The organism is Pelagimonas sp., assembly GCF_050633425.1.
Taxonomy (GTDB): Bacteria; Pseudomonadota; Alphaproteobacteria; order Rhodobacterales; family Rhodobacteraceae; genus Pelagimonas.
Genome location: NZ_JBOEGM010000012.1, coordinates 1 through 113,437 on the forward strand (window position 1 = coordinate 1; position 113,437 = coordinate 113,437).

The following is a 113,437-nucleotide window of genomic DNA, read 5'->3' on the forward strand; positions in this document are numbered from 1 at the left end:
GGCCGATCCATCCGTGGTGGAAGATTTGATTGAGAACAGAATGAATCGGTGACTTAGCAGCTTTTCGTAAGGCTAAGGCGGGCTTCGGCCCGCCTTTTTATTGGAAAAATCGCCTCAAACGTGTATTGTATAGGGATTTAATACAATCTGGTTTTGGAGGTCTCGTGTTTTCGCTCTCCGACTTTTTTGATCTGGCGGATCGTCTAAAATCGGCTCAAACTGAAGAGGACAAGCACGCAAGTGTCGAAGCGCTACGCCACTTAGTTGAAGCGGATATCATCCGCATTTTCAATAATCCACAGTATCCAAAGCGCCGCAGAAGTTTTGGCAAAATACGTGAACTTCTGGGGATCTTTGATGACAGCTCAAGCGCCCGCAGCGATCCAGCCTTGCGTGAAATTCTCTATTTGATGGGTGCCCGCGTTCACCGCGGCAAAGGCGATGATGCTTTGTGGCATTTGCCCAAAATAGGTGACCGCGAAAATCCTCCAAGTCGGAAGCTAAAGTGGTCGTTGGTTTACAAAATTCTCATTGTTCTAGCGACTTTGGCGCTCGTTTTCAGCGTCTTGCCAAAATTTTGGTCTCTTGGAGGCCGATCCATTTCATTTCCTGACTGTATCTCAAAAGGGGAAGACACCCCGGAAAGATGGGCAAAATGCTATTCAAGACATCCGGACTAATCGCAACCTTGTCTCTTCTGGCTTGTTCAGCATTTGCTCAACAGAGCATTTCTCTAGCCGAATGCGGCGAGCTTAATCCAGATAGAGGTTCAGATCTACGCAAAGCTATGCGCTGTGTCGGGTTGTACAAACGTCAATTGGAAACGATTGAAAACAGATTGCAAGCACTCGAAAACAATCTTGTACCTGCTAACGGAGATCATGCGGAAACCAAAGCCATTGTCGCTTAAGTGGCAGATAAAGGGCAAGCGAGTTGCCCTAAAGATTGGGCCCTTTTTGAGCCAGCAAAGGACAAGTTTATCTTAGGCGCTGGCGGGTCTATCGCCAACGTACGCAACACCGGTGGAGCACCATCAATAGATCTGCGCGCCGAACACCTTCCGGTTCACTCACATGCTGCCCCCAATGGCTTGACCTATTTGTGGGTCACACGCGGTAGCGCCAAGGGGAACCTCCGGTGGAGTTTCGATTTCCTGAGCGATTCAGAAAACCAAGATGGGTGGATGCATCACAAAGACGGGGCCAAGTCCGGAGCAGGAGGCCAGACAGACCCGAAAGAAGTGGAAACAATGCCTCCCTACGTCGCTCTGTATTACTGCATCAAAAACTAACAATTCGTCGCAAGCTGAGGTTCTGGTTCACGAAAATGGTCCAATTTGAGAAGCCATGCGCAGCTAATCCAAGCCTAACGTTAACCAACAGGTAGGAAACTACCTTCAATTTGAGCAGTCTAGATGCGATATTGGTCATAATATGATAACTTAATCCGGTGGGGGCGTACTGGATGGAGTACGACCAATGCAAATAGCAGGCCCTTCCTTGTGGATTGCGCCGTTGGCCACGGGGCATCCGCATGGACTCCCCGGCGCGAAGCGCCCAGAGAAAACGACAACCAAGGTTCAACCTTTGGACCAAGCTAGGAATCCTGAAGCTGCGTTGACTCGCGGGCAAACGCCTGGGAACTTTAGGAAAGCCGCGAACGGAGATCCGGTACCTGAGGATCACGTCGCGCCGCCTACGATAATGCAACTGAAAATCAGCCAAATGTTGGATGAGCAGGCGCAGGAATTGGAGGCCGAAGCGACAGATTTCGCGCCAGACGAGCAACAAAGCGAACAAGCTGAGCGACAGAGCGCTCCTGTGGATAAGGCCGAACAGAACCCGCCTCAACAAAGCCCAACAGGTAAATCTGTCGAATTGTCAGAAGAGCCCCCCTTGCCAGCGTTAAAACCAACATTGCCCGCTTATGAAGAAGCGGCCAGCATGTCACGCAGCGACGTTTTGAGAACCTTGCCGTAATTGTTCTTGGGCAAGGCATCTATTGAGAAATAAGCTTTGGGTCGCTTGAACCGCGCAATGCAATCGAGGCAATGGGCATCCAATGCGCCCTCATCCAGACGCTGGTCACTGACCACAAAGGCCACCACATCCTCACCCCACTCCGGGTGAGGACGACCCAACACTGCAACCTCCAAGACGCTGGCGTGTTCAAGCAATGCCTCTTCAACCTCGCGCGGGTAAATATTCGTTCCGCCGGAAATGATCATATCACGTGACCGATCCTTGAGCGTGACATATCCATCTGCATCCATTGCGCCCATATCGCCGGTCCAAAGCCAGCCATCCACCAAGGTTTTGGCAGTGGCCTCTGGGTTTTGCCAATAGCCCGGCATCACAATATCCCCGCGCACCAAGATTTCGCCAACCTCACCCGCGGGTAACGAGCCCCCATCCGCATCAGCAATCCGAACCTCAACCGCCGACTGCGCGCGGCCAACTGACCCTAACCTTTCGCGCCACCTCGGGTGGCTCCGATCAGTCACATCTTTTCGCGAGAGCGCAGTAATCCCCATTGGGCATTCACCCTGACCATAGATTTGCGCAAAGACCGGACCAAAATGATCAACCGCTTCAATAATGTCAGCGTTATACATGGGCCCACCGGCGTAAACGATGGTCCTTAGGCCCACTCCTGAACGGTTGGATGCCTTGGCATAGCGGGTCAAACGCTGCACCATCGTTGGGGCCATAAACATATGCGCATTGCCATAGTGTTCAGCAAGGTCAAGAACTTCTGCCTCATCAAAGCCCCCAGATGGCGGGAAAACATGACGCGCCCCGGCGCGTATATGCATCATATTGTAAATGCCCGCCCCGTGACTGATGGGGGCCGAATACAAAATCGCATCATCGCCGCGCACCAAATCGCAATCGCTTTGATAGCAGTCGCTCATGGTCATCAACATCCGATGGGTCATCTTGACGCCCTTTGGGCGCCCCGTCGTGCCGGAGGTATAAAACAGCCAAGCCAAATCGCTCGGATCACGATGGACCGGAGGCAAATTGGCTGCATTATCCAACAACTGGAGCCAGTGACATGACCCGTTTTCAATCACAGTCGCCGAGGTGAAGCCCGACAAATCATCGGCAAGATCTTCAGAGGCAAAGCATAGCTTGGCACCCGCGTTTTCGATGATCCAAGCGGCTTCGCGCGGATGGAGTTTGGCATTGATCGGTACAATTGCCGCCCCCGCATACCACGCGCCATATTCGGCAATCAGATAGTCGGGAACATTCTTCATGAACAGAGCAACCCGATCACCCGGTGCGACTTGCAGCGACTTGAGGCCCGTGGCAAGCCGTGCAGAAGCGGTGTGCAACTCACCGTAGGTGGCCAAAAGCGTCGTTCCGAGGTGAAGTGCAGGGCGATCTGGGGTAATTTGGGCGGTCCTCGCCAACCATTGCGCAATATTCATTCCATCCCCCGCCATTTTTCTTTGCGATTAAAACCTTGAAGCAAAAGGAGTGCAATCCCATGTCAGCTTTGCTTTTCACCGCCGATAGCATGGCCTATAAGCGGGCAACCGACGTTGCGGCAAATGCCGCCTCGTCACTCGGGAATGGGCGAGGAACGCATGAGTAAGAAAAACCACGACTCGGATGTAGCATTCATCAAGGCTTTGGCGGAACTGCTGCAGGAAAATGATCTGACCGAACTAGAGGTCATGCGCGAATATGGCGAAGATGACAGCCTGAATGTCCGCGTCAGCCGCCAGCAGCAGATCACCATGACCGCTGCGGCTCCGGTCGCTGCTGCCCCTGCCGCCGCCCCTGTTGCAGCAGCCGCGCCTGTTGCCGCCGCGCCAGCCGCCGAGATGCCCGAGGATCCAGCAAGCCATCCGGGCGCGGTCACATCCCCCATGGTTGGAACCGTCTACATGCAGGCAGAGCCCGGCTCGCCCGCGTTTATCAGCGTCGGCGCACAGGTCAAAGAAGGCGACACGCTTTTGATTGTCGAAGCGATGAAGACCATGAACCACATCCCCGCCCCGCGCGCGGGCACCGTTAAGCGCATCTTGGTCGAAGACGGCGCGCCGGTGGAATTCGGTGCTCCTTTGATCATCCTTGAATAAGGACGGACCGAATGTTTGATAAAATTCTGATCGCCAACCGTGGCGAAATCGCGTTGCGCGTTGTGCGCGCATGTCGCGAAATGGGCATCCAATCGGTGGCTGTGCATTCCACCGCCGACGCGGACGCCATGCATGTTCGTATGGCTGACGAAAGCATCTGTGTTGGCCCCGCGCCGGGCACCGATAGCTATTTGTCGATCCCGTCGATCATCGCCGCCTGTGAAGTCACCGGCGCGCAAGCGATCCATCCGGGGTATGGTTTCCTGTCGGAAAACGCCCGGTTTGTGCAGATCGTCGAAGATCATGACCTGAAATTCATCGGCCCAACGGCACAGCACATCAATATGATGGGCGACAAAATCACTGCCAAGGATACGATGAAAGAACTGGGTGTGCCTTGTGTTCCCGGCTCTGATGGCGGCGTGCCTGATTTGGATGCCGCGCTGAAAATCGGCGAGGAATTTGGGTATCCCGTGATCGTAAAAGCCACCGCTGGCGGCGGCGGGCGCGGTATGAAGGTTGCCAATAGCGCCGAAGAGATGAAGTCGGCCTTTCCAACAGCGCGGTCCGAGGCCAAGTCCAACTTTGGCAATGACGAAGTCTATATCGAGAAGTACCTGACCACGCCTCGCCATATCGAAATTCAGGTATTCGGCGATGGTAAAGGTAAGGCGGTTCATCTTGGTGAGCGGGATTGCTCACTGCAACGCCGCCACCAGAAGGTGTTTGAAGAGGCCCCCGGCCCATCAATCACCCCGCAAGAGCGTGCCGAAATCGGTAAGACATGCGCCGAGGCCGTTGCGCGGATCAACTATGCTGGTGCCGGCACAATCGAGTTTCTGTATGAGAATGGCGAGTTTTATTTCATCGAAATGAATACACGTCTTCAAGTGGAACACCCGGTAACCGAAGGCATCTTTGGCGTTGACTTAGTGCGCGAGCAGATCCGTGTCGCTGCTGGTCTGCCCTTGTCGTTTTCGCAAGATGATCTTGAAATCAATGGCCATGCTATTGAGGTGCGGATCAACGCAGAGCGCCTGCCAAATTTCGCCCCCTGCCCAGGTCAGATCACGCAATACCACGCGCCTGGCGGTCTTGGCGTGCGTGTCGATTCGGCGCTATATGACGGGTATAAAATTCCGCCCTATTACGACAGCTTAATCGGCAAACTGATTGTACACGGACGCGACCGGACCGAAGCTTTGGCCCGTTTGAACCGCGCTTTGGGCGAATTGATTGTCGACGGCGTTGAAACCACAGTGCCTCTTTTCCATGCGTTATTGCAGGAAAAAGACATTCATACAGGGGATTACAATATCCACTGGTTGGAAAAATGGCTCGAAGCGGGTGGCTTGGACCGCTAAAACATTTCAAAGTGCCTGACTATTCATCACCAATCGTCAGGCACTTTGCGTTTTCTTCTGTTTCGCTCAGCACATCCCTTTTTGCCTTTGGATAATTAGGCCCGTTTGGTACACTACGCGTAGTTTTTGATTTAATGAATAAGGGAGATCGATATGAAACAGTTGATCGGATTTACAGCTGCCATCACACTTTGCACAGCGATGACAGCGCCTGCTTTTGCGCAATCTCAGGATGATGAAGACGCGTTCACCGTCGCTGCTAGCTCGTCTGCTGCGGCACCGTCTTTGGCCTTGGGTGCCGGTGGCACTGCTGCCGTTTTGGCGGGCCTGGGATTGGCTGTCCTCGTTGCTGTCGCTGATTCAAGCTCCGGCACACGCTAACAAGCCGAGGCTTTGGCTTCTACCTGCAGTGGCGGACCAACAGCAGTCCGCCATTTTGTAACTCTTGCGCAAGAATCGGCAATCTGGTTACCTGTTCCCCAACACTTGCCCGAAATTGCGCTTTTATGACGTCCTCATCTATGCAAACCGTCACCGCAGACCTGCTGCTGCAGGCCTATTGCTCTGGCATTTTTCCAATGGCCGAGCATCGTGATGATCCCGAATTGTTTTGGGTTGACCCACGCCATCGGGGAATATTGCCTCTTGAAAGCTTTCACATTTCCAAATCATTGGCAAAACGACTGCGGCGCGACCAATATCGGGTAACTCTGAACGAGGACTTTGAAGGCGTTTTACAGGGCTGCGCCAATCGGCAAGAAACCTGGATCAGCACCGAGATTCGAAGCTTGTACACAGAATTACACCAAAAGGGATTTGCCCATTCACTAGAGGTTTGGGCAGACGGCGATTTGATCGGCGGCGTCTATGGAGTTTGTGTCGGGCGGGCATTTTGTGGAGAATCGATGTTCTCCACCCAGACAGACGGATCAAAAATTGCCCTTGCTTGGTTGGTCGACCTATTAAGGCGATGCGGCTTCACCTTGTTTGACACCCAATTTTTGACACCGCATTTGGCAAGTTTGGGCGGTATAGAAATACCCCGAGATCAGTATAAGTCTAAACTCACCAATGCACTGCAAGGCAATGCCAACATTCTATCGCACCCGTTGGCAGCGAGCGGTCAGGATGTGGTACAGCGCAACACCCAAACATCATAACGTGAATGATCCAATGGGTTGAGCGCCGGCGACGATGCGACCATCCAACCACGATAGACGGGCTCTGAAACGCCGGCCTCTCTTATGGTGATGAAGGCATAAGCATCGCCCGATGGATTGCCTTTGGGGTAACGGCATTCGTTGAGGGTCACCTCAAGTAGGCCCATTGTACGCCGTTCACCGTTGAGCAACGAAATATCGCTGACCTTGGCATTGAGTTTATCCAATGCCCGCAGGACCGCCCCAGCCCCAGTGTTCACCGCTTCCTGAGCGGCGACTGGCGAACCCAAAGAACCCAAAAGCGCCAGTGCTACAACAAGATACTTCATTCGTTGTCCCCACCGCCTCCGACGTATTTCAACAACAATGTCAAAAGGCTCACCGCGCCTTGCGTATCCAAAATCTCATCGCCAGCCGCAAAGTAAAACGGTGACCCGCCTGGAGAAATCTCAACAAAATTTCCGCCCAGCAGCCCTTCGGAGGCAATGATAATCGCGCTATCGTCGGGAATTTCAATCTCGCCATTGATCGTGACCACCGTGTCAGCGCGATAGGTCTCTGTGTTCAACACAACATCCGATACTGTGCCAACTTTGACACCAGCCAACCGCACATCCGTGCCAACGCTGATCCCCTCAAGAGAGCGAAAAGAAGCCCGCAGGTCGTATCCTGAGCCGCCAACAGTGAGGCCCGAACTTTGTACGGCATATAGGCCAAATGCCAAAGCGGCGGCCAATACGCCGCCGCCCACTGCCACTTCTGTTGCCGAATGGCTCATTCCGGGCTCCACGCCTCGTAATCGCGTCGATCAGCTGTTTCTGCAGCCCGCAACGACCCAGCCGGCGCATAGGCAAAAGCGGATCCGGTGACGTTTTCCTGATGCGGTTTTTCCCACGATTTGTGGCTGAGTTCTTTGTCGCCGGGGCGTTCGTCAAACGTGTGGTGCAACCAACCATGCCAGTCGGGGCTAACCCGTGACGCTTCAACTTCGCCGTTAAACATCACCCAACGCTTTTTGCCGTCACGAGATTCGTAAAATACGTTCCCTTGATCGTCCTCACCTACTTTGACGCCATTACGACGTGTATAAAGAACGGTTGTCAGCGTGCCACCGTTCCACCAAGTCACGACGCGCAAGATCTTGCTGAGAATGCTCATGGACGACTCCTGTCTTTCTTGTCGCCTATATGGCGAAATCTGTGCCAAAGGTCCAGTGTTCCTGCTGCCGCAGGTGCGCGAACATCCGGTCTGAGATCGAATTTTCTCCGAAAATTCTCTACACCGCCCGAGCCAATGCCGTCACTTCAATTTCAATTCGGTACTTCGGGTCGATCAGTCCGCATTCAATCATCGTGGCTGCGGGCGGGTTGGCCCCAAAGGTCGCCGCCAAAAGATCGAAACAGGCTGCAAACTCATGTCGGTCCGGCAGGTAATAATTGACACGCACAACTTCGGGAAAACCGACGCCAGCATCCTGCAAAGCGTTTTCAATAATGTCCAAGGCAGATTGGCACTGGGCAACGACATCCTCGCCTTGTCCGACTGTCCCCGCGACATGAACAAATCCTCCGGCGACGACCGCACGACAATAGCCGACTTTCGCTTCGAATTCTCCGCCGGATGAAATTCGCTGAATACGCATGACACTGTCATCCCTGATTTTTCTAAGATTGGGCATATACTTGCCCCAATACCCGTTAGAATGCCACGATAATTCGGAACTGGTGGTGGAATTCAAAGTATGACGGGACGTGTTACATCTCACAATCGGCCCTTGCAACGTCCTGACCCTCTTGAAGGGTGGTCTCGGAGAGTCGAGATTTTGACAGATGCGGTGGTTATCCCTCCGCTGGAGCGGAGTTTTGTCCAACCATCGGGGATCTTGCGTAAAAACGGAACATTTTGCGCCCAAGGAGCCCATTGGCGCAAGACACGGCCATTGACTGTAAGACCCCAAAAACCCACCGGCCCAGTTGCGAGATTACCCGGAACATGGTTATGGGGCGGCGTTTTATTCAGGCATTTTGGACATTTCATTGTTGAAAGCTCAGGTCGCCTTTGGCCACTGCCCAATCTGCCTGAGAAAATTGACGGCGTGTTGTTCACCCCTAAAAGCCCCGGTGCGGGCTATGCTCCCGAACCGTTTCATCTCGATTTCTTTGCAATGGCAGGCGTCCCACGGGTCTATCAGGCAGATCGCCCCTTGCAGGTTGAAAAGCTATATGTGCCCGGTCAGGGTTTTGGTCTCGGTGAGATTATCGAGGGGACGGATCACGCCCGCGCGTATTTTCGGAACCATTTTGCACGAAACATTTCCCCGAACGGACCAGAAAAACTATATATAAGCCGGTCGAAATTGGGTCGTGGGCGTGGAAAATTGCTTTGTGAAGATCATTTGGACACATTGCTTGCGAACCAAGGTTACGAAGTTTTCCACCCGCAAGCCCATGATTTACCGACCCAAGTGGCGCGCTATAAAGCTGCCAAACATGTGATCGCATCCGAAGGTTCCGCGATCCATTTGTTTGCCATGGTCGCGCGCGAAGATCAAAAACTTGCCGTGATGGCACGGCGCGTGTCGCAGGCGACAGATTTCATCCTACGCCATGCCCGGAGCTTCTCGGGTGTTGACCCTGTGTTGGTCAATACATTGCACCGCAGCTGGGTTCCGGAAAACGAAAGCGTTGCAAGACTATGGCTTAGCGAACTGGACTTTACCGCCGCTCATCGTATCTTGAGCGACCACGGGTTTATTTCAGGCCCTTCGTGGGAAGATCCGAGCGAAAATGCCATGGAAGACGCAAAGAAAAAGGCGAGCGGTGTGCCGCTCGCCCCTATCATTTCAGAAGGAAAGCCGACTTAACTGGCAGCTTCTTCTTTCTCTTTGTCCGCATGAACCATCAAAGGTTTGGCCTCGGAATTGACTGCTTCTTCGTTAACGACGACCTCGGAAACATCTTCCATGCCAGGCAACTCAAACATCGTGTCGAGCAAAATCCCCTCAAGGATTGATCGAAGGCCGCGTGCCCCTGTTTTGCGTTCAATCGCCTTTTTAGCGATTGCACTGAGGGCTTCATCGGTAAACTTGAGTTCGGCTTCTTCCATCTCGAACAGGCGTTGATACTGCTTTACTAGCGCGTTCTTAGGCTCACTCAGAATGGTGACGAGCGCGTCTTCGTCCAAGTCTTCGAGCGTTGCAACAACTGGCAAACGCCCAACGAATTCGGGAATGAGACCAAACTTGAGCAAATCTTCCGGTTCGAGGTCTTGGAAAATTTCACCAACACCGCGATCATCATCACCACGAACATCGGCACCAAAGCCCATCGCCGATCCCTTACCGCGCTGCGCAATAATACGATCCAGACCAGCAAAAGCACCACCACAGATGAACAGGATGTTGGTGGTGTCGACTTGCAGGAACTCTTGCTGAGGATGTTTACGCCCCCCCTGCGGTGGAACCGACGCAACGGTCCCTTCCATCAACTTAAGCAAAGCTTGCTGAACACCTTCGCCCGATACGTCACGGGTAATAGACGGGTTTTCAGATTTACGCGTAATTTTATCTACTTCGTCGATATAAACGATGCCGCGCTGTGCGCGTTCGACATTGTACTCGGACGCCTGAAGCAGTTTGAGTATGATATTCTCAACATCTTCGCCGACATACCCAGCCTCAGTCAACGTGGTTGCATCCGCCATTGTAAACGGTACATCCAAAATCCGAGCCAAAGTTTGGGCCAACAAGGTTTTACCACACCCTGTCGGACCGATCAGCATGATGTTGGATTTCGCCAACTCGATATCAGAGCTTTTCTGCGCGTGGTTCAGACGTTTGTAATGGTTGTGCACAGCCACGGACAAAACCCGTTTGGCTTTTGCTTGACCGATCACATAATCGTCGAGAACATTGCAGATTTCTTGTGGCGTCGGCACACCTTCAGAGGATTTCAGGCCTGCGCCTTTTGTTTCCTCGCGGATGATGTCCATGCACAGTTCAACACATTCATCACAGATAAAAACTGTCGGGCCTGCGATCAGCTTGCGCACTTCATGCTGGCTCTTACCGCAAAAGCTGCAATAGAGGGTGTTCTTGCTGTCACTGCCTGAATTCGTCGCCATATTGCACCTTTCCCGGTCAACGTCCCGGTTTATTCACTTTGAGGGTGACCCCATTCGGCACCCCCACTTCGCGCCTATCACCACGTTCCTGCCAGCTTAGGACAGGCATCACGGCGCGACAATCGGAAAATCACCCCGACCTTTACCCATTTCGACGAGCAATGGTCGGGGTGTCCGTATTTTTTACTCTTCGTCGCCGTCTTTGGCGCGCGACGTTACGATTTCGTCAATCAGACCCCAGTCTTTCGCCTCTTCTGGTGACATGAAATTATCGCGTTCAAGACCTTGCTCGACTTCTTCGTAGGTCCGGCCGGTGTGGTGAACATAGATTTCATTCAAACGCTTCTTGAGTTTCAGCGTTTCTTCGGCGTGGATCATAATGTCGGTCGCCTGCCCCTGATACCCACCGGAGGGCTGGTGCACCATGACGCGGCTGTTGGGCAGCGAGAAACGCATATCCTTTTCACCGGCGGTCAGCAGAAGCGAGCCCATCGAAGCCGCTTGGCCAATCACAAGGGTCGACACTTTGGGGCGGATATACTGCATGGTGTCATAGATCGACAGGCCCGAGGTCACAACGCCACCGGGGGAGTTGATGTACATGCTGATTTCCTTGGCGGGGTTTTCCGCTTCAAGGTGGAGCAGCTGTGCTACGATCAGCGACGACATGCCGTCATGGACTGGACCGTTGAGGAAAATGATCCGCTCCTTCAGCAGGCGCGAGAAGATGTCATAGGCCCGTTCGCCGCGGCTCGTCTGTTCGACAACCATGGGAACGAGAGTGTTCATATATACGTCTAAAGGATCTTTCATCACGGTCCCGCCTGCTAATTCTCTGGATACTGCCTAAAGCCTAGGTATTGATAGAGTCTTAGTGCTGGGCTTTGGGGGCTGCAAGGGGATGGTAGGAGAAAAGCGATTCAACTACTGGTCGAAGAAGGCAAAGTGTACCGTCACAACGGCAAACCACGCAAAGACCCCAGTTGTCGAAAAGTTGAAAACTTGTCCGAAAGAGATAAGTCGCCGGGATTTGAACCAAGCTCCCCTTCCGGAACTTCTTCACCGAAATGTTTGTAATACCGCACCCAAAACGGCAGAACCTCGCCTGTCACAGGGTCACTAAAACTCATTGGGGACTCAGGGAAAAAGGCTGTTTGCCCGTTTGCTCGCCAAAAGGCATCAACAATTAGCTCACTGCAATACATGGCGGAACCGTCAGGACCGTAGCGCCCATCATAGGGCACCCCCACGGATGCGTGGGCAAACGCAACAGCTGCAGGGATCAACGCATGATACCTTGGGTCCAGACGTGCCAAAATCACCCGAGGGCGTGCCTGATCATCCAGAGTTCGATCCAAAAAGGAGGGCAACGCCGTCATTTTAACGTGCGGTGCTATGGCCTCGGCCACAACGATTTGTTGACCAATAACGATGGCCATGCCGCAATGATTGATCTCGGCTCCCTTCCAACCCAAAGTCGACCCATTGATTGCGTCACAAACCGCTCCGCACCCAATGTCTTGGAAAAGAATATCACCCGTTTGAATCTGCATACCGCACCTACACTTACTACTCAGACGAATGGTCCGACATTCTGGACCAACTCATATTCCTACATGAGCGTATCACCAAGAGCGTGCCAAATGCAAAATGGAGAGAGCCATTACACTCTCTCCAATCACCCAAACGAAAAGACAACGTCAGCCAAACATGTCCGATGTGATCCCGGCGTACCAGCCAACGCTTTCCTCGTAGGTGCGCTGGCGCAGCTCGGCATCTTCGCCGGTTTTCGAGATGAACCCATCGACCTTGGCGATTTTTTCATCCGTGGCTTGGTAAGACGCGCCGACCTTGATCCCATCGTCGGTGTCAATCAACGACCAGCAAGTATTTGAGAACTTGGCCGGGAACACTTTGGACCCAGTTAGCGCACCACGGACAGCCATCGCTGCGACCTTGGCCTGGGAATTGGCCGAGAAGCCCGATTTTGGCATGTCGCCCTGCGCCGATGCATCGCCAAGAATATGGATGTTTTCATCCAAGCGACTTTGCATCGTGTGGGCCGATACCGGGGCCCAATTGCCTTCGGTCAGGGCCGCTGCTTCGCAGATCAGACCGGCTTTTTGCGCCGGAATCACATTGCAGACGTCGGCTTTAACAACTTCACCGTCGATGTCGACTTCCATTGTATCGGGGTTTACCGACACGTTTTCACCGCCGAAATCCGGCCCGATACGTTCGATCATACCATCATAGTGATTGGCCCAGCCTTCTTCGAACAGCGCCTGTTTGGAGAATTTCGGCTTGGGGTCTGCGATAATGATCTTGGCAGTTGGATTGTTGGCCTTGAGGTAATGCGCAACCATCGAAATCCGTTCATATGGCCCGGGAGGGCAGCGGAACGGGTTGGGCGGCGCAACCATGACATAGGTGCCGCCTTCGGGCATCGCCATGAGCTGGCGCTTGAGCAGTTCAGACTGGGTCCCGGCCTTGTAGGCATGAGGCATTTTGCCCTGCGCTGCGGTTGACCAACCGGGGACCGATCCTTCTACGAAATCAATACCAGGGCTGATAATCAGGCGGTCATAAGGAACTTTGCCGCCCCCAGCGAGAGATACGGTTTTCGCATCGCGATCAACGCCGGTTGCCCAGTCATGGACAACATTGATGCCGTAGTCCGCCGCCAGCGTCCCGTAGGTATGGCCGATGGAAGACAATTCACGGAACCCACCAATATAGAGGTTGGAAAAGAAGCAGGTGTAATACGTGCGGGTCGGTTCAATCAAAGTGACGTCGATTTCACCTTTGCTGTCTTTGGCCACATAGCGCGCTGCGGTGGCCCCGCCTGCCCCACCGCCGATGACAACAACGCGCGGTTTGGATTGCGCGCGCACCATCGGGGCAGCCAATGTGGCGGACGCCGCGATGGTTGTGCCGATAAAGGCCCGTCTGTTCAAAGTCATGTTTGTCTCCTCCTTGTTATCGATACATGCAGGGCGCATGCAAAAACCCCGCAGCCACAGGCTACGGGGTGAATTTGGTTCTAAAATGGGGGCCGGTCAGAGTGGCAAAAACCCAAAGGCCGCTGCCAGCGCCAAAACCGTTCCCAATGCGATTATGCGGGCCGGAAAGGACATCTGCAAAAGCTCCAATCAAAAACACCTTGGCCTGCGCCAAGACAAACACACTGAATGACACGGCCTTAGTCGCCGTCTGTAACATCACTGTGATGCTTTTGAATATATTCGGCAATTGCGGAATACCTGACCCTTTCTTTCACTCAAGATTTGCGAAATAGGTGGCCAGTGCAGCGATCTCCTCGTCGCTGAGGCGACTGGCCATCATTTGCATCACCGGATGCGGACGCAGCTTTTGCTTGTAGGCATGCATCGCAATGACGAAGTCTTCTTCGTACCAATAGGCAATGCCCGGAATACCATCATCATCCCCATCAATTTGGTGACAGGTGACGCATTCCGACGCGAGATATTCGCCGTAATCCGCATCCCCAACAATGGCGAGCGTTTCCGCGCTCAGTTTGACATCAAAGGCCAAAGCGGTTGGTTCGGATTCTGGAATATCCTGCGGACTGGCCGAAAAGGTCCGCAAATAGGCCAGAATATCATGCCGGTCCTGGGCTTTCTTGACCCCACGAAAATCCATATTGGTGTCAGACACCAAGGATTTCGGGTTTTGGATATAGACGTCGAGGCGCTCAAACGTCCAATCCATCCCATCGGCATTGGCACGCTTCAGGCCCTTGGAATAGTCAAACCCCTCCATGCTACCAGCGCGGCGACCAAAGAGATCATTGAGACTTGGCCCCTCGTCATGCTCAGCATCAACGCCAACTTGGTGACAGCCGATACAGCTTCGATAAAGCTGTTCACCACTGTCTGCATCGCCAAGCGCTTCGGCGTTATCCTCGGCCTGCGCCGCCCCCAAAGGGGCCAACGCAAGCGGTACAGCCATCAACCAGCCGCGCATCACTGCGATACCGACTTCAGATATTCAATCATCGCAAGGATGTCGGCATCTTTCCTAAGGCCCGCAAAGGACATCTTGGTGCCCTTCATGTATTTTTTGGGCTTGGTGAGAAAGGCCGTCAAAGTCTCTTCGTCCCAAACTCCGCCATGGCCCTTCATGACCTTGGAGTATTTGAAACCGTCCTGAACTCCGACATCAGCGCCAAAGATACCATTTAGGATGGGACCAGTCTTGTGCTTGGCACCATCCCCAACTTGGTGACAGGCCTTGCATTTCTTGAAGACTTTCTGGCCTTTGGCCACAAGTTCTTCGTCCAAGGCGGCCATAACGGGCTCAGGCTCGGGCGCCGGTTCAGGCGCAGGCTCAGCCACCGGAGTTGGCTCGGGGGCGGGTTGGGGGGCGGGTTGGGCCTTGGCTTCTTCAACCGGAGCAGGCTCAGCACTGTCTTCTTCCGGCGTCACATCAAGAACCGACGCGCGCATGGTGACTTCGACGCTGTCCTTACAGTTTTCCATGCAAGGCTCGGAACGCCAAAGCGCATACTCGGTTTCGGCCCGATCATCGAGAATAAAACCGCCCGCATTGGGCATTTCCACATCCAAGAAGGTTTCCTTGGACAACTCGAATTCCTCGTCGATCAGATCGTTGGAATACAAAATATAGGCGACGATGGCATAGACATCGTCTGGTTCCAGCGTCTGAGCCGCACCGAACGGCATAGAGCGGTTCACATAGTCAAATGTTGTCGACAGGTAAGGCCAATAACTCCCAACAGTTTTCAGCGGATCCTCATCCGCCAAAGTTCCGTCTCCGCCTGCCAATTTCGGCCAGTTATCAACACCTTCGGCGAAATCCCCGTGGCAGATTGCGCAATTGTCGGCAAAGATTTCTTCGCCATCCAATGCATTTCCTGAACCGTCAGGAAGGCCGGTCCCATCCGGGCTGACGTCCAGATCCCACGCCGCGATTTCTTCGGGCATCGCGGAGCGACCAAGACCGTATTTTTCGGCGAACGCCGGGTTTGCAGCAAGAACCAAGGCCAGCGCTGTTAGATTAAGATACTTCGACATTCTCGGCCTCCCCATCGGCTTTCACCCACCAGGTCTGGATACAATTGTTGTGATAGATTGAGTTCAAGCCACGCACTTCGCGCAGTTGAGTTTTGGTAGGCTGGACATAGCCGGTTTCGTCAATCGCACGCGATTGCAGGAACATCTCTTCGCCATTCCATTCGGTGTCGAGATAGAACCGGGTGAGCGCCTTGTCCTCGCCCTCTTTGCCAAGACGGGCGGTTTCCCATGTTTTGCCGCCATCCTTGGAGACATCGACGCGGGTGATTTTGCCGTGACCGGACCAAGCAAGGCCTGTGATCACCAGCGGTCCATGCCCATGTTTGATCGGCGACTGAGGGCTGGGCGATGTAACGATGGATTTCGCATCCATGACCCACGTCCATTTGCGCGCGGTCCCGTCTTCGAGAACATCTGTATATTTCGACGTTTCTTCGCGGCTTTCGACCGGGCCATCCATGACCTCGATCCGGCGAATCCACTTGACCCACATGTTGCCTTCCCAACCCGGCACAACCAGACGCACCGGGTAGCCATGCTCCATGCGCAACGCTTCGCCGTTGGCCTTAAAAGCGATCAAGCAATCATCCAACGCCTTTTCCATCGGAATTGATCGGCCGTTTGAAGAGGCATCCGCGCCTTCAACATAGACCCATTTGTCTTTCAGATCGCCCGCAGCGTCCAAACCGGCCTCTTCCAAAAGCGTCCGCAAGGTGACGCCAGAATATTCCATGTTGTGGATCATACCGTGGGTGAACTGCGCGCCGTTCAGCTGCGCGCCCGCCCATTCCATGCCGGTATTTGCTGCGCATTCAAGGAAATAGGTGTGGTTTTGGCGCGGGAAACGCTCCAAGTCTTCGTATGAAAATACCAACGGCTTGTCGACCAAACCATTGATCATCAGGCGATAATCTTCCTTCTTGAGCGCAATCGCACCCGAATGGTGGCGCTCAAACGCACACCCCTGGGGAGTAATGGTGCCATCAAGTGCATGAATCGGCGTAAAGTTGATCGAACTGATGGTGTCAGCGGTCAGCCATTCCACGTTGCGACGGATCACATCCCCTTCGAACTCAATCGGCACACCATAAGGCGAGGCATCGACGCCATCCCCAAGGCCCGATGCCCATTCTTGAACTTCGGTAATCAACGGGTCGGGTGTCGCGGCGCTGGCCCCGCCAGCCATTGCACCGGCACCCAAAGCGGCTGCGCTGGTTAGGAACTGGCGGCGCGAGGGACCCGGTTTTGTGTCTTCTGCCATCTGTGTCTCCTTTCGGATCATCGAATTCATCTATGTGAATGGTTTCGTTAAAAAAAATCGAAACCACTTGTGTTCAATCGCCGCGACGGCGGGCGCTTATGCGCCCACCACCGTGACGGAATTATTTGGCTCAAGGGTTACGGTGCCCTGTTTGCGGATATGGCTTTCGACCACGTCCCAAATCTGGGGCCCTTCGGTGCCCTCGTTGACCGACGCCCAACCGGCAACGACGTAGTTCTTGGTCGGATCAATGGCTTCGCCGGTTTTCAGCAATGTCATTTCAGAAATCCGTTCGCCCTGCGGCTTGGTCACATCACAGCGATAGGCCATGCCCCCGATACGCACCATATCCCCGCCCTGCTGATAGTAAGGATCAGGATTAAAGATATTGTCGGCCACGTCTTCGAGGATCACCTTGATGAATTCCCCTGTCATTTCAGATCGGTAGGCTTCACCGTAGCTCATAGACGTCACATTCCAGATATCCTCACGGGTAATATCATCACCCGGAAGCAGAGATGGCCCCCAACGTACGCCGGGCGACATGGCAATGTCGGCCTCACGTTCGTCAATGAGTGCGTTACAAATCAGGTCATCCCACGAGCCGTTAAAGTTACCGCGGCGATACAGGGTCGTATCGGTTTGGCCGATCACTTCGGACAGCCGGTCTTTATATGGCGCGCGCTGCTCTTCAATAACTTTTGTCATAACCGGATCTGGGGTGATCACATCCGAGAAGATCGGGATCAGCTTGTGACGATAGCCCATCATACGACCATCGCGGATATCCAAATCAACGCGGCTGACAAACTTGCCGTTCGACCCAGAGGCAACAACAATTGTATCGCCCACCAGAACCGGTTCGGGCAGCGCATCATGGGTGTGACCGGACAGGATCACATCAATCCCGGTCACTTTGGTCGCCATCTGCTTGTCGACGTCAAAACCGTTATGCGACAGACATACAACGCATTCCGCGCCCATGCTGCGCACCTCATCAACCATGGCCTGCATGTTTTCGTCGCGAATACCAAAGCTGTATTCCGGGAACATCCAGCGCGGGTTGGCGATGGGCATATAGGGAAACGCCTGCCCAATCACGGCCACCTTGACACCGCCACGCTCAAAGAATTTGTAAGGTTTGAACAGCTCGGCGGGTTCATCCCATTCTGCGTCAAAGATGTTTTGGCCAAGCGCGGCAAATGGCAGGCCCTCGACAATTTCATTCACCCGCTCAGACCCTAGGGTGAACTCCCAATGGAATGTCATAGCGTCCGGTTTGAGCACATTCATGGAGTTCACCATGTCCTGCCCTTCCGTTTGGAAACAGGTATATGAGCCGTGCCAAGTGTCGCCACCATCCAGCAAAATCGCGTCGGGACGATCGGCGCGAATGGCGTTCACGACGGTTGAGACGCGATCAAGACCACCAACTTTGCCGTATCCACGCGCCAGGGCTTCGAAATCACCAGAGCTCAGAGCGTAATGGGAGGGAGAGCCATCTTCGATGCCATAAGCTTTGCGGAAATCAGCACCAGTCAAATGCGGGACAGCGCCTTTGTTGCCTCCGACGCCGATATTCACCGAGGGTTCGCGGAAATAGATCGGCATCAGCTGGGCGTGAATGTCAGTGACGTGGATCAATGAGACATTGCCGAACGTATCGAACTGCAAGAGCTGATCTTGCGTCAGGCTCTGCTGAGCGGCAGCGCGGGCCCAAGTTCCATAGCTGGATGCGCCCATCATGGCCGTGGCTGCCATGGAAACCTGCAAAAAATCGCGACGAGAGATCATGGGAGTGCTTTCTATCTCAAAGTGTTACCGCAAACGCATTCATAATAATGAATGGATTAGGCTAAAGAAATCCCCGCACCGAACAGGTCGATGCGGGGCATAGATTTTAGTTACGGACAGACGGACCTTCGACCGCAAGACCATTGCCGCGCGACGCAACATACAGTTCAAGCGCAACAAATTCCGGGGAACCGGGGCTGTAAGTTTCGGCGCGGGTATCGCGCACACAGCCCTTGAACCGTGAATGCACGCCATTCAATTTGGCGTTCTTCAGGCGATAGGCCGGGAAGCCGTTGATATGGCCTTGGCTCAGGTGATCTGCGCGGATGTAATTGCCGTAGTTGTCTTCGTGGCAATTTGCACAGCTCAGTTCAAGCTGGCCGGTCCGCGTGTAGTACATCTCTTTGCCAAGCGCATAGGCATCTGCCGCGCCACCATCAATGGCAACGTTCATCGGCAATCCACGCGATTGCACCGAAATCATCGCTTCCATATCGACAGCCGTTCCAGCGTCATATTTCCACGCCTCAGCACCCATCCGATTCACCCGGCAATCGTTCATCTGCATCTGTAAGGTGCGGACTTCGCCAGCGTCTTCATTGTATTTTGGGTACGTCGCACGCACGCCGACCATGCTTTCGGATGGGTCGTTGTGGCAATCCGCACAGGCCTTGCCTTCGGATCCTTCGGCGGTGTTCCATGTGTCCATGGCTTTGTCGACGAAGATCATGCCCGGATTGTCGAAATCATCCAGCTGAAGCGCCTGAGTTTCATCTGAGCGGAAATGCCAGCCCGAGATGACCTCGTCTAGCGCGCCGTCCAAATGCTCTGCAGCAGCGGTTTTGGTGATCATGTCGGTTTCGCCGTTGATGAGCATGTGATCATCATCAGCGCCACCCGCCATGGTCAGAGGTGCCGAAAGGCCTGCCACTAGGGCTACGGCCGTCAGTGCCTTGAAATTCATATATTTTCCCTCCCGTTGAACCTCATGCCCCGATGGTTCGCGAACCGGGGCATGAAGGGGCCAGCGTTTAGCCGATGGCGATTTTCTTGGCGGTCTCGTAGACGTCACCGTCATCATCGTACCAAGTGAATTTGAATTCACCGGCCTCGGGCACGGTGGCTTCGAACTCAACATATGGGTTGGTCGAGATGGCGGGCTCAAGCGTCACATCAATCACGTTCTGACCATTAAAATCGCAGGTAAAGCGATTGATAATCGAGCGCGGGATGACGTTGCCGTCTTTGCCTTTACGCTGACCAGATTCCATTTTGTGTGAAATCAGGGTTTTGATGGTGATCGCATCACCAGCAGCGGCCTTTTTCGGGACTTTGACGCGGGGTTTTACACCAGATGCCATTGTTTTCTATCCTTTTCCTTAGCCGCCGCAGCCGCCAATGGTGACCTTTACGGTCTTCGATGCACGCGCGAAGCTACCGTCAGCGAGCTGAGCGATGGCGACAACGTCCTGTGTTCCCGCGAGGCGGATGCGCGTTGACGCGGCTTGGCTTGCGGCCAATGGGCCAAACTTGAACGTGGCCACACCCGGTGTTGGGTTGCCCGTTGCAAACACCACGATCGCAGTCGCGCCGGGCGCTGATACTGAAATCGGAACAGTGTTGCCGTTTTCCGCGATTTCTGGCGCAGTCAATTCGATCCCGGCATCGGCCATATCGGCCCCACCGGTAAATGCGGCGATTGCGTCATCCGAAGCAGCTGCAAATGCGCGCAGCGGCAAAACGGTCATCAGCGCTGCACCGGCACCCATGGCCAATGTTTCGCGACGTGTGAATTCCATCGTCTGTCTCCTTAGTTAGGGTCAGCTGTCCTTGAGCGTCAGCAGGAAAGCGACCACATCTTCGATGTCTTGGGCCGACAAAAGCGGCGTCAGCTCTTCGGTCGGGGCTTTGCCGGTATAGGCCGCGCCCGGACGAATATAGCCGGTGGTTTTGTAGAAAGACGGCATCATAGATTCGTCAAAAGTCATCTTGGCATCTGCCACGATACCGCGAATTTCTGCCTCGCTCCGGTTGGAGCCGATACCATCTAGAATAGGGCCAACTTCGCCATGGAAGGGCGAGTCGTTCAGCGCCGTTACGGCATGGCACGAAATACAGTTGCCGCGTTTTTTCGAGGCCATGATGGCCGCACCTTCGGCGGGATCTCCGGCTTTACCGCTCAAGGACACAGTGACTTCGCCGTATTCGCCATAGGTCACGTCGGCCGGTAGCACGGTTTCGGCCGCAGCCACCCCCGCCGCCAGCACCAGTGCTGTTGTTAGTGTTAAAAGCCTCATGTTCCCTCCCTAGGCTTGCTGGCCTTTCGACCTTGCTCGCTGCCCCGTCGCGCTGGGGCCCGTTTCGCGATAGTATCGCGTCTTGGCTGATGTATACCGTAGGGCACTGCCCCCGGATGACGCAACAACAAATTCGCAAACGTGAATTTCTTGTCGCAGTTGCGGCGCTATCAGTCAAAACTTCCGTTGTTGCGTTCTTGGATCATCCGCGCATGGTAACGCTGGAAATCCTCCCCGTTTTCAGAGGCATAGTGTTCTTCGGCAACCCAAGTAAACATATCTTTTGTGGTGCCCTTGCCAAATGCGCCTGGCATGACTGCGACGGCAGCTTCCATCGCATTTACGCCCTCTGGCACCTCCTGAGGTAGAAAAACAATGTTGGGCGTGAACATCACACGCCATTTACGTGCCATGTCTTTTTCGCTCCGCGATTCTCCATCAAAGTCGATGACTTCGACATCTCCATAGAGGTTCATCTGAACCACAAAAAAGTTTTCTTCGATGTAATCCGAAATGCCAGCATCAGAGAAAACCTCTTCGTGCATCTTGGCACAATAGATGCATCCCCGCTGCTCGAAAAACAGGACAAGACGCTTTCCCTCGGCATTGGCCTCATCCAAATCTTCACGCAGGTCTTTGAACGTGTCACGCATCCAAGGCTGTTTGTGCAGCCCGTCATCGCCTATTTCGGCAACCGCAGGAATCGCCATCAACGCGAGAACCGCGCCCAAAATCCACTGTTTCATCTTTCCCCTCCCAGGTTACGCAGACCTCAAACCCAATTCGGATAGGCTTTGAGCATCAGCTCTGCGATCCAGCCTACCGTATCGGTTGCAATCAGGATCGCAAATATAATCAACATGACGCCCATAGCTTTTTCCACATGGACCATTTTGGACCGGTGCTTTTGCAGCCAACGCAAAAAAGGCTGGGCAAAGACTGAGGCGACAACAAAGGGCGCGGTCATACCGATACCGAACACCGCCAGCAACAGCGCGCCATGCCAAAGCTCGCCCATGCCGGACGCAATCGCGAGGATGGTTGCAAGGATCGGACCAACACATGCTGTCCAGCCAAAGCCAAAAGCCAGCCCCATCACGTAGGCCCCAAACACCGTCGAGGGATCTGCTTTGCTCTCCATTCGCGCCTCGCGGTAGAGAAAGCCGATTTTTATGACACCCAGAAAATGCAACCCAAAAGCAAAGATGACAGCCGCCGCCACATAAGAGAGTGTCTCACGCCAATCCGCAAATGCCTGCCCAAGTGCGGTGGCCCCAAGCCCCAACAGCATAAAGATAGTCGTGACACCAAGGGCAAACATAATCGCAGATAGGATCAAGCGCCGTTGCGCGCCCGGCGCATTCCCACCTTCATCGCGCAGCTCTGTCATCGACAAACCGGCCATATAGGACAGATAAAACGGGACCATCGGCAAAATACAGGGGGTAAAAAACGCCCCCAGCCCGGCAAGCAAGGCACCAGCATAGGTGATGTCGAACATTGGCGCTCCTTGAACAATTCACATATTCAGATTATGTTGTTCGATAACGAATGGTCAATTGGTGATCCAAGGTGAGACAATTTGCATATGCGATGTTGGCGGTGATCGCCAGCGCTGGGATTGCTGCGGCGTCTGAGATTAGATTGGTGATGGTTGATCAACCGGGCTGCGCCTATTGCGCTGCTTGGGATGATGAGATTGCACCCGCCTATCCAAACACCGTCGAGGGAAAATTTGCCCCTTTAATGCGCGCTGATCTGCATATGGGGCCGCCCGAGGGTATTAAATATGCACGAAGGGTGAACTTTACGCCTACATTCATTCTGCTAGAAGACAAAACCGAGATCGCGCGTATCGAAGGATATCCCGGAGAGGATTTCTTTTGGCCGATCTTTTCAAAACTGCTACAGGACCACACCGCGTTCCAACCGGCGACCAACTGAGATTGATCAAACCCATGGCCCTTCCCGTACTTTCCAATGACATGAGCGATGACGATCTTGATCGCATTGTCGACAAAGCCACCACCGCATCGGCTTTCCTCAAGGCAATCAGCCATGAAGGTCGGCTCATGATTCTGTGTCATCTGGTGTCAGGTGAAAAATCGGTGACCGAGCTAGAGGATTTGCTCTCTGCGCGTCAGGCAGCGGTGTCTCAACAACTGTCGCGGCTGCGGCTCGAAGGCTTGGTTGTGCCCCGCCGCGAAGGCAAAGCCATATATTATCGACTGGCGGATGACCGCCCCCGTAAAATGCTGGAATGTGTTTACGAACTGTTCTGCGCCGAAGACGATTGATTTTGAGGTTGCGGGGAGGCAACCTGTTCAAACGTTAAAGCAAGGGAGCACAGCGACAGCCAGGAGGAGGGCTTTTGCATGCGTGATGTCTTGTCGGATCATCAGATGGTCGCTCTCATCGGGCTTGTCGGAGGTATTCTCCTTGGACTCGCCGCGAGATTAGGCCGTTTTTGCACATTGGGCGCTATAGAAGATGCGCTTTATGGTGGTTCCAATGTGCGGTTGCGTATGTGGGGCATCGCCATAGGCTTTGCCATCATGGGCAGTTTTGGCTTGATGGCCACAGGATTGATGGATGGCCGAGAGAGCTATTACCTCTCTATCAGATGGATGCCGCTTGCCTCGGTTATTGGCGGTCTCGTGTTCGGCTATGGCATGGCGCTGTCTGGCAATTGCGGATACGGCGCGGTTGCGCGGCTTGGTGGCGGCGACCTTCGCAGCTTTGTTATTGTGCTCGTCATGGGCGTGTCGACATACGTTGTCTTGGCAGGCCCTCTCGCTCCTCTCAGAAACGCTGTTTTCCCGCAAATGGACGTAACCAGCACCGACATGCCCCCCGGCATCGCGTATCATCTGAGCGCCTTAACCGGGATTTCACCCCCCGTGATTGGCTTGGTCGTGGGCGCGGCGATTTTCTTGGGGTCCTTGATGTCAAAAGAGGTTTTGCAAAAACCAGTTCAGATTTTTTGGGCATTGGTGGTTGGCATCGCCGTTATCAGCGGCTGGGCCGGAACCGCTTGGGTGGCCGATAGCGGATTTGAAGCCCTGCCAGTGGTGTCACACAGCTTCGCAGCCCCGATGGGCGAAAGCATTTTATGGTTTATGACAGGCTCCGTCCGGCCGTTATCATTTGCCGTCGGATCAGTGGCCGGTATTTGGGTTGGTGCCTTTGCTGGATCATTGATCAAAGGGCACTTTCGCTGGGAGGCCTGCGAAGACCCGCGCGAGCTTAAGCGCCAAATCTTTGGCGCAGGCTTGATGGGGGTAGGCGCGGTGTTGGCATTGGGCTGTTCCGTCGGGCAAGGCCTGTCGGCCTTTTCCGTTTTAGCCCTGTCTGCCCCGATCACCTTTTTGGCCATTTTTGCCGGTGCCGCGATTGGCCTGCACCAGCTGATCGTTGGGTTTCAGCCCGCCAGATAGCGCCCAGATACCGCAAAGCCGAGTGTTTTAGGCACTGGTCTCCATGTGAGGAGAGGCGTGAGATCAGGCCATCTCGCTCAAACGCGCCACATACCGGGCCAGAGTGTCAATTTCGAGGTTCACCTTATCACCAACCGCCGCCGTGCCCCAGGTCGTAACTTTCTGGGTGTGGGGAATGATGTTAATCCCAAAGCTGGTGCCATTGACTTCATTTACGGTCAAGGAAGTGCCATTCAAAGCAACTGACCCTTTGGGCGCGATGAACTTGGCCAACTCATGCGGCGCGTCAAAGGTCAGGCGCGTGCTGTCCCCTTCGTCGTGAATATCAGTGATTGTCGCAACACCATCCACATGGCCCGACACAATGTGACCGCCAAGCTCATCTCCGACTTTGAGCGCCCGTTCCAAATTGAGGATACGCCCATCGGCCCAAGTGCCCAGGTTGGTCTTGGACACCGTCTCAGCGCTGATTTCCATATCAAACCAGTCATCCCCAAGCGCCACAACCGTCAGGCAAACACCGTCACAGGCGATGGAGGCCCCAATATCAATGCCCGCCGTATCGTAAGACGTCTGAATGCGGGCGCGCAAGTCACCGCGTTGTTCAAGCTCTATAATGCGGCCCTGATCGGTGATAATACCGGTGAACATATCGCGTCCTTTCGCGTAAACTGGTCCCAGGGCTGCGGCGCGATGCGGCCTTAATTTCGCCGGGTTCAGAGGTTAGTGGTTTGGTCAGAGTAAGGACATAAAACGCCATCATGAGCAACACAACCGGCCAAAAACGGGTCTTCCTGTTTCTACAGGGGCCACACGGACCTTTCTTTCACCGCCTTGGCGCAATGCTGCGCAAGACAGGCGCTGATGTTTGGCGCGTGGGGTTTAATGCCGGTGATCGTGCGTTTTGGTTTCATCCCAACAGCTACATCCCATTTCGTGGCACGCCAGCGGAATGGCCCGATGTTTTCACATCCCTGTTGGACGAAAAAAGCGTCACCGATATCGTGCTTTATGGCGATGTTCGCGGAATTCATGCCAAGGCGGTCGAAATCGCAGAATCCCGCGGCATTTGCGTTCACGTCTTCGAAGAAGGCTACATGCGCCCCTATTGGGTCACCTATGAGCGCGGCGGCTCAAATGGCCATTCTGAGCTTATGCAGACCTCGGTTGAAGACATGCAAAAAGCGCTGGCCCTTTCCGACATGGAAGCGCCCCTGCCCCCCGGCCATTGGGGGGATATGCGCCAACACATGTTTTATGGTGCCCTATATCATTGGTTTGTGATGTTCCGAAACGGTGACTATCGCAATTTCCGCCCTCACCGTTCGCTCAGTGTAGTGCAGGAATTTGGATTATACGTGCGCCGCCTGTTGTTGATGCCTGCGACCTGGGTTGACCGCATGATTTCAACCGCACGCATTCGTCTGGGTGGGTTCCCTTACCACTTGGCGCTGATGCAGCTTGAACATGACAGTAGCTTTCAAAAACACTCTCCGTTTGAAACCATGCCAGAGTTCCTCGAAGAGGTGATCACCGGTTTTGCAAAAGGTGCGCCCGGACACCACCATCTTGTATTCAAGGCCCATCCTTTAGAGGATGGGCGCGTGAATATGCGCCGGGCCGTGCGAAAACTTGCGCAAAAACATGGTGTCACAGAGCGGGTTCACTATGTGCGCGGTGGCAAACTGGCCCAGCTTTTGAACGACGCGCGAACGGCAGTAACCGTCAATTCAACGGCCGGTCAACAGGTGCTGTGGCGTGGCATTCCGCTCAAGGTGTTTGGCGACGCTGTCTATGCAAAGCCAGAGTTTGTGTCCGAGCAACCCTTGGACGCCTTCTTTGCTCAGCCCTCGCGACCGGATAATCGCGCCTACAAAGATTACCGCCGATATTTGCTCGAAACGTCACAAGTCCCCGGCGGATTTTATTCGGCGCGCGGGCGTCGTCAACTGCTTCGGCAGGTGGTCGATATGATGTTGTCCCCCGATGATCCGTACCAAGCTCTGATCCGCGGCACCGCGGCTCCGAGGCAACAGTTGCGGGTCGTGCATTAGACAACACAACCCCTAGTACTGGCGTTTTTCAATTAAACACGGTACGTTATTAAAAAAAAACTGAGGCAGAAATATAAGGTCGAGGAGACCGAGCAGTGAAACACTCCACTTCCAGGTGGGCGCGTTCCGTCGCCCTTCTGGCCGCGGTGTCGATTCTGGCATCTTGCGGCCTTCCCCGTTTGGGACCCAATAAAAGAGAAATCTACGCCGGCTCTGTTCAGCGCGAAGGCGATGCCTTTATCGTTGCAGTCAATGACCGCGTGACACGGACAACTGCGGTGGTCCCTGCACTTGGCTTCTCAGAAGAGTTTAAGAAAGCCAGCACGTTAGGGTCCGACACCATTCGACCCGGCGACACGCTTGGTCTGACAATCTGGGAAAATGTCGATGACGGTTTGTTGGCCCCAGAAGCCGCCAATTCCACCATCCTCGAAGAGGTTCAGGTCGATGGCTCCGGGTTCATTTTTGTCCCCTATGCCGGTCGGATCAAAGCCGCAGGCAACACGCCAGAACGCATTCGCCAGATCATCACCGCCAAACTAGAAGATCAAACGCCCGATCCTCAGGTCGAAGTGCGACGCCTCGCAGGTGATGGATCAACCGTCAGCCTCGTTGGCGCTGTTGGTGGTCAAGGTGTCTATGCAATCGAACGCCCGACCCGGACGTTGACGTCAATGCTGGCGCGCGCTGGCGGTGTCACGATTGAACCGGAAATCGCACAAGTTACTGTGTTGCGCGGCGCTCAAACGGGCAAAATCTGGTTCCAAGACCTTTATAAAACACCTGAGTTCGACATCGCCCTGCGTGGCGGCGACCGGATTTTGGTCGAAGAAGACACCCGCGCCTTTACAGCTTTGGGGGCCACAGGCTCGCAAGCCCGCGTTCCCTTTGAAAGCCAAAGTCTTAGTGCCGTCGAAGCGATCGCACAGGTGGGCGGCTTGTTGGCCACTGGGGCGGACCCGACCGGCGTGTTCATTTTCCGCAACGAACCGGCGGCAATCGCAAACCAAGTCTTGGGTCGCAACGATCTGGTTGGGGCACAGCGCATGGTTTACGTACTGAACCTAACCGAGCCGAACGGCATGTTCATGGCACGTGACTTTGTCGTTCGAGATCAGGACACATTGTATGTGACCGAAGCGCCGTTCACCCAATGGAACAAGCTGATCGCGGCCTTCACGGGCTCTCTGGGGGCCGTCACGACGTTGACATCTGCCGCAGACGCCATATCCGGTACGGGCGGCTGACACCAGTGCCCCAAAAGGATGACATTTTCGCCGGGGAGGACACTCTCCGGCGTCTTTATGTTTACAATGGCGGTTTTCTGACGCAACCACGCGTTCGAAAGATTCTGACTGGGGCTGGCTTTCGGGTGTCCATAGGTCTGCCCAAACCCGGTGATTTGGTGGGCATTTGGGGGCAGTCGCCAACATCCCATCGCGGTGAAGCCATTGCCGAAAAATACAAGGCACCTCTTGTTCGCATCGAAGACGCGTTTTTGCGGTCTTTGTACCCTGGCCGTGCGGGAGAGCCGCCCATCGGCCTGATGATCGATGAAACCGGCCTGCATTTTGACCCCACGCGCCCATCCGATCTCGAGACATTGCTCAGAACGCACCCCTTAGATGATGGTGCCTTAATGGCCCGAGCCCGAGCGGGTATGGCTCGGATGCAAGCCGCGCAGCTGTCAAAATATAGCGCATGTGACCCCGAAATAGACGCACCAGCCCCGGGGTATATTCTGGTTGTCGATCAAACACAGAATGACGCGTCAGTACGTGCAAGCAAGGGTGACCGAAGCCGGTTTCTGGAAATGCTCTTTGTCGCTCAAGATGAAAATCCGAGGGCGCGCATTGTGATCAAAACCCATCCAGAAACCTCCGCAGGTTTTCGAAGCGGGCATTATAGAACCGAAGACGCAACCGGACCCATCGAGTTTTGCGATGCGCAGATCTCGCCTTGGCGGCTGCTTGAGGGGGCCACAAAAGTCTACACCCTGAGTTCGCAGATGGGTTTTGAAGCGATCCTTGCCGGACACAAACCACGGGTTTTTGGCGGGCCGTTTTATGCAGGATGGGGGCTCACGGAAGACGAAGATGTTTTTGCCCGCCGCAGGCGTTCCCTGTCACGCCCGCAACTTTTTGCAGCGGCAATGATCCTGTATCCGCACTGGTTTAACCCCTATTCCGGGAAAATCGGCGAATTTGAAGACGCACTGGGTGCAATGGAATCCATACGGTCCGCCTGGCGGGACGATCACAAAGGTTGGGTCGCTTCAGGCATGCGCCTTTGGAAACGAAAACCCTTGCAACGGTTTTTCGGACAGCATCGCCCGGTCATCTATGAAGACAATCCTCTAAAGTCTCAGGAAATAGCGAGAAAAACGGATCGCAAGATCATGGCGTGGGCTGGTAAGGCCGAGGGTAATGTGGTGCGTGTCGAAGACGGTTTTTTACGCTCACGTGGCCTTGGCGCACACCTCGTCCCCCCCTTGTCGCTCGTCCTAGATAACAGCGGCATATACTATGACCCCACGTCCCCATCCCAGCTTGAGACTTTGATCCAAACAGCTGCCAAAGGGTTAAGGCCAGACCAAATCGAACGAACGGAGCGCCTAATTGACCGATTGTTGCGCTCTGATTTATCCAAATACAATCTATCCGGGGAGTTACCCACATTGCCCGCCGGTCACCGAATTTTGGTCCCCGGTCAAGTAGAAGACGATGCCTCGATTTTGACCGGCAGCCCAGACATGCAAAGCAATGCTGCGCTGCTTCGCTGCGCGCGCGAAGCCAATCCCAACTCCGTGATCCTGTGGAAGCCTCACCCAGATGTTCAGGCGGGCCTTCGCAAAGGCCATGTCGAGACACCTGAAACTTGGTCGGATAAGGCATTGGAAAACTGTGATATATCCCCGTTGCTCAAAGAGGTTGACGAGGTCTGGACCATGACATCGCTCGCCGGGTTTGAAGCCTTGCTACGTGGTTGTAGGGTGGTCACATTGGGCGCGCCGTTTTACGCAGGATGGGGTTTGACGCGTGACTTGGGCAAAATTCCGGCCCGTCGCCTCCATGGACCTCGCCCTGACCTAACCGCCTTGGTTCATGCAGTTCTTATCGACTATCCCCGCTATTTTGACCCCGTCAGCGGCCTTCCTTGCCCGGTCGAGACCGTAGTGGACCGTCTCGAAACCGGCACCATACCAAGCCCGAGTCTCTTGAACCGCACTCTGTCGAAGCTTCAAGGCATGTTGGCCAGCCAAGCGCATCTCTGGCGACGTTAAGGTTTTGTTAAAACTTTCGCAGCTATGCCCAAATGAAGACAGTCTTTTTTGAGTTTTCCACAGGGCGCAATTAGTTACCCACAGCAGGTGCACTTCGCAAGTTAACCTAAGGGAAACATGCACGTTTTTAGCTTGCTGCGCTGCGGCGCCACACGTGCCTGACATCGACACCATCCACCGTGACATCCACAAGCTCATAACGGGGCGCTTCTGCCAGTCTTTCGATGCCCAAAGCACCCAGCGCTGGCTGCCCTTCAGCCCCCAACGCGATGCCAGCGGAGAAAACCTGGACCTCATCGACGAGGTCGTGGACCAGAAGAGACGCAGCCAATTGCCCGCCGCCTTCACAAAAAACCCGTGTCAGCCCAGCCGCTCCAAGGACCTGAAGCACCGATCGCGGATCAACACGGCCATTGGACAAATGGCAAGGCAAGAGCGTCGCGCCGACACCTTGCCACGCCGATATCAACTCGGGTCGGACATTCGGCCCATGACAGAGCCAAACGGGAACATCCTGAGCGGTCTGTGCAAGCTGCGATAGAAGCGGCACGTCAAGATGACGCGATACGACCACGCGGACAGGTTGGGTAACATCGCCCATGCCCCGCACCGTAAGAGAGGGATCATCCGCGCGCGCGGTGCCTGCCCCCACCATCACAGCATCATGGGACGCGCGCAAAGCATGGACAGCGCGACGCGCAGCTGGTCCTGTGATCCATTGACTTTCGCCGGTGGCGGTCGCGATACGCCCATCAAGGCTCATCGCTAGTTTCAAAGTTAGCCAAGGCCGTCCGTGCTCAACCTTCAGAAAGAAACCGGCATGGTCATGGAGCGCCTGATGAGCCAAGACCCCAGTCGTGATTTGGATCCCGTGCTTGCGCAACTTTTCAAACCCTTGGCCACTCACCCGAGGATCACTATCTGAAACAGCGGCGACAACGCGGTTGACCCCTGCTGCGATCAAAGCATCGCAACAAGGCGGGGTTTTTCCGTGATGTGAACAGGGCTCGAGCGTGACATATGCCGTTGCCCCACGCGCGGCATCACCAGCCATCGCCAGAGCTTCGGTTTCCGCATGGGGCCGCCCGCCGGGTTGGGTCCAACCACGACCAACGACACGCCCGTCCTTGACAACAACACAACCCACAGCAGGGTTGGGCCAGCACTTGCCCATCCCGCGACGGCCCAAGCCTAAGGCATGGGCCATGTGGCGCTGATCATCATCGCTCACTTTGCGCCTGGAACCTCTGGCCGAAGCTCACTGACGAATTTATCGAAATCATCTGCGGCCTGGAAGTTCTTGTAAACGCTGGCAAACCGCACATAGGCGACGGTATCGATCCGCGCCAGAGTTTCCATCACGATCTCACCGATCTGGGTCGATTGAATATCGGTCTCACCCATGCTTTCCAACCGCCGTACGATGCCAGAGATCATCTGATCTACGCGATCAGGTTCCAGCGGCCGCTTTTGCAGGGCAATGCGGATGGAGCGTTCGAGTTTATCGCGATCAAAATCTTCGCGTCGACCCGAGGATTTGATGACCACCAGATCGCGCAACTGGACCCGTTCATAGGTGGTGAAACGCCCGCCACATGCGGGGCAAAACCGGCGTCTTCGGATCGAAACATGATCCTCAGCCGGTCGAGAATCTTTAACCTGAGTGTCTATATTTCCACAAAATGGGCAGCGCATGGCCGTCCCCCTCGTTTTATTCTCTGCCTCAGGGTGCTTGGCACACCCCCTTTATATTTTTAGTCGCGCGCCCGGCTGTTAAAGCCGCGAAAATTGCTACACCGCGCAGTGGCTGTAGGGTTACTCCCTACTTATCCACAGCCACTATAGGCCAGCCGCCACAATTTGGGTAGGGGGGAAATGATGCCGCTATATAGGCCAAAACAAAAAGCCAGAAGTGTCGTCTTTTCAATGACTCTACGCTGAGCCACCATGTGTTTGGCCCCCAAAGATGGCCCGATTTACATGATCTAACGACGTCGCGCTGGCTGTCGCGGTGCCGGCTTAATCCGATCTGTTGGAGGCCATATCCAGTCGTCGTCAGTCAAACTGTCTTGCAAGGAACCTGTTTCATCCGCCCATCCCTAGAGCGTTCCTCGGTCAGAAGCCTGCCCAGCCGGGGCTGCCGGACTAAGATAGGCCACCACTTCTCGGCGATGCGGTGCATGGCGATGTTCGAACAAATAGATGCCTTGCCATGTCCCCAACGCAAGTTTGCCATTGATAACTGGAATATTCAGCGACACAGGCAACATGGCCGCCTTGATATGCGCGGGCATATCATCAGGCCCTTCATAGGTGTGTGTTAGGTATGCCATCGAAGGATCGGTCGTTGGGGGCACCAACCGCTCGAAAAAGTTCTGCAGGTCAGTTTGAACTTCTGGATCGGCATTTTCTTGGATCAGCAGGCTCGCCGACGTATGCCGAACGAACAAGGTCAACAACCCCGTTCCTTCGACCCAAGACGAGACCTGCCCCGTAAACTCGTACAGGCCAGGCCCCCGTGTTGAAATTGAAAGGCTCATCTGCATTGGCACAGTCCTTTTGTACCAATGTGACGCGTGCGAGTGGGCCTGACAACTCTTTGTCTACCCTCCAGCCATCGCTGTTTTCGATGTTGTTGCAGGGTTTGCTTGGCTCAGGGCTGGGGCGGAAAAGGGTGTGCTGAACGCGACCGCAACCGGTGATGCGCCGAGCAATTCGGCTGTTGAGACATCTGGCCCGTGGTGGGCAAAGGCTGCAAATGGGGCGACGGCCAGCAAGGCTATGGCTAATGTTTGTTTCATGGCGGGCTCTCCGTTTCTGTTAGACAGATGGGAGCCGCACTCAGGAGTGCAATGCGCGCACGCGCAGAGGTGATGTGCGCTCAACAAACGGTGAATAATGACGTGATGTATAACCGTGTATGGGGCCCCGTGCACCCGGTCGATCGGCCAAACATTTGAAACGCGAACGCTAGCTTGGACCGGCAGACATTATGCCAAACACCATGGCAAACACCGACACGCTAGCAAGGATTTCTCCGCGTTTGAGTATCGGTTTTTGCGTTAAGCAATACCCGCATCGCTCCCCGAAAAAGCGCATACGATGGCCACACCCCCGACAGGTGAAAATACGTATGGTCATTTTGGTCATACCTGCTTGGACATTGAAAAGGATTTTTCACATTTTCAATTCTATCAAGAATGACCCGAATTACCTTCTTCAACGTGACGTTGAGTAAAGACCAAGGCATCACGCCCAAAATTTGATCTCTTCAAATGAGCTTTGCCAATTCGGCGACCAGAAAAAAGGCCGGGTCGCTGATGCGCCCGGCCTTGGTATCTTTATTGATCCAGGAAGCTTCGCAGTTTTCGCGACCTGCTTGGATGCTTGAGCTTACGAAGCGCCTTGGCTTCGATCTGGCGAATACGTTCGCGGGTCACGCTGAACTGCTGCCCCACTTCCTCAAGCGTATGGTCCGTATTCATGCCGATGCCAAAGCGCATCCGCAAAACACGTTCCTCACGTGGAGTGAGCGAAGAAAGAACCCGCGTGGTGGTTTCCTTGAGGTTCTCCTGAATGGCGCTGTCCAAAGGCAGAACGGCATTCTTATCCTCAATGAAATCGCCAAGTTGGCTATCTTCTTCATCACCAATCGGTGTTTCAAGAGAAATCGGCTCCTTGGCGATTTTCATCACCTTGCGCACTTTTTCCAAAGGCATTTGCAGTTTTTCTGCCAATTCTTCGGGTGTCGGTTCGCGGCCAATTTCGTGCAACATCTGGCGACCTGTCCGCACCAGTTTGTTGATCGTTTCAATCATATGGACCGGAATACGGATCGTGCGCGCCTGATCAGCGATCGAACGGGTGATCGCCTGACGGATCCACCAAGTCGCATAGGTCGAAAACTTGTAACCGCGACGATATTCGAACTTATCAACCGCTTTCATCAGGCCAATGTTACCTTCCTGGATCAAATCCAGGAATTGCAGACCGCGGTTGGTGTATTTCTTGGCAATCGAAATAACGAGACGAAGGTTCGCCTCGACCATTTCCTTCTTGGCTTGACGCGCTTCTTTTTCGCCTTTCTGAACCTGCTGCACGATGCGGCGGAATTCAGAAATATCAAGACCAACGTACTGACCAACCTGCGCCATGTCAGAACGCAGAGCTTCGACTTTGTCGGTCGAACGCTCAATAAACATCTGCCAGCCACGACCGGATTTCTCACCCATCCGCTCAAGCCAGTTCGGGTCAAGCTCGTGGTTGCGATATTCGTCAACGAACTCGCGGCGGTTAATTCTGGCTTGGTCGGCCAGCTTTACCATGGCGCTGTCGATGGACATGATGCGTTTGTTGATACCATATAACTGGTCAATCAACGCCTCGATCCGGTTGTTATGCAGGTGAAGCTCGTTCACCAACAACACAATCTCAGACCGCAGCTTTTGATAGCGTGCTTCGTCCGCAGACCCAAAGCTATTGTCTTCATTCAGAGTTGCCGAAATCCGGCTATCCTGCATTTCCGCAAGTTCTTCATAGTCTTGCGCGATGCGATCCAGCGTCTCAAGCACAGTCGGCTTCAGTGCGGCTTCCATCGCGGCCAGCGACATGTTGGCCTGTTCGTCATCGTCGTCATCGTCGTCGTCTTTGGCAATCGGGTTGCCATCTGCGTCGAGTTCTTGAGCGTTGTCTCTGGGCTTCGCGGCCTCTTCACCGGTGCCGGTCGGAGCAACAACAGGCTCTTCGACTTCACCATCTTCGTTCATCTGACCAGAGAACGTGGTTTCAAGGTCGATCACATCGCGAAGCAAAATATCTTCAGACAGAAGTTCTTCGCGCCAGATCGTAATCGCCTGGAACGTCAGAGGGCTTTCGCACAGCCCGGCAATCATCGTGTTGCGGCCGGCCTCGATGCGTTTTGCAATCGCGATCTCACCTTCACGCGATAACAACTCAACCGAACCCATTTCGCGCAGATACATCCGCACCGGATCATCCGTACGATCCAGTTTTTCGGCGGTACCAGCAGCCAGGGTGACTTCACCCGGTTTTTTGGTTTCGACAAGGTCCGTTGTGCCCTTGTCGTCCTCTTCCGGCTCTTCATCGTCTTCGGTGATCTGAATGCCCATTTCGGACAGCATCGACATCACGTCTTCGATCTGGTCAGAGCTCACCTGATCGGGCGGCAGAACCTGATTAAGCTGGTCATAGGTAATGTAGCCACGCTCACGCGCTTCTGCGATCATCTTTTTGACCGCAGTCTGGCTCATGTCGAGGCTTGCATCCTCTTCATTGCGCTCAGATTTGGCGTCGTCGTTGTCCTTGGCGGCCATGAAAGTCTCCTGATCGGAAAGGCGGGCGATTCGTTTTAAACCGAATCAATAGCGCGATATAGCGATTCGCACACCCGTCTACCCCTATTTCTTTACCGTTTCCTCACCAAAAAGACACTAACCGCGGCCCTTGTCGAATCGAATCGTTGAAAGCAGCGAATCAAATGCGCTGCGTTCCTCGCGATCTATAGGGGCTCCGTTCGGGCCAACGTCATATTCGGCACTCTCTTCATCACTTTGGCGTCCAGCTTGGGCACGCACTTTTGCGGCCTCGGCAAGACGCCACGTCAACGCTTCATCGGCCCGATCTTCAAGCTGAGCTTCAAGGTCTTCTTGCGCTTCGGCCAATTCTGCATGCCATCCGTGCAATGCTTCCAGCTTTGCCAGTTCTTCGGCCACAGTCATGCGGGCCATCTCGGGGTTTCCTGGGCTGCGGATGCAGGGCACCACCGCGACATGGCGTGCCGCGAGCATAGTTTCAAGGGTTTCGATCCCAATTGCGTCTTCGGCCTGCAATCGCATCTCAGATTCGCGGCCAATGTTGCGCAATATCACATCACGCAGCACCGCGTGATCGGGGTCATGGCAAGGCATCATCTCAAGCTGGCCTTCAAATTCACCTGCCACTTGCGGCGCGGTTATGACTGCCGCCAGAATAATCGTTTCACGCATGGCGGTTTCAACATTGTCGCCCGCCGAAACCAACAGCGAATTCTTTGCGCCAATTGTTGGCGGCTCCGGCGCTTTCCAATCACGACGCGGCGACCACTTGGCCTTGGCTTGGCGCGCCTGCCCACCTTGCCCGCCACCCGACCGCCCAGCGCGAAACAGTTGAAAACGCAGATCTTTGATTTCATCCCCATAGTGCCGGCGCAAATGTGGATCGGTGATTTTGGCAATCCGGGCCCGCAGCTGTTTATCCAGCGCGGCCTTTCGTTCGGGGCTGTCGAACACTTTGCCTTCCGTTTCGTTTTGCCACAACAACCGAACCATCGGCATCGCGTCATCCAAAACCTTTTGCACCGCTTCAGGTCCCCCCGAGCGCACCAAATCATCGGGGTCTTTGCCTTCGGGCATAATCGCAAACCGAAGCCCTTTACCGGCTTCCAGCAAAGGCAAAGCCAGATCGATAACGCGATACGCCGCACGCAAACCGGCTTTGTCACCATCCAAGGCAATCAAAGGTTCGGTCGACATCCGCCACATAAGCTGCATCTGCGGCTCGGTAACCGCGGTCCCGAGCGGCGCGACGCTGGCCCCAAACCCCGCTTCGGACAGCGCAATAACGTCCATATACCCTTCGGCAACGATCAATGGCTGCCCACGTCCAGATGCCTCCCGCGCCGCGCGCATATTGTAAAGATTGCGAGATTTATCAAAAAGTTCGGTTTCTGGCGAATTCAGATACTTGGCGTTGTCGCTCGGGTCCATAGCCCGACCGCCAAACGCAATCGCCTTGCCTCGAGCGTCGCGGATCGGAAACATAATCCGGTTGCGAAACACATCATATGGCGCGCGCCCCTTGTCCGAAGCTTTGACCAACCCGCAGGCCAACATCAAATCCGGCGAGATCCCCTTGGCCTTCAAATGCTCGCGCAGGTTTTCCCATCCAACAGGTGCAAATCCGATTTCGAAACGGTCCAACGCCTCTTGGCTCAACCCGCGCTTGTTCAGATAAGCACGCGCATCACCGCCAGCGCCTGCTTTGAGCTGAAGACGGAAAAATTGAATTGCCTGTTCCATCACATCGCTCAGAATCGTGCGACGGTCGGCCTTTTCCTTTGCGCGCGGATCGGCTTTGGGCATCTCAAGCCCAGCTTCCGTTGCCAGAATTTCAATGGCCTCCATAAAGGAAACATTCTCAGTTTCCCGCACAAAGGAAATCGCGTCGCCTTTGGCATGGCAACCAAAACAGTAGTAGTACCCTTTGCGGTCATCCACATGAAAAGACGCTGTTTTTTCGTGGTGAAATGGACAGGGCGACCAAAGATCTCCCTTGCCCTGGTTCGATTTCCGGGCATCCCACATGAGTTTGCGGCCCGCCACTTGGGCGAGACTGGTGCGGTTGCGCAATTCATCCAAAAATCCAGGGGGTAGGCTCATGCGGTTTAGTATCTCGATTCCACCGCCAGCCTCAAGGGCCACCCGAAGGAAAGCGCGCTAGAGCGCCACATGCGCCCGCCCGAAAAGCCTCGCCACGCGGGGCTTTGAGACACCAAGCGCGCCGCCAGGCGCATAATTTAATACCTTTTCCTTAAAGGGCCTCGCATTGCGCTTTCCACGCAATACCAATCTCATCGGTAAGTTGCTCTGGTGGCAACTCATAGACCCATTCCGACAACATATCCGCGGCGGTTTTGCCCAAACCAGCACGCAATTGCCGCCGTGCTTTGCCTTTGCGCACGCCTTCATTGCGACCGTTGACCACTTCCATCACCAAAGCAGCCTGAGCCTCACAATCGGGTTTCACCGGTTCCTCGGCGCTGGCAACAGAGGCAGCACACAAAAAAATCGCCATAAGAATACGCATTCTTAGTTCCTGTCGTCAGCTTGTAAGCCTTTTTACGCCAGTCTCGCCCGAGCAGCAACCAAGGTCGCGGCGGTCGTTAATTCGTGTTTCAAACTTTGGGCCATGGACCGAAATGCCATAATTTCAAAGCTGCAATCCGCCGTTCTACTTACGCAAACATTCAGATGACCGCACTGACTTCGCGCTGTGTGACCTACCGGGAATTGATCTGTTGCGAGGTCAATCGGGAACAGCCGCGCTAAAACCTCCTGGACCAGCAATCCTTGCACCAGCAAAACCACCCAGGCGTCGCTTTGATCTGTCACCAAGCCCATGGTCTGCCAATCCTTTTGCGCGTGGTCGCCCGTCAGCATCGCTTGGTTGTGACCAAACCATTGGCAACGTATGTCGCCCGCGCACTGCATTTCCCCCGGTTTTGGAAACCCAAATCCCAAGTCCCGTTCCATGGCCTCATTCAGCTGGTCAAGCTGCTTTGGAAACGGGGCAAGCAAACTCATCTGACGGAAGGGGAGCTCTCGGAGTGTGACAGGACCGCAGGAAAAATCCTCCCCCTGCAATGGCGTTTTCGCAGATAGATTAACCACGCAATCTCACTCCCTCGGGGTCAAATGCAACAGGTGCTGTCACCTCACATCGTGTATCAACACTTCGCAAGTGATCGACCAATCGAACAATTTCGCCATGCCGGGCCCGTCCGTTTTTCAACAAAGCCAGCGCCCGTGGCTCTCCTAAGCTGGGTGAGAAACAGGTCGACGTCACATAGCCCTGATTATTTTCCCGAACGGCATCCGCGCCATCGGCAAACAAATGCGCGCCAGCAGGCATGTCTTGCGCGCGGCCAATGGGACGAAGGCCGATCAGTTGCTCACGATCGGCAGCTGTCAAGCCGGGGCGAGCCGCCATGGTTTTCCCGATACAGTCCTTCTTCGCCGAGACCATACACCCATAGCCCAAATCGTCCGCTGTGACTGTGCCATTGATTTCCGCATGCGTTACAAAGCCTTTTTCGATACGCAACACGTTCAGCGCTTCCATTCCGTATGCGCCACCGCCAAGCGCTTCTGCCCGTTCGAGCAAAACGTCAAACAGGCTCGCCCCAAACCGGGCGGGAACGGCAATTTCATAGGCATGTTCGCCGGAAAATGAGATCCGAAACAGTCGTGCCGAGACACCGCCGACCGACACAGAAACGTATTGCATATATGGGCACGATTGATCGTCGATGGGCGCATCCAGGACATCGTTAAGCAGTTTGCGAGATTTTGGGCCTGCAACGGCAAACTGTGCCCATTGCTCGGTGACTGAAGCAAAGCGCATCTGCAAGTTTTGGCAAAACGCCTGATGCACCCAGTCCAGATGTTGCATCACCTGCCCGGCGGCGGCGGTTGTGGTGGTCATCACCCAACGGTTTTCATCCAGCCGCGCGCATGTTCCGTCATCCAAAACAAAACCGTCTTCGCGAAGCAGCAATCCATAACGCACCCGACCGATTTTCAGGGTGCTAAAGTTATTCACATACACAAAATCAAGGAACTGCCCGACATCTGCGCCGTGTAGCTCAATTTTGCCGAGGGTCGAGACGTCGCAAACCCCGACATGATTGCGCACCATAGTCACTTCACGATCACAGCTCTGTCGCCATGTCGTTTCCCCCTCTTTCGGCACGTAACTGGGGCGATACCAAAGACCGGCCTCGATCATGGGGGCACCTGCATTGGCGTTGGCATCGTGTGACGTCGTAAACCGTTCAGGCGCATAGCCTTTTCCCATCGCCCCTGCCCCGATTGCCGAAACGGAAACAGGTGCAAAGGGGGGGCGAAACGTGGTCGTTCCAGTCTCAGGAATGCCACGTCCCGTTGCATCGGCAAGCACTGCCAAGGCCAAAACGTTCGAACTTTTGCCCTGATCGGGGGCCATGCCTTGGGTCGTATACCGCTTCATATGCTCAACCGAGCGATAGTTTTCTTGCGCGGCCTGTTGCACATCCTTGACCGTCACATCGTTCTGAAAATCAAGCCAAGCGCGCCCGCGCCCCGCAACAGACCATAGTCGCCGAATACGATAGGGGGCGGTTTCCGCGTCTGGCACGGGTGGCGAAACGCCAGAAAACCCCAGATCGCCTACCGCTTTGAGCCCCTCTTGTGCCCCGTCTGACAAACAATCTGTCGTCGAAAACACCCCTCGCGCCGCGCCTGCAACAGACATGGCCGGAACCGCATTTTCTGCAGGTACAAAACTAGCAATGTCGTCATCCCAAACCGGCCTTGACGCCATATGGCTGCTCAAATGCAAGGATGGATTCCAACCGCCAGACACCCCCAGCCCTTGAACATTCAACTTGAAATGTGTCCCGTCCGGGCGTCGGATTTGGATCGCCTCAAGCCCGAGCCGCCCATAGGCGCGCGCCACCTGCGCGCCTGGGTAATAAGGGACATTCCCCGCCAGATTCGGCGCGTCGGCGCGGCTATCGATCAATGCCGCAACATGTATCCCCGCATCGGCCAAATCGCGTGCGGTCCGGTGGGCGTCATCGTTATTCCCAAACACCGCCAGGGCTTTGCCCGGCACCACACCCCAGCGATTGAGATAGGAACGCATCGCTCCGGCCATCATCACACCCGGCTTGTCATTGTCGCGAAACGCCACATGTCGTTCCAACGCCCCGGCGCACAGGATGGCGCGTTTGGCATGGATCCGCCAAAAACATTCCATCGGAGCTCCACCCGGATCAGCAACGTGATGCGCTACGCGTTCCAAAGCCGCAAAACTGCCTTGGTCATAAGCCCCGGTCACAGTGCAACGTGGCATGAGCCGAACATTGTCCATGCCCCGCAACTCTGCCACCACGTCGGACACCCAAGCGGTCGCCGGCATGCCGTTGATGTCCTCAATTTCAGACAACAACCGGCCCCCAAATTCGCGATCCTCGTCACACAGGATGACCCGCGCGCCGCTCCGCCCCGCCGTGAGAGCCGCCATCAAACCAGACGGGCCACCGCCGATCACCAAGACATCGCAAAAGCCAAAAGCCTTTTCATAATGCTCATCAGTCGGGTGCCCAGAGAGCGCACCAAGCCCAGCGGCGCGTCGGATCATCGGTTCGTATAGCTTTTCCCAAAACGCCTTGGGCCACATAAACGTCTTGTAGTAAAATCCGGCCCCGAGGAACGGGGCGGCAAGGTCATTGAGGCCCAACAGATCAGAACCAAGGGAGGGCCACCGGTTTTGACTGCGCGCCTCAAGACCATCATATAGCTCCTGCGTCGTTGCACGGGTGTTTGGGTCTGATCGCCTCCCGCTACGCATGGTCACCAAGGCATTCGGCTCTTCCGATCCGGCCGTCATCACGCCGCGCGGCCGGTGATATTTGAAGCTTCGGCCCAACAACCGCACACCGTCCCCCATCAGGGCCGATGCCAGAGTGTCGCCAGAAAAACCCGTATGTGCATGACCATCAAAGCGAAATTGCAGAGGATCACTGCGGTCAATACGGCCTTTTCCGTCAACCCGCATTGCGGTTCTCCACCAATTCGACAGCCAAGACACTGTGATCCGTTGTGTCTCGGGTCACGATCAACCACGCAGCGCATCCGCCACTATGATACCAGAGGTCTTGGACCTGCCCCGCCGGATTTTCGCGCAAATGCAAATAGGCGTGCCACGCAGCGGCCCCAGCATCAGGCGCAGGACGATCCAGCATTGATGCCGCGCCCTGATACGTGAATTCGCGGCTGTCACGTTCTCCGCAATTGGGACAGGCCAGTCTCATGTCACCTCACATTCCGCTACAGGCCGAGGCTGAGACCCGGTTCAGTTTATAGCTGACCCACTGGCCGGGATGTTCGGCCAGATCGACGTAACCGCCACAAGATTGAGCATCCCCAACCATCAAATATCGTGTGCGAAACACCATATAATCGTTGGTTTGTTTGGTCACGTCCAGCGACCCACCATCGCATTCAACCTGACACCTGTCCCCGCGGGATTCAGTGCCACAAAACAGGAATTGCGCCATTGTTCGCCCCGCCTCTGCCGTGCCACGCAGCTTTCCTTGGTTGGCGAAAACCACCTCCATCCGCGTGTCACGGGACACATTGGTGATCCAGTCACCAACCTTCATTCGGATTGCTGCGACATGTTGGGCCGGGTGTGAGGCCAAATGGCTTGATGAATAGACACGCTCATAACATCCGGGGCGGATGTCGCTGGCCAAAGCAGCGCTTGCCATAACAGTCATCGCCGCGGCCAAAGCCGACATGCACGGTTTCATGTTGATACGCATAATCTTTCCTTCCTTAATGGAGGTTGTGTTGCGCGCCCGTTCCTTCTTCGTCCATCAGTCCGATGCCGGTTTCGAACCGGTTCAGTTTTAGCTTTTTCGCACTCTCATGCGGCTGATCTGTTGCGATCAGATGCGCCAATGCAAAGCCCGAGGCCGGTACTGCTTTGAAACCGCCGTAACACCAGCCCGTGTTGAGATAGAGCCCGCCAATATGCGTGTGATCAATGATCGGAGAGCCGTCGGGCGACATATCCATTATGCCGCCCCAACTGCGCAGCACCCGTGCTTTGCCAATGACAGGCATCAAGGTCATCGCCGCTTCCATCACTTGTTCTTGTCCCGGCAGGTTACCGCGCGCGGCGTAGGATGCGTAAAAATCCAAATCACCGCCGAAAACCAACCCGCCCTTGTCGGATTGCGAAATGTAGAAATGGCTCATCCCAAAGGTCACCACATGATCAATGATCGGTTTAAGCCCTTCTGTTACATAGGCTTGCAAGACGTGGCTTTCGATCGGCAAGCGCATGCCTGCCATTGCTGCAACTTGTGACGACCGACCAGCCGCCACCATCGCGACTTTCTTGGCACGGATCACGCCGCGCGTGGTTTGGACGCCTGTCACCTGACCAGAGGCCGTATCAATTCCGGTGACTTCACAGTTTTGGATCAGGTCGACACCGCGCTGATCCGCACCGCGCGCATAGCCCCAAGCCACCGTATCATGTCGTGCGGTCCCGCCTCGGGGGTGATACAACCCGCCATAAATTGGAAAACGGGCCGTTTCAAAATCGAGATAAGGCAACATGTGGCGCAACTCATCGCGCCCCAAGAGATGCGCATCATCCCCTTGATTGCGCATCGCATTCCCCCGACGCACTGCGGCATCGCGCTGACCATCTGAATGGAACAGATTAATAATGCCGCGCTGGGAATGCATGACGTTATAGTTCAAGTCTTGCTCAAGCCCCTCCCAGAGTTTGAGCGAATGACTATAGAATTCAGAATTGCCGGGAAGGTAATAATTGGCGCGTACAATGGTGGTGTTCCGGCCGATATTGCCCCCCCCCAAATACCCGCGCTCAAGCACCGCAACATTGGTGAGCCCGTGCTCCTTGGCCAAATAAAAGGCCGTCGCAAGGCCATGCCCGCCACCGCCAATGATGATAATGTCATACTCAGATTTAGGGTCAGGATTGCGCCAATGCGGTGACCAGCCTTTGTTGCCAGTCAGCCCCTCTTTCAGAATTCGAAATCCAGAAAAGCGCATTGCTCCATCCCACGAAAAAGCAGGGCCAGTGAACCAGCCCTGCTATGCAGTATCAATGCGGTATATCGTCGGGGCCTCGCCCCTTAGCGACCTGCCTTGTCGCGATTAACCATCACTCCATACAATTTTGGGAGCGAACCGTGGCCGGGTGAAGCCGTAATTGTAGAACAAGCTGGCTTCGTTCAGGCTTGGGATTTCAAAAGGAGGCACATAATCCGTCGCGGTTTCCACGACAATCACGCGTTCATTGTGCAGCATCGTTGGAAGGCGTTCATCCATCGTCCGCAAATCCCTGGTCCTGAGCCGGTCAAAATCACCACGGGTTTTCGACCATTCAGAGATGTATTTGCTCTTTTTCGCATTGTAGCGCACCAGAGTAACGCGCAGCGAATAGGGCCCTTCGGACCGGGTCAGGAACTCTAACAGCTCGACCATGCCATCAAGATATTCGTTGTCGATTGGGTCCGTCTCACGAGAGATGGCATCCGAAATCGTATAGGCGGCTTTTACGTTCAGGCTTTTGTAGCGAAACGCGTCGTGGAACGAAAAGGTAGCAGCCAAGATGGTGAGCATCAAGGGAACGAACAGCATGGTTTCAATGGCCACGTTGCCTTGTTCGTCTGCGGCAAAACTTTTGAAGCGGGTCAGGATCGAATTCAACATGGCGGTTACCTCGGTTCCTGGACAAAGGCCGACGTCACAATAAGCTGTGCATAGCCGTATTCGTCCAAATTGAGTTCTTTACCAATGGCGGTCGTCGGCATCATCGGCTTGTACTTCAGGCAGGCGCGGATCAGCATCAGCTGGTTGTCCTGACCGTGGACAAAGTTGCGGACTGGGCGCGGATCCTCAGAAGCGTTCTGACAATCGGTATCTGTCGGAGCTGCTGCGTTGAAATGGCGCGGGTCAACTTGAACCATCTCAAGACGCAGGTTGCTTTCGCAGGCATCCAAGATCGTTGCTTCTTCGCAAATCGCCGTTCGAACATCGTTATAGTCAGGAATGTGACCGGTGCTCAGGCGAATTTCTCGGGTTGCGAGGTCCACCCCACGTTCGAGCATTGCATGCCGAAGGTTGATATATGCGATTTCGACCGACGCAGCGAGGATCAAGAAGAAAACTGTAAAGTAGACTGCGAACTCGACCGTGGCGTTCCCGTCTTCTTCCTTCTGGAAGCGCCGGGTGAACTGAGTGAGATGAGACATCATTGGATCAACCTCAGGCTATTAATTTGACGAGCAATGGCGTGGAAGGTTTCAGTGATTTCAACACCTTCTACGTCAAAGTAGTGAGACAAGGAGGACGCGCAGTTTTTCATCGCCGTCTGACCACCTGCTGGGGCCTCAAATCCGATGGCAAAGACAACGATGCCTTCTTGTTTGGCGGCATGACAGATATCTGCCAGGCGTTCGTCTGCTGAGGAGCCGTTCACAATCGCTTCCGATGCATAGTAAACATCGTAATACGTGTTCTGAGACACCCAGCCATCATAGTACGGTTTGGTGTACATCTTTCTGGCGACGGCTTTGGTACCAAAGCGGGCAAACAGTTCGACATTGGTCATTTGGCGGGCACTGCCATTGCCATCTGGATAGCTGCGATAGCGTTGGTTCCAGCTGTTGTTCTGTTCACGGTGCCAGAAATAAACGTCGTTGTTTGTGCCGGAGTGGTCCTGAACCCGAAGTGAAAACCGGTCGTCACTGGTGCTAGAGGTGCCGCGATCATCGATCCAGATATCGGACAACCCGTATTTACGGTGTGATTTCAGGTCGTATTGGGTGGTGTTCTCACCATCCGTCATCACAACGACGAATTTGATCGCTTCTGGGTCGTCATACTGCGCCGGACGATCAGCTGCGGCATCCGAAATCAGATTATCGGTGGCCATTGCGCTAACCGCAGGCTGGCTTGAGGGGTCAAGCAAGGCAACGCCCCACTTCATCCCCAGGTCAATCGCAGTGTTGCCACCGGCGTTTAGGCTATCGATGCGGGCCTTCAGATCGTCTTTGTCCGAGCTGTGAACCATCATCGCGCCTTGATTGCCAGTTTTGCACCATGGGCTCGAAATAGACGAGCTGTATTCATTGGTGGAGTAGCGATCAAAGTGACCCAAGCGCTCGATTTCAACCGACGGGTCAATGTCGGTATTGTCAAAAGCGCTGGCCGGGAAAGTGGCACAGTTGGAATAGGAGTGGAGGCCGGACAACGTCCAATAGTTGGCCAATGTGCTGCCTAGGTTCACAGTCGCATTGTAGGGAACAAGCGAAACAGTGGTTAGCCCGCTGTCCGAGGTTTCCTGTACAACCGTGTCGACGAACTCTTTGGCTGCGGCGCGCATATTTGTGATGCGGCTCCCACCCATTGATCCCGAAATGTCGAGAACCATTGAAATTTCAACGTTTGAAATCTTTTCTTCCGCCACCGAATGACCCGGCGCTGTCAGGGTATCAAACCCAGACATGTGCAAAAAGATGGTATCCATTTCAACGCTGCCTGACGCCGTCACCGTGCGGTAGTTCATACCTTGGTCGACGTCGACGTCTGACAATACTTGTTCAAGGCCAGCTTTGGCCATGTAGTCATTTACTACGGCAACAGGGTCTTGCTCCTGCTCCAGATCGGCCGCGGCCAACACGGCGCGGTCGAGCGTACCCTGCATTTTGGCACGGGTGGCTTCAAACCGCATGATATCCACAGAGGCGCCGGTGATCGTTAAGATCAGGACCAACATGAATACAGAGAAAACGGTGACGTTACCGTCTTCCTGCTTTGAGAAGCTTTTTATGATCGCACTTGTGCTAGACATGGCGTTCTCTCCTTCACTTCCCCGGAGTTCTTCCGAGGTCTCAACAAATAGTTAACGGCGCTTTCGGACAGAATTGGGGCAGGTTCCTGTCCAAACCGGCACCATTTCGAGAACGAAAACCGCTGTTTTTGCAGGGATTTGCCTTTATTTGCGTATTTTGGAGCGAGAATTACCGTATTAAGGGTATTTTCAAGTGACGCTGGGCAAAAATACGTAAAGGTCTTTTTGACACCGTCTTGTGTATCTCTTGGCCTTCTCGCCCGGTGCAACGGGCCGATAGACATTTCCGGGCAAAAAATGCGAGACGGGGCAACATCATTAGCGGGTCGCACGATCTCAGAGCTGACAGATATGTCTGCGCTGATTGCCCGAGTTGTCGCAGCGAAACCGTTTTGCATCGGTTTTCGGCCAGCTGACGGCGTTGTGCGTTTGGATGCGTGAAAAAAACCAGTCACACCGCGGCGAAACTGTTGGCCAGGTGCGTTCACGTTTACTGAATAAGCCTTAGCACCAACGTCTTCCCCCCCATGGAAGACATGTGTCCTGTGACCTTCAGAATGCATTGTCCTATTCCCTTGTTCCACAAACCTTGAGGCGGATTGCGGTTTCAGTGGTTAGGAATAATTAGGCTTTCAGCTAAGAAGCGGACCAAAAATGTGTCAAAAAAGGGGCCTCTATCCTTAATTGGATAAAAAGGCTTTCGATCATAAAAGGAGGACGATGTCGCCCTCCTCCTGAACTTGGATATTATAGGCCTTTGGCTTGATAACTCTTGGCAACCTTTTCGATCGCCACAATATAAGCTGCCGTACGTAGATCAGTGACATCATCGCGCCCATGCCACACCTCGCGCATCGATTGATAGGCAATGCGCATCGTATCATCGAGACCTGAACGAACCAACTCCAGCTCATCAGCGCCTTGAAGGTACTTTTCCTTGAACTTTGGATTGAGTGACCAGGCTTCGCCCATGGCATCATCAAGTCGCGCAAGCTCATCAATCACCAACTGATGCCGCGCCTCTTCTTGACGGCGCTGCATTCGGCCAAAGCGAATATGGCTTAGGTTTTTGACCCATTCAAAGTAAGAGACGGTAACACCACCCGCGTTGGCATACATATCAGGAATGATCACAACGCCCTTGTCACGCAAGATTTCATCGGCTCCGGCAGTAACCGGGCCATTGGCAGCCTCAATGATGAGGTTTGCCTTGATCCGGTCCGCGTTAGACAGGTTGATCACCCCTTCCAGCGCGGCTGGAATAAGGATGTCGCACTCCTCTTCAATAACCGAATTGCCTTCGGCTGTGTGATTGGCATCAGGAAAGCCCGTCACACCACCATGTTTCACAATCCACTGGCGCACTTTCTCAACATCGAGCCCGTTGGAGCTAAACAGCGCCCCATCATGTTCAATGATCCCTGTGATGACCGAGCCATCTTCCTCTTGAAGAAACTTGGCCGCATGATACCCAACATTGCCCAACCCCTGAACAATGACGCGCTTGCCTTCCAGAGAGCCAGTTAATCCGGCTTTGTCTTTATCCTCTTGGTGTCGGAAAAATTCGCGCAACGCATATTGAACTCCGCGCCCGGTCGCTTCGACCCGACCAGCGATCCCGCCAGCATTCAGCGGTTTGCCTGTCACACAGGCCCGCGCGTTGATATCAGTGGTGTTCATCCGAGCATATTGGTCGGCGATCCAAGCCATCTCACGCTCACCTGTTCCCATGTCGGGAGCAGGCACGTTTTGCGACGGATGAATAAGGTCACGTTTGGCAAGCTCATAAGCAAATCGGCGTGTGATTTGTTCGAGTTCATGGACGTCATACTGACGCGGATCCAAACATAGCCCGCCCTTTGAGCCCCCAAACGGCGCTTCGACCAGCGCACATTTATATGTCATCAGAGCCGCTAGCGCCTCAACCTCGTCCTGATCAACAGCCGAGGCAAAGCGAATGCCCCCCTTAACCGGCTCCATATGCTCAGAATGAACCGAGCGATATCCAACAAACGTTTGGATCTGGCCCCGCAGGCGCACCCCAAAGCGCACCATATAAGTCGCGTTACAAACCCTGATTTTTTCCTCAAGGCCTGGTGGCAGGTCCATCAAGGACACTGCACGGTTGTACATAAGATCAACGGATTCACGAAATGTCGGTTCATTTAACGGCGCAGCGGACATGAGAGCCCTCCCAAATAAAAGTGCACAGACCGCAGCACGGCCAATCGGTGTCACCCTAAAAACACGTCAATGAGAATCACGTTAACGCCACAATGATTTTTTAGCATCGTTTTTTCGTCAGAATTAGGTCGTGTTTTTCTCCTGTGAGTTGCCAGATTGTAAATGAGCTGGAAACAAACCTCCTAAAAAACCGGTTAATGTTTTGAAATTTATGTAAAAATCTTCGAAATTGCCAATCAAAACGCCCCAATTTGGCCATCTTGCATTGGCATAAATTAGGCAACCAAAACGTATTGCTTGAGTAACATCCCGGGATGCCCCGGAAGGAAGGAAGGTACAGGATGCGGATGATTTCCAAGATCAAATCGCCCAGCGCGCTAAAATCGTCGACCAGCAGCCTCTTCAACCGGTTTCAGCACGACCAAGACGGTGCTATGTCATATGTCGCAGTCACTGGTGCCCTCATTATGATGGTCTTTGGCGGCATCGGCATCGACATGATCCATGCAGAGCTCAAGCGCAACAAAGTTCAAAACACTTTGGATCGTGCTGTCCTGGCCGCTGCAAATATGGACAACACGATGGACCCACAGTTTGTTGTGCAGGAATATTTTCGCGCAATGGACATGACCGATGCATTGACCGGTGTCGCGGTTGATCAAAGCCTGAACTACAAACGCGTGACGGCCGATGGCAACGCCACGATGCCGTCCAACTTCATGAGCCTGCTCGGTGTGGACACGCTTCAGGCCGCCGGTCGTGCAACCGCAGAACATGGCCTGACAAAGATTGAAATTTCGCTGGTTCTCGACGTTTCGGGGTCCATGGGCGGCAACAAAATCCGACAATTGCGCGACGCTGCAAAAGGGTTTGTCGACCTGATGTTGCCAGAGGACGGCTCTGACATGGTGTCGATTTCAGTTGTTCCGTACAATGCGACCGTGAACCTTGGTGACACAATATCCCAGTACTTCAACTTGAATGATGTGCATGACTATTCCAGTTGCGCGACTTTTGAGACGTCTGATTTCACCAGTACAGCTGTTGATCCTTCAGAAGAACTCGGGCGGCTTGCCCACTTTGACCCCTACAACTACAGATCATCAGATGGGCAGATCAGCAGCCCGTGGTGCGCCACTGGCAACACCAGCGCGATGATTGCCCACAGTTCAGATGCAGATAGCCTAAAAGCACATATCGATTCTCTGAATGCTGGCGGCAACACCGCTATTGATCTGGGGATGAAATGGGGCGCGGCCCTTTTGGACCCCGCAGCACGTCCAGCGGTCCAAGCGCTGTCCGTTGCAGGCTATGTCGCCCCCGAACACTCTAGCCGCCCTGCAGCCTATGCCGACAACGAGACGCTCAAATTCGTTGTTGTCATGACCGACGGTCAAAACACCACGCAGTTCGATCTCAAATCTGATCTGAAATTTGGTTTGTCTGAAATTTGGGTCGACACGCGTGGAACAGAAGACCGCGGCGACGACCGTTACTCGGTCAGGGTCATCGATAACCCGACCGGCGATGATACGTATTACTGGGTTCGCCACGCAAACAATCCGGTAAGTTCGCGCTACAAGAACAAACCTGACGGGCCAGAAAACTCTGACAACGTTTATCAAATGACAAATGCGGACGTTTACTCCCGGTTCAGCACCAGGTCGGTTGCCTCAACATTCTTTTATCCGCCGTACCGGGACGGGTATCTGTCCTACAACACATATGTCGACAATTATTATGCCTATGTGGCGACAGTCGACGGCGCGCAGGCGGATAACAACTTGTCAACAGTCTGCCAGTCAGCCCGTGACAATGGCGTGGTCGTCTATGCGATCGGTGTTGAGGCTCCGCAGGCCGGTTTGAATGCCATGCAAGACTGCGCCTCCTCCCAAGCCCACTACTTTGATGTTCAAGGCGGCGACCTGAATGACACATTCTCTTCGATTGCCCGTTCCCTCCAGATGCTGAGGTTGACCCAATGACCAGAATTTTACGAAACCGCCTGAACAGTTTTCGGGCCAAAGAAGACGGAAGTGTTGTCGTTCCATTTGCCCTATGGGTGCCCCTGTTCCTGATCCTGATCTTGTCATCGATTGAGCTCGGAACCGTCACAATCCGGCAAACGGCTCTTGAACGGGCTTTGGACAACACGGTGCGCGACATCCGGCTTGGAGCAGTGACCGCTCATTCGGAGATCAAACAATCAATCTGCGACGGTGCCGCCGTTCTGCCCAGCTGTATGGATACATTGCACCTAGAAATGGTATCCTTGGACATGCGCGATTGGGGCGGGGTTATCGACGCGGCGGATTGCACGGACACCGCGCAGAGCGTCACGCCAAACCGCTCGTTCCAAAATGGCAATGCCAACGAAATGATGCTGTTGCGCGCCTGCTATAAGTACCAACCAATCACACCCGCAGGAACGATCAGCTCCAGCTTGTCGAAAGACGCCCAAGGATATACCGCCCTTGTTGTCAGCTCAGCCTTTGTTCACGAACCATCTTAAGGAGAGGGAAGACGATGTTTGATTTTATGAAATCCCGCTTCCGCCGTTTTGCAGATGATACCCAAGGTTACATTACCGTCGAGGCGATGATTGTTTTACCGGTCCTGCTTTGGTTGTTTGGTGCCAGTTGGGTGTACTTTGACGCCTTTCGCCAGCAAAGCATCAGCCAGAAAGCCAACTACGTTATCGGCGATATGTTCTCGCGTGAGACAGATCCGATCAACGGCACCTATGTTGACAACGCCCGCGAACTTTTGCGCGAATTGACCAAGAGCTCGGACAGTGAAAGCGATCTGCGTGTCACTGTTGTTCAATACGATACGAATATTGCCGGCTGGCAAGTTGTTTGGTCGCAAGAACGTGGTGATCAGACGGCTCTCAACAATGGTGGTCTGTCCGCGTACAGTGGCAAATTGCCCGTTGCGAGCGGCGGTGATCAATTGATCCTGGTTGAGACATGGGACCTGCATGAACCCATTTTCGACGTCGGCCTGAGCGACTTTGAAATCCATACCTATAGCTTCACCCGGCCGCGTTACGCACCGCAGGTGGTGTATTCAAACAGCTAAGGATCGGCAAAGCTTAGGGTTTCAAATACCCCCCAGCAGACCTTGAGCTTAGGCCGCGCCCCGTGACGGGCGTGGCCAAATTCGATTTACATCTCCGCCTTAGCGAGCTTCAGGGTAATAATATCAGCAACCGGCTTGGTTTGCCCGCCGGACGTCACACCGCCAATGGCGACACGCTTGCCAAGACGCCACCACAAACCAGGATGCCACGCGCGCGGCTGGGGCTCTTTTAGGAAGATGATAAAACCGTTCGATGGTTTCATGGCAAAGGCCCCGCGATCAACCTTTTCGATCTGATCAATACGGGCCAAAACCACACCTTCGGTATCAATCAATTCATCTTCTGTCAGGATGATGTCCCGCGCCGTCGCCTGCCACAGCATTTGCGAGACCCAAAGCGCAAACAGACCGCATCCAATCAAGAACACCAACCAAATCGGGTTTTGCGGCGGAGCGACGAATGCAAGATAGAGCATCAAGGCCCCAAGCCCGACCATTGCCCCTGCCCCAATCACCCGGCGTGGTGCAGATGCTGTGATGCGTGCTAATTCAGTGTCACTCATGTCCGTCCCCTTGTCGCTTGCCCCGCCAATACGCGCAAATGGCTTGCGGGTGAAGCCCGCTATGCAGGTGTTACTGAAATCCGAAGCGATTTAGGGCCTCGAACCGACAGGCCACGTTTGTAGTCGGGTTCCCCAGCAGCCAGCTCGATCTTTGCAAAACGGCGATTCAAGGTCGAAAATATCACATCCATATCCAAAGCCGCCAAATGGTTGCCCAGGCACAGATGTGCGCCTTTGCCAAAGGCGATATGCCGGTTCGGGGTGCGGGTAATGTCAAATTTGTCAGGGTTTTCAAACTGGTCCGGGTCGCGATTGGCCGCCCCATAAAGCAGGCCAAACCGGGTACCTGCCCGAAAGCTCTGTCCACCAATCACACAATCACGCGTGGCAAAGCGATGGAAATACGGGAGCGGGGCTTCATAGCGAAACATCTCTTGGACAGCCGTTGTTATCTGGTTAGGATCGTTGCGCAATTTGCGATGCTGATCCGGGAATTTAAGCAACGCATGCATGCCTGACCCCAACACATCAATGGTCGATCCATGCCCCGCCATCAAAATCAGCATTGCCGTCGCGATCAATTCGTCCTCAGACAACCTACCCGCGTCGTGATGAATCATTAGCTGGGTCAGCAAATCTTCTTGCGGGGATTTGCGGCGTTCTGTCACCAAATCGGCGAGAAACAGGTAAAACTCCTTGGTCGCCTGCTCAGCGAGCGCTTTGTCGTCTTGGCCACGCCCGACATCAAAGAACCGAACCACACTCTCGGACCATATCCGAAGTTGCGGGCAGTGTTCATCCGGCACCCCAAGCAAACGGCCAATGATGTGGCCGGGAACATGCGCTGCGAAATCCTCGATGAAATCAAAATCACGCAGGTCACTTAGCCTGTCCAATTTAGCGTCAACAAACGTCTGAATTGCTTCGCGTTGTCTGGCAATCATCGCACGTGTGAACTCCCGAAACACCAAGGTCCGCAGCCGGTGATGCGTCGCGCCTTCGCTTTCGAGCAGATTGGTCTGCACAAAGCGTTCATGATGGGGCATGTCGTGCCAGTTTATCTTGCGCTGGCCTGCTTTGCGCGCCCCGTCGCTCAGCTGATCATCTAGACTTCGCACCATTGTCCGATCCGAAGCAACCGCTTCGACATCAGCCATTTTAGTGAGCATCCAACTGTCGACATCCTCATAATAATAAGGGGTTTCGAGCTGGCGCATGGCACTATACACCGCATACGGATCTCTGGCAAAATCGGCCGATAGCGGATCAAAAACAAGCTGCGCTTGCGTCATGACAAGGCCCCTCTGGCTGGTTGCAAGAAAACGAGCTTAGAGACAATTCACCTTGCCGCTCAAGCCCCAATTTACCGCGTGACCGTTACTTCAGCCCCGCGTGCGGGCGGCTCATCGTCAATCAATTCCGTCGGAAAACCGTCCGCCAGAACACGAAGCCCCGTCGCCTCTTCGAGCCGTTCAATCATCCGATCCGATTGCGCGCTTTGGCCATAGCGATCCTGGCCATCCTTGATCATGGCAATGATCTGTGGCGAGATTTCCAGAGGGACATTGTGGGCTTCGGCCAATTGTTGAAACAAGCCGATATCCTTTTGCACAAGGTCCATGGCAAAATCCACATCGCGGGACCCTGACAAAATAAGCTGGCTTTCGGTTTCATGCACAAAGGAATTGCCCGAACTGATACGGATCGCCTCATAGGTGGTGGCAAGATCAAGGCCAGCCGCTTTCATAGTCGTAAGCGCTTCGCACAGCGTCAAAAGGTTCGCGGTGGCCAAATAGTTGGTCATCACTTTGAGTTTGGACGCGCTGCCGATGTCACCGGTGTGCAGCACGTTGCGACCCAGAATGGTCAACAACGGCAAGACCTTTTCAAACGCGACACGATCGCCACCTGCAAAAATCGAAATATTGCCGGTCGCCGCTCGGTGGCAGCCGCCGGACACCGGGGCTTCAACGGCAACCGCCCCCACGGCGGCAACCCGCTCCGCTTGGGTCACGATCATATCTGGATCCGTTGTCGACATCTCGACCCAAATCTTACCCGGTCCCATATTGGGGAGCATTTCGGCCAAAACAGCGTCGGACACAGCCGGGCTCGGCAAAGATGTGATCACAACATCGCAGTCCCGCATGATCTGCGCAGCCGAGCCGCCGTTGCTAGCGCCTTTTCCAATGAAGTCGTGAACGCGCGTTTCGTCCAAATCATGAACGGTTAAACCGATGCCGTTATTGAGTAAATTTCCCGCCAGCTTGCCGCCAACAGCCCCAAGGCCAATGAAACCTGTTTTCATGTCAAACTCCTGTTTGGCCCATGCTTGTCTGCCGCCCAAGCGCTTGTCGGTCCTGTTTGCGACATGCGCGTTGTCAATTGAAGACAACCGCCCTAGCCTATGAAGATGCCCATGATTTTCATCGATACTCCAACCGGCCAAATGCAGATTCAGCAAGAAGATGACGCAATTGTCCGCGTTGAGTGGGCAACAGGAGAGTCACAAGAACCGACACCGCTCTTGAACGAAGCAAAAGCGCAAATCGGTGCCTATTTTGACGGAGGTTTGTACGAGTTTGATCTGCCGCTCAGGGTTCGTGGCAGCGAATTTCAGAGGCGCGTTTGCGACGCAATCTATGCAATTCCGTTTGGAGAGACCCGCGGATATGGTGATCTCGCAGCCGATCTTGGGGCCTCGGCCCAAGCGGTTGGAGGAGGCTGCGGCGGCAATCCTATTCCCTTGATTATTCCATGCCACCGTGTCCTCGCGGCCAATGGGTTGGGCGGCTTTTCAGGACAGCATGGCATTGAAACCAAAGTCGCTTTGCTGCGCCATGAAGGAGCGGCGGGTTTGTTGATCTAATACCCAAAGATCGCCAATGGCAGCGCATTGGGGTACTCTTTGGGGTGCCTGTCATTTAGGGTCGGCTGATTGTGGTTTGTTTGCAAGCTATTTAGCAATCCGACGCTTGCATCTGGAAAACCTGTGCTTGGATTAGTATATCTTTTAGGAGAAAAATATTTCAGCAGGTTGCCAATAGATTGGCCGCAAGAGCCTTCTTTCCCGATCTGCATATTCATAACGGGGATTTTATGTCAGAAGCGTCCAAACCCAAGGTGGCAAAAGTTACCACCGCACAAGAATTCATTGCACAGAACACACAGGCCCGTCAGGCTGAAAGCGCTGATGTTGCGACAGAAAAGTCCGAGGTTGCGCATTCCTTTGTCGCGATCCAAGACAATCCGTTTTTCAAAATCATGCTGGACCAGGGGCTGTCTCCTCAAGACAAGCTTGAACGCGTCACAAAGACCCTGACCTTCACCGATGATCGTGCCGAAGCCCGCGAGAATTTAGCCGCTTTCAACACGTTCAAGGAGTATTTGCAATTTGAACGCAAGCGCATGGCGCAAGAGATAATCGCGCTGACAGACACAGAAGCCTTTGGTGAACTTAAGGATGTATTTGAACAGATTAATACGGCCCTTATCACCTTCGAAGATCAAATCTCGCCTCTGACTGATATTGTTGATGCGGTTTATACGCTGCGTATGAATGGCGTCACCTTCGACATATTCGAAGAGCTGCTGCGCGAGCGCGAAGATGAAAAGAAACGTGGTTCCCAGAAGCTGACACTTACCGAAAAATTAAGTCAGTTGGAAGCAAGTGTCCGAGCACTCAAGACCGAGAATGGGTTTTTGAGTGAAGATCGTGGCTTCTTTGGCTTGGGTGGCATCAAGAAGAGCGCCCAGCAAAAGATTGCCCAGAACGAAGTGGCCATTGATGAACAAACAGAGACCATGCAGGGGTTGATGGACGAAATCAAAGCTCTGGATGACGAAAAGCCAACGGGCTCTGAATTTGCGGAATTCGCCGCTGAAAAGGAAAAGCTCCGCCAATTGCTTGATATTACGTCTGAAGATCACAAGGCGCGTCAAGAAGCGCTGGTAACTTCGGCACAGGACTTCATCAACACAACCGAAAACCGGGTGTCATCGGTGCTGTCGCATTTCACCAATATGAACGGCCAGATCGACAATCTCGACGAAGCCAATTTCACCATGCGCTCCATGTATGCGATCCTGTCGGACGCCACCAAAGAGGTTGACCAAGCCAACGAAACACGCCGGAAAGAAATCCAATCCGCGATCGAAGCGGCTGATGGCGATCTTGAACGGCTGGGTCACGAACGGCTGGAACGCGATATCAACGGGTATATTTCAAATCTCGGGCGCTCTTCGGTTGATACAACATCGGTTTTGGCCGAGCTAACGGCGTCAGGACATCGCATTCATTCGATGAAAGAGGCTAATGAACAACAGGTTTCCAAGACGCGGCAATTGCACACCTCTGGTGTTGCTGGCGTGGCCGATCAATTGTCGACAGTCTTACAAGCGGTGTCAGCAGCCGCACTGGGTGAAAGCTCTGAAGCGGCCAAAATGTCACTGGAACGGATGAACCGCACCACGTCCGAACTTGGCCAGCGCGAAGTTATCCGGGTGGCGCTTGGGACAAAAGAGATCAACCAAGATCTCAGCAATGCATTGTCCGAACTCTCCGAATACGGCGAAACGATCAAGGCGGCCACGTCGATCACCCGCGATGGCTTGTCAGAAACCAAAGACCTTTTGGCACAAATCGAACGCCAGACTGCCCAAACACAAGCTGCGGTCAAAGAATCTTTGTCAGTGGCCGCAGACGTCACGGGCGGCAAGGGTGGCACGCGCAGCCCGTCCCCCGAAGATGTGGCCCAAGAGGCCGAAGACCGCGCGGCACCGCCAAACCCCTTTGGTTTGGGCAACACGTAACGGGCGCACTCGGGCAACGTTGAAACAGGAAAGGGCAACACATTGCCCCTTCCGTCCCCGCCCATATGAGACCCGCCTGACATTTTGAAAAACCGCTGCTCCGAAGGCCGACGTGTCTTTGGCAGCACTTAAAGTGAAACGAGTTTAATCATGCCCGACACTGTCAAAGATTTTCTGATCCGGGGCACTGATCTTCTGGCCGATCGTCCCAATTTTCGGCTTGTCGGACGCGAAACCGAACTGCGTCAGGTCTGTGCAATGCTGATGCGCAAACACGCCTCCAACGTGCTCATGGTTGGCCCTGGTGGCGTTGGCGCATCGAGCATTTGTTTAGGCCTAGAGGCCGCCAAGAGCGACTCGTCCTTACCCTTTGACATACTGTCGAAGCGCTTTTTCTGGCTCGACACCGATGGTTTGTTTTCTTCAGGCACGCATGCGCGCATATCCGAGAGCTTTGAAAAGCTGCGGCGCACATTGCTTCGCACCGCGAATTCCGTGCTGATCATAGATGATTTTCGCGACTTCATTGACGCTGCGCGCAATAACGGCACCACGCACCTGATCAACGCAATTATGCGCGACGTGATGCAGGGGCGTTACCAGAGCATCCTAGAATCGCGGGACGATGACCTTGAAATCGTTTTGAAATGCCACTCCAACATGCGTGAGATTTACACGCTGATGGAAGTACACGAACCCGGCCCCGACGCTTTGCGGGAAATCATTATTGTCGGTGCAGAGCAACTGACGAGCCATCACCGTGTCCCTGTCACGCTTGGGGCGATCGACGCTGCGCTGGAGCTGACCAGCAAATATCATGTGTCGGACCTATCCCTGTCGCGCGCACAGCCAGAGCGGACTTTGAACCTGATTGACCGGGCGCTCACGGCCTACCGACAAAGCGCTCATGAGACCCCGCCACATCTTGCGGCTTTGCAAGCCAGTCTGCAGCAATTGGACCAAGCGATGTCGCGTAACCCATCGCCAGAACTCCACGCGCAACACAGTGCCCTCAGCGAAACATCCGAATTGGCGCAAACCGATTGGGCCGAGAAAATTGCACGGCTATCGGCGCTTCGGCGGTCGCAAAAATCTGGCGAAGAACTGTTGCTGGCGCTGGAAGAACAGCTTGCGGAAGAACGCGCCGCCGGTGACAAAGCCCCGGCCCCTGATCCGCAACCCAGTGGGTTTTCATCCAAACTAACCGGTGCCGGATTTGGGTCTCGTGAAGAAGCCCGGATACTTGGTGAAATCCGTGAGGCTGGCCGCGCTATTGAAGATAACAAAACGGCCTTTGAAACGCTCGAGCAAGAGATGAATGCGGGATTGGAACTCACATCTCAGGCCGTGACCCTCGAATTTTCGGCCATTTCGGGCATTCCTGCAGACAAACTCAATCAAGATGAACGCGAAAAACTCCTTGCGTTGGATGCAACACTCAAGGCGCGGGTCTTTGGGCAGGATCATGCGGTTGAAAAGCTGGTCGGGGCGGTCTTGATGGCCAATGCCGGCCTGAAGGAACCTGATAAACCGCAAGGATCATTTATGTTTTGCGGTCCATCTGGCGTCGGGAAAACCGAAATCGCCAAGGCTTTGGCACAGGCGCTCAAAGATAGCGAAAAGGCCATGTTGCGGTTCGACATGTCCGAATACATGGAAAAACACGCGTTGGCCAAGCTCATTGGGGCCCCTCCGGGTTATGAAGGCTATGAGGCGGGCGGCATCCTGACGAATTCGGTTCGACGGAACCCGCATTCGATTATTTTGTTTGACGAAATTGAAAAAGCGCACCCGGATGTGTTCAACGTGTTCTTACAAGTGCTCGATGACGGCCGATTGACGGACAATCGTGGACTAACAGTCAGCTTTGCCAATACGTTGATCCTTATGACAACCAATATTGGCCAGCCACATTTTCTATACGAAACACTGTCCTACGCAGATGCCATGGACGAAACCATGCACGAATTGGAAAACACGTTCCGACCCGAGTTCTTGAACCGGTTCAACGGTCGTCAGAACATTATCGGCTTCAAAACCCTGCCCTTGGCATTGATCGAACGGATCGCCGCGCGCGAAATTCGCAAAGTCAACCAACGCATTGCGACCTCGGGTCATGCGGTTTCCATCATCATGTCGCCGGAACAAATCAACGCGCTTTGTGCGGATCGGTATAACCCCGTGCATGGCGCGCGCGGCATTCCGGGATTCTTTGCGGCGCAAGTCTATCCGCAAGTGGCGCGCAGCATTCTAGAAACCCCCGGCAAGGCGGGCGAACTTGAAATCCTCTATTACGCCGACGATGGTGGACGGGTTGAGATCAAACATGGATGAGCAAGATCCTGTTGCCCGTGCCGAAGCGCTGATCCGTGAACGCGCAGCAGAAAAGGCGGAAAAAGATGCGCAATCCAAACGTGGGTTAGGTGGCCAGGTCGCTGCAAAATCGCAGTTTTTAACCCGTGTTTTCGGAACCGCCGAGATCGTGTGGAACCGCTATATTTTTCCGGCATGGCGCGTTTTTAACTGGCCGTTTCGGTGGTACTGGCGTCTGTGTCGCTGGGTCTTTCGCAAGATCTCGTTTCGCGGTGACAGCTATAGCAAAACACGCGGCGCAGCGAGCTTTGTTGCCCTTGGCTTGATCACCTTTTTCCTGGGCTTCCACCTGCTCTTTAACGCCATCCCTTTAGGGGCGAGGCTTGCCTATGACGCTGCGGCTATCACCCTGTTTTCACGTCAAGACGTGTTGATCTTTAGCCAACCGGACCCGGTCGAAGGTCGGCCTGGCGAGCTCACGGTTTATGCCTGTCGCAAATACCCCTGCGAAGCGCAATTTGATTCCGTTGAATTTCGGATGCGCGACAGCATCTATTTGGACGTGCGCTCATACCTCAAGCACTTCCAGCCCCATGATCCTGGCGAACTGGCTGGTGCCTTTGTGTCCGAAGAAAATGGCTGCAAGGTTAGCTTTTACGGCAGGCGGATAAAGATGCTCGGTTTCTACCCATTGATCACAAAGGCCGTTTGCCAGCCAATCAACGGGTCGAACTCCGAGGAAATCTTGAGCGGGCTGGCAGACGCAAAATTGCGCTAGCCTGCCAAGCCGCCTCTTCAATCCCGTCGTGGGTCGCGCGGATAGGTGCCCAAAATTTCGAGCATATCGGTAAAATAGTCGAGTTCATCGAGCGCACGCTGAACCGCCGGATCGTCGGGGTGACCTTCTATATCCGCATAAAACTGCGTTGCCGAAAACGAGCCGCCGACCATATAGCTTTCGAGTTTGGTCATATTGACGCCATTGGTCGCGAATCCCCCCATCGCCTTGTACAAAGCGGATGGAATGTTTCGTACCTGAAAGACAAAGGTCGTCATCATACCATGATCCCCTCGCCGAACGTGATCAGCTTCACGTGACATAATCAAGAAGCGCGTTGTATTATGAGCGTGATCCTCAATGTGACGGGCAAGAATGTGCAGACCGTTGATTTCGGCGGCAAGATCCGATGCCAGCACACCGATTTTCGTTTCCTGCGCTTTTGCAACGTCAATGGCTGCCCCGGCGCTATCTGCGGCAGCTTCGCCCTTGATCCCATATCTGTTTAGGAAATCCCCAGCTTGGGGAATCAGGACGGGATGGGCGCGAACAAGCTCTAAATCCTCGATTTGCACGCCCGGCATCGCCATCAAACTGATGTGAACCCGTACAAATGCTTCATCAACAATGCGCAAACCGCTTTCGGGTAGCATCCGATGAATGTCCGCAACACGCCCATAAGTGGTGTTTTCCACCGGCAACATCGCCAAATCAGCTTTGTTGGTCCGAACTGCGTTGATGACCTCATCAAAACTTGCACATGGCAATGCCTCCATATCAGGTCGTGCATCCCGGCACGCCTCATGTGAATAGGCTCCGAGCTCTCCTTGAAAGGCGATGCGCTGGGTCATGTGAAAGGTTTCCTGTCAATTTGGCACCACTATGCCGGTGGGCGGGCGTTTGGTCGCGCCTTCTATACCTTGCCATAGGCGAAGGGAAGCAATAGACACGCGCCCGACGAATAGCGAAGCGAATAGCGAACAGGGCACCTCATGTTTGACACAATGACCATGACCAAAGTTGTAGGCGGCGTCTGCGGATCGCTGCTGATTTTTCTTTTGGGTAAATGGGTCGCAGAAACGCTGTACCACACTGGTGGCGGACACGGCGATCACGCTCAGGCGGCCTATGTGATTGACACAGGCAGCGATGACGACCACAGCGACGAGGAAGTCGTTGAAATCGACGTAGCGGCCGTTCTGGCAGCTGGCGACGCAGAAGCCGGTGGCAAACTGTTCAAAAAGAAGTGCGGCAGCTGTCACAAAGTTGAAGACGGCGCGAATAACACAGGCCCCTATCTTTATGGTGTTGTTGGCCGCGATGTCGGCGCAGCCGTGGACTTTGGCGGATACTCTGGTGCGTTGAGCGAAGCTGCCGATGTATGGACTGCCGAAAACCTGTTCGGTTTCTTGGAGAATCCAAAGACATACGCGCCCGGCAACAAGATGAATTTCAAAGGCTTCCCCAAGCCGACAGACCGCGCCAACGTGATTTCCTATCTGGAATCTTTGGGCGGCTAAATCGGCCCTCAAGCGTTAAGAATCAGACCGCGTTCCATTGGAACGCGGTTTTTTTGTGCATTCATGTCGCCTCAACCTATTCACGAAATCTCGTAACATCACGGAATCTCAACTTGAATGTGGGGTCGTCCTGCCCTTAGCTATAAATTAACTAAAATGAACGTGAATTGTCAGCAACGTCCAAGCTGACCAGAAAAAGGGGAGACCACATGCAGCGACCCAATGCCCGGATCCGCCCAATGTCGCAGACACGCACCACCAACCTGCCCGTCAGGCCTTTGGTATCTGGGGCATTACTCGCTCTGGGTGTCGCCTTTGCAGCCACCATAGGCTGGGCCGAGCAAGAGGTGATTAAATCGCATGGCGTCTCAACCTTTGGTGAATTGAAATACGATGCTAATTTCACCCATTTTGACTATGTGAACCCAGACGCGCCCAAAGGGGGGGAGTTCTCAAGCTGGGCCTTTGGCACGTTTGACAGCCTGACACCCTACATCCTCAAGGGGAATGCGGCCGCCGGGGCCGGGGTGTTTTATGACACGCTGCTAACCGGCAACCTTGAAGAACCCGATGCGAGCTATGGTTTGCTCGCGCATACGCTGGAATACCCCAAAAACCGCGAATGGGTGATTTTCCACATGCGCCCAGAGGCCAAGTTTCGCGATGGCACGCAGGTCACAGCCCATGACGTGGTCTTTTCGTATGAAACGCTCAAGGACAAAGGGCGGCCCAGCTTTCAAACCACCTTTGCCGATTTTGTCAGTGTCGAGGCGATCGACGATCTGACAGTCAAATTCACCTTCAACCCCGAGGGGCCTTTACGTGAATTGCTGATGACCGCAGGTGGCATTCCGGTGCTGTCCAAAGCCTATTATGAGACGGTCGACTTTTCCCAAAGCAGCCTCGAACCACCTATGGGATCAGGACCGTTCGACCTTGATAAGGTCGATCCAGGGCGGTCAATCTCCTACAAACGGCGCGATGACTATTGGGCACGCGATTTGCCGGTTAACGTTGGCCACAACAATTTCGACATCATCAAGTACGAATATTTTGGCGACTACCTTGCGGCGTTTGAAGCCTTCAAGGGCGGCGCCTATGCGTTCCGTGAAGAGTATTCCTCCAAAACTTGGGCCACCAGCTATGACTTCCCGGCACTGGACGAAGGTCACGTCGTCAAGGAAACCATCCCTGACGGGCGACCCGCAGGAACCCAAGGGTTTTGGTTCAACCTGCGTCGCGACAAGTTCGCTGACCCGCAGGTGCGCGAAGCACTGGCACTGGCCTTCAACTTTGAATGGTCCAATGAATCACTATTTTACGGCATCTATGGCCGCACTGACAGTTTCTGGGAAAACTCGGAAACCTTGCAGGCAACCGGTATGCCAAGCGATGCCGAATTGGCCATTTTGGAACCGCTGCGTGAATACTTCCCCGAAACGGTCTTTACCGAAGAGGCCTACAGCCCACCTAAATCCAAAGCCTCTGACCTTGCCGACCGCCGCACCCTGCGCAAAGCTGGCAAGCTTTTGGACGCAGCTGGATGGGAAGTCGGAAATGATGGTATTCGCTACAAAGATGGCAAACCCTTTGAACTCGAAATCCTCAACGATTCGCCGAGTTTCGACCGGGTGATCAACCCATACGTTGAAAACCTCAAACGCCTTGGGATCGCCGCCTCGGCCAATCGGGTTGATCCGGCGGAATCGCAAGAACGCGAGAAGAACTTTGACTATGACATGGTCACGCAACGCTTTTCGATGTCGCAAACCCCCGGTGACGAGCTGAAACAGATTTTCGGCTCGCAAACTGTGAACACCGCAGGATCAGTCAACGTGGCCGGGCTGAGCAATGAAGGGGTCGACAAGCTGATCCGCGTCATCGCCGATGCGAAAACACGCGAAGAGCTTGATACAGCGGTGAATGCGCTCGACCGGGTGCTGCGCGCGATGCATATTTGGGTGCCGCAATGGTACAAGGGCGAACATAACGTCGCCTATCTCGACGTCTATTCACGCCCCTACACCGACACACCGCCCCCCCTGTCTATGGGTGAAACCTCGATCTGGTGGTATGATGAAGAAAAAGCGCAGAAACTGCGCGACGCTGGGGCGCTCTGATCCACTATGGGCGCTTATCTTCTCCGACGTGTACTGTTGATCATACCAACCCTACTAGGGATCATGGTCATCAACTTTGCGCTTGTTCAGTTCGTACCAGGTGGCCCGATCGAACAGATTTTGGCTGAAATCGAAGGCGAAGGCGATGCATTTGCAGGCATCGCCGGCGGCGGAGGTGAAGTCGCCTCGGGCGGAGAAGATGGGGTGGGTCGTCGCGGCCTTCCCGAGGAATACATCAAGGAGCTTGAGGCACAGTTCGGTTTTGACAAACCTCCGTTAGAGCGGTTTGTGAACATGCTGTGGAACTATATGCGGCTGGACTTTGGGGAAAGTTACTTCAGATCAATTTCAGTGATTGATCTGGTGCTTGAGAAAATGCCGGTGTCTATATCTCTGGGGCTTTGGTCGACGCTGATCGCCTATCTGGTTTCCATTCCGCTTGGCATCAAAAAGGCTATCAGGGACGGCACATCTTTTGACACATGGACCTCTGCGGTCATCATTGTTGCTTATGCGATCCCAGGTTTCTTGTTTGCTATTTTGCTTCTGGTTTTGTTTGCAGGCGGCAGCTACTGGCAGATTTTCCCGTTGCGTGGACTGACATCCGAAAACTACCACGAGCTTTCAATGCTTGGCAAAATCTCTGACTATTTGTGGCACATTGCCTTGCCCGTCTTGGCCTCAACAATTTCAGCCTTTGCAACGCTAACCTTGCTCACAAAAAACAGCTTCCTTGACGAGATCAAGAAACAATATGTCATGACCGCCCGCGCCAAAGGTCTTAGCGAAAGCAAGGTGTTATACGGGCATGTGTTCCGCAACGCGATGCTGATCGTGATCGCTGGCCTGCCCGGCGTGTTTATCGGCGTTTTCTTTGGTGGCTCAATTATCATCGAAACGATCTTCTCGCTGGATGGGCTGGGGCGACTGGGTTTTGAGGCCGCTGTTGAGCGCGATTACCCGGTGATCTTTGGAACATTGTTCATCAGTTCGCTCATCGGCCTTTTGATCGGGATCGTATCAGACTTGATGTATGTCTTTATCGATCCGCGCATCGATTTCGAAAAGCGGGAGGGATAAGATCATGGCCTTCACTCTCTCCCCGCTCAATCAACGCCGCTGGAGCAATTTCAAACGCAACCGCCGCGCGGTTTGGTCGCTTTGGATCTTCATGGTGATTTTTGGCTTGTCGCTTTTTGCTGAGTTTTTGGCGAACGACAAACCCATCTTGGTCAGCTACCGTGGCGAATTGCGGATGCCGATCTTTAGCTTTTACGCCGAAACAGCCTATGGCGGCGAATTCAAATCCGAGGCGGCCTATCGAGACATTGAAGTCAAATGCCTGATCCGCACCGGTGGGATCGAGGAATGTTTGGATGACCCAGAAGGGTTGATTGAGCAGGTCGCGGCCGGAAATAGTGCCGATCTTGGTGAGGACTTCAGCAAAGGTTGGATGATCTGGCCGATCATTCCCTATAGCTACAACACCTCAGTTGATCGCCCTGGCGCTGCTCCGCTGCCACCGAACAATCAAAACTGGCTGGGCACAGATGACACCAAGCGCGATGTTGTTGCCCGCGTTATTTACGGGTTTCGGCTGTCGATCCTCTTTACACTTTTGGTAACGATCAGCAGTTCAATCATCGGTGTGATTGCCGGTGCGCTGCAAGGATATTTTGGCGGTTGGGTCGATTTGATTTTTCAACGCGTGATTGAAATCTGGGCCTCGACCCCGCAACTCTATGTCATCATTATTCTTTTCGCCATTCTTGGGCGAAGTTTCTGGCTGTTGGTGGTGTTGATGATCCTGTTTGGCTGGATGGGGCTTGTGGGCGTCGTCCGAGCAGAATTTCTGCGGGCGCGTAACCTCGAATATGTTCGCGCTGCCCGTGCATTGGGTGTCAGCAACTGGACCATCATGTTCCGCCACATGTTGCCCAACGCGATGGTCGCAACGCTAACCTTCATGCCCTTTATCGTCACCGGTACAATTAGTACGCTGGCCGGTCTCGACTTTCTGGGTTTCGGCCTGCCCTCGTCATCCCCCTCCTTGGGCGAGATGACCTTGCAAGCCAAACAGAACCTACAAGCACCTTGGCTCGCCTTTACCGCCTTCACGGTTTTTGCGGTGATGCTGTCGTTATTGGTGTTTATCTTCGAAGGCGTCCGCGACGCATTTGACCCGAGGAAAACCTTCTCATGAACATTCTCGACGTCAAAAACCTCAAGGTTAGCTTTACGCAAGACGGCCAAACAAATCTGGCGGTCAAAGGTATCTCCTTCCACATCGAACACGGCGAGACCGTTGCTCTGGTCGGGGAATCCGGGTCAGGAAAGTCGGTCTCGGCACTCTCGACAGTCTCCTTGCTGGGCGAGAGCGCGACTGTCGAAGGATCGGTGCTTTACGAAGGCCAAGAGATGATCGGAGCCAGCAAAAAGCACCTGCAAGACGTGCGCGGCAACGACATTAGCTTCATTTTTCAAGAACCAATGACGTCGCTGAATCCTTTGCACACACTGGAAAAACAGCTGGCGGAAAGCATTATCCTGCACCAAGGGTTGAGCGGCTCTAAGCTACGCGCGCGGATTATCGAACTGTTGAATAAGGTCGGCATCCGTGATCCGGAAAGCCGTTTGGGGTCTTACCCACACCAGCTTTCAGGTGGGCAACGACAGCGTGTTATGATCGCAATGGCGCTTGCCAATAAACCCGATCTTCTGATTGCGGATGAACCGACGACTGCGCTTGATGTGACGATTCAGGCGCAAATCCTCGACCTTCTGGCCGACCTCAAAAAGTCCGAAGACATGAGCCTGTTGTTCATCACCCATGATCTTGGCATCGTTCGCAAAATCGCCGATCGTGTCTGTGTGATGCAAAGCGGAGAAATTGTTGAACAGGGACCGACCGCGGAAATTTTTGACAATCCGCAACACCCGTATACGCAAACGCTTTTGTCAGCGGAGAGCACTGGAAGCCCCGAACCTGTCGAACCGGATGCTGAAGAGATCGCCAGCACCGAAAACCTCAAGATTTGGTTCCCGATCCAGAAGGGATTGATGAAGCGGACCCACGGTTATGTGAAAGCCGTAAATGACGCGACGATTTCTGTCAGGGCCGGTGAAACCGTTGGCATCGTTGGGGAATCTGGATCTGGGAAGACTACTTTGGCGCTCGCGATTATGCGGCTTATCCAATCGGAAGGGGCCATTACATATCGCGGCGAAGACGTGCGCAAATGGTCAGTCCAGGAATTGCGGCGTCTTCGATCCGAAATTCAGATCGTCTTTCAAGATCCCTTTGGATCGCTTTCGCCACGAATGACATGTGAGCAAATCATAGCAGAAGGGCTTGGTGTTCACGGCGGCCCTGATGGCCGAAGCCATTACGATCTGGTTCACGAAGTCATGGAGGAAGTCGGTCTCGATCCCGACAGCATGCATCGCTATCCGCATGAGTTTTCTGGTGGGCAGCGGCAACGTATTGCGATTGCTCGGGCGATGGTTCTGCGTCCTCGTTTGGTTGTGCTGGACGAACCAACTTCGGCGCTGGATATGACGGTTCAGGTCCAGATCGTTGATCTTCTGCGCAATTTGCAGCGAAAGTACGACCTGGCCTATCTGTTTATCAGCCATGACCTAAAAGTTGTGCGCGCCATGAGCCACAAGGTGATGGTGATGAAGCAAGGTGACGTCGTAGAATTTGGCACGGCAGAAGAGATTTTTGACGCGCCAAAGACCGAATATACCAAGGCGCTGCTTCACGCCGCGTTCGACTTGGCGGTTTGATCAAACGCGGGCGATGCCACCGGGCGGGCCGCCCTTTGCGCCGCCCAAACGGATGCGACGATGATCACCGCGCCAAGACTTTGCGCCAGGCTCAGTCCTTGCCCCAAGATGACCCATCCCAAGACAACCGCGCTGAGCGGGCTAAGAAATCCGAGAACCGAAACTGAGGCTGGGCCAAGTTTCGCCAGCCCACGAAAGAACAGAACATACGTCAGAGCTGCGCCCACAAGCCCGAGCCAGATCAAACCAGCAATGGCGGTGACATCCACATGAGGCACGGTTGAGGTCGTGGCGAAGACAACCGGCACAAGCAGCAATCCGCCCGCCGTCAGTTGCCAGCCAGCAAAGGTCAGCGGCGGCACAGGTGGTTGCCATTTGCGCGATAATACCGTTCCCAAGGCCATCGAGGCCGCCCCTACAAGCGCCGCAATGATCCCGACCCCATCGAGTTCAGCATTTGGGGAAAGGATCAACAAAGCAACTCCGCCAAGGCCCGCCAATGAGGCCATAACCGATTGCCAACGCAGTTCGGAATTCAACAAAGCGTAGGCAAGAACCAGAACAATAAGCGGCTGTACGGCCCCAAGCGTCGCAGCAACGCCGCCGGGCAACCTGTACGCCGCAACGAACAAAGCGCCCCAGAATATTGCGAAGTTTAGCGCCCCAAGGACAAACACGCGTCCGATCCATGCGCGCGGAGGCAATGTCCGGGTCAGGAGCATCAAGAACAGCCCAGCAGGCAGCGCACGCAGCACACTTACCAATAAGGGGTCAAATCCTGGCAGGGTTTCGGTCGAAACGATGTAAGATGACCCCCAAATAATGGGGGCCAAAGCGGTCAGGGCGATGTCTTGCGAACGGGTCATGGTGAATCTATCTCGATGTCAAACTATTAATCTTGACGTCAAGATAGATGAAAAAACCTTGACGTCAAGGCAAACCTCGCACAAACCAGCTTTATGGATCACGTCGACCGCATCATCGCTCAGTGGGAAGCAGCTAGGCCAGACTTGGATGTTGGGACAATGGGGCCAACTGGGCGCTTGGCCCGGCTGTCTCAGCACCTTAGTCGGGAACACGCCGCAGTGTTCTTGAAACATGATTTGAATATGGCCAGTTTTGATGTCTTGGCGACCCTACGGCGATCAGGCCCGCCCTTTGCACTGACGCCCAAGGCACTTATGGCAAGCACAATGGTAACCTCGGGAACCATGACCAACCGGCTGGATCGTTTGGAACATGCAGGCTTCATCACCCGCACCCCTGATCCCGAAGACGGGCGCGGTTTTATCATTCAACTGACGGATCAAGGCTTTGCTCTGATTGATCGGGCCGTCACCGATCATGTCGCCAATCAGGCGGCTTTGATCGAGGTGCTCAGTAAAGAAGAGCGCAACCAATTGGATGCGCTCCTTAAAAAGTGGTTGTCCGGATTTGAACCGTCAAATGGCTGAGCTGTGCCCGGCCTTGGACAAATCATAGGCATCAAAGGACCGCGCAATGAGACGTGTCAGCGTGCGCGCCTGTTGCGGAATGAACAAACCGTCCTCGGTGACGTCCAAAAGGTTCTCAAAGCGTTTATTGGCATCGTTCAACATGCCAAACAGCTCAGCCCTTGAAATGTCAAAACTGTTGGTAATCTCGGACGCGTTGATGCGGAAATCGCACATTATGGCCTCGATCAGACGTGACCGAAGCATGTCGTCAGCGCTAAAGGCATGCCCACGCGCCGTCGAAAACTCACCATCCCGAATTTTGCCGGTATAGGCCGACGTGGCAGAAACGTTTTGCGCAAACCCCTGGGGGAACTTCGAAATCGAAGAGGCACCAAGCCCGATCAAAACGTCTGCGGTATCATCTGTGTAGCCTTGGAAGTTACGGCGCAGACGACCGGTTTTTTGCGCTATCGCCAAGCCATCGGATTTGGTGGCAAAATGATCGATGCCAATTTCCTCATACCCATCCCAAACAAACAGCCGCCGCGCTGTTTCGAACAACGCCAGACGCTCATCCGGTGTTGGCAAGGCATCTGAGGGGATCAGTTGTTGGCGCTTGGCCATCCAAGGAACATGCGCGTAGCCATAAAGCGCCACGCGATCGGGTGCAAAACTTAACAATTTTTGCACCGTTTCGGTGATCTTGGCGTTGGATTGGTGTGGCAGCCCAAACAGAATATCGGCATTCAAACTGGCCACACCAGTGTCACGGATCATCTGAACTGCTTCTCGTGTCAGATCATATCCCTGAGGTCTACCAATGGTTTCCTGGATTTTTTCGTCGAAATCCTGAACACCAATCGACGCGCGGTTCATACCACCCGCAGCTAAGGCCTTGAGGCGATCAGCGTCGATTTCGTTCGGATCAATCTCAACCGAAAACTCTGCGTCAACGGCAAAATCCGCGGTTTCACGAATCGCGGCAATCAACCGCGTCATCATGTCGGGCGACAAAAGCGTCGGCGTGCCGCCACCCCAATGCAACCGCGACAGCTTGACCCCTTTGGGCAAATGTTTGCGCAGCATTTTCAGCTCGTCGATCAATGTGTCGACATAGGCATCGACCGGCGAAAGCGTCGACGTTCCTTGGGTTCGGCACGCACAGAACCAACATAGCCTGCGGCAAAAGGGTACATGCAAGTAAAGCGATATGTTGCCATACTCAGGCACAGCCTCAATCCATTCGACGAATCGATCCGGGCCAACGCCTCCGGCAAAATGCGGAGCGGTTGGATAGGATGTGTAACGGGGCACTTTGGCATCAAAGAGGCCTAAACGTGCAAGTTGTGTTCTGTCCACCATGCGCGTAGACTTATTGGTGTTGGGGGAGCGCGACCTTGACCCAGATCAACACGGGACGATGCCAATGCTGAATGAACGTAGTCTTGCGACCTCGCAAGAGTGTGCCGATTGCCCAATAAAACATCGTGCTGTCTGTGCCAAATGCGACGGTGACGAGCTCGAGAAGCTCGAAGAAATCAAGTATTACAGAAAATTCGAAGCAGGCCAGACCGTTATTTGGTCCGGTGATCGCATGGATTTTGTCGGGTCGGTTGTGTCTGGTATCGCGACATTGACCCAGACCATGGAAGACGGCCGCACCCAGATGGTCGGCTTGCTTTTGCCATCCGATTTCGTCGGCCGTCCAGGGCGCGGATCTGCCGCTTATGACGTTGTTGCCACGACGGATTTGGTCATGTGTTGCTTTCGCAAGGCCCCATTCGAAGACATGATGAACAAGACGCCTCATATCGCTCAACGATTGTTAGAAATGACACTGGATGAGTTGGATGCTGCGCGCGAATGGATGCTGGTACTTGGCCGCAAAACAGCCCGCGAAAAGATCGCATCGCTTTTGTCGATTATTGCGCGGCGCAATGCCACCGTGCACTTGACCATCGCCGAAGGTCCGTTGGTGTTTGACCTGCCGCTTACGCGGGAAGCCATGGCTGACTATCTTGGCCTCACCTTAGAAACTGTGAGCCGCCAGATTTCGGCGCTCAAGCGCGATGGTGTCATCACGCTCGAAGGCAAACGCCATGTGACCATCCCCGATATGTCGCGCTTGATGGATGAAGCCGGAGATGACGCTGACGGTGGCGTATTTGCCTGATCGGCTGGCCTTTTCGACCTATGACGTATTCACGACCCTCCGTTTTTCCGGCAACCCATTGGCCATCGTACACGGGGCTGATGGGCTAAGCCCTGCGTCAATGCAAACCATTGCTCGGGAATTCAATTTGTCTGAGACAATCTTTGTCCAGACACCGGATGATCCGTCCCATTCCGCCAAAGTGAGGATCTTCTTTCCAACCGCCGAGATTCCATTTGCAGGGCATCCAACCATTGGCTGCGCGATTGACTTGGCAACCAAGGCGCATCCATCCGGCGATTTCGACGTTACGATCACTTTGGAGGAGCAAGCTGGGCTTGTTCCTGTTCGTGTACAGAGGGCCGGCAATCACCTCTCGGCCGAGTTTCAAGCGCCCGTTGTCCCGTTTCCAGCCCATGACGGTGTTGTGCCTGACATCGAAACACTGGCCGATGCAGTGGGGCTCGCCCCTTCGCAGATCGGTTTTGGCCTGCATGCCCCCGGTGTTTTCGAAGGCGGCCCGCGCTTTATGTACGTGCCTGTTGCAGACCTTGACGCTTTGGCACAATCCCAGCCTCAAGAACCGGCATGGAGCAAAGCCATTGCTCTGGGCGCAGTCGACAACGCCTATCTGTATACGAAAACACCCGATGGTTTTCAGGCGCGGATGTTTTCACCAACCGCAGGCATTCCCGAAGACCCGGCAACAGGCTCCGCTAGTGCCATTTTGGCGGCTCAGCTTTTAGCAAGCGGTGCGTTAAGCGACGGAGACACCAGCCTCACTCTGGTTCAAGGGGTCGAAATGGGGCGGCCCAGTCAGATCGGATTCAGAGCAATGGCGACCGAAGGCGCATTGCAATCGGTTCACATTTCCGGCTCAGCCATCTTGATAAGCGACGGGCACATTGCACTCCCCTAAAACCCATCCCTAAAACCCCGTCTTAGTGGGATGGCGGGCGGGGCGATGTGCTCAGGGGAAGCCCCCTGAGCTCGAGCGGCGACCTGCCAGCTTGGGTTAGTGCGCCATAAAGGTAGTGACTTCCACATGCTCAAGCATGTTTCGGGTCGCCCCCCCTAAAATTGCTTCGCGAAAGCGTGAGTGGCCATAGGCCCCCATCACAACCATGTCCGCATCCACATCACGCACATGTCGATGCATGACATCGGCAACACGCGGAAGGGTTTTGGACAAAACGTCAATTTCGGCCTTCACGCCATGGCGCGACAGGTATTGCGACAGCAATCCACCTGGGTCCGATCTGTTCGGCCCATGCTGAGGCGGATCAATCACCACCACGTGCACCGCCTCGGCTCCAACCAAGAAAGGCATCGCCGCACGAACCGCGCGCAGGGCTTCGGCACTTTCATTCCATCCAATCACAATCCGTTTTGGATGCTCGGGTGGGTCCACATCGTCGGGAACAACAAGAACCGGAACTTGCCCTTCGAAAAGCGCGCCCTCCAGAACAGGTTCCAACTCTGCGCCACGATTTGTCCCATAGGGCTTTGGTAGTACAACAAGGTCTGCGAACCGCGCCCGGGCGGCCACGTGGCGACCAATATCGGCCAATTGCGCGACCCCGTCTTCCACGGCCCAACGACATTCCGAATTGCCCAACTGCGCCCGCGCTGCTGCGGCCAAACTCGAGGCGTCGTTATTGGCGCGTGTCAGGGTCTCTTGCAGCACCATCGCATTCGCGCCAGCATAATAATAACCCGTTTGCGTGCGGTCGACACCGAAACACACCGCATCAAGATGCGCATCGCACCCCGCTGCAACTGTCGCCGCATGATCGAGCGTCGACTTTGCCAAGGCTTCATCCGTCACGACTGTAAAAATCGATTTGAAGGCCATCTGTTCCTCCTGATCCAAACTCTAAACGAGGCTAAACCGACACGGATCGCCGCACCTTGACCCGGGTCAAGGTAAAGGCGCGGTTCTCTTGATGCAGATCAATGCCCCCACGATCCGAACAGCGCAAAAACGAGCCGGTCTAATAACCGCCTGCGCGGCTTTGCGAATCGTGCGGGTCAGACGAAGGGACGAATTATGTTGAACTATATCAAGCTCATCGTGCTTGGTTTGGTTGCGATCTTTGCGATGATCGCCGCCAGCTATGCACGAGATGTGGCTTATCAGGTCCATGCGATTCTCATTCTGGCGGTGGCCGCCGGGATGTTTATCTGGACTCTGCGCCGCACAGACGAACCCGTGGCCGTGGCGCCACAGAATGAATACATGGATGACGTGATCCGTGCTGGTGTGATTGCGACCGCCTTTTGGGGTGTTGTTGGTTTCGCCGCCGGGACGTTCATCGCCTTCCAGCTGGCCTTTCCAGTGCTCAACTTCGAATGGGCCCAAGGATACGCCAACTTTGGCCGCCTACGCCCACTGCACACCAGTGCAGTGATTTTTGCGTTTGGCGGTAACGCGTTGATCGCAAGCTCCTTTTATGTGGTGCAGCGAACTTCAGCAGCCCGCCTTTGGGGCGGCAACACGGCTTGGTTCGTGTTCTGGGGCTATCAGCTCTTTATCGTATTGGCGGCAACCGGCTACCTTCTCGGCGGCACTCAGTCCAAAGAATATGCAGAACCCGAATGGTATGTAGACCTGTGGCTCACCGTTGTGTGGCTGGCGTATCTGGCGATTTTCGTCGGGACCATCGTCAAACGCAAAGAGCCGCATATCTATGTAGCCAACTGGTTCTTCTTGTCCTTCATTCTGACCGTTGCGATGTTGCACGTGTTTAACAACCTGAGCATTCCAGTTTCGATCTGGGGTTCCAAATCTGTTCAGGTCTTCTCAGGCGTACAAGATGCGATGACGCAGTGGTGGTATGGCCACAACGCCGTTGGCTTCTTCCTGACCGCGGGTTTCTTGGGCATGATGTACTACTTTGTCCCCAAGCAGGCCGAACGCCCTGTCTTCTCGTACAAACTGTCGATCATCCACTTCTGGGCGCTGATCTTCCTGTATATCTGGGCTGGCCCTCACCACTTGCACTATACCGCGCTGCCTGATTGGGCGTCGACGCTGGGCATGGTCTTCTCGATCATCCTGTGGATGCCAAGCTGGGGTGGTATGATCAACGGTCTGATGACCCTGTCCGGTGCATGGGACAAACTGCGCACTGACCCGGTTATCCGTATGATGGTGATCTCGATCGGTTTCTACGGCATGTCGACCTTTGAAGGCCCGATGATGTCGATCCGCGCCGTGAACTCTCTGTCGCACTATACTGACTGGACCATTGGTCACGTTCACTCTGGTGCTCTTGGTTGGAACGGTATGATCACCTTTGGTGCGCTGTACTATCTGGTGCCAAAACTGTGGAACCGTGAACGTCTGTATTCGAACCAGCTGGTGTCCTGGCACTTCTGGCTCGCCACAATCGGCATCGTTCTTTATGCGGCGTCCATGTGGGTCACCGGTATCATGGAAGGCCTGATGTGGCGTGAAGTTGACGCCAATGGCTTCCTTGTCTGGAGCTTTGCCGACACTGTTGGTGCCAAATTCCCGATGTATGTTGTCCGCGCTCTGGGTGGTGTGATGTTCGTCGCTGGTGCCGTGATCATGGTCTATAACTTGTGGATGACCGCAAAAGCAGCCCCGGCAGTTGATGCCGAAGCCGCCAATGCGCACGCCACACCGGCCGAATAAGGAGGACCGGATACATGGCAATTCTCGACAAACACGCTGTCCTCGAGAAAAACGTTACCCTGTTGGCAATCTTTGCCTTTCTCGTGGTGACAATTGGGGGGCTGGTGCAGATTGTGCCGCTCTTCTATCTCGAAAACACGATTGAGGATGTAGAGGGTATGCGCCCCTACACCCCTCTCGAACTGACAGGCCGCGAGGTCTATATCCGCGAAGGCTGTTATGTCTGCCACTCGCAGATGATCCGCCCGATGCGCGACGAAGTCGAACGTTATGGTCACTATTCACTGGCTGCGGAATCGAAATACGATCACCCGTTCCAGTGGGGTTCCAAACGGACAGGTCCTGACCTCGCCCGCGTTGGTGGCCGCTATTCCGACGAATGGCAGATCGACCACCTGCGCAACCCGCAATCGGTTGTGCCGGAATCGGTGATGCCCAAATATGGCTTCCTCGAAGCCAAGCTCGTCGAAGGCGAATATGTGGCTGACCTGATGAAAACGCATCGTCTTGTGGGTGTTCCATACACCGACGACATGATCGCCAATGCTCAGGCTGACTTTGCAGCCCAAGCAGACCCCGACAGCGACTATGACGGGCTGCTGGAACGCTATGGTGACAAGGTCAACGTGCGGAACTTCGACGATCAAGCCGGTATTTCTGAGGCTGACGCCTTGGTTGCCTATTTGCAAATGCTGGGCACGTTGGTCGATTTCTCGACCTTCACCCCTGACGCAAGCCGCTAAGGAGAGAGAATATGGAAACCTATTCTTTCCTGCGCGAACTTGCTGACAGTTGGGCTTTGCTGGTCATGTTCTCTGTCTTTATCGGGATCGGCCTTTGGGCGTTCCGTCCAGGCAGCCGGGCAATCCATGAGGATACGGCCAACATTCCCTTTCGGCATGACGCACGGCCCGCGCCCGAGCGCGACCAACCCGCCGCAGTTAAGGAGGCGAGGAACACATGAGTGACAAGAAAAAAGACGATCTCGACTATGAGACAACCGGCCACTCTTGGGACGGTATCCGGGAATACAACAAACCGCTGCCAAAGTGGTGGGTGTGGACCTTTTATGCCTGTATCGTTTGGGGCATTGGGTATGTCATCGCCTATCCGGCATGGCCTTTGATCAATGGGGCCACGCCTGGCATGCTCGGCTATTCGACCCGTGGCGAAGTTGCGACTGAAATCGCCCGTGTCGAAGATCAGAACGCTGCCATCAACGCCAAACTGGCCGCGACTGAGCTGACTGAAATCGCGGCCGACGCCGAATTGAACACCTATGCAAACAATGCGGGTGCTGCTGTGTTCAAAACTTGGTGTGCCCAGTGTCACGGGTCTGGTGCGGCTGGTGCCAAGGGGTATCCAAACCTTTTGGATGATGATTGGCTGTGGGGTGGTTCAATCGAAGCCATCCACCAGACTGTCAGCCACGGTATCCGCAACGAGACAAGCGACGACGCGCGCTACTCTGAGATGCCGGCCTTTGGACGCGATGAGCTGTTGGAAAAAGAAGAGATCGTTCAGATCGTCAACTTTGTTCAACTGCTATCAGGTGATACACCCAAAGACGCGGTGGCCGCAGAGGCAGGCAAAGTGCTGTTCGAAGACAACTGCTCGTCTTGCCATGCCGAAGACGGCACAGGTGATCGCGATCAAGGCGCTCCGAACCTGACCGATGCGATTTGGCTCTTTGGCGGTGGTTACGATGACATCCTCGAAACCGTGACAAACGCACGATTTGGCGTGATGCCATCCTGGAACACTCGTCTAGACGAGGCTGAAATCCGCGCAGTTGCGGCCTATGTCCACGGTTTGGGCGGCGGCGAAGCCGCAGAATAAACGTCTCTTCAAATCGTTACAAACACAGGGCCCCTGACCGATCTGGTTGGGGGCCTTTTCTATTGGGTCTTCGGGCATGTCGCCCAAAATTAACTAAATTTAAGGACATTCAAAAATATATTTGAACACCCCCGAGCGAGTGGATGCATGAACGTCGCCCAAGCCACACTACCAGAGGAAAGCAACAGCGCACTCACCGCAGTCCGTGCTGTCTTTCAGTCTTTTCAAGAAGCTCTCGTTCTTGCTGACGCCGATCGCAAGATCGTTTGGTGCAACCAAGGATTGGTAGATCTGCTCGGGTATGAGTTGCATGACTTGCAGGGGCAATCGGCGCGTATCCTTTATACGGAAACGGATGACTTTATCCTAACGGGCAAAACCCGGTTTAACAGAGCCGGAAATCCAGCCCAGCAAACCTACGCGATGGCGTATCGCCACAAGGATGGCAACATCATTCAATCTGAAACCACAGGCTGGGCAGTTTTTGGTGATGACGGAAATGTCGCGGGCTACGCGGCGATCATCCGAAACGTCACTGAGCGTCTCAAGGTTGAGACCGCTCTCAGCAATCTTTACGCTATTTCGTCGTCTCAATCGATGAACGGACCAGAGAAAATTGACGCCATACTCGCGCTTGGCAGCTCCTTTTTTAAGCTACCCGTCGCGTTGGTCAGCATGATCCGTGGTGACACCTATACTGTGCTGTTTTCAAACTCGGCCCTGATGGACATTCCCCCGGGCACACAGTTCAAACTTGGTTCGACCTTTTGCAGCAAAACGATCAATGCAACGGAACCACTTGCCCTTCACGCAGCGGATGCCGACGGCGGCGATTGCAGCCACCCTGCCTACAAATAATTTGGATTGCGTGCCTATATAGGAGTGCCTTTGATTGTCGACGGCGAACGCATTGGGACTTTAGGGTTTTCGAGCCCTATGCGGCGCAAACCGTTTAGTCCGGCGGAATGCGATGTCATTAAGCTCTGTGGCGCATGGATTGCGCAGGAACTATCGCTTGAGATGAGCTATCAGGCCTTGGCCCGCGCGGCATCACAAGATTGGCTCACAGGGGCGGCGACCAATCGCGAATTCAGAACCAAACTGAACGCCGTTTTTGTTGATTGCAAACGTCTACGCCAAGATGCGCAGCTGATCCTTTTTGACATTGGCCACTTCAAATCGGTCAATGACCGTTTTGGCCATGATCGCGGCGACATGGTTTTACGCAGATTATCCGAGACCGTTCAGCAGGTGTTAGGCCCCGACGTTCAACTCTACCGTATCGGCGGCGAAGAATTCGCCGTTATTTTGCGGAACTCGGAATTTGCGCCCGCGATGGATGTCGCAGAACAAATCCGACAGGCAGTCGAAAGCATTGATTTCGCGTTGGAAGATGACTTTAAGGTCACCGCAAGCCTTGGGGTCTCTGTCTTCAATGCCGACTTCGAAACCGAGGCGGATTGGCTAAAATGTGCGGATGTCGCTCTTTATGCGTCAAAGCATAACGGCCGCAACCGCATCTCGGCAAACAACCGAAGCGCGTCTATGCAATTAAATGGTGACTGCATTGTAGAAACCTGCCCCGGCCGCGAAAATTGTGGTCGCTAGAAACGCTCAGCTTGACACAAATCAAGGCGCACAATCGGCCACCCTGTCAAATTCACGGTAGAAAGACCGGGGCCCTCCCCCCGATCATAAATATACCTCAGCTTACGGGTTGAGGCGTATTGCGCCGATGCCCTGTCCTGTTCGCGCGTTTCCTAGGGTATCGGCGCATTTTCTTCCCAATCTACGAAAACCACCCCCGCCGGAACATCCGCTTGCGGCGCGTTTGCGCGGCGTCTTCGCGTCTCCGATCAGCCTCATGAATAGGCTTTTGCGGATGTTCATCCGCGAACCTATGTAAATCCTGACGGCAGGCTACTTTTAAGCTTTGTGCAAAAATCGAGTACATATCACCCTCTTGATTTCGTGTTTTCCTGTTGAAACACTCACACAAAGCGTGATTTCCTACGAGTCAGCAAATTTCCCTGCATGTAAGGTGATCTTACAATGAATTGGTCAACCCTTCCGCCCCTTGCCGCCCTGCGCGCCTTTGCTGCCTTTGCGCAAACCGGGTCCATGACCGCTGCAGGTGCCGAATTGAACGTCACCCATGCCGCAATCAGCCAGCAAATCAGACAGTTAGAGACGCATCTCAACGTGTCCTTGCTGGAAAGGAACGGCAAGCGTGTGTCCTTAACAAGTGACGGTCAAATCCTGGCCAACTCGGTGAACAACGCATTCACCTTGATGTTCGAAACAGTGCAACAGCTCAGCTCGCAGGAAGAAGAACGACCCTTGCAGATTTCCTGCACCTCAAGCTTTGCGGCCGTTTGGCTGATGCCCCGCTTGGCAAATTTCAGGCAAAAACATCCTGATATCAGCATGATGATCGACCCGAACCCAAATATCGTTGACCTAAGTCCAGGCGGGATCGACGTTGCCATTCGCTACGGCACTGGTCCGTGGCCGGGCCACGAATCACATGCTTTGATCGCTGCCCCTTTGGCTTTGGTTGGCACAACCGAATTGGTGCAAGGTTACCCGCGCAACAGCCCGGAAACCTATGCCGAACTCCCCTGGTTGAATGAATTTGGGACAAACGAGGCTTCGCGGTGGATGCAAAAACACGGAATTAGCACCGGAAAGGCCAAATCCATCACCAATGTGCCCGGAAATCTCGTGCTGGAAGGCATTCGCAGTGGGCAGGGCGTGGCGATGATCACCCGCATGATGGTCGAAGACGATATCAATGCGGGCCGCATAACCGTTTTGTTCGAAGAAGACAGCGGCGCAAGCTACCATTTGGTCACCCGACCGGGGGTTCAGCGCCCTGCCCTCCGGGCATTTTGTCGCTGGATCTTGGCTGAAGCTGCAAAAACCTAAATCAAAGATTCAGAATTTGATGCAGGTCAATGCTGCACTCGCAAAGGATTGAGAAAACACACATCGACGAAATCCCTTAACGGAGCGATTCCCCGTGTCCGACAATAATACGACCCCGCCCTCCCTGTACGCCGCCCGCGAACCCGTTTTTCCCAAACGCGTCACAGGGGCCTTTCGGAACCTTAAATGGGTCATCATGCTGGTCACCTTGGGGATTTACTATTTGACCCCTTGGATCCGTTGGGATCGTGGACCGCAGCTTCCCGATCAGGCCGTATTGGTCGATCTGGCCAACCGTCGGTTCTATTTCTTTTGGATCGAGATTTGGTCGCACGAATTCTATTTTGTCGCTGGCCTCTTGATCATGGCCGGGCTGGGCCTGTTCCTTTTCACCTCGGCGCTTGGCCGCGTTTGGTGCGGCTATGCCTGCCCTCAAACCGTTTGGACAGACCTGTTCATTCTGGTTGAGCGCTGGATCGAGGGGGACCGCAACGCCCGCCTGCGCCTGCACCGTCAAAAGAAATGGGATGCACGCAAACTACGTCTCAGAATAACGAAATTCGTTTCGTGGTTTCTTATTGGCTTGGCCACGGGCGGCGCGTGGGTGTTCTATTTTGCCGATGCGCCTACGCTTTTGGTTGACCTTGTCACCGGCCAAGCGCACCCGGTGGCTTACACCACAATGCTCGTTTTGACGGCGACCACCTTCTTTTTTGGCGGCATCGCCCGCGAACAAATCTGCATCTACGCATGCCCGTGGCCCCGTATTCAGGCCGCGATGATGGACGAAGACACCTTGACCATCGGGTATCGCGATTGGCGCGGAGAGCCGCGCGGCAAGCTGCGCAAGCAGCAAGATACCAGCCAAGAGACCGGAGACTGCATTGATTGCATGGCCTGCGTGAATGTCTGCCCTATGGGTATCGACATTCGTGACGGTCAACAGATGGAATGCATCACCTGTGGGCTTTGTATCGACGCTTGCGATGACATGATGGACAAAATCGGCAAGCCGCGCGGTTTGATCGATTACCTTGCGGCTTCGGACGAAGTTAACGAACGCGCCGGCAAGCCACCACGCCCGGTTCGGAGCCATATTTTCCGGGTCCGTACCATGATGTATACGGCCCTTTGGTCGTTGGTTGGTATCGGACTTGTCTTTGCCTTGTTCATCCGGCCAGAAATTGAAATGACCGTTGCCCCGGTTCGAAATCCGATTTTTGTGACAATGTCTGATGGATCGATCCGCAACACCTATGAGGTGCGCTTGCTCAACAAACATGGCGAAGATCGGCCGTTCCGCATTACACTAAAAGGCGATCCATCGCTTTATGTACAGCTCGAGGGCACGCCCTATGAAACCGTGACGGTCAACGCCAACGAAACCTTGCTGCAAAAGGTCCATGTGATTGCACCGCGCCATTCCGACCCGGCAAGTCAGGAACGGGTCGACATCCGCCTGTGGGTTGAGGATTTGACCACCGGTGATCGCGCACATAACGATACAGTCTTTAACGGGCGGAATGACAAATGACCAAAACCGAACGCAAACTGACCGGATGGCATGTTTTGGCAATCTTTGGTGGGGCCTTTGGCGTCATCATCGCCGTCAACCTCGTGCTGGCCTATAGCGCCGTCAAAACCTTTCCCGGCGTCGAAACCAAGAACTCTTACGTCGCCAGCCAAACCTTTGACGACCGCCGCGCAGCCCAAGAGGGATTGGGCTGGGATGTCGCTGCCAAACACACCGGCGGGTTGTTGATACTGTCCATAGCCGAGCAAGACGGCACCCCGGTTCAGGTCGGCAAACTTGATGCCACTCTGGGCCGCCCGACCCATGTCAAAGATGACCGGTCGCCCGATTTTCAGTTTGACGGACGGGCCTATGTGGCGCGCGAAGCGCTGGCCCCCGGCAATTGGAACATTCGCATGAAAGCCGTCGCGCTGGACGGCACCCCTTTTGAGCAACGCGTTGTCTTTATCGTAGAGGATTGACCCATGACGGCTGTGATGCGCCCTCAGGCTTCGGCCTGCCCTGCTTGTTCCGCAGCCCCGGCAGCCGAGGCGCTGGCTGCGGCCGACGAACCGACCGAGGCGCATATCGTTTTGTCCTTGCCGACAATCCATTGTGCGGCCTGCATGGCGACAGTGGAACGCGCCCTTGATGCATCAGACGCGGTGCGCTCGGCTCGGGTCAACCTGACGATGAAACGCGTGAGCGTAGAAGCCGACCCGAATTTGACCGCGGCCGACATCATTCCGATTGTCGAAGCCGCTGGCTATGAGGCGCATGAACTGGACACAACCGCGATCAGCGCCACTCAGACGGATCGCGCCGGACGTGAGTTATTGATGCGGCTGGCCGTGGCCGGTTTCGCCTCCATGAATGTCATGTTGCTGTCCGTGGCCGTCTGGTCCGGGGCCGAAGGGCCTACGCGCGACATGTTCCACTGGATTTCCGCCGCCATTGTGATCCCTGCGATTGCCTTCGCGGCGCAACCGTTTTTCAAAAACGCCTGGACGGCGCTTAAGGCCGGGCATCTTAATATGGATGTGCCGATTTCACTGGCCATTCTGTTGGCCTTGCTCACCTCAATCTGGGAAACGTCCCTGTCAGGTGAACACGCCTATTTCGATGCGGCTATGGCCTTGACTTTCTTCTTACTGACAGGCCGTTACCTTGATCACCGCACCCGCTCTATTGCCCGTTCCGCCGCTGAAGAGCTTGCCGCCCTCGAAGTGCCACGGGCATGGCGGCTCGTTGGTGACGACGAAGAACAGATCAACGTCGCCGATTTACAGGTGGGTGATCTCCTGCGCGTCCGTCCCGGTGGCCGGATGCCTGTGGATGGCGAAATAACCGCGGGCACATCCGAGCTTGATCGCTCGCTTTTGACCGGTGAAACGCTCCCGGTATTTGCCGAGCCCGGCACGGTGGTAAGCGCGGGTGAAGTCAACTTGACCGGACCACTTGTGGTGCGCGCAACGGCCGTTGGCCGCGACACGTCCTTGCACCGCATGGCCGATCTGGTCGCCGTCGCGGAATCAGGCCGGTCGCGTTATACGTCACTGGCTGACAAGGCGGCCAAGCTTTATGCGCCCGGTGTCCATATCCTGTCAGCCTTGGCCTTTATCGGCTGGTATCTGTGGTCAGGCGATTTGCGTATTGCCCTCAACATTGCGGCCGCCGTTTTGATCATCACCTGCCCCTGCGCCTTGGGTCTTGCGGTGCCCGCGGTCACCACCGCGGCCTCGGGCCGTTTGTTCAAACAGGGATTGCTGATCAAAGACTCAACCGCGTTGGAGCGGCTCGCTCAGGTCGACACCGTCGTGTTTGACAAGACTGGAACCTTAACGGCGGGAACACCTGAGTTAACCAATCAAGATGATTTCACCCGTCGTGATCTCGAGATTGCGTTGGCCTTGGCCGATGGGTCTGCGCATCCGTTGTCGCAATCCTTGACCACAGCAGCACGCAGCGCCGGGGTTTCCCCCGCAAATGTCGCCGATATCAAGGAAGTGCCAGGTCATGGCACCCAAGGCATGTGGCACGGTCAATTGGTTCGGCTTGGCCGCGCCGCTTGGGTGGGGGCTGGTCCTCACGCTATGACCTCGGCTTGGCTGCGCGTCGGAGACGGGCCTGCACAGGCCTTTACCTTTACGGACCGCCTCCGAGACGGGGCCGAAGAAGCCGTGCAATCCCTTCAAACCAGTGGCAAAAAAGTTGTTCTCATGTCCGGCGACACCACTTTGGCCGTCGAAGCTTTGGCCGCGCGCCTCGGGATTGATCAATGGTTGGCCGAAGCCCTGCCCCAAGACAAAGCTGCCCGCATTCAGACCCTGACCGATCACGGGGCCAAGGTTTTGATGGTTGGCGACGGATTAAACGATACAGCCGCCCTAACAGCAGCACATGTCTCGATCTCTCCGGCCTCTGCTTTGGATGCGGCCCGTGTTGCCTCGGATATTGTCCTGCTTGGCGGCTCCTTGGGCCCAATCCCAGAAGCCGTGACAACTGCGCGCAAAGCCACCAGCCGCATCCGCGAAAACTTTACCATTGCGACATGGTACAACATTATCGCGGTCCCGCTGGCGATTGCCGGTTTATGCTCGCCGCTGATTGCCGCATTGGCGATGTCAGCCAGTTCGATTACAGTGTCACTCAACGCTTTGCGCCTAAGGTAACCTGCCGTGAATATCCTAACCTATCTCATCCCGATTTCATTGGTTCTAGGCTGCGCGGGCCTCGGCTTCTTTGTGTTCACGCTGCGTTCCAATCAATACGATGATCCTGACGGCGACGCGCAGCGCATTTTGTCGGGCGAATATGACGACAAACCCAAGGGTTAAACCGGCAAGGCGGTCGTTTTAAACACTGTTCGCAAGGCAAAACTGGATTGCATTTGCGCAACCCCCGGCAGACGCGTCAAATATTGACGGTGAATGCGCGCGAAATCTTCGGTGTCCTCAGCGACAACTTTTAGGATGTAATCCGCCGTCCCCGCCATCAAATGACACTCCAAAACATCGGGGACCCGCGCCACCGCTTTTTCAAAGGCTTCCAAGACTTCATCCGCTTGCGCGCTAAGCTTGATCTCAACAAATACCGTTGTCGGCATGCCAAGTTTGCGCGCATCAAGCAGCGCAACATAGTCGCGAACATAGCCGTCTTTCTCCAATCTTTGCACCCGACGGTGGCAGGCTGACGCTGACAGATTGACCTCGTCTGACAGGTCAGCATTGGAAATCCGCCCCTTGCGCTGAATCACCCGCAGGATACGTTTATCGGTCTCATCCAAGGCCATATGCGGTCACTTTCATCCTATTTTCGGGTAGAGTTCGAAGAATCTTCGATTGTTCACGCTAACTACGCATCAAATTAGCAGGGAAATTGCAAGGCATTTCCACCATGCTTAAAAAATAGGCAAATGGAGAATGGTTATGAAAATCGGGTGCCCTACGGAAATCAAACCTCAGGAATTTCGCGTCGGTCTGACGCCCAATGCAGCCCAAGAGGCGATTGGGCAAGGCCATCAGGCGCTTGTGCAAAAGGGGGCCGGTATTGGCGCGGGCTTTTCTGACGAGGATTACATTGCCGCTGGTGCGGTGATGATCGACACCGCCGAAGAGATTTTTGCAACGGCTGACATGATCGTCAAAGTCAAAGAACCTCAGGCCGTTGAGCGTAAAATGCTGCGCGAAGACCAATTGCTATTCACGTACCTGCACCTTGCGCCTGACCCAGATCAAACCAATGATCTGATCGCCTCTGGCTGTACAGCCATTGCCTATGAAACCGTCACGGACAATCACGGTGGTTTGCCCTTGCTTGCCCCGATGTCAGAAGTCGCCGGTCGCCTTGCGCCGCAAGTCGGGTCTTGGACATTGCAAAAAGCCAATGGCGGACGCGGTGTCCTGATGGGCGGCGTTCCCGGCGTTGGCCCCGCCAAAGTGGTCGTGATTGGCGGCGGTGTCGTTGGCACCCATGCGGCCAAAATCGCCGCCGGTATGGGCGCAGATGTGACGGTTCTGGATCGCTCCATCCCGCGTCTTCGCTATCTTGACGACGTCTTTGGCGGCACGTTCAAAAATCAGTATTCCACAGCCGGTGCCACCGCCGAACTCATCCAAGAGGCAGACATGGTCATCGGTGCGGTGCTGATCCCCGGAGCCGCCGCGCCCAAGCTGATTTCACGCGCTCAACTGTCGACGATGAAACCCGGCGCGGCTCTGGTTGATGTGGCGATTGATCAGGGGGGATGCTTTGAAACCTCCAAGGCCACCACGCATGCTGATCCGGTCTATGAGGTTGATGGCATTATGCATTATTGCGTTGCCAACATGCCCGGAGCAGTCGCCCGCACGTCAACCATCGCGCTTGGGAACGCAACTTTGCCGTTTATGCTCGCGCTTGCCAACAAGGGGTGGCGTCAGGCCTGCACCGATGATCCGCATCTGCTCAACGGGCTCAATGTCCACGCCGGTAAGCTAACGTATTCTGCCGTTGGCAAAGCTCTGGGGATCGACGTGACATCCCCGCAATTGGCGCTCATGGCAGCCTAAACAGGTTCCTAAGCGCCAAGTGCCGCCCCAGCGCGTCCCCTAAATGCCAGGGGCGGCACTCCATATTTTTGTCGAAACGCCCGTGTAAAGGCTTCTGGTGATCCATAGCCATAGCGGCGGGACACGGTTTCGACTCTTGCGCCTTGGGTCAAATCTTGGCGTGCCACAGTCAGCCGCCACTGTCGCAAATAGGCCATCGGCGACAGACCCACCTTTTGCGAAAACAGTTCTGAAAAACGCGACAGAGATAGCCCCGCCTCAACCGCCAGATCCCCACTGGTCCAGCCATGACCGGGGCGGTTGTGGATCGCGACGATGGCACGCGACAAACGCAAATCGGTCAGACCGGACAAGACCCCAACTTCAGTGCAGCCAGTGTCGAATTGAAAGCGCAGCAGCCGCACAATGACCACTTCGGCCAGCCGCCTCAACACGGAGGCGGAACCGCACCGACGCGCATCCGCCTCCCATCGCAAAGCCACAGAAAGCCCCATCAAATCAGGGCTATCGATGGGCATTTCTATGAGATCCGGCAGCCCCGTTTCCAACGGATTTTCGGCACTTCCCCACCCGACATGGGCCGCAAAATGAGCCTGTTGAAAAACAGCGGCCTCTTTGACGAACACAATGCTCTTGGGACCGTCGTCATCACCGAGCACAATGAGGTTAGCCACCGCGTCAGTAACCGGAGTGATTGTAATGTCAAACCGCTCGATCAGATCGGCAAGGCGGTCAGGTCTGTTCTCACTGCAATCCGACATTCGTAGTTACCGTTAGATTTTTCGGAATTTTCTAACCAAAAATTGCGCAATAAGGAGATGTCGTCAAGTCTGAAGAGGAACCACCACATGCTGATGCCGCGCCAAAAGACCCCTAATCTCACCCTGCCAACGCTTGATCATGGAGAGTTTGATCTTGCCTCTCAGAGCGCAGAACGCGGCACATTGGTTTGCTTTTTTCGCGGTCTGCACTGCCCGATTTGCGCCACTTACCTCAAAGAGCTGATCAAATTGCAGGACCAATTTGCGCAACGCGGTGTCGAGGTGATCGCGGTCAGCTCTGACAATGAGGAACGCAGCCGTGCGATGGCCGACAAGATCGGCGCACCCCCGCTGCGCATGGCCTATGACCTGCCATTGCAAACGGCCCGTGATTGGGGCCTGTATATTTCAACGTCTCGCGGCAAAACATCAATTGGGATCGACGAACCGGCTCTGTTCTCTGAACCCGGCCTGTTCTTGATCAACACTGATCAGACGCTCTATTTTGGATCGGTTCAGACCATGCCGTTTATGCGGCCACATTTCTCGGAATTGGTCGGTGCATTGGATTTTGCAATCGCAAACAACTACCCAGCGCGCGGCGAATACAGCGAAGAGGTCTAACAGCAAGATCATTTGCTGTGCCAAACCAAAAAGGGGCCCACAATTGGGCCCCTTCCGACACACCTGATAGAGGTGGTTACTTTTTGAGGGAATCGCGGATTTCCATCAGGATATCGAGCTCGCTTGGGCCTGCTGGGGCTTCTTCTTTGGGCTCTTCAGGCTCTTCCGTTGCGGCCTTGGCTTTGTTGACCATTTTGACCAGCATGAAGACGACAAAGGCAATGATCAGGAAGTTGATGATCGCCATGATGAAACGGCCAATCGCAAAGACCGACGCGCCGGCTTCTTCGGCTGCTGCAAGAGTTGCATAGTCTTTGCCGTCAAGCGCATAGAACCATTCGCCAAAATCTATGCCTCCCATGAACAGGCCGATGATCGGATTGATCAAATCGCCAACAAGCGATGTCACAATGGCAGTAAATGCCGCCCCAATGATAATACCGACCGCCATATCCATGACGTTGCCCTTGGCAATAAAGTCTTTGAATTCCTGAATCATGTCCCACGTCCCCGATTTGTTGATGCGGGCCCACCGCCCGCTGCACATAATTAACACGCGTAAGGTTTGTGCATGCAACAGTAGGTTGGGAAAAGAGGGAAACTAAATATAGGTTTCCCCCAATAACGTCACATCAACCGGGCAACTCGCCGGTCTGAACATAGCGTAGGATTTGCACCACTTGCTCGGGGCTACGCGCCACAGCCAGAGCAGCCGCATCAACTTCCTTGAGCGCGTGATCATGCTCAGGCTGTTGAAGAATGATCAGGGATTTGCCCAGCGCACTTGCGTAACCCGCATCAAATGCAGCGTTCCATTGGCGGTACTTTTCGCCAAAACGGACAACCACAACATCGGCTTCCTCGATCAGTTTCCGGGTACGGATCGCGTTCATTTGCGCGCCCTTATGATCGTGCCAAAATTTGTTGTCCTCGGCCCCGAGGATCGCAACACCGCAATCATCAGAGGCGGCGTGATCGGTGTTAGGGGCCGAAAAGACCGCATCAAGGCCATCGGCCCCGGTGATGATTTGCTCGCGCCAATCGGTGTGGATTTCGCCGGACAGGTAGACATGGAAGGTCATTTTCAGGTCTTTCTAAAAAGGAAACGCGCCAAAGGGAACGGTTGGTGAAACCATAGCCCTTTGGCACTTTGTGTCCAGCGGCAGAATGGGGCGCGGCCCCGTCTCGAGCAAAGCTCGGGCCGCCCGGAATATCTATGAAAAGAAGACGTACTTAGGGTCTGGAGCCATTAAGGGTTCAGGACCCTAGCCGTCTATGCGGATGGTTGCGTTCTTTGGATCATAGGGGCTGTCACAGGTGACGGTGGCGTCCCACAGCTTGTCTTGCATTTTGACCTTTAGCTTGGTGCCTTCAACGGCCAAATCGGGGGTGACATAGCCCATACCGATGGATTTTTCGAAATGCACCGAATAGCCGCCCGATGTGAGGCGCCCAACCCGCGTACCCTCTGGGGTATACAGCACTTCGCGCCCCCATGGATCGGCGTCCGCAGGCCCGTCAATCAACAGGGTACAGCACTTGACCCGAACGCCCGTGGCCTCCATCGCCTCTTTGCCGTGGAAGTCTTTGGACAGGTCGATAAAGCGTGGCAAGTCGGCCTCGGCTGGGGTGGCGTCGCGGCCCAATTCGGTACCAAAGGCACGATAGGATTTTTCCTGACGCAGCCAGTTTTGCGCCCGCGCACCGACCAATTTCATGCCGTGCTTTTCGCCTGCGGTCATGAGCTGATCCCAGAGATAGGCCTGCATTTCGATGGGGTGATGAAGCTCCCATCCCAGTTCACCGGTATAGGCAACACGGATCGCATTGACCGGGCACATTCCCAGTTCAATTTGGCGCGCTGACAGCCAAGGAAAGCGTTTGTTGGACAGCGCCGTGGCGGGATCGGCATCAACGATGAGCTCGTTCAGAACATCACGCGACTTTGGACCGGCGATGGCGAAAACGCCCCATTGCGTGGTGACATCCTGAATCTCGATATAGCCGAATTCGTCCATTTTCTCTTCGGCGGCTTTGCGCAGAAAATCAGCGTCGTATTCGCTCCAAGCCCCTGCGGAAACGAGATAATAATTGTTCTCGCCATTGCGCACGATGGTGTATTCGGTGCGCGTTGTGCCCGCAGCGGTCAGTGCATAGGTCAGGTTGATCCGGCCAATTTTGGGTAGCTTGTTACAGGTGAACCAGTCAAGGAACTGCGTCGCCCCTGGCCCTTTGATCACGTGTTTTGTAAAGGCCGAGGCATCAACAAGACCAACGCCATTGCGGATCGCCTTGGCCTCTTCGACGGCGTATTGCCACCAACCACCGCGGCGGAAACTGCGGCTTTCTTCGTCGAAATTTGATGGGGCATCAAGCGGCCCGTAATAGTTCGGACGTTCCCATCCATTCACCCAACCAAATTGCGCCCCCAGCGCTTTTTGACGGTCGAAAACCGGACCGGTGCGCAGGGGCCGACAGGCCGGGCGTTCTTCGTCGGGATGGTGCAGGATATAGACGTGTTCGTAGCACTCTTCGTTCTTGCGTGCCGCAAATTCGGTGGTCATCCAGTTTGAAGAATAGCGCTTGGGATCAAGCGATGCCATGTCGATCTCGGCCTCGCCATCGACCATCATCTGGGCAAGGTAATACCCGGTGCCGCCAGCGGCGGTGATACCAAAGCTGAACCCTTCGGCCAGCCACATGTTGCGCAGGCCCGGCGCGGGTCCAACCAGCGGGTTGCCATCAGGCGTATAGCAGATCGGGCCGTTGAAATCGTCTTTGAGGCCCGAGTCAGCGCAGGAGGGCACGCGTTCGGCCATCGCCATATATTGATCCGCAATCCGGTCGAGATCGAGTGGGAACAGGTCGGCGCGAAAGCTATCAGGAACCCCATGTTCAAAACGTGCTGGCGCTCCATGTTCATAGATGCCCAAAATCCAGCCGCCCCGTTCTTCGCGGGCATAAGATTCGTTGTCTGCATCGCGCACAACCGGATGTTCAGGGTTGCCTGCTTCGCGCCATTTGACCAGCTCGGGATCTTTATCCATGACGATAAAGGTGTGTTCGACTGGAATAGCGGGCATTTTTATGCCCAGCATTTTGGCGGTGCGCTGTGCGTGGTTGCCCGAGGCGGTGACAACATGTTCGGCAGTGATCACAACCTGTTCGTCCGATGGCACAAGGTTGCCACCCTTTTCGACCATCTTGGTACAGGTGACTTCCCAATGGGTGCCCGTCCAATGGAAGGCATCGGCCTGCATTTTGCGCACAATGTCGACGCCACGTTGGCGCGCGCCCTTGGCCATGGCCTGTGTCACATCAGCAGGATTAATATAGCCGTCTTCAGTGTGATAAATCGCGCCCTTAAGGTCGGATGTTTCGATCAGGGGCCAACGTTCCTTGATCTGATCCGGGGTGAGCCATTCATAGGCAACGTCACAGGTTTCCGCAGTTGAGGCATAGAGCATATATTCGTCCATACGCTCATCAGTTTGGGCCATACGAAGGTTGCCCACCACCGCAAAACCGGCGTTCAGACCGGTTTCTTCCTCAAGACTTTTGTAGAAATCCACCGAATATTTGTGAATATGCGTCGTGGCATAAGACATATTGAAAAGAGGCAACAGACCAGCGGCGTGCCAGGTTGACCCCGATGTCAGTTCATCGCGCTCGATCAACATCACATCGTCCCAGCCAGCTTTGGCCAGATGATAGGCAATCGATGTTCCGATGGCACCGCCACCAACTACCAATGCTTTGACTTGGGTTTTCATGCATCTGTCTCCCGCTGCTTAGACAAATGCATAACGCGAGAGTTTCCGACAGGCAGACCCGGTCCGACAAAATCGGGCCAAAAACGACTCCCTGGACTGAGACTGATTGCCATGAAGGCTTTCAAGGGCTGCTTTAGGTATCGCCCACCGGCTTTTTCAACAGGCTTGCGACCATTTCACGGTTGATTTGCATCAGAATCTTTTTGATCGAGTCGCTGGACGCCCGCGCTATCGCAAAGCTGTGTAGCTTGCCGTCGCCCGTCCCCCGACCATAGATCATGGTTGTGCGTTTTGAGCTACTCGCGGCACCAGACCATTTTCTCGGCGGCAGCTTGCTAAAGCGAATTTGGTTATAGCGCATAAACTGCGGATAATCCGTGTTGTAATAGGAATCCCGGAAACTGCTGGTCACCACCGAGGGTTTGGCCCCTGACGAAATCCGCTCGCCTTCGTGTTTTTCACGAAGGTATTTGATGTGAAGCAAGACCATCTCATGGCCTTTTTCGTACACCCAAGCCCCCTTTTGACCAGGTTTGAGCGGGCACCCGTCTGGGTCGCCTTCGACCATCTCGGCCATCGACGGTTTGCGATTGCGCCCTTCACAAAACGCGATTTCAGGAAACAACGTCCAGAAATCCGCCTCAACAAACGGGCGTTTTGTCCACCCGGCGGGTGCCGGTGGGTAAATCGCGTCAATGTTGCGGGCGAGATCTTTTTTGCTGCCCATCGGGGTAACCGTCGCCATCAAAGGCGCGGAAAGTGGTTGCACATCACGCCCAACGCGCATTTCAACGTAAGCGACCACCCCGGCAGGGCGGTTCAATGCCGACGCATAGGCGCGAAACATCGCGAAATCGATTCCCAGGGCCAAGATCAAAACCGCAGGAACACTGACCGCTAGAACAACAAATTTCCACATATCACTTGCCTCAGCTCAATTTTCTTGGGGCCACATCTAGGGGGCCTTGCCATGGCCCCGCGAAACTTCTCGATCCATTCAACGTGAATAGCGTTCCGCGTTGGCTTCAACATTGCTGCGATGATCCGCCCGGTCTTGCGCTGCCGAGCGCAGCAATTGCCGCTCACGTTCAAGGGCCGCCTCACGGCGCTTGCGAACATCGTCAGACCCCGCCGCCATTGCTGGCGCAGTGCCCGACGGGCTGACGAACTGGCGAATACGACCTAAATGAATCCCGTTCAGGATCTTTTTGATCGACCGATCCTTGGCCTGCGCTTTGACGGTGATGCGAATACTGGACCCATCCGGGACAATCATATCGGCTTCGATGGTACGAAACGCCAAGTGCTCAAAATCACTGACGGTTTCGACGAAAACGACTCCTTTGATGCGAGCAAACGCGATATCATCTTTGTCCCAGTTTTCGTGGGCCTGCATGTTCTGGATCGCAACTTCTGACACTGTCCGAGCTTTGCGCGGTTTATCTATTTGACGTATGCGCACGGCGATCCGCTCACTGCCCTGCACATAGACCCAGGTTTGCTTGGCCTCGCGCCGGACGTATTTTTTGCCTGAAAAGGAATTAAACTCATCCGAAAGCGCTGAGAACTTTGGCGACAGCTCCTCAATCGCGCGCTTTTCCATCTCGTCATGGCTGGGGATCGGACCTTGAAAGCGCCCGCGCATGATCTGCGACTGCGTCATGCTCCAAGATTGTTTGCGCCATCCATGGGGGGCAGCAGGCAATAAATCCCGAAGGTCCTTGGCCAGATTTTCCTCTAGATGTTGCTTGGTACGCCGTTTTTCGGCCGCGATCTGGCCACGTTCCGCCACGGACTCAACCCATCCTGACAGACCAAACTCCACAAACCCTTGGGTCGAATTGATGGCCTGAATCGAATAATCCGCGATCCCAAGCGAGCTTACGATAGAGATAAATCCACACATGATTGCAATTGCGATACGCACGATAGCCTCGGCAGTTTAAAATTGACCTAGCTTATTTTGATCAACCAATGCGGGCGGAAAAATGACCACGGCAGGACAATTCTTGTGCATTTACTGGATGCGGCGAATTCATGCTGATTTGACCGGTTGTCACCCTTTCGCATCTTGCGCGACCCCCCTATAAGGACAGCTGGCCCGGGTCGTCAGAGTCGCGGGCCTTGCAGGCTATGGGGCAAGACGCAAATGTTTGGAATTGACGGTATCATGGGCATGTTCTCATCGGACATGGCCATCGACCTTGGGACGGCAAACACGCTGGTCTATGTGAAGGGCAAGGGAGTGATCCTTTCTGAGCCTTCCGTGGTCGCCTATCATGTCAAGGACGGGCAGAAAAAGGTTTTGGCCGTTGGTGAGGACGCCAAATTGATGCTCGGCCGGACCCCCGGCAGCATCGAAGCCATCCGCCCGATGCGCGAAGGTGTGATCGCCGATTTTGTTGCCGCCGAAGAGATGATCAAAGAATTCATCCGCAAAGTGCACCGCCGCTCCACGTTTTCACGTCCCAAAGTGATCGTCTGCGTTCCGCATGGCGCGACGCCGGTGGAAAAACGCGCGATCCGAAATTCTGTTTTGTCCGCTGGGGCACGCAAGGCAGGTTTGATTGCCGAACCGATTGCCGCCGCGATTGGGGCCGGCATGCCCATCACTGATCCAACCGGGAATATGGTTGTCGACATCGGTGGCGGGACAACTGAGGTTGCGGTCTTGTCGTTGGGTGACATTGTTTATGCACGGTCCGTGCGCGTTGGTGGCGACCGAATGGACGAAGCCATCATTAACTACCTGCGCCGCCAGCAAAACCTGCTGGTCGGGGAAAGCACGGCGGAGCGGATCAAGACCTCGATCGGGACCGCACGCATGCCCGATGATGGGCGTGGCAGCTCAATGCAAATCCGCGGACGCGATTTGTTGAACGGCGTCCCAAAAGAAACCGAAATCAGCCAAGCTCAAATCGCCGAAGCGTTGAGTGAGCCGGTTCAAGCGATCTGCGAAGCGGTTATGACGGCCCTCGAAGCGACCCCACCCGATCTTGCGGCAGACATCGTTGATCGCGGCGTTATGCTGACCGGTGGCGGCGCGTTGTTGGGTGATTTGGATTTGGCTTTGCGCGAACAAACCGGGCTGGCCGTGTCAATCGCCGATGAAACGCTGAATTGCGTAGCCTTGGGCACCGGTAAGGCGCTTGAATACGAAAAACAGCTCGCCCACGCGATTGATTACGACAGTTAACTCTGGGCGGTGCCAAATTCCGTGCACGGAATTTACAAGGTTCTGGAAAAATCTTGTTCCGCGCGCCGCAAGGACGCACAACAGATCAACGGATGCAGCATAGGACGGAGGCCGCTTGGCTCAAGACCGCGGATCAAGCGAGGATTTCACCCGCCCGCTCAAGCGGCTGCTTCTGGCTGTCCTAACCCTTTTCTTTATCGTTGTTTTCCTTTTTTGGCGGATCGATTCGCCACGGGTTGAACGTATTCGCGCACAAATTGTGGATACGTTGGTGCCACGGATGGATTGGGCCATGGCCCCGGTCACCGCATCGGTGAAAATTTTACGCGACTTTCAAAGCTATCAAAGCATCCATGAGCAAAATCAGGAATTGCGGCGCGAACTGCGCCAAATGGCGGCTTGGAAAGAAGCGGCGCTTCAGCTTGAGCAAGAAAACGCACGGCTTCGCGACCTAAACAATGTCCGACTCGATCCACGGCTGACCTTTATCACCGGCGTGGTTCTGGCTGATTCTGGGTCGCCCTTTCGACAGTCTGTGCTGATCAATGTTGGGTCTCGTGACGGTATTGTTGACGGCTGGGCGACAATGGACGGGATCGGATTGGTGGGTCGGATCGCCGGAGTTGGTGCCAATACCAGCCGCGTGATTTTGCTCACGGATACCCATTCCCGAATTCCCGCTGAAATCCAGCCTTCCGGTCAGCGGGTTCTTATTGTTGGCGACAACTCTGCCGCGCCGCCCATCGATTTTCTGGAAAACCCGGATCAAGTTCGCCCCGGTGACCGCATTGTGACAACCGGCGATGGTGAAGTCTTTCCACCTGGCCTTTTGATTGGCCAAGTCGCCCAAGACCCCGGCGGACGGTTGCGTGCGCGTCTGGCGGCCGACTATGAGCGGTTGGAGTTCTTGCGCGTGCTGCGGGATCACGGCGCACGTCGGGTCAACCAGCCCAGCGGCTTGATCCTGCCCCAAGATTTGCCTGACGCCGACGCCCCGGCCCCCGCGTTGCCCGATGCGAATGCAAACGCTGAGCCAGAAAATGGCTGAGCGCAGTCCAACCAAGCTCTGGATAATGCGGCTGGCTTATCTCGGTTTTGCGGCTTTGATCCTGTTCGCTCATCTTTTGCCTTTGGAAACCACGCCCCAACGCTTTGCCGGGCCTGATATTCTGGTCGCGTTGACCTTTGCTTGGGCCCTGCGCCGCCCCCAATATGTGCCAATGCTGCTGGTCGCTCTGGTGCTGTTTTTGGCAGATCTTTTGTTGCAACGCCCCCCCGGTCTTTGGGCTGCGCTTATTCTGCTATCGACGGAATGGCTTAAATCACGCGACCGATCGTTGCGCGAAAATACCTTTGTTGCGGAATGGGTCACTGTGGGCTCTACGCTGTTTCTTGCCACCTTGCTCTACCGCCTTATCCTTGGCCTCTTGATTGTTTCGCCCGGAGCGCTTTCTCTATCCTTTATGCAATATGGTATGACCATGCTTGCTTATCCGCTGATCGCCGGTGCCAGTTATCTGGCATTTGGCACGCAACGCGGCAAGCAAGGAGAGGTTGATCACGTGGGACGCAGAATATGAGACGCACAGTCCGCGAAACCGAAGAAAGTGCCCGCCGCATCACACGGCGCGGTCTGCTCTTGGGCAGTGCGCAGCTCGGATTTGCCGGGGTTCTGGCGTTGCGCATGCGATACATGCAGGTGGACCAAGCCAGCCAGTTTCAACTCTTGGCCGAGGAAAACCGAATTTCGATTCGACTAATTTCGCCGACGCGCGGTCGTATTTTTGATCGCAATGGGCTGGTGATCGCCGAAAACGAACCGACGTATAAAATTGTTCTGGTCCCAGAAGACACCGACGATGTGGCCGATGTGATTGCCCGCGTGTCGAGCCTTGTTGAGTTGGACGAAGACGATTTGAACCGCGCGCTTGCCAATATCGACCCCAATCGCCCTTTCGACCCGGTTACCATCGCCGATCGGGTGAGCTGGCAAGATGTCAGCAGGGTGGCTGCAAATGCCCCGGCTTTGCCCGGTATCAATACCGAGGTCGGACAGTCGCGGATTTACCCGCAATCTGAACTATACGCCCATGTTGCTGGCTACGTCGCAAAAGTAAACGAACGCAACCTAAGCCGCTACGAAGACCCGCCATCGGTCCTCAATTTGCCCGGCTTTCAATACGGGCAGGTTGGCGTTGAATCGAAATACGAAGACTTATTACGGGGCAAAGCCGGAGCAAAGCGCGTTGAAGTGAATTCAGCCAACCGGGTGATGCGCGAATTGGATCGGCGCGAAGGTCAAACCGGCCCGGATTTGCAGCTGACCGTAGACACTGACCTCCAAGACTATGCGTTTGCGCGGTTGGGCGAGGAATCGGCTTCGGTGGTGGTGATGGATTTGGAGCATGGTGATTTGCTCGCCATCGCCTCTGCTCCGTCTTACGACCCGAACAAATTTGTGCACGGTATTTCAACGGCAGATTACGCCATTCTGCGCGACAATGATCATCGCCCACAGGCCTCTAAAACCGTTCAGGATGCCTATCCGCCCGGTTCAACATTTAAAATGGTGACTGCATTGGCGGCATTGGATGCCGGGTTGGTCGCGCCGGATGAAACCACCTATTGCCCCGGTCATATGGAAGTTGGCGGACGCAAATTCCACTGCTGGAAACGCTCCGGGCATGGCAACGTCAACCTCGAGCAAAGCCTGCGCCACAGTTGCGACGTCTATTATTACGACCTTGCTCTCAAAGTTGGGATCGAACGGATAGCCGCCATGGCGCGACGTTTGGGGCTTGGTGACGCCCACGGTGTCCCGATGTCCGCGGTGACGAGCGGGTTGGTGCCGGACAAATTATGGAAGCTGCGAAAACATAAACAAGACTGGGTGATTGGTGACAGCGTCAACGCCTCAATCGGGCAGGGTTTTGTCCTGACATCCCCGATGCAATTGGCCGTGATGACTGCGCGGATCGCCACAGGGCGAAGCATTTCGCCCCGGCTGGTGAAACGGATCGGCAATGTTGAAACGCCGTCGCGTGCGGGTATGGATTTGGGCCTGAACCCCAACCACTTACTGCAAATTCATCGCGGCATGTATGCGGTGTCGAACAACCGCCGCGGTACCGCCTACAAATCGCGCATTATTGCCGATGGAAACCGTATGGCTGGCAAAACTGGCACGGCGCAGGTGTCCTCGACCGTGGTCGACAACAAATCCGTCGCTTGGGAAAAGCGGGACCACGCGTTATTTGTCAATTTCGCGCCTTGGGATGACCCAAAAATTGCGGTTGCGGTTGTGGTGGAACATGGCGGTGGTGGCTCTGTCGCAGCGGCCCCAATCGCCCGTGACGTGACATTGCAGGCGCTGTACAAAGGCGATCCCCCGCTTGAGGCCTACCCCAAAAAGGATCGTGCCAGGATCAAAGCGCTTCAAGCCCGATTGTCGCGGGAACGCAAAGAGCGCCAGGCCAACCGGAACTCCCGTGCATGAGCTATCTTGAGCATAATATCAAAAGCGTCCCAACCGGTTGGCGCAAGATTCTGCACCTGAATTGGGCGCTGGTTTTGCTGCTCTGTGCCGTGGCATCGGTTGGGTTTTTGATGCTGTACTCGGTGGCGGGTGGCTCGTTTTCACCTTGGGCCGAGCCGCAGATCAAGCGCTTTGTGCTCGGCCTCTCTGTGATGTTCATCGTCGCAATGGTGCCGATCTGGTTCTGGCGCAATATGGCGGTTGTCGGCTATATCCTTGGCCTCGGGCTTTTGGTTGCGGTTGAATTGTTCGGCTCTCGGGCCGGGGGCGCGGTGCGTTGGATTGATTTGGGGTTCATGCGCTTGCAGCCTTCTGAACTTATGAAAGTGGCCGTAGTTGTCGTTTTGGCCGCCTATTACGATTGGTTGCCGCTCAAGAAAACGTCCCGTCCGCTTTGGGTTGCTATTCCGATTTTGCTCATCCTGATCCCTGTGGCTCTGGTCTTTAAGCAACCCGATTTGGGCACCGCCTTACTGATCGCCATTGGTGGCGGACTGATCGTCTTTTTGGCGGGGGTCAGTTGGTGGTATTTCGGCGGTGTTGCAGCATTGGCGGCGCTGCTTTTGATCGGTGTTTTCGAAAGCCGCGACACGTCTTGGCAATTGCTCAGCAATTATCACTATGACCGGATTGAAACCTTTCTCGAAGATACAGACGATCCGCTCGGCAAAGACTACCATATCACACAGGCCAAAATTGCTATGGGCTCTGGTGGTTGGACCGGCAAAGGATACATGCAAGGGACGCAATCGCGCCTAAACTTTCTCCCTGAAAAACACACCGACTTCATCTTCAACATTCTGGCCGAGGAATTTGGGTTTGTCGGAGGCGTGTCATTGCTCTCGCTCTACATGCTGATTGTCGTGTTTTGCATATTCTCCGCACTGCAAAACAAAGACCGGTTTTCCTCCCTCATGACTCTCGGGATCGGATTCACGTTCTTTCTCTATTTCGCCGTCAACATGTCGATGGTGATGGAGCTTGCCCCGGTGGTTGGGGTCCCCCTCCCGATGGTGAGCTTTGGCGGCTCGGCCATGTTGGTTCTCATGCTGGCCTTCGGGCTGGTGCAAAGCGCACATATTCATAGGCCTCGTTGATGACACTCCATATTCTTTTCTCGGCCAAAGCAGAACGCTGGTCAGACTACGAAACTCCTTTGCGCGCGGAACTCGACGCCGCCGGGCTGGACTATGTTCTCGATTGCGACATGCCATCCGACGTCGTCGACTACATTATCTATGCCCCAAATGCAGAGATGTCTGATTTCGGCAAATTCCCCCGTCTCAAGGCAGTGCTGAACCTTTGGGCCGGTGTTGAAGATGTCGTTCACAATGAAACCCTCAAAGTGCCTCTGGCCCGAATGGTCGATCAAGATGGTCTGACCCAGGGCATGGTCGAATGGGTGACGGGCCATGTGCTTCGTCATCATTTGGGCATGGATGCGCATATCGTAAACCCGAGCAATACCTGGGATTGCACCCCGCCTGCGATTGCCTCAAATCGCCCTGTTACGGTTTTGGGCCTTGGGGCGTTGGGCTTGGCCTGCGCTCAAACTCTTGCATCGCTGGGCTTCCCCGTGACCGGCTGGAGCCGGTCGTTGAAAGACGCGGAGGGCGTCACCTGCTTGGCTGGTGAGGCTGGGCTGACCAAGGCCTTGACAGCCGCGCAGATCGTGGTGCTTTTGCTCCCGAAAACCCCTTCGACCGAGAATATTTTGAATGCAGAGCGCTTAGCTTTGCTGGCCCCCGGCGCCTTTGTCATCAATCCCGGTCGCGGCCCTTTAATTGATGACAACGCATTGCTGGCCGCTTTGGAAACAGGTCAGGTTGCCCATGCCACATTGGATGTGTTCCGCGTCGAACCCCTGCCCAAAGACCATGCGTTTTGGGCGCATCCAAACGTGACCGTCACCCCTCATATCGCGTCCTTCACCCGCCCTGAAACGGCAGCGCGGGTGATAGCCGCAAACATCGCGCGCGGCGAGGCGGGCGAGGCGCTGTTACACCTTGTCGATCGCAGTGCGGGCTATTAAGCCCTGCACATCTGCCCCATGGACTCTGCCCCAATAGGAATCGCTCATGACTTTCGACCGCAGCGTGAAGATCGCGCCCTCCATCCTTTCTGCTGATTTCGCCGATTTCGGCCGTGAAATTCAGGCTGTAGAAGCCGAAGGGGCGGATTGGATCCATGTTGATGTCATGGACGGGCATTTTGTCCCAAACCTGACCTTTGGCCCCCCCGCCGTCAAAGCCTTTCGCAAACATGTGAAAACGGTGATGGATGTGCATTTGATGATCTCGCCGGTAGATGCCTATATCGACGCCTATGCCGATGCCGGGGCCGATATTCTGACCGCGCATGTTGAAGCAGGCACCCATAGCCATCGCACCATGCAGGCCATTCGCGGTGCCGGCATGAAGGCCGGGATTGCGCTCAACCCCGGCACGCCAGCGGAAGCGGTGGAACATCTACTCGACCTGACCGATCTGGTCTGCGTGATGACGGTAAACCCCGGTTTTGGCGGGCAAAAATTCATCGATATGACCGCAAAAATCCGCAAGCTGCGTGAGATGATTGGCGATCGGCCAGTGCATATTGAGATCGACGGCGGTGTTGACCCAACAACGGCTCCACTGGTGGTCGATGCAGGCGCAGATGTTTTGGTCGCAGGTTCAGCCGTTTTCCGGGGCGGGTCAGTGGAAAACCCAGCGCCCTATGGCGAAAACATTCGCGCGATCAAGGCCTCTGTTTCTAGCTGATTATGGCTCTTGGTTGGGTCCGGGGCCACCGCCCAGGTGGGGGCCCAGCCATGTATTCTGGCCACCTACTCCGACCATGTGCCCTAAAAGGTTTTGACCACCAACACCGCATTGGTGGTCTGACTTTTGGCGATTATTTGCGGTAGCGGAAAGTGCCCGTGCCTTTGGCGATAAGCTCACCGGTTTCGTCGCTGATCTTGCCTTCTGCAAAGAACGTCGACTTGCCACCGCCGGTCTTAAACCCCTCGGCAATAAAGACTTTGCCCAACGGACGTGACAGATATTGCACGTTTAAGGTCAGCGTCCAGCACATTTGCCGATAGTCCGGGTCGCCGGTATAACAGCCCGCAAACCCCATGACCGTGTCCAAAAGCGACGCGTGTGACCCGCCGTGCGGGCTTCCGTGACGGTTCATGATATGCGGCTCTAGTGGCAGCTGGAATTTGGAATATCCATCGCTCCATTCCACCATCTCAAACCCGAGATGTGCGGCATAGGCATATGCTTTTTCACGCAGTTTTTCATCCATACCGATCTATGTCCGCCAATCTTTGGACCCAAGTCCGAGGTGTGCAAAATGTGGGACAAACGCCCCAAGTTTGAGCCCCTTTTCCGGGTTGGCGGCATTGCCGTCAAGCGCCCGTTTCTTGACACCTTGCAAGATCGCCCCCATTCGAAAAAACGAAAACGCAAGGTAAAACCCAAAGTTGGTGATCATTGGCAGGCCACGGCGCGCGCAATAATCGGCGATAAACTCCGCATCACTTGGCAGCCCCAGTTCTTCCCGATCCATCCCTGCCAATCCTCGCCCTTCACAGCCCGGAGGCAGTTGCCATTGCATGATGACACCGGCCAAATCCGCATAGGGGTGTCCCAACGTCGACAATTCCCAATCGAGCACCGCAACGCAATCGGGCTCTTGAGGGGCAAACAAAAGATTGTCGATGCGAAAGTCACCGTGCACCAGCGTGCGCTGGCCGTCATCAGCGGGCATATTTGCCGCCAACCACGTGATGAGCTGTTCCATAGCTGGCAGGTTTTCGGTTTCCGAGGCTCTGTATTGCTTGGTCCAACGCACCAGTTGCCGCTCAAAATAATGGCCGGGGGGGCCATAGTCTGACAGGCCAACAGCATCGACATCCACCGAATGGATGGCGGCAAGCACCCGGCTCATTTCTGTGATAATCGCCCGGCGCTCTGACCGGGTCGTGTTGGGCATCGACGGGTCGACAATATTACGGCCTGCGACATGCTCCATCACGTAGAAATCTGTGTCCAGAACCGAGCTATCTTGGCAAAGCGCCAACATGGTGGGCACAGGCACGTCCGATCCCGCCAGGGCCCGCTGCACCCGAAATTCACGATCCACAGCATGCGCCGATTTTAGCAACACACCGGGGGGTTTGCATCGCAAAACATAACTGCCGCAAGATGTGTCCAACCGATAGGTCGGATTGGACTGTCCCACGTCAAATTTCACTGCCTGAACAGAGCCTTGGAGGCTTTTTATATGTTCGGACATCCACTCTGACACCCGGTCTAGATCGACCTGTTGCATGGCTTAACCCGCTTGATTGGAGTGCTTACGCAATTCGGCGCGGGCGACTTGGCGACGGTGAACCGCGTCGGGGCCATCAGCAAACCGCAAAGTACGAACATGCGTCCACATCGAAGCCAGCGTCATGTCTTGTGAAATGCCGGCGGCACCGTGCAACTGCATGGCCTCATCAATGACCTTGCCGGCCATCAGAGGCGCGATCACCTTAATCTTGGAGATCCACGGCTGAGCCGCACGCACCCCAGCAGTGTCCATCATCCACGCGGCCTTGAGGCACAACAACCGCGCCATTTCGATCTCCATCCGAGCATTGGCGATGATGTCGAAATTCGCGCCCAATGTGGCGATAGGCTTGCCAAAAGCCTCGCGATCAAGACCGCGTTTGCACATCATGTCCAATGCTTTTTCCGCCTGTCCAATCGCACGCATACAATGGTGGATGCGTCCGGGGCCAAGACGGCCTTGGGCCACTTCAAATCCACGGGCTTCGCCCAAAACCACATTGCGCGCCGGGATGCGCACATTGGTAAACCGCAGATGCATATGGCCATGCGGGGCATCATCCTGGCCAAAAACATGCATCGGGCGCAAAACCTCAATGCCCGGTGTATCTGTGTCCATCACAAACATGGTGTGGCGGCTGTGTTTTGCGGCATCAGGGTCGGTACAGGCCATCAGGATATAGACTTTGCAACGCGGATCCCCTGCCCCGCTGATCCACCATTTTTCACCGTTAAGAACATAGTCATCGCCATCGCGCTTGGCCTCAAACACCAGTTGCGCCGCATCGGACGAGGCCACGTCCGGCTCAGTCATGACATAGGCGGAGCGGATATCACCATTGAGCAAATCGGTGAGCCAGCGCTGTTTCATCCAGTCTTCGCCATAGCGTTCGAGCACCTCCATATTGCCGGTATCAGGCGCGTTGCAGTTGAACACTTCGGCGGCAATACCGACCTTGCCCATTTCTTCGGCAAGGTAGGCATATTCAACCGTCGTCAGCCCATAGCCCCGCGCGCTGTCGGTCAGCCAAAAATTCCACAACCCGCGCTCACGCGCCAAAGCTTTGAGACCATCCAAGATCTCAAGCTGGCGTTCCGTGTGCTGAAACCGGTCCCCGGACGGGTGTTTGCCAACCTCCGCATGAAACTCAGCATCCAACGGAGCGATGTCATCCTCGACCATACGGCGCACCGCTTCGATCAGCGGGCGCACCCGATCTGTTACTCCAAGATCCATTTATGTCTCCAATTCCAGTCGGGTGATCCATTGCGCCACCAAGGCCGGGCGGCTTTCATTTTCTATTTCGACGGTGACATCCCAATGAACGCCAAGCCACCCGTTACCATCATCAACCGACGCCACAGCAAAGCGGCCTCGCACCCGCGTTCCGACGCGAACTGGCGAAACAAACCGAATACGATCAAAGCCATAGTTGATGCTGGCCCCGACACCGGGAAAGTCCGGCATGATCTGATAGGACATCATCGACAGCATCGAAAGCGTCAGAAAACCATGGGCAATCGCGCCACCAAATGGCGTTTCAGCGGCAGCGCGGGCGTCATCAAGATGGATGAACTGCCAATCTTCGGTCGCATCGGCAAAGGCCTTCACTTTGGCCTCATCCATCGCAACCCAATCGGTGGTTTGCTCGGGCAAAGCCCGCAATTCATCGCGTATCATTTGGCACCATCAGGTAGAACATGATCCCCAAACGTCTTGCGCAGGGTCAGTTTTGACACTTTGCCCGTCGCAGTCAATGGAAGAGCATCGATCATCACCATGTCATCGGGCAATTGCCAGCGCGCCACATGTTCTAGCATCATGTCATGAATTTCGCCTAAATCTGGTGGGTCACCCGCATCGACAGGCACCACGACCAGCAAAGGCCGCTCGTCCCATTTCGGGTGGGCGACGGCGATCACGGCGCAATTGGCAACCTTGGGATGAGCCAAAGCCATGTTTTCCAGATCAATGGAACTGATCCATTCGCCCCCCGATTTGATCAGGTCCTTGGACCGATCCTGCAACGACAAAAAGCCCTTGGTATCAATGCTCGCCACATCGCCCGTGCCAAACCAGCCCTCGCTGTCAATCGCGGCATCACTCGCCTCTTGATTGTTGAAGTAGCCGGACACCACCGCGTTGCCGCGCACATACAATTCCCCCACCGCTTTGCCGTCTTGGGGAAGCTCCTTGCCCGCCTCGTCAACGATTTTTAGATCGACACCAAAGACCCGGCGGCCTTGCGTACATTTGTAGTCAATCTTGGTCTCATCGGGCAATTTGGCCATCGGGCGGGAAATCTGCGCTTGCGTGCCGATCGGACTCATCTCGGTCATGCCCCAAGCATGACAAACATCTATCCCTTTGCCTTCAAAGAAAGAAATCATATCACGCGCCGCAGCCGAGCCTCCGATGACCAACTGATCCAGCTGCCCAGGCACTGCACCACGCATCTCCATTTCGCCGCGAAGCCCCAACCAAACCGTAGGAACACCCCAACTCGCCGTCACCTCTTCGACCTCCATCAGATCAAACAAAGAGACTCCGTCAAGCTTTGGGCCCGGCATTACGAGGGAGGCCCCAACCAATGGTGCCGCATAGGGCAAACCCCAGGAGTTGACGTGAAACATCGGCACAACCGGCAGAATTCGCGCCCCTTCATGCAAGCTTCTGGGCACGGTGATTGCAACCATAAAGGCGTGCAGCACCGTTGATCTATGCGAATAAAGCGCGCCCTTCGGATGCCCGGTGGTTCCAGAGGTATAGCACAATCCCGAGGCTGCATTTTCATCCATCATCGGCCAATCGAATACCTCAGGCTGCCCGTCCAAAAGCTCCTCAAAACACAGCCAGTTCAAGGGGCTATTGGGCATATGGGCCCGGTCGGTCATCACCACCAACTGCAGAGATTTGGGCAAATGCTCAGCCAACGCTTCCAGGATCGGCACAAAGGTCAGATCGACAAACAACACCCGGTCATCGGCATGTTCGATAATGTACAACATCTGTTCGGCAGACAGGCGTGGGTTGATCGTGTGACACACCGCGCCCATTCCAGAAATCGCATAATACAGTTCGAAATGGCGATATCCGTTCCATGCCAATGTCGCGACCCGATCGCCATCACCGACGCCTATTGCCTTGAGACCATGGGCCAATTGAGCACTGCGCTTATACGCCTGCGCATAGGTTTCGCGGTGAATGTCGCCCTCGGTTCGAACCGAAACAATTTCACCTTCTGGATGAACCTCGCTCGCATATCGTAGAATTTCGATAATACGTAACGGAATCTGCATCATCATGCCTTGCATCCGACCCTCCCCTGCCCTCTGCTATGGTCTGAACAGAGTGGCAAACCCAAGCCGCCAAAGGCAACAGGTTTCGCATATGAAATACACTTCGTGACGTAGGGGGATTTATGACCGACATGCAACGCATCACCCTGGCCCGACGCCCCAAGGGCGATCCGGTTCCAGAAGATTTCAGCCTGAAAACCGGGCCAGTGCCCGAACCCGGCGACGGTGAAATCGTCATCGAAGTCAGTCATTTATCGCTGGATCCCTATATGCGCGGCCGGATGGACGACGTCAAAAGCTATGCGCCTTCTGTGGGCTTGGGCGAAACCATGACCGGGCAAGGCGTTGGTCGGGTCATCGCCTCCAAGGCAGAAGGTTTTGCTGTCGGAGATTTGGCAACCGGCATGACGGGCTGGGCCAGTCACGCCATCGTCAAAGCCACCGAAGCGCGTGTTTTACCGGCAGAAATTCCGTCTTCCTTGTTCCTTGGTGCCCTTGGCATGCCCGGTTTCACCGCCTGGACTGGATTGCGCAAATTCGGACGCCCCAAAGCCGGCGAGACATTGGTTGTTGCCGCAGCCACCGGCCCCGTGGGCGCAATGGTTGGTCAGCTGGCAAAAGCAGCAGGTCTGCGGACCATTGCAATTGCAGGCGGTCCGGAAAAGTGCCGGATCGCAACCGAAACATTCGGATTTGATGCCGCGCTAGATCACCGGGCCTATGAAGACGCCTCGGCACTGCGGACCGCATTGGCCGAAGTAGCGCCCGATGGTGTCGATATCTATTGGGAAAATGTTGGGGGCAAAGTGCTTGAGGCGGTCTTGCCTTTGATGAATGTCGGGGGTCGCATACCGGTCTGCGGCATGATCTCGTGGTATGGTGGCGTCGAAGACGCTGATGATCGCTTGCCGATGCTCTGGCGCTCTGTTTTGGTCAAACGGTTGCACGTTTCTGGCTTTATCATTTTCGATCACTGGGATGAATATCCCGAGTTTTTGGCCGAAGTCCCGACCAAAGTTTTGTCCGGTGAAATCAAACACCTGGAGGATGTGGCACAGGGTTTGCACGCCATGCCAACCGCCTTCATTGCCATGCTCAAAGGCGGCAATACCGGTAAGCAGATTGTTGCCTTATAACCCGTCGATTTCAGCCTGAGGCTCAAGCGCCAAGGGCGCTGGGGTCCCCCCCAAATCATCAATCACCAAGCCGGTCGACGGCTTGGCCAACCGATTGCGCACCACCCAAAACAACCGTTCAGACGCCCGCGTGATTGCCACGTAGGCCAGCCGTTTCCAAAGCGGTTGCCCTGCCTCCGACCGCCCCATCCGCGCGGCGGCATATAGGTCGGGTGCAAAGACCTGAACGTTTTCCCACTGGCTGCCTTGCGACTTGTGTATCGTCACTGCGGCCCCATGTAGAAACGTCGCCCCCATGCGCGCTGCAAAGGGTATAAACGGTTCTGCTTCCTCGGGTTTTTCGATTTTGACGATAGATGCGGCCGACACTTGTGGCTCAATCGCGCCCATGACATGCAACCGCGAAAACCCCGGCTTGCGACCCGGCCCAAGATAGACGACCTGCGCCCCCTTGATCAGCCCGCGCGCCTCAAGATCGAGGCGTTTTTTGCGGTGTTTCAGAGGCAATTCAATACCGTCGCAAATCAGCGGTTCACCGGGTAACAATTCGGTTTCAGGCGCGCCATGCACCGCCCGAAACGCATTGATCAGCCGAATCCGCGTCGCATTGCGCCAGACCAAAACCGGCGACCGCGCCATCAGATCGACTTCTACCCGCTGCGCATAGACCACACGGTCATCCTTGCGCGCGGTGTCTTCGATCATTTTCTCAAATTCGTCAAATCCAAGCTGCGGATCCGCCAAAGCATGGGCCAAATCGAGAATCGGATTGTCCGCCTCTTGGCGGTGAACCCTATGCAGTTCCAGCTTTTGACTGGCTTTGACCTTTTCAAAAACCATTTCGCCGGATTGGTTTACAGGCGGCAGCTGCGCCGGGTCACCAAACAGCACAAGATTCGGGAAAATTTCTTTGAGATCCTCGAATTGGCGGTCATCCAACATCGACGATTCGTCAACAAAACCGATATCCAATGGGTCATCGCGCCGTTTCCAACCGGTGATAAAGTCAGATCCGCGCAACCCCGCCGCTGCCAACGCCGCTGGAATCGATTTGTGTAACTCGTAGCTTGCCTTGGCGCGTTCCAGCCCCTCATCTGACAGCCCTTCAATGTCCGGCTGTTCGTCATTTCCCATCAACCATTCCGCAACCCGCTCAAATTCGGGGTCATAAACGGGCGTGTACAAGATTCGATGGATGGTCGTCGCAGGTACGCCGCGCGTCCGCAGGACAAAAGCGGCTTTGTTTGTTGGGGCCAGCACCGCCAAAGTTCGGCGTTCTCGGCTACGTTTGGATTCGAAATCTCCGGAAACGATACCGACGCCAGCGTTTTCAAGGGCTTTGACCAATTCGGCCAATAAAAGCGTTTTGCCGCTGCCCGCCTTGCCCATCAATGCCATCACACGGCCCGGACCTTCTTCAGCGGTTTGGCAAGTGCCGTCGTCTAAATCAACGCCGGCCTCGCGCAGCATCTCAGCAACACGATCATGGGCAAGGGCCTGATCTTCGGAAAAAATAATTGCGGGTGCGGTCATGCGCGCACCCTATAGGCGGGGGTGTCGGGGCGCCAGATCAAAGCGCTACAAACACCAAACGCGCGAGCATAGCTCACGCGCTGATCACATCCGAACTTGGCGGGTGTATTGTGGCTTTTATGCGGCGGCGGTCAGGTTGGCGAGAAACGGGTTCGCCTGCTCGTCAAGGCTTACTGGCGCACCAAAGGAAAGCTCAAACCAACGCTTGGACATATCGGGGGTAATACCGGCGCTTTTGGCAACCGAAGCCTGTGCTTCGGCCGAGAATTCCCACAAGCCTACGCTGATACGATCACGGCCTTCACCTTCGCTACCCAGCACTTCAGGAGAGGACCCAATGCGACGATAAATGCGAACCATACGGGCGTCAAATACGCCGACATAATGCTCAACACCGAATTCTTTCATAACTTCGCCGCCCGCCAGCATAAGCGCGGCTGCAACACCGGGCGTGGCACCACGCGACAGGCAAAAACGTGTGCATTCCCAGATAATTGGGCTAGATATGCGAACACCGTCTGTGAGATGAATGAAGTGGTCATTGACCATGGTTTTGCCGGTTGTAGGCAGCAGGCGCATCGAGCCACCATGGCTACCATCAGCGTTTTCCCAGATGACATAGAGAGGGTTTTCATCATCATATTCATCACGCTCAAAGCCACGCTCATCCACGGTCACGGCCCAACCTAGACGGGTTTTGAATTGATCAGCCCGGTCTTCAAACATGGTGCGAGCCAGCTTCGGGAAGTTGTTCAGGTCTTCAGCGTAAATGTAACGGATCATGAGTTTGCCCTCGTTGATGTGATGAGAACAGATTGCCGTTTGGGCCGTTAACGAGGTTAAAATAGTGCGAACGGTAGGGTTACCACAGCCTTAATTGCGCCTAGATGCTGCCGCATTTAGACCACAATTACACCGCGGCTGAGCGCCTTGGCCACTGCGTGAGTTGTGTTCAGCGCGCCCAGTTTAAACCGCGCACTTTCCACATAGACCCGCAATGTATGTTCCGAAATTGACAGCGTGTCAGCGGCCTGGGCTCTCGAATAGCCAACGGCCAACAATGTCATTGCTTCAACTTCTCGGGGCGAAAGCGCCTGTGCCTGCTCTGGCTTTCGCCCGGGTTCAAGCTCGAGCGCCTTTTGATTAAAGTAGTGAGCGATTAAGATCAGATCGCGCCGGTTTTCGTTGGTAAACTTTTCCCACTCTTCATCCGAACCGTTATGGCTTAGCGAAAACAGGGCAAACTGACCGTTGGGGCCCCGGATCGGAATTGAGTAGCCTTGATTGCCTACACCGTGTTTGATTGCGTCTTGGAGGAGTTGCCGGGCTGCTTTGCTGGACCAATCCAGTCTTTTCCAATCAACCGGGTGAAAGCGTTGGTAACACCCTTGTATGACTGGATCGACTCTCAGGTATCCTTTTTCGATGTAGCGGTTGACCCATTCCAAGTCATAGGTTCCGCATCCATATTGCTCACCGTTGCTACTAACCCAGTGATAAACCAGATGATCTATCCCAAGCTGGTCACGAAGTTCTTCGATCGCAACCTGTAGATCATCGAGCCCTTCAGCCGATTCCAAACGTTGTATCAACCTGTCCAGGCGCGGCACGTTTTCCAAGAAGCCCAATCCCGTTTTCTTCGGCAAGGGACGCAATTTCGGCCTGAGCTACAAAGCTCGCATCATCCAGCTGCGCGGCAAGTGACGGCATGCCGTTCTCACGTGCGAATGTTTTCAGGTCCGCCAGTACGTCCAAAATCCAATCTTGTCCCATCTCAAGTCTCTCTTATAGCAGGTTAATGATCCATTAAATCAACCATAGCATGACCTAATCACGGTTAATATTCACGGAATATCACTCCCCAGAAACTGCGAGGGGGCGTTTTGCCAAGTGATTGTTTTCTAAAATGCGATCTTTCAAACAAAAACGCCCGCGCCACCAAATGGTGATTCGCGGGCGTTTCGAAATCAACGGTGCAAAAGCTTACTTCTTAGCTTCCAATGCATCTTCGAATGTACGCAACCCTGTGGTGGGTGCTTGAACCAGCACGGCCATGTTACCAGGCTTGTGTTCGTTGCGCAGCATCTTCATGTGCGCTTCTGGAATGTCTTCCCACGGGAAGACCTCGGACATGCATGGATCAAGGCGGCGTTCGCACATTAGACGGTTGGCCGAGGCAGCTTGTTTCAGGTTTGCAAAGTGCGAGCCCTGAAGGCGCTTCTGGTGCATCCACATATAGCGGACGTCAAAGGTTGTGTTGAAACCGGAGGTGCCGGCGCAGATCACAACGATGCCGCCCTTTTTGACCACAAGGGTCGACACAGGGAAGGTGGCTTCGCCCGGATGCTCAAACACCATGTCAACGCTGACGCCTTTGCCAGTGATGTCCCAGATGGCTTTGCCGAACTTGCGGGCCTCTTTGAGCCATGCGTTATATTCGGGGCTGTTCACTGTGGGCAATTGGCCCCAGCAATCGAAATCCTTGCGGTTAATCACGCCCTTAGCGCCCTGCGCCAGAACAAAGTCACGCTTGCTTTCGTCCGAGATCACACCAATCGCATTGGCACCAGCGGTGTTGGCAAGCTGGATTGCATAAGAGCCCAAACCGCCCGATGCACCCCAAACCAGAACGTTCTGACCGGGCTTGAGTTCATGCGGGTGGTGGCCGAACAGCATGCGGTAGGCGGTGGCCAGCGTCAGGGTATAACAGGCGCTCTCTTCCCAAGTCAGATGCTTGGGGCGTGGCATCAGCTGTTGAGCCTGAACACGGGTGAACTGAGAGAAAGACCCGTCGCCGGTTTCATAGCCCCAAATACGCTGGGTCGGAGAGAACATTGGATCGCCGCCGTTACACTCTTCATCGTCGCCATCGTCTTGATTACAATGGATAACAACCTCGTCGCCAACCTTCCAGGTTTTGACCTTATCACCCACAGCCCAAACGATGCCCGAGGCATCCGAACCGGCGATGTGGAAGTCCTGCTTGTGAACGTCAAAGGGCGAAATCGGTTGGCCGAGTCCGGCCCAAACACCGTTGTAGTTTACGCCTGCCGCCATCACGAGAACGAGCACTTCGTGGCTGTCTACCTGCCACGTATCGACCACTTCTTTCTTGAACGATTCCAAAGGCTCACCATGACGATCACGGCGGATGGCCCATGCATACATTTGCTTGGGAACATAGCCCATTGGGGGCATTTCGCCGATCTCATAGAGGTCTTTTTCGGGGGCGTCATATTGCGCGATACCGGTGTCCTGATCCAGAGCCATGGGGGCCTCCTTGGGGTCGAAAGTTACGTTTTGGTCCCCCTCTGCAGTGCAGAATCGAGCGGGGCTTGCCCTTGAACTACAAGAGGTCACGCAACAATGCAATCACAGATACCCGCAATTTTGTAATTTTATGACCCAGCAGGTGCAGAAATTCTTTCGCAAGTGCAGAAATTCCCTTAATTTTCAGTTAAAACAGATGCCGTATCGAATTTGCATAAAATGTAACTATTTCCCGAGACGTTTCGTTAACCCGATAGGTTCCACCAGTTTGGGAGACCAAATCGCGCTCTGTCAGCGCGCGCAATCCAACCTCAACCGCATACCCGGTATCGTTGCGCGGCAGATGAATGTGGCAAGCGCTGAGTTGGCTTGCGGACTCAGCAAAACGCGCCTCAAGCTCCGGGCGCGTGCCCCCCTTTTCAAGCAGCAGATGCGCAACCAACGGCACCGGCAAAACCGGCACCACCTGCCCGACTTGGGTCATCAACTGATCCGCAAGACCTTGGGGATCAGCCGCCAGATCAGGATTGGCCCGCAAAGAAAGCGGCGTGCCAAAACTCACCGCGGCATAGCCAAACCGGTGATATTTACCGCGCAGCCGCAGCCAGATTTGTTTGAGCAATGCCCGAACCACATAGGACTTCCCGACCTTAAACCGCCGCCCTTCCCCCCGCGCGGCATCAATCAAAACCGTGTCTTCGAGCACACGATCATAGTTAAGACCGACTGGCACAAACACCACATCGCGCGCCGTTAAATCTTGGCCATCAACCATATAACTAAGCAAACCAAGCTTGGCCGGAGCCAGCGCACCATCGAGGCTTAGACCACCTTCGGGAAAGATGGCCTGGGTCACACCGCCCTTGGTTGCCATGGCGACGTATTGACGTAACACCTTGCGGTATAAGGCATCTCTTGACTTACGACGGATAAAATACGCCCCCATCGAGCGGATCAACCGCGACAAGGGCCACACCTGTGCCCATTCCCCAACCGCGTAGGACAGCGCCGATCGCTCGGCCGCCAAATGGGTGACAAGCACATAATCCATGTTGGACCGGTGGTTCATAACAAAGACGACGGTGGCCTCGGGATCAATGCCCGCCAGCTCTTGGGGATCATGGTGACCAAGGCGAACGCGAAACAGCGCATTGGACAAAAGGCGGGCCCCGCGCACCCCCCAACCAAAATAGGCAAAGGCCGAAAAGGAGGGCACAATTTCACCAGCATAACGCCGGGCGCGTTCAAAGGCCACGTCCTCGCGCACCCCGGTTTCACGGGCATGTTCGACAATCGCATGCGTGACCTCGGGGTCATATATAAGACGCTGGATCAGATCGTAACGCCGCATCAAGCGAAACGGTTCGATGGGCCGTTGCAGTCGCGTGTTGAGCCGGGCGACGGCGCGCTGCAAACGGCGGCGGAAGAACCAGCGCACGGACGGAAACAAAAAATGGGAGGCGAAGGTAATCGCTGCAAAGCCCAAAATCAGTAAAAATGCCCAAAGCGGCAGCGTGACCGAGGTATTCATGGTTAATCACCCTGACAGGCAGCGCAACGGCAATCAAGACGGGAAATCTGTACGATTCTCGGAGGAATTGCGCCGGATTGCCCCGACCGGAACCCGATTTTGGGGCTTGGGATCGGGTTTTACGACGATTTAGCCGGTTAATGGCCGCGGTCGCTTTTACCGCAACGACAAATATGTCCCAAACACCCCGATTTTAGGGGAGATTGCCTGGCCTGTTGCGCCTGTGCTGCAGGGCAGAGAGCGCTAACGTCAGGTTTATTTAGGCATTTGCGGCTTGTCGCCCCATGTCCGTGCGGGTTTTATGACGTTATTCTGCACATGCACCGCCGCAATGCAGCGAATTGACGCGACATATTATTTCGTCTATCCATTCGCAAAAGCAATATGATTGCGATCCAGAATCTTGCCGATGGAGGCCCCGATGACCGACATTCAAAAAGACCGCCCGTGGTTGATCAGAACCTATGCTGGCCATTCGACCGCGAAAGCATCCAATGCTTTGTACCGCAACAACCTCGCCAAGGGGCAGACCGGCCTGTCTGTGGCATTCGACCTGCCAACGCAGACCGGATATGACAGCGATCATATTCTGGCGCGCGGTGAAGTGGGCAAGGTTGGGGTTCCGGTATGCCATCTGGGGGATATGCGGACTTTGTTTGCCGATATTCCGCTGGAACAAATGAACACCTCGATGACAATCAACGCGACTGCGCCCTGGTTGTTATCGCTGTATATTGCGGCCGCTGAGGAACAGGGCGCGGATGTGTCCAAGCTGCAAGGCACGGTGCAAAACGACCTGATCAAAGAGTACCTGAGCCGAGGCACTTATATATGTCCGCCCAAGCCAAGCCTCAAGATGATCGGCGATGTGGCGGAGTATTGCTACAAACATGTGCCGAAATGGAACCCGATGAATGTGTGTTCCTATCACTTGCAAGAGGCGGGCGCGACGCCGGAGCAGGAATTGTCATTCGCCCTGGCGACGGCCATTGCGGTTCTGGACGAATTGAAACCGCGCGTTGCGGCAGAAGATTTCCCGGCGCTCTGTGGGCGGATTTCCTTTTTCGTGAATGCGGGTAT

The 113,437-nt window shown here is 54.7% G+C and carries 112 protein-coding genes (1 of these 112 cut by a window edge); 51 read left to right on the plus strand and 61 right to left on the minus strand.

From position 1 onward, the window contains the following. The first annotated feature begins 164 nt into the window (after nt 1-164). Both ACRBB0_RS09085 and ACRBB0_RS09090 read left to right on the plus strand, forming a co-directional pair. Nucleotides 165-680, plus strand: coding sequence for a hypothetical protein (locus ACRBB0_RS09085; protein WP_431374112.1), 516 nt, complete (start codon nt 165-167; stop codon nt 678-680). Nucleotides 681-1,703: 1,023 nt separating this feature from the next. Beyond that, nucleotides 1,704-1,979 (plus strand): hypothetical protein, encoded by a 276-nt coding sequence (locus tag ACRBB0_RS09090; RefSeq protein WP_431374113.1) that lies wholly within the window; start codon nt 1,704-1,706, stop codon nt 1,977-1,979. Here ACRBB0_RS09090 and ACRBB0_RS09095 read toward each other — a convergent pair. Continuing rightward, nucleotides 1,925-3,436 carry a class I adenylate-forming enzyme family protein gene (locus ACRBB0_RS09095; RefSeq protein ID WP_431374114.1) on the minus strand — a complete coding sequence of 504 codons (1,512 nt, stop codon included), beginning with the start codon at nt 3,434-3,436 and terminating at the stop codon, nt 1,925-1,927. The two genes, ACRBB0_RS09090 and ACRBB0_RS09095, sit on opposite strands and share 55 nt — an antisense overlap. A 159-nt stretch (nt 3,437-3,595) precedes the next feature. Between ACRBB0_RS09095 and accB the strand changes: the two genes are divergently transcribed. The 4 genes from accB (at nt 3,596) to aat (ending at nt 6,617) form a co-directional block, all read left to right on the plus strand. Further along, complete coding sequence (accB, locus tag ACRBB0_RS09100; RefSeq protein ID WP_431374115.1) at nt 3,596-4,093, plus strand: acetyl-CoA carboxylase biotin carboxyl carrier protein; 498 nt, start codon at nt 3,596-3,598, stop codon at nt 4,091-4,093. Between the two features lie 11 nt (nt 4,094-4,104). After that, nucleotides 4,105-5,457 carry an acetyl-CoA carboxylase biotin carboxylase subunit gene (gene accC, locus ACRBB0_RS09105; protein ID WP_431374116.1) on the plus strand — a complete coding sequence of 451 codons (1,353 nt, stop codon included), beginning with the start codon at nt 4,105-4,107 and terminating at the stop codon, nt 5,455-5,457. Between the two features lie 153 nt (nt 5,458-5,610). After that, nucleotides 5,611-5,838: a hypothetical protein gene (locus ACRBB0_RS09110; protein WP_431374117.1), complete on the plus strand. Its 228-nt coding sequence runs from the start codon at nt 5,611-5,613 to the stop codon at nt 5,836-5,838. 140 nt (nt 5,839-5,978) lie between these two features. Then, nucleotides 5,979-6,617, plus strand: a complete 639-nt coding sequence (aat, locus tag ACRBB0_RS09115) for a leucyl/phenylalanyl-tRNA--protein transferase (protein ID WP_431374118.1) — start codon at nt 5,979-5,981, stop codon at nt 6,615-6,617. On the opposite strand, the gene ACRBB0_RS09120 is transcribed toward aat, so the two are convergent. The 4 genes from ACRBB0_RS09120 to ACRBB0_RS09135 form a co-directional block, all read right to left on the minus strand. Further along, complete coding sequence (locus tag ACRBB0_RS09120) at nt 6,581-6,946, minus strand: DUF2155 domain-containing protein (RefSeq protein ID WP_431374119.1); 366 nt, start codon at nt 6,944-6,946, stop codon at nt 6,581-6,583. The genes aat and ACRBB0_RS09120 overlap by 37 nt on opposite strands. Next, nucleotides 6,943-7,395 (minus strand): outer membrane lipid asymmetry maintenance protein MlaD, encoded by a 453-nt coding sequence (gene mlaD, locus ACRBB0_RS09125; RefSeq protein ID WP_431374120.1) that lies wholly within the window; start codon nt 7,393-7,395, stop codon nt 6,943-6,945. Before mlaD ends, ACRBB0_RS09120 begins: the two co-directional genes overlap by 4 nt. Continuing rightward, nucleotides 7,392-7,775, minus strand: coding sequence for an NADH:ubiquinone oxidoreductase subunit NDUFA12 (locus ACRBB0_RS09130; protein WP_431374121.1), 384 nt, complete (start codon nt 7,773-7,775; stop codon nt 7,392-7,394). Before ACRBB0_RS09130 ends, mlaD begins: the two co-directional genes overlap by 4 nt. Before the next feature lie 118 nt (nt 7,776-7,893). Then, complete coding sequence (locus tag ACRBB0_RS09135) at nt 7,894-8,259, minus strand: Rid family hydrolase (protein ID WP_431374496.1); 366 nt, start codon at nt 8,257-8,259, stop codon at nt 7,894-7,896. Between the two features lie 99 nt (nt 8,260-8,358). On the opposite strand from ACRBB0_RS09135, the gene ACRBB0_RS09140 reads away from it, so the two are divergent. After that, nucleotides 8,359-9,480 (plus strand): glycosyltransferase family 61 protein, encoded by a 1,122-nt coding sequence (locus tag ACRBB0_RS09140; RefSeq protein WP_431374122.1) that lies wholly within the window; start codon nt 8,359-8,361, stop codon nt 9,478-9,480. Here the strand turns inward: ACRBB0_RS09140 and clpX are convergent. The 4 genes from clpX to ACRBB0_RS09160 form a co-directional block, all read right to left on the minus strand. Continuing rightward, nucleotides 9,477-10,739 (minus strand): ATP-dependent Clp protease ATP-binding subunit ClpX, encoded by a 1,263-nt coding sequence (gene clpX, locus ACRBB0_RS09145; RefSeq protein ID WP_431374123.1) that lies wholly within the window; start codon nt 10,737-10,739, stop codon nt 9,477-9,479. The genes ACRBB0_RS09140 and clpX overlap by 4 nt on opposite strands. A 183-nt stretch (nt 10,740-10,922) precedes the next feature. Continuing rightward, nucleotides 10,923-11,552, minus strand: coding sequence for an ATP-dependent Clp protease proteolytic subunit (locus ACRBB0_RS09150; protein ID WP_431374124.1), 630 nt, complete (start codon nt 11,550-11,552; stop codon nt 10,923-10,925). A 140-nt stretch (nt 11,553-11,692) separates the two neighbouring features. Beyond that, nucleotides 11,693-12,292 (minus strand): YiiX/YebB-like N1pC/P60 family cysteine hydrolase, encoded by a 600-nt coding sequence (locus ACRBB0_RS09155; protein WP_431374125.1) that lies wholly within the window; start codon nt 12,290-12,292, stop codon nt 11,693-11,695. 147 nt (nt 12,293-12,439) lie between these two features. After that, nucleotides 12,440-13,702: an FCSD flavin-binding domain-containing protein gene (locus tag ACRBB0_RS09160; RefSeq protein WP_431374126.1), complete on the minus strand. Its 1,263-nt coding sequence runs from the start codon at nt 13,700-13,702 to the stop codon at nt 12,440-12,442. A gap of 37 nt (nt 13,703-13,739) precedes the next feature. Here ACRBB0_RS09160 and ACRBB0_RS09165 point away from each other — a divergent pair, with 37 nt between their 5' ends. Next, the gene (locus ACRBB0_RS09165; protein ID WP_431374127.1) at nt 13,740-13,934 is read left to right on the plus strand and encodes a hypothetical protein; all 195 of its coding nucleotides are present in this window, start codon (nt 13,740-13,742) and stop codon (nt 13,932-13,934) included. Between the two features lie 81 nt (nt 13,935-14,015). Here the strand turns inward: ACRBB0_RS09165 and ACRBB0_RS09170 are convergent, their stop codons facing one another. The 10 genes from ACRBB0_RS09170 to ACRBB0_RS09215 all read right to left on the minus strand — a co-directional run bounded on the left by ACRBB0_RS09170 (nt 14,016) and on the right by ACRBB0_RS09215 (nt 22,649). Further along, nucleotides 14,016-14,711 carry a c-type cytochrome gene (locus ACRBB0_RS09170; RefSeq protein WP_431374128.1) on the minus strand — a complete coding sequence of 232 codons (696 nt, stop codon included), beginning with the start codon at nt 14,709-14,711 and terminating at the stop codon, nt 14,016-14,018. A gap of 14 nt (nt 14,712-14,725) precedes the next feature. Then, nucleotides 14,726-15,796, minus strand: coding sequence for a c-type cytochrome (locus ACRBB0_RS09175; RefSeq protein ID WP_431374129.1), 1,071 nt, complete (start codon nt 15,794-15,796; stop codon nt 14,726-14,728). Next, on the minus strand, nt 15,780-17,057 hold the full coding sequence (soxC, locus tag ACRBB0_RS09180) for a sulfite dehydrogenase (RefSeq protein WP_431374130.1): 1,278 nt from the start codon (nt 17,055-17,057) through the stop codon (nt 15,780-15,782). The genes ACRBB0_RS09175 and soxC overlap by 17 nt, the downstream gene beginning before the upstream one ends. A 96-nt stretch (nt 17,058-17,153) precedes the next feature. Next, nucleotides 17,154-18,851 (minus strand): thiosulfohydrolase SoxB, encoded by a 1,698-nt coding sequence (gene soxB, locus ACRBB0_RS09185; RefSeq protein WP_431374131.1) that lies wholly within the window; start codon nt 18,849-18,851, stop codon nt 17,154-17,156. Nucleotides 18,852-18,957: 106 nt separating this feature from the next. Continuing rightward, entirely contained in the window at nt 18,958-19,815 is an 858-nt protein-coding gene (gene soxA, locus ACRBB0_RS09190) for a sulfur oxidation c-type cytochrome SoxA (RefSeq protein WP_431374132.1), read from the minus strand. Nucleotides 19,816-19,882: 67 nt separating this feature from the next. After that, complete coding sequence (soxZ, locus tag ACRBB0_RS09195; protein ID WP_431374133.1) at nt 19,883-20,212, minus strand: thiosulfate oxidation carrier complex protein SoxZ; 330 nt, start codon at nt 20,210-20,212, stop codon at nt 19,883-19,885. An 18-nt stretch (nt 20,213-20,230) separates the two neighbouring features. Beyond that, nucleotides 20,231-20,650, minus strand: a complete 420-nt coding sequence (gene soxY, locus ACRBB0_RS09200) for a thiosulfate oxidation carrier protein SoxY (RefSeq protein WP_431374134.1) — start codon at nt 20,648-20,650, stop codon at nt 20,231-20,233. A gap of 21 nt (nt 20,651-20,671) precedes the next feature. After that, nucleotides 20,672-21,148: a sulfur oxidation c-type cytochrome SoxX gene (gene soxX, locus ACRBB0_RS09205; protein WP_431374135.1), complete on the minus strand. Its 477-nt coding sequence runs from the start codon at nt 21,146-21,148 to the stop codon at nt 20,672-20,674. A 170-nt stretch (nt 21,149-21,318) separates the two neighbouring features. Further along, the gene (locus ACRBB0_RS09210) at nt 21,319-21,894 is read right to left on the minus strand and encodes a thioredoxin family protein (RefSeq protein WP_431374136.1); all 576 of its coding nucleotides are present in this window, start codon (nt 21,892-21,894) and stop codon (nt 21,319-21,321) included. Between the two features lie 26 nt (nt 21,895-21,920). Next, nucleotides 21,921-22,649 carry a cytochrome c biogenesis CcdA family protein gene (locus tag ACRBB0_RS09215; RefSeq protein ID WP_431374137.1) on the minus strand — a complete coding sequence of 243 codons (729 nt, stop codon included), beginning with the start codon at nt 22,647-22,649 and terminating at the stop codon, nt 21,921-21,923. A 92-nt stretch (nt 22,650-22,741) separates the two neighbouring features. On the opposite strand from ACRBB0_RS09215, the gene ACRBB0_RS09220 reads away from it, so the two are divergent. The 3 genes from ACRBB0_RS09220 to ACRBB0_RS09230 all read left to right on the plus strand — a co-directional run bounded on the left by ACRBB0_RS09220 (nt 22,742) and on the right by ACRBB0_RS09230 (nt 24,585). Then, a complete protein-coding gene (locus ACRBB0_RS09220; protein WP_431374497.1) occupies nt 22,742-23,092 on the plus strand; it encodes a thioredoxin family protein in 351 nt (116 codons plus the stop codon). A 14-nt stretch (nt 23,093-23,106) separates the two neighbouring features. After that, nucleotides 23,107-23,445 (plus strand): ArsR/SmtB family transcription factor, encoded by a 339-nt coding sequence (locus ACRBB0_RS09225; protein WP_431374138.1) that lies wholly within the window; start codon nt 23,107-23,109, stop codon nt 23,443-23,445. A 78-nt stretch (nt 23,446-23,523) separates the two neighbouring features. After that, nucleotides 23,524-24,585: a YeeE/YedE family protein gene (locus ACRBB0_RS09230; RefSeq protein ID WP_431374139.1), complete on the plus strand. Its 1,062-nt coding sequence runs from the start codon at nt 23,524-23,526 to the stop codon at nt 24,583-24,585. A 63-nt stretch (nt 24,586-24,648) separates the two neighbouring features. On the opposite strand, the gene ACRBB0_RS09235 is transcribed toward ACRBB0_RS09230, so the two are convergent. Continuing rightward, nucleotides 24,649-25,236, minus strand: a complete 588-nt coding sequence (locus ACRBB0_RS09235) for a riboflavin synthase (protein ID WP_431374140.1) — start codon at nt 25,234-25,236, stop codon at nt 24,649-24,651. Nucleotides 25,237-25,346: 110 nt separating this feature from the next. On the opposite strand from ACRBB0_RS09235, the gene ACRBB0_RS09240 reads away from it, so the two are divergent. The 3 genes from ACRBB0_RS09240 to ACRBB0_RS09250 all read left to right on the plus strand — a co-directional run bounded on the left by ACRBB0_RS09240 (nt 25,347) and on the right by ACRBB0_RS09250 (nt 29,922). Next, nucleotides 25,347-26,639 carry a capsule biosynthesis protein gene (locus ACRBB0_RS09240; RefSeq protein ID WP_431374141.1) on the plus strand — a complete coding sequence of 431 codons (1,293 nt, stop codon included), beginning with the start codon at nt 25,347-25,349 and terminating at the stop codon, nt 26,637-26,639. 95 nt (nt 26,640-26,734) lie between these two features. Then, nucleotides 26,735-27,886: a polysaccharide biosynthesis/export family protein gene (locus ACRBB0_RS09245; RefSeq protein ID WP_431374142.1), complete on the plus strand. Its 1,152-nt coding sequence runs from the start codon at nt 26,735-26,737 to the stop codon at nt 27,884-27,886. A gap of 5 nt (nt 27,887-27,891) precedes the next feature. Then, on the plus strand, nt 27,892-29,922 hold the full coding sequence (locus tag ACRBB0_RS09250; protein ID WP_431374143.1) for a capsular polysaccharide biosynthesis protein: 2,031 nt from the start codon (nt 27,892-27,894) through the stop codon (nt 29,920-29,922). A 127-nt stretch (nt 29,923-30,049) separates the two neighbouring features. Here the strand turns inward: ACRBB0_RS09250 and ribD are convergent, their stop codons facing one another. The 16 genes from ribD to ACRBB0_RS09330 form a co-directional block, all read right to left on the minus strand. Further along, complete coding sequence (ribD, locus tag ACRBB0_RS09255; RefSeq protein ID WP_431374144.1) at nt 30,050-31,153, minus strand: bifunctional diaminohydroxyphosphoribosylaminopyrimidine deaminase/5-amino-6-(5-phosphoribosylamino)uracil reductase RibD; 1,104 nt, start codon at nt 31,151-31,153, stop codon at nt 30,050-30,052. Further along, entirely contained in the window at nt 31,150-31,617 is a 468-nt protein-coding gene (gene nrdR, locus ACRBB0_RS09260) for a transcriptional regulator NrdR (protein ID WP_431374145.1), read from the minus strand. Before nrdR ends, ribD begins: the two co-directional genes overlap by 4 nt. 404 nt (nt 31,618-32,021) lie before the next feature. Beyond that, entirely contained in the window at nt 32,022-32,468 is a 447-nt protein-coding gene (locus tag ACRBB0_RS09265; RefSeq protein WP_431374146.1) for a secondary thiamine-phosphate synthase enzyme YjbQ, read from the minus strand. Nucleotides 32,469-32,525: 57 nt separating this feature from the next. Further along, complete coding sequence (locus tag ACRBB0_RS09270) at nt 32,526-32,723, minus strand: hypothetical protein (RefSeq protein ID WP_431374147.1); 198 nt, start codon at nt 32,721-32,723, stop codon at nt 32,526-32,528. 540 nt (nt 32,724-33,263) lie between these two features. Then, nucleotides 33,264-35,255, minus strand: a complete 1,992-nt coding sequence (rpoD, locus tag ACRBB0_RS09275; RefSeq protein WP_431374148.1) for an RNA polymerase sigma factor RpoD — start codon at nt 35,253-35,255, stop codon at nt 33,264-33,266. A 117-nt stretch (nt 35,256-35,372) separates the two neighbouring features. Beyond that, the gene (gene dnaG / locus ACRBB0_RS09280) at nt 35,373-37,358 is read right to left on the minus strand and encodes a DNA primase (protein WP_431374149.1); all 1,986 of its coding nucleotides are present in this window, start codon (nt 37,356-37,358) and stop codon (nt 35,373-35,375) included. A 151-nt stretch (nt 37,359-37,509) separates the two neighbouring features. Continuing rightward, nucleotides 37,510-37,785, minus strand: a complete 276-nt coding sequence (locus ACRBB0_RS09285) for a hypothetical protein (protein ID WP_431374150.1) — start codon at nt 37,783-37,785, stop codon at nt 37,510-37,512. 32 nt (nt 37,786-37,817) lie between these two features. Then, complete coding sequence (locus tag ACRBB0_RS09290) at nt 37,818-38,282, minus strand: sarcosine oxidase subunit gamma (RefSeq protein WP_431374151.1); 465 nt, start codon at nt 38,280-38,282, stop codon at nt 37,818-37,820. A gap of 79 nt (nt 38,283-38,361) precedes the next feature. Then, nucleotides 38,362-41,298: a sarcosine oxidase subunit alpha family protein gene (locus ACRBB0_RS09295; RefSeq protein ID WP_431374152.1), complete on the minus strand. Its 2,937-nt coding sequence runs from the start codon at nt 41,296-41,298 to the stop codon at nt 38,362-38,364. Beyond that, a complete protein-coding gene (locus ACRBB0_RS09300; protein ID WP_431374153.1) occupies nt 41,288-41,554 on the minus strand; it encodes a sarcosine oxidase subunit delta in 267 nt (88 codons plus the stop codon). Before ACRBB0_RS09300 ends, ACRBB0_RS09295 begins: the two co-directional genes overlap by 11 nt. Nucleotides 41,555-41,560: 6 nt before the next feature. Continuing rightward, a complete protein-coding gene (locus ACRBB0_RS09305; RefSeq protein ID WP_431374154.1) occupies nt 41,561-42,067 on the minus strand; it encodes a hypothetical protein in 507 nt (168 codons plus the stop codon). A 13-nt stretch (nt 42,068-42,080) separates the two neighbouring features. Then, on the minus strand, nt 42,081-43,334 hold the full coding sequence (locus ACRBB0_RS09310; RefSeq protein WP_431374155.1) for a sarcosine oxidase subunit beta family protein: 1,254 nt from the start codon (nt 43,332-43,334) through the stop codon (nt 42,081-42,083). 105 nt (nt 43,335-43,439) lie between these two features. Next, entirely contained in the window at nt 43,440-43,997 is a 558-nt protein-coding gene (locus ACRBB0_RS09315) for a TadE/TadG family type IV pilus assembly protein (protein WP_431374156.1), read from the minus strand. A 5-nt stretch (nt 43,998-44,002) separates the two neighbouring features. Beyond that, entirely contained in the window at nt 44,003-44,542 is a 540-nt protein-coding gene (locus ACRBB0_RS09320) for a TadE/TadG family type IV pilus assembly protein (RefSeq protein ID WP_431374157.1), read from the minus strand. Next, nucleotides 44,539-46,140, minus strand: a complete 1,602-nt coding sequence (locus ACRBB0_RS09325) for a pilus assembly protein TadG-related protein (protein WP_431374158.1) — start codon at nt 46,138-46,140, stop codon at nt 44,539-44,541. The genes ACRBB0_RS09320 and ACRBB0_RS09325 overlap by 4 nt, the downstream gene beginning before the upstream one ends. A gap of 747 nt (nt 46,141-46,887) precedes the next feature. Next, a complete protein-coding gene (locus ACRBB0_RS09330) occupies nt 46,888-48,324 on the minus strand; it encodes a Glu/Leu/Phe/Val family dehydrogenase (RefSeq protein WP_431374159.1) in 1,437 nt (478 codons plus the stop codon). A 341-nt stretch (nt 48,325-48,665) separates the two neighbouring features. Here ACRBB0_RS09330 and ACRBB0_RS09335 point away from each other — a divergent pair, with 341 nt between their 5' ends. Genes ACRBB0_RS09335 through ACRBB0_RS09345 form a run of 3 tightly spaced genes read left to right on the plus strand, consistent with a single transcriptional unit; the run spans nt 48,666 to nt 51,405 of the window. Next, a complete protein-coding gene (locus tag ACRBB0_RS09335; protein WP_431374160.1) occupies nt 48,666-50,309 on the plus strand; it encodes a pilus assembly protein TadG-related protein in 1,644 nt (547 codons plus the stop codon). Next, on the plus strand, nt 50,306-50,836 hold the full coding sequence (locus ACRBB0_RS09340; RefSeq protein WP_431374161.1) for a TadE/TadG family type IV pilus assembly protein: 531 nt from the start codon (nt 50,306-50,308) through the stop codon (nt 50,834-50,836). The genes ACRBB0_RS09335 and ACRBB0_RS09340 overlap by 4 nt, the downstream gene beginning before the upstream one ends. A 14-nt stretch (nt 50,837-50,850) precedes the next feature. After that, nucleotides 50,851-51,405 carry a TadE/TadG family type IV pilus assembly protein gene (locus ACRBB0_RS09345; RefSeq protein ID WP_431374162.1) on the plus strand — a complete coding sequence of 185 codons (555 nt, stop codon included), beginning with the start codon at nt 50,851-50,853 and terminating at the stop codon, nt 51,403-51,405. A gap of 86 nt (nt 51,406-51,491) precedes the next feature. Here the strand turns inward: ACRBB0_RS09345 and ACRBB0_RS09350 are convergent, their stop codons facing one another. From ACRBB0_RS09350 to ACRBB0_RS09360, 3 genes are all read right to left on the minus strand, one after another. Next, nucleotides 51,492-51,968 carry a hypothetical protein gene (locus tag ACRBB0_RS09350; protein ID WP_431374163.1) on the minus strand — a complete coding sequence of 159 codons (477 nt, stop codon included), beginning with the start codon at nt 51,966-51,968 and terminating at the stop codon, nt 51,492-51,494. Nucleotides 51,969-52,027: 59 nt separating this feature from the next. Further along, complete coding sequence (locus tag ACRBB0_RS09355; RefSeq protein WP_431374164.1) at nt 52,028-53,260, minus strand: cytochrome P450; 1,233 nt, start codon at nt 53,258-53,260, stop codon at nt 52,028-52,030. 71 nt (nt 53,261-53,331) lie between these two features. Beyond that, complete coding sequence (locus tag ACRBB0_RS09360) at nt 53,332-54,276, minus strand: NAD(P)-dependent oxidoreductase (RefSeq protein ID WP_431374165.1); 945 nt, start codon at nt 54,274-54,276, stop codon at nt 53,332-53,334. A 105-nt stretch (nt 54,277-54,381) separates the two neighbouring features. Between ACRBB0_RS09360 and ACRBB0_RS09365 the strand changes: the two genes are divergently transcribed. The 4 genes from ACRBB0_RS09365 to ACRBB0_RS09380 all read left to right on the plus strand — a co-directional run bounded on the left by ACRBB0_RS09365 (nt 54,382) and on the right by ACRBB0_RS09380 (nt 59,871). Continuing rightward, nucleotides 54,382-54,837: a methylated-DNA--[protein]-cysteine S-methyltransferase gene (locus ACRBB0_RS09365; protein ID WP_431374166.1), complete on the plus strand. Its 456-nt coding sequence runs from the start codon at nt 54,382-54,384 to the stop codon at nt 54,835-54,837. Between the two features lie 230 nt (nt 54,838-55,067). Beyond that, nucleotides 55,068-56,780 (plus strand): hypothetical protein, encoded by a 1,713-nt coding sequence (locus ACRBB0_RS09370; RefSeq protein WP_431374167.1) that lies wholly within the window; start codon nt 55,068-55,070, stop codon nt 56,778-56,780. Nucleotides 56,781-56,930: 150 nt separating this feature from the next. Then, nucleotides 56,931-59,114 carry an AAA family ATPase gene (locus ACRBB0_RS09375; RefSeq protein ID WP_431374168.1) on the plus strand — a complete coding sequence of 728 codons (2,184 nt, stop codon included), beginning with the start codon at nt 56,931-56,933 and terminating at the stop codon, nt 59,112-59,114. Continuing rightward, on the plus strand, nt 59,107-59,871 hold the full coding sequence (locus ACRBB0_RS09380; protein WP_431374169.1) for a hypothetical protein: 765 nt from the start codon (nt 59,107-59,109) through the stop codon (nt 59,869-59,871). The genes ACRBB0_RS09375 and ACRBB0_RS09380 overlap by 8 nt, the downstream gene beginning before the upstream one ends. Before the next feature lie 17 nt (nt 59,872-59,888). Here the strand turns inward: ACRBB0_RS09380 and ACRBB0_RS09385 are convergent, their stop codons facing one another. Continuing rightward, complete coding sequence (locus ACRBB0_RS09385) at nt 59,889-60,722, minus strand: prephenate dehydratase (RefSeq protein WP_431374170.1); 834 nt, start codon at nt 60,720-60,722, stop codon at nt 59,889-59,891. Nucleotides 60,723-60,863: 141 nt separating this feature from the next. Here ACRBB0_RS09385 and ACRBB0_RS09390 point away from each other — a divergent pair, with 141 nt between their 5' ends. The 5 genes from ACRBB0_RS09390 (at nt 60,864) to ACRBB0_RS09410 (ending at nt 67,300) form a co-directional block, all read left to right on the plus strand. Further along, entirely contained in the window at nt 60,864-61,391 is a 528-nt protein-coding gene (locus ACRBB0_RS09390) for a c-type cytochrome (RefSeq protein ID WP_431374171.1), read from the plus strand. A gap of 209 nt (nt 61,392-61,600) precedes the next feature. Beyond that, the gene (locus ACRBB0_RS09395; protein WP_431374172.1) at nt 61,601-63,511 is read left to right on the plus strand and encodes an extracellular solute-binding protein; all 1,911 of its coding nucleotides are present in this window, start codon (nt 61,601-61,603) and stop codon (nt 63,509-63,511) included. A gap of 6 nt (nt 63,512-63,517) precedes the next feature. Next, the gene (locus ACRBB0_RS09400) at nt 63,518-64,591 is read left to right on the plus strand and encodes a microcin C ABC transporter permease YejB (protein WP_431374173.1); all 1,074 of its coding nucleotides are present in this window, start codon (nt 63,518-63,520) and stop codon (nt 64,589-64,591) included. A 4-nt stretch (nt 64,592-64,595) separates the two neighbouring features. After that, complete coding sequence (locus ACRBB0_RS09405; protein WP_431374174.1) at nt 64,596-65,714, plus strand: ABC transporter permease; 1,119 nt, start codon at nt 64,596-64,598, stop codon at nt 65,712-65,714. Then, nucleotides 65,711-67,300 carry an ABC transporter ATP-binding protein gene (locus tag ACRBB0_RS09410; protein ID WP_431374175.1) on the plus strand — a complete coding sequence of 530 codons (1,590 nt, stop codon included), beginning with the start codon at nt 65,711-65,713 and terminating at the stop codon, nt 67,298-67,300. The genes ACRBB0_RS09405 and ACRBB0_RS09410 overlap by 4 nt, the downstream gene beginning before the upstream one ends. Here ACRBB0_RS09410 and ACRBB0_RS09415 read toward each other — a convergent pair. Then, nucleotides 67,273-68,166 carry an EamA family transporter gene (locus ACRBB0_RS09415; protein ID WP_431374176.1) on the minus strand — a complete coding sequence of 298 codons (894 nt, stop codon included), beginning with the start codon at nt 68,164-68,166 and terminating at the stop codon, nt 67,273-67,275. The two genes, ACRBB0_RS09410 and ACRBB0_RS09415, sit on opposite strands and share 28 nt — an antisense overlap. A 93-nt stretch (nt 68,167-68,259) precedes the next feature. Between ACRBB0_RS09415 and ACRBB0_RS09420 the strand changes: the two genes are divergently transcribed. Continuing rightward, nucleotides 68,260-68,754 (plus strand): MarR family winged helix-turn-helix transcriptional regulator, encoded by a 495-nt coding sequence (locus ACRBB0_RS09420; RefSeq protein WP_431374177.1) that lies wholly within the window; start codon nt 68,260-68,262, stop codon nt 68,752-68,754. Here ACRBB0_RS09420 and hemN read toward each other — a convergent pair. Further along, on the minus strand, nt 68,743-70,098 hold the full coding sequence (hemN, locus tag ACRBB0_RS09425) for an oxygen-independent coproporphyrinogen III oxidase (protein WP_431374178.1): 1,356 nt from the start codon (nt 70,096-70,098) through the stop codon (nt 68,743-68,745). The two genes, ACRBB0_RS09420 and hemN, sit on opposite strands and share 12 nt — an antisense overlap. A 64-nt stretch (nt 70,099-70,162) precedes the next feature. Here hemN and fnrL point away from each other — a divergent pair, with 64 nt between their 5' ends. Together fnrL and ACRBB0_RS09435 are read left to right on the plus strand one after the other, a co-directional pair. Beyond that, complete coding sequence (gene fnrL / locus ACRBB0_RS09430) at nt 70,163-70,909, plus strand: transcriptional regulator FnrL (protein ID WP_431374179.1); 747 nt, start codon at nt 70,163-70,165, stop codon at nt 70,907-70,909. Beyond that, a complete protein-coding gene (locus tag ACRBB0_RS09435) occupies nt 70,881-71,807 on the plus strand; it encodes a PhzF family phenazine biosynthesis protein (protein WP_431374180.1) in 927 nt (308 codons plus the stop codon). Before fnrL ends, ACRBB0_RS09435 begins: the two co-directional genes overlap by 29 nt. Nucleotides 71,808-71,903: 96 nt before the next feature. On the opposite strand, the gene ACRBB0_RS09440 is transcribed toward ACRBB0_RS09435, so the two are convergent. Beyond that, nucleotides 71,904-72,743, minus strand: coding sequence for a universal stress protein (locus tag ACRBB0_RS09440; RefSeq protein ID WP_431374181.1), 840 nt, complete (start codon nt 72,741-72,743; stop codon nt 71,904-71,906). A gap of 195 nt (nt 72,744-72,938) precedes the next feature. Between ACRBB0_RS09440 and ccoN the strand changes: the two genes are divergently transcribed. From ccoN to ccoS, 11 genes are all read left to right on the plus strand, one after another. After that, entirely contained in the window at nt 72,939-74,549 is a 1,611-nt protein-coding gene (gene ccoN / locus ACRBB0_RS09445) for a cytochrome-c oxidase, cbb3-type subunit I (RefSeq protein WP_431374182.1), read from the plus strand. 14 nt (nt 74,550-74,563) lie between these two features. After that, complete coding sequence (gene ccoO / locus ACRBB0_RS09450) at nt 74,564-75,292, plus strand: cytochrome-c oxidase, cbb3-type subunit II (protein ID WP_431374183.1); 729 nt, start codon at nt 74,564-74,566, stop codon at nt 75,290-75,292. An 11-nt stretch (nt 75,293-75,303) separates the two neighbouring features. Next, a complete protein-coding gene (locus ACRBB0_RS09455) occupies nt 75,304-75,513 on the plus strand; it encodes a cbb3-type cytochrome c oxidase subunit 3 (RefSeq protein ID WP_431374184.1) in 210 nt (69 codons plus the stop codon). Further along, nucleotides 75,510-76,388: a cytochrome-c oxidase, cbb3-type subunit III gene (gene ccoP, locus ACRBB0_RS09460; protein ID WP_431374185.1), complete on the plus strand. Its 879-nt coding sequence runs from the start codon at nt 75,510-75,512 to the stop codon at nt 76,386-76,388. Before ACRBB0_RS09455 ends, ccoP begins: the two co-directional genes overlap by 4 nt. A gap of 147 nt (nt 76,389-76,535) precedes the next feature. Continuing rightward, entirely contained in the window at nt 76,536-77,246 is a 711-nt protein-coding gene (locus tag ACRBB0_RS09465) for a PAS domain-containing protein (protein WP_431374186.1), read from the plus strand. A gap of 6 nt (nt 77,247-77,252) precedes the next feature. Continuing rightward, nucleotides 77,253-77,996 carry a sensor domain-containing diguanylate cyclase gene (locus ACRBB0_RS09470; RefSeq protein WP_431374187.1) on the plus strand — a complete coding sequence of 248 codons (744 nt, stop codon included), beginning with the start codon at nt 77,253-77,255 and terminating at the stop codon, nt 77,994-77,996. A gap of 444 nt (nt 77,997-78,440) precedes the next feature. Then, nucleotides 78,441-79,316, plus strand: coding sequence for a LysR family transcriptional regulator (locus ACRBB0_RS09475; protein WP_431374188.1), 876 nt, complete (start codon nt 78,441-78,443; stop codon nt 79,314-79,316). A 94-nt stretch (nt 79,317-79,410) separates the two neighbouring features. Continuing rightward, nucleotides 79,411-80,850: a cytochrome c oxidase accessory protein CcoG gene (gene ccoG, locus ACRBB0_RS09480; protein WP_431374189.1), complete on the plus strand. Its 1,440-nt coding sequence runs from the start codon at nt 79,411-79,413 to the stop codon at nt 80,848-80,850. After that, complete coding sequence (locus tag ACRBB0_RS09485) at nt 80,847-81,311, plus strand: FixH family protein (protein ID WP_431374190.1); 465 nt, start codon at nt 80,847-80,849, stop codon at nt 81,309-81,311. The genes ccoG and ACRBB0_RS09485 overlap by 4 nt, the downstream gene beginning before the upstream one ends. Before the next feature lie 3 nt (nt 81,312-81,314). Next, on the plus strand, nt 81,315-83,501 hold the full coding sequence (locus ACRBB0_RS09490) for a heavy metal translocating P-type ATPase (protein WP_431374191.1): 2,187 nt from the start codon (nt 81,315-81,317) through the stop codon (nt 83,499-83,501). 6 nt (nt 83,502-83,507) lie between these two features. Beyond that, entirely contained in the window at nt 83,508-83,666 is a 159-nt protein-coding gene (gene ccoS / locus ACRBB0_RS09495; protein WP_431374192.1) for a cbb3-type cytochrome oxidase assembly protein CcoS, read from the plus strand. Here the strand turns inward: ccoS and ACRBB0_RS09500 are convergent. Then, on the minus strand, nt 83,663-84,121 hold the full coding sequence (locus tag ACRBB0_RS09500; protein ID WP_431374193.1) for an Lrp/AsnC family transcriptional regulator: 459 nt from the start codon (nt 84,119-84,121) through the stop codon (nt 83,663-83,665). The two genes, ccoS and ACRBB0_RS09500, sit on opposite strands and share 4 nt — an antisense overlap. A 136-nt stretch (nt 84,122-84,257) precedes the next feature. Here ACRBB0_RS09500 and ald point away from each other — a divergent pair, with 136 nt between their 5' ends. Further along, the gene (gene ald, locus ACRBB0_RS09505; protein WP_431374194.1) at nt 84,258-85,379 is read left to right on the plus strand and encodes an alanine dehydrogenase; all 1,122 of its coding nucleotides are present in this window, start codon (nt 84,258-84,260) and stop codon (nt 85,377-85,379) included. A gap of 8 nt (nt 85,380-85,387) precedes the next feature. Here the strand turns inward: ald and ACRBB0_RS09510 are convergent, their stop codons facing one another. Beyond that, on the minus strand, nt 85,388-86,140 hold the full coding sequence (locus ACRBB0_RS09510; protein WP_431374195.1) for an AraC family transcriptional regulator: 753 nt from the start codon (nt 86,138-86,140) through the stop codon (nt 85,388-85,390). A gap of 87 nt (nt 86,141-86,227) precedes the next feature. Between ACRBB0_RS09510 and ACRBB0_RS09515 the strand changes: the two genes are divergently transcribed. After that, nucleotides 86,228-86,764 carry a peroxiredoxin-like family protein gene (locus ACRBB0_RS09515; protein WP_431374196.1) on the plus strand — a complete coding sequence of 179 codons (537 nt, stop codon included), beginning with the start codon at nt 86,228-86,230 and terminating at the stop codon, nt 86,762-86,764. Between the two features lie 76 nt (nt 86,765-86,840). Here the strand turns inward: ACRBB0_RS09515 and mscL are convergent, their stop codons facing one another. The 5 genes from mscL to ACRBB0_RS09540 all read right to left on the minus strand — a co-directional run bounded on the left by mscL (nt 86,841) and on the right by ACRBB0_RS09540 (nt 92,464). Continuing rightward, entirely contained in the window at nt 86,841-87,263 is a 423-nt protein-coding gene (gene mscL / locus ACRBB0_RS09520) for a large conductance mechanosensitive channel protein MscL (protein ID WP_431374197.1), read from the minus strand. Nucleotides 87,264-87,396: 133 nt separating this feature from the next. Beyond that, on the minus strand, nt 87,397-87,846 hold the full coding sequence (locus ACRBB0_RS09525; protein WP_431374198.1) for a YtoQ family protein: 450 nt from the start codon (nt 87,844-87,846) through the stop codon (nt 87,397-87,399). A gap of 183 nt (nt 87,847-88,029) precedes the next feature. Next, complete coding sequence (locus ACRBB0_RS09530) at nt 88,030-90,537, minus strand: GcvT family protein (protein WP_431374199.1); 2,508 nt, start codon at nt 90,535-90,537, stop codon at nt 88,030-88,032. A 133-nt stretch (nt 90,538-90,670) separates the two neighbouring features. Beyond that, nucleotides 90,671-91,456, minus strand: a complete 786-nt coding sequence (locus tag ACRBB0_RS09535; protein WP_431374200.1) for a hypothetical protein — start codon at nt 91,454-91,456, stop codon at nt 90,671-90,673. A 78-nt stretch (nt 91,457-91,534) separates the two neighbouring features. Then, nucleotides 91,535-92,464, minus strand: a complete 930-nt coding sequence (locus ACRBB0_RS09540; protein ID WP_431374201.1) for a hypothetical protein — start codon at nt 92,462-92,464, stop codon at nt 91,535-91,537. Nucleotides 92,465-92,686: 222 nt separating this feature from the next. Between ACRBB0_RS09540 and ACRBB0_RS09545 the strand changes: the two genes are divergently transcribed. The 7 genes from ACRBB0_RS09545 to rpe all read left to right on the plus strand — a co-directional run bounded on the left by ACRBB0_RS09545 (nt 92,687) and on the right by rpe (nt 100,027). After that, entirely contained in the window at nt 92,687-93,733 is a 1,047-nt protein-coding gene (locus ACRBB0_RS09545; protein WP_431374202.1) for a rod shape-determining protein, read from the plus strand. A 115-nt stretch (nt 93,734-93,848) separates the two neighbouring features. Continuing rightward, on the plus strand, nt 93,849-94,781 hold the full coding sequence (gene mreC / locus ACRBB0_RS09550) for a rod shape-determining protein MreC (protein WP_431374203.1): 933 nt from the start codon (nt 93,849-93,851) through the stop codon (nt 94,779-94,781). Then, a complete protein-coding gene (locus ACRBB0_RS09555; RefSeq protein ID WP_431374204.1) occupies nt 94,774-95,313 on the plus strand; it encodes a rod shape-determining protein MreD in 540 nt (179 codons plus the stop codon). The genes mreC and ACRBB0_RS09555 overlap by 8 nt, the downstream gene beginning before the upstream one ends. Then, nucleotides 95,310-97,229 carry a penicillin-binding protein 2 gene (mrdA, locus tag ACRBB0_RS09560; RefSeq protein WP_431374205.1) on the plus strand — a complete coding sequence of 640 codons (1,920 nt, stop codon included), beginning with the start codon at nt 95,310-95,312 and terminating at the stop codon, nt 97,227-97,229. The genes ACRBB0_RS09555 and mrdA overlap by 4 nt, the downstream gene beginning before the upstream one ends. Beyond that, nucleotides 97,226-98,365, plus strand: a complete 1,140-nt coding sequence (gene rodA / locus ACRBB0_RS09565; protein WP_431374206.1) for a rod shape-determining protein RodA — start codon at nt 97,226-97,228, stop codon at nt 98,363-98,365. The genes mrdA and rodA overlap by 4 nt, the downstream gene beginning before the upstream one ends. Continuing rightward, the gene (locus ACRBB0_RS09570; RefSeq protein WP_431374207.1) at nt 98,365-99,300 is read left to right on the plus strand and encodes a 2-hydroxyacid dehydrogenase; all 936 of its coding nucleotides are present in this window, start codon (nt 98,365-98,367) and stop codon (nt 99,298-99,300) included. Before rodA ends, ACRBB0_RS09570 begins: the two co-directional genes overlap by 1 nt. 46 nt (nt 99,301-99,346) lie before the next feature. Then, nucleotides 99,347-100,027, plus strand: coding sequence for a ribulose-phosphate 3-epimerase (gene rpe, locus ACRBB0_RS09575; RefSeq protein WP_431374208.1), 681 nt, complete (start codon nt 99,347-99,349; stop codon nt 100,025-100,027). Nucleotides 100,028-100,160: 133 nt separating this feature from the next. Here rpe and ACRBB0_RS09580 read toward each other — a convergent pair whose 3' ends face one another. Genes ACRBB0_RS09580 through ACRBB0_RS09600 form a run of 5 tightly spaced genes read right to left on the minus strand, consistent with a single transcriptional unit; the run spans nt 100,161 to nt 104,902 of the window. Continuing rightward, complete coding sequence (locus tag ACRBB0_RS09580) at nt 100,161-100,556, minus strand: PaaI family thioesterase (protein WP_431374209.1); 396 nt, start codon at nt 100,554-100,556, stop codon at nt 100,161-100,163. Between the two features lie 6 nt (nt 100,557-100,562). Continuing rightward, nucleotides 100,563-101,585, minus strand: a complete 1,023-nt coding sequence (locus ACRBB0_RS09585; protein ID WP_431374210.1) for a phosphotransferase family protein — start codon at nt 101,583-101,585, stop codon at nt 100,563-100,565. Nucleotides 101,586-101,588: 3 nt separating this feature from the next. Further along, nucleotides 101,589-102,824, minus strand: a complete 1,236-nt coding sequence (locus ACRBB0_RS09590; protein ID WP_431374211.1) for an acyl-CoA dehydrogenase family protein — start codon at nt 102,822-102,824, stop codon at nt 101,589-101,591. Next, nucleotides 102,825-103,268, minus strand: coding sequence for a MaoC family dehydratase (locus tag ACRBB0_RS09595; RefSeq protein WP_431374212.1), 444 nt, complete (start codon nt 103,266-103,268; stop codon nt 102,825-102,827). It abuts the gene before it with no gap. Continuing rightward, on the minus strand, nt 103,265-104,902 hold the full coding sequence (locus ACRBB0_RS09600; RefSeq protein ID WP_431374213.1) for a long-chain-fatty-acid--CoA ligase: 1,638 nt from the start codon (nt 104,900-104,902) through the stop codon (nt 103,265-103,267). The genes ACRBB0_RS09595 and ACRBB0_RS09600 overlap by 4 nt, the downstream gene beginning before the upstream one ends. 107 nt (nt 104,903-105,009) lie before the next feature. Between ACRBB0_RS09600 and ACRBB0_RS09605 the strand changes: the two genes are divergently transcribed. Then, nucleotides 105,010-106,023: an NADP-dependent oxidoreductase gene (locus ACRBB0_RS09605; protein ID WP_431374214.1), complete on the plus strand. Its 1,014-nt coding sequence runs from the start codon at nt 105,010-105,012 to the stop codon at nt 106,021-106,023. On the opposite strand, the gene ACRBB0_RS09610 is transcribed toward ACRBB0_RS09605, so the two are convergent. The 6 genes from ACRBB0_RS09610 to ACRBB0_RS09635 form a co-directional block, all read right to left on the minus strand. Beyond that, nucleotides 106,018-107,556 carry an ATP-dependent DNA helicase gene (locus ACRBB0_RS09610; RefSeq protein ID WP_431374215.1) on the minus strand — a complete coding sequence of 513 codons (1,539 nt, stop codon included), beginning with the start codon at nt 107,554-107,556 and terminating at the stop codon, nt 106,018-106,020. The two genes, ACRBB0_RS09605 and ACRBB0_RS09610, sit on opposite strands and share 6 nt — an antisense overlap. A 117-nt stretch (nt 107,557-107,673) precedes the next feature. Continuing rightward, a complete protein-coding gene (locus ACRBB0_RS09615; RefSeq protein ID WP_431374216.1) occupies nt 107,674-108,339 on the minus strand; it encodes an acyl-homoserine-lactone synthase in 666 nt (221 codons plus the stop codon). 116 nt (nt 108,340-108,455) lie between these two features. After that, nucleotides 108,456-109,136, minus strand: coding sequence for a helix-turn-helix transcriptional regulator (locus ACRBB0_RS09620; RefSeq protein ID WP_431374217.1), 681 nt, complete (start codon nt 109,134-109,136; stop codon nt 108,456-108,458). After that, complete coding sequence (locus ACRBB0_RS09625) at nt 109,123-109,329, minus strand: hypothetical protein (protein WP_431374218.1); 207 nt, start codon at nt 109,327-109,329, stop codon at nt 109,123-109,125. Before ACRBB0_RS09625 ends, ACRBB0_RS09620 begins: the two co-directional genes overlap by 14 nt. 210 nt (nt 109,330-109,539) lie before the next feature. After that, complete coding sequence (gene ccrA, locus ACRBB0_RS09630; protein ID WP_431374219.1) at nt 109,540-110,826, minus strand: crotonyl-CoA carboxylase/reductase; 1,287 nt, start codon at nt 110,824-110,826, stop codon at nt 109,540-109,542. A gap of 187 nt (nt 110,827-111,013) precedes the next feature. Continuing rightward, on the minus strand, nt 111,014-112,357 hold the full coding sequence (locus ACRBB0_RS09635) for a 1-acyl-sn-glycerol-3-phosphate acyltransferase (RefSeq protein WP_431374220.1): 1,344 nt from the start codon (nt 112,355-112,357) through the stop codon (nt 111,014-111,016). A 421-nt stretch (nt 112,358-112,778) separates the two neighbouring features. Here ACRBB0_RS09635 and ACRBB0_RS09640 point away from each other — a divergent pair, with 421 nt between their 5' ends. Then, on the plus strand, nt 112,779-113,437 hold the 5' portion of the coding sequence (locus ACRBB0_RS09640) for a methylmalonyl-CoA mutase family protein (protein ID WP_431374221.1). The gene runs 1,306 nt beyond the window's last position; only the first 659 of its 1,965 coding nucleotides appear in the window; its start codon is at nt 112,779-112,781; the stop codon falls past the right edge of the window.

Bases quoted from the DNA above. Each gene is read 5' to 3' on its own strand.
- ACRBB0_RS09230 (WP_431374139.1), top strand. From the start codon at position 23,524: ATGCGTGATGTCTTGTCGGATCATCAGATGGTCGCTCTCATCGGGCTT.
- ACRBB0_RS09615 (WP_431374216.1), bottom strand. From the start codon at position 108,339: ATGATCCGTTACATTTACGCTGAAGACCTGAACAACTTCCCGAAGCTG.
- clpX (WP_431374123.1), bottom strand. From the start codon at position 10,739: ATGGCGACGAATTCAGGCAGTGACAGCAAGAACACCCTCTATTGCAGC.
- ACRBB0_RS09380 (WP_431374169.1), top strand. From the start codon at position 59,107: ATGGATGAGCAAGATCCTGTTGCCCGTGCCGAAGCGCTGATCCGTGAA.
- ACRBB0_RS09330 (WP_431374159.1), bottom strand. From the start codon at position 48,324: ATGTCCGCTGCGCCGTTAAATGAACCGACATTTCGTGAATCCGTTGAT.
- ACRBB0_RS09545 (WP_431374202.1), top strand. From the start codon at position 92,687: ATGTTTGGAATTGACGGTATCATGGGCATGTTCTCATCGGACATGGCC.
- ACRBB0_RS09335 (WP_431374160.1), top strand. From the start codon at position 48,666: ATGCGGATGATTTCCAAGATCAAATCGCCCAGCGCGCTAAAATCGTCG.
- ACRBB0_RS09410 (WP_431374175.1), top strand. From the start codon at position 65,711: ATGAACATTCTCGACGTCAAAAACCTCAAGGTTAGCTTTACGCAAGAC.
- ACRBB0_RS09135 (WP_431374496.1), bottom strand. From the start codon at position 8,259: ATGCGTATTCAGCGAATTTCATCCGGCGGAGAATTCGAAGCGAAAGTC.
- ACRBB0_RS09305 (WP_431374154.1), bottom strand. From the start codon at position 42,067: ATGCGTATCAACATGAAACCGTGCATGTCGGCTTTGGCCGCGGCGATG.
- ACRBB0_RS09310 (WP_431374155.1), bottom strand. From the start codon at position 43,334: ATGCGCTTTTCTGGATTTCGAATTCTGAAAGAGGGGCTGACTGGCAAC.
- ACRBB0_RS09265 (WP_431374146.1), bottom strand. From the start codon at position 32,468: ATGCAGATGAGCCTTTCAATTTCAACACGGGGGCCTGGCCTGTACGAG.
- ccoP (WP_431374185.1), top strand. From the start codon at position 75,510: ATGAGTGACAAGAAAAAAGACGATCTCGACTATGAGACAACCGGCCAC.
- ACRBB0_RS09225 (WP_431374138.1), top strand. From the start codon at position 23,107: ATGGCCCTTCCCGTACTTTCCAATGACATGAGCGATGACGATCTTGAT.
- ACRBB0_RS09435 (WP_431374180.1), top strand. From the start codon at position 70,881: ATGACGCTGACGGTGGCGTATTTGCCTGATCGGCTGGCCTTTTCGACC.
- ACRBB0_RS09590 (WP_431374211.1), bottom strand. From the start codon at position 102,824: ATGGATCTTGGAGTAACAGATCGGGTGCGCCCGCTGATCGAAGCGGTG.
- ACRBB0_RS09455 (WP_431374184.1), top strand. From the start codon at position 75,304: ATGGAAACCTATTCTTTCCTGCGCGAACTTGCTGACAGTTGGGCTTTG.
- ACRBB0_RS09350 (WP_431374163.1), bottom strand. From the start codon at position 51,968: ATGAGTGACACTGAATTAGCACGCATCACAGCATCTGCACCACGCCGG.
- ACRBB0_RS09235 (WP_431374140.1), bottom strand. From the start codon at position 25,236: ATGTTCACCGGTATTATCACCGATCAGGGCCGCATTATAGAGCTTGAA.
- ACRBB0_RS09110 (WP_431374117.1), top strand. From the start codon at position 5,611: ATGAAACAGTTGATCGGATTTACAGCTGCCATCACACTTTGCACAGCG.
- ACRBB0_RS09580 (WP_431374209.1), bottom strand. From the start codon at position 100,556: ATGGATGAAAAACTGCGTGAAAAAGCATATGCCTATGCCGCACATCTC.
- mlaD (WP_431374120.1), bottom strand. From the start codon at position 7,395: ATGAGCCATTCGGCAACAGAAGTGGCAGTGGGCGGCGGCGTATTGGCC.
- ACRBB0_RS09240 (WP_431374141.1), top strand. From the start codon at position 25,347: ATGAGCAACACAACCGGCCAAAAACGGGTCTTCCTGTTTCTACAGGGG.
- ACRBB0_RS09405 (WP_431374174.1), top strand. From the start codon at position 64,596: ATGGCCTTCACTCTCTCCCCGCTCAATCAACGCCGCTGGAGCAATTTC.
- ACRBB0_RS09175 (WP_431374129.1), bottom strand. From the start codon at position 15,796: ATGTCGAAGTATCTTAATCTAACAGCGCTGGCCTTGGTTCTTGCTGCA.
- ACRBB0_RS09400 (WP_431374173.1), top strand. From the start codon at position 63,518: ATGGGCGCTTATCTTCTCCGACGTGTACTGTTGATCATACCAACCCTA.
- ACRBB0_RS09300 (WP_431374153.1), bottom strand. From the start codon at position 41,554: ATGAGACTGGCCTGTCCCAATTGCGGAGAACGTGACAGCCGCGAATTC.
- ACRBB0_RS09475 (WP_431374188.1), top strand. From the start codon at position 78,441: ATGAATTGGTCAACCCTTCCGCCCCTTGCCGCCCTGCGCGCCTTTGCT.
- ACRBB0_RS09515 (WP_431374196.1), top strand. From the start codon at position 86,228: ATGCTGATGCCGCGCCAAAAGACCCCTAATCTCACCCTGCCAACGCTT.
- ACRBB0_RS09390 (WP_431374171.1), top strand. From the start codon at position 60,864: ATGTTTGACACAATGACCATGACCAAAGTTGTAGGCGGCGTCTGCGGA.
- ACRBB0_RS09160 (WP_431374126.1), bottom strand. From the start codon at position 13,702: ATGACTTTGAACAGACGGGCCTTTATCGGCACAACCATCGCGGCGTCC.
- ACRBB0_RS09510 (WP_431374195.1), bottom strand. From the start codon at position 86,140: ATGTCGGATTGCAGTGAGAACAGACCTGACCGCCTTGCCGATCTGATC.
- accB (WP_431374115.1), top strand. From the start codon at position 3,596: ATGAGTAAGAAAAACCACGACTCGGATGTAGCATTCATCAAGGCTTTG.
- ACRBB0_RS09315 (WP_431374156.1), bottom strand. From the start codon at position 43,997: ATGTTGAATTCGATCCTGACCCGCTTCAAAAGTTTTGCCGCAGACGAA.
- dnaG (WP_431374149.1), bottom strand. From the start codon at position 37,358: ATGAGCCTACCCCCTGGATTTTTGGATGAATTGCGCAACCGCACCAGT.
- ACRBB0_RS09490 (WP_431374191.1), top strand. From the start codon at position 81,315: ATGACGGCTGTGATGCGCCCTCAGGCTTCGGCCTGCCCTGCTTGTTCC.
- rpoD (WP_431374148.1), bottom strand. From the start codon at position 35,255: ATGGCCGCCAAGGACAACGACGACGCCAAATCTGAGCGCAATGAAGAG.
- ACRBB0_RS09360 (WP_431374165.1), bottom strand. From the start codon at position 54,276: ATGAAAACAGGTTTCATTGGCCTTGGGGCTGTTGGCGGCAAGCTGGCG.
- ACRBB0_RS09095 (WP_431374114.1), bottom strand. From the start codon at position 3,436: ATGAATATTGCGCAATGGTTGGCGAGGACCGCCCAAATTACCCCAGAT.
- ACRBB0_RS09140 (WP_431374122.1), top strand. From the start codon at position 8,359: ATGACGGGACGTGTTACATCTCACAATCGGCCCTTGCAACGTCCTGAC.
- ACRBB0_RS09595 (WP_431374212.1), bottom strand. From the start codon at position 103,268: ATGATACGCGATGAATTGCGGGCTTTGCCCGAGCAAACCACCGATTGG.
- ACRBB0_RS09215 (WP_431374137.1), bottom strand. From the start codon at position 22,649: ATGTTCGACATCACCTATGCTGGTGCCTTGCTTGCCGGGCTGGGGGCG.
- ccoN (WP_431374182.1), top strand. From the start codon at position 72,939: ATGTTGAACTATATCAAGCTCATCGTGCTTGGTTTGGTTGCGATCTTT.
- ccrA (WP_431374219.1), bottom strand. From the start codon at position 110,826: ATGGCTCTGGATCAGGACACCGGTATCGCGCAATATGACGCCCCCGAA.
- soxX (WP_431374135.1), bottom strand. From the start codon at position 21,148: ATGAGGCTTTTAACACTAACAACAGCACTGGTGCTGGCGGCGGGGGTG.
- ACRBB0_RS09485 (WP_431374190.1), top strand. From the start codon at position 80,847: ATGACCAAAACCGAACGCAAACTGACCGGATGGCATGTTTTGGCAATC.
- rodA (WP_431374206.1), top strand. From the start codon at position 97,226: ATGAGCTATCTTGAGCATAATATCAAAAGCGTCCCAACCGGTTGGCGC.
- soxB (WP_431374131.1), bottom strand. From the start codon at position 18,851: ATGATCTCTCGTCGCGATTTTTTGCAGGTTTCCATGGCAGCCACGGCC.
- ACRBB0_RS09530 (WP_431374199.1), bottom strand. From the start codon at position 90,537: ATGAAAACCCAAGTCAAAGCATTGGTAGTTGGTGGCGGTGCCATCGGA.
- ccoO (WP_431374183.1), top strand. From the start codon at position 74,564: ATGGCAATTCTCGACAAACACGCTGTCCTCGAGAAAAACGTTACCCTG.
- ACRBB0_RS09635 (WP_431374220.1), bottom strand. From the start codon at position 112,357: ATGAATACCTCGGTCACGCTGCCGCTTTGGGCATTTTTACTGATTTTG.
- ACRBB0_RS09370 (WP_431374167.1), top strand. From the start codon at position 55,068: ATGTCAGAAGCGTCCAAACCCAAGGTGGCAAAAGTTACCACCGCACAA.
- soxZ (WP_431374133.1), bottom strand. From the start codon at position 20,212: ATGGCATCTGGTGTAAAACCCCGCGTCAAAGTCCCGAAAAAGGCCGCT.
- ACRBB0_RS09585 (WP_431374210.1), bottom strand. From the start codon at position 101,585: ATGCAACAGGTCGATCTAGACCGGGTGTCAGAGTGGATGTCCGAACAT.
- fnrL (WP_431374179.1), top strand. From the start codon at position 70,163: ATGCTGAATGAACGTAGTCTTGCGACCTCGCAAGAGTGTGCCGATTGC.
- ACRBB0_RS09610 (WP_431374215.1), bottom strand. From the start codon at position 107,556: ATGACCGCACCCGCAATTATTTTTTCCGAAGATCAGGCCCTTGCCCAT.
- rpe (WP_431374208.1), top strand. From the start codon at position 99,347: ATGACTTTCGACCGCAGCGTGAAGATCGCGCCCTCCATCCTTTCTGCT.
- ACRBB0_RS09210 (WP_431374136.1), bottom strand. From the start codon at position 21,894: ATGAAACAGTGGATTTTGGGCGCGGTTCTCGCGTTGATGGCGATTCCT.
- ACRBB0_RS09220 (WP_431374497.1), top strand. From the start codon at position 22,742: ATGTTGGCGGTGATCGCCAGCGCTGGGATTGCTGCGGCGTCTGAGATT.
- ACRBB0_RS09130 (WP_431374121.1), bottom strand. From the start codon at position 7,775: ATGAGCATTCTCAGCAAGATCTTGCGCGTCGTGACTTGGTGGAACGGT.
- nrdR (WP_431374145.1), bottom strand. From the start codon at position 31,617: ATGCGCTGCCCATTTTGTGGAAATATAGACACTCAGGTTAAAGATTCT.
- ACRBB0_RS09555 (WP_431374204.1), top strand. From the start codon at position 94,774: ATGGCTGAGCGCAGTCCAACCAAGCTCTGGATAATGCGGCTGGCTTAT.
- ACRBB0_RS09290 (WP_431374151.1), bottom strand. From the start codon at position 38,282: ATGAGTTTGCTTGCCCCGTTTCCAAAGCAGCTTGACCAGCTGAATGAG.
- ACRBB0_RS09375 (WP_431374168.1), top strand. From the start codon at position 56,931: ATGCCCGACACTGTCAAAGATTTTCTGATCCGGGGCACTGATCTTCTG.
- aat (WP_431374118.1), top strand. From the start codon at position 5,979: ATGCAAACCGTCACCGCAGACCTGCTGCTGCAGGCCTATTGCTCTGGC.
- ACRBB0_RS09345 (WP_431374162.1), top strand. From the start codon at position 50,851: ATGTTTGATTTTATGAAATCCCGCTTCCGCCGTTTTGCAGATGATACC.
- ACRBB0_RS09525 (WP_431374198.1), bottom strand. From the start codon at position 87,846: ATGACCTTCCATGTCTACCTGTCCGGCGAAATCCACACCGATTGGCGC.
- hemN (WP_431374178.1), bottom strand. From the start codon at position 70,098: ATGGTGGACAGAACACAACTTGCACGTTTAGGCCTCTTTGATGCCAAA.
- ACRBB0_RS09325 (WP_431374158.1), bottom strand. From the start codon at position 46,140: ATGTCTAGCACAAGTGCGATCATAAAAAGCTTCTCAAAGCAGGAAGAC.
- ACRBB0_RS09165 (WP_431374127.1), top strand. From the start codon at position 13,740: ATGCAAAAACCCCGCAGCCACAGGCTACGGGGTGAATTTGGTTCTAAA.
- ACRBB0_RS09355 (WP_431374164.1), bottom strand. From the start codon at position 53,260: ATGACGCAAGCGCAGCTTGTTTTTGATCCGCTATCGGCCGATTTTGCC.
- soxA (WP_431374132.1), bottom strand. From the start codon at position 19,815: ATGAATTTCAAGGCACTGACGGCCGTAGCCCTAGTGGCAGGCCTTTCG.
- ACRBB0_RS09465 (WP_431374186.1), top strand. From the start codon at position 76,536: ATGAACGTCGCCCAAGCCACACTACCAGAGGAAAGCAACAGCGCACTC.
- ACRBB0_RS09365 (WP_431374166.1), top strand. From the start codon at position 54,382: ATGCCCATGATTTTCATCGATACTCCAACCGGCCAAATGCAGATTCAG.
- ACRBB0_RS09385 (WP_431374170.1), bottom strand. From the start codon at position 60,722: ATGACCCAGCGCATCGCCTTTCAAGGAGAGCTCGGAGCCTATTCACAT.
- ACRBB0_RS09295 (WP_431374152.1), bottom strand. From the start codon at position 41,298: ATGCGGGTTGACGGAAAAGGCCGTATTGACCGCAGTGATCCTCTGCAA.
- ACRBB0_RS09625 (WP_431374218.1), bottom strand. From the start codon at position 109,329: ATGGGACAAGATTGGATTTTGGACGTACTGGCGGACCTGAAAACATTC.
- ACRBB0_RS09600 (WP_431374213.1), bottom strand. From the start codon at position 104,902: ATGCAAGGCATGATGATGCAGATTCCGTTACGTATTATCGAAATTCTA.
- ACRBB0_RS09570 (WP_431374207.1), top strand. From the start codon at position 98,365: ATGACACTCCATATTCTTTTCTCGGCCAAAGCAGAACGCTGGTCAGAC.
- soxC (WP_431374130.1), bottom strand. From the start codon at position 17,057: ATGGCAGAAGACACAAAACCGGGTCCCTCGCGCCGCCAGTTCCTAACC.
- mrdA (WP_431374205.1), top strand. From the start codon at position 95,310: ATGAGACGCACAGTCCGCGAAACCGAAGAAAGTGCCCGCCGCATCACA.
- ACRBB0_RS09120 (WP_431374119.1), bottom strand. From the start codon at position 6,946: ATGAAGTATCTTGTTGTAGCACTGGCGCTTTTGGGTTCTTTGGGTTCG.
- ACRBB0_RS09270 (WP_431374147.1), bottom strand. From the start codon at position 32,723: ATGAAACAAACATTAGCCATAGCCTTGCTGGCCGTCGCCCCATTTGCA.
- ACRBB0_RS09415 (WP_431374176.1), bottom strand. From the start codon at position 68,166: ATGACCCGTTCGCAAGACATCGCCCTGACCGCTTTGGCCCCCATTATT.
- ACRBB0_RS09090 (WP_431374113.1), top strand. From the start codon at position 1,704: ATGCAACTGAAAATCAGCCAAATGTTGGATGAGCAGGCGCAGGAATTG.
- soxY (WP_431374134.1), bottom strand. From the start codon at position 20,650: ATGGAATTCACACGTCGCGAAACATTGGCCATGGGTGCCGGTGCAGCG.
- ACRBB0_RS09395 (WP_431374172.1), top strand. From the start codon at position 61,601: ATGCAGCGACCCAATGCCCGGATCCGCCCAATGTCGCAGACACGCACC.
- ACRBB0_RS09340 (WP_431374161.1), top strand. From the start codon at position 50,306: ATGACCAGAATTTTACGAAACCGCCTGAACAGTTTTCGGGCCAAAGAA.
- ACRBB0_RS09605 (WP_431374214.1), top strand. From the start codon at position 105,010: ATGACCGACATGCAACGCATCACCCTGGCCCGACGCCCCAAGGGCGAT.
- accC (WP_431374116.1), top strand. From the start codon at position 4,105: ATGTTTGATAAAATTCTGATCGCCAACCGTGGCGAAATCGCGTTGCGC.
- mscL (WP_431374197.1), bottom strand. From the start codon at position 87,263: ATGATTCAGGAATTCAAAGACTTTATTGCCAAGGGCAACGTCATGGAT.
- ACRBB0_RS09535 (WP_431374200.1), bottom strand. From the start codon at position 91,456: ATGTGGAAATTTGTTGTTCTAGCGGTCAGTGTTCCTGCGGTTTTGATC.
- ACRBB0_RS09155 (WP_431374125.1), bottom strand. From the start codon at position 12,292: ATGCAGATTCAAACGGGTGATATTCTTTTCCAAGACATTGGGTGCGGA.
- ACRBB0_RS09320 (WP_431374157.1), bottom strand. From the start codon at position 44,542: ATGATGTCTCATCTCACTCAGTTCACCCGGCGCTTCCAGAAGGAAGAA.
- ACRBB0_RS09500 (WP_431374193.1), bottom strand. From the start codon at position 84,121: ATGGCCTTGGATGAGACCGATAAACGTATCCTGCGGGTGATTCAGCGC.
- ACRBB0_RS09420 (WP_431374177.1), top strand. From the start codon at position 68,260: ATGGATCACGTCGACCGCATCATCGCTCAGTGGGAAGCAGCTAGGCCA.
- ald (WP_431374194.1), top strand. From the start codon at position 84,258: ATGAAAATCGGGTGCCCTACGGAAATCAAACCTCAGGAATTTCGCGTC.
- ACRBB0_RS09150 (WP_431374124.1), bottom strand. From the start codon at position 11,552: ATGAAAGATCCTTTAGACGTATATATGAACACTCTCGTTCCCATGGTT.
- ACRBB0_RS09285 (WP_431374150.1), bottom strand. From the start codon at position 37,785: ATGCGTATTCTTATGGCGATTTTTTTGTGTGCTGCCTCTGTTGCCAGC.
- ACRBB0_RS09170 (WP_431374128.1), bottom strand. From the start codon at position 14,711: ATGGCTGTACCGCTTGCGTTGGCCCCTTTGGGGGCGGCGCAGGCCGAG.
- ACRBB0_RS09440 (WP_431374181.1), bottom strand. From the start codon at position 72,743: ATGGCCTTCAAATCGATTTTTACAGTCGTGACGGATGAAGCCTTGGCA.